Source organism: Burkholderia arboris (assembly GCF_902499125.1).
Classification (GTDB): Bacteria; Pseudomonadota; Gammaproteobacteria; order Burkholderiales; family Burkholderiaceae; genus Burkholderia; species Burkholderia arboris.
Window position 1 is genome coordinate 168,950 of the sequence record NZ_CABVPX010000006.1, and the last position, 114,289, is coordinate 283,238.

General features: G+C 66.6%; 100 protein-coding genes and 3 pseudogenes (2 of these 103 cut by a window edge). 47 read left to right on the forward strand and 56 right to left on the reverse strand.

Translation table 11 applies throughout. The annotated features are described in order from the left end of the window. A protein-coding gene (locus tag BLA15945_RS09860; protein WP_174992202.1) for an esterase/lipase family protein crosses the window boundary here: on the reverse strand, positions 1-1,660 show its 5' portion. Its footprint begins 290 nt before the window's first position; the window shows 1,660 of its 1,950 coding nt (coding positions 1-1,660); its start codon is at positions 1,658-1,660; its stop codon lies beyond the left edge, outside the window. Positions 1,661-1,695: 35 nt separating this feature from the next. Beyond that, entirely contained in the window at positions 1,696-4,461 is a 2,766-nt protein-coding gene (locus tag BLA15945_RS09865) for a type VI secretion system Vgr family protein (RefSeq protein WP_174992203.1), read from the reverse strand. 298 nt (positions 4,462-4,759) lie between these two features. Between BLA15945_RS09865 and BLA15945_RS09870 the strand changes: the two genes are divergently transcribed. Then, a complete protein-coding gene (locus BLA15945_RS09870; RefSeq protein WP_174992204.1) occupies positions 4,760-4,900 on the forward strand; it encodes a hypothetical protein in 141 nt (46 codons plus the stop codon). 190 nt (positions 4,901-5,090) lie between these two features. Here BLA15945_RS09870 and BLA15945_RS09875 read toward each other — a convergent pair whose 3' ends face one another. The 3 genes from BLA15945_RS09875 to BLA15945_RS09885 form a co-directional block, all read right to left on the reverse strand. Continuing rightward, positions 5,091-6,116 (reverse strand): DedA family protein/thiosulfate sulfurtransferase GlpE, encoded by a 1,026-nt coding sequence (locus tag BLA15945_RS09875; RefSeq protein WP_059240600.1) that lies wholly within the window; start codon positions 6,114-6,116, stop codon positions 5,091-5,093. 184 nt (positions 6,117-6,300) lie between these two features. Beyond that, positions 6,301-6,807 carry a cupin domain-containing protein gene (locus tag BLA15945_RS09880; protein ID WP_174992205.1) on the reverse strand — a complete coding sequence of 169 codons (507 nt, stop codon included), beginning with the start codon at positions 6,805-6,807 and terminating at the stop codon, positions 6,301-6,303. A 364-nt stretch (positions 6,808-7,171) separates the two neighbouring features. Continuing rightward, positions 7,172-7,642 (reverse strand): universal stress protein, encoded by a 471-nt coding sequence (locus BLA15945_RS09885; protein WP_174992206.1) that lies wholly within the window; start codon positions 7,640-7,642, stop codon positions 7,172-7,174. Positions 7,643-7,962: 320 nt separating this feature from the next. Between BLA15945_RS09885 and BLA15945_RS09890 the strand changes: the two genes are divergently transcribed. Together BLA15945_RS09890 and BLA15945_RS09895 are read left to right on the forward strand one after the other, a co-directional pair. Then, positions 7,963-10,077, forward strand: coding sequence for a PAS domain S-box protein (locus tag BLA15945_RS09890; RefSeq protein ID WP_174992207.1), 2,115 nt, complete (start codon positions 7,963-7,965; stop codon positions 10,075-10,077). After that, positions 10,074-10,721 (forward strand): response regulator, encoded by a 648-nt coding sequence (locus BLA15945_RS09895; RefSeq protein WP_059240604.1) that lies wholly within the window; start codon positions 10,074-10,076, stop codon positions 10,719-10,721. Before BLA15945_RS09890 ends, BLA15945_RS09895 begins: the two co-directional genes overlap by 4 nt. Before the next feature lie 38 nt (positions 10,722-10,759). On the opposite strand, the gene BLA15945_RS09900 is transcribed toward BLA15945_RS09895, so the two are convergent. After that, on the reverse strand, positions 10,760-11,164 hold the full coding sequence (locus tag BLA15945_RS09900; RefSeq protein WP_059240605.1) for a lysozyme inhibitor LprI family protein: 405 nt from the start codon (positions 11,162-11,164) through the stop codon (positions 10,760-10,762). Between the two features lie 325 nt (positions 11,165-11,489). Between BLA15945_RS09900 and BLA15945_RS09905 the strand changes: the two genes are divergently transcribed. Genes BLA15945_RS09905 through BLA15945_RS09915 form a run of 3 tightly spaced genes read left to right on the forward strand, consistent with a single transcriptional unit; the run spans position 11,490 to position 13,808 of the window. Then, positions 11,490-12,092: a DUF1326 domain-containing protein gene (locus BLA15945_RS09905; RefSeq protein WP_059240606.1), complete on the forward strand. Its 603-nt coding sequence runs from the start codon at positions 11,490-11,492 to the stop codon at positions 12,090-12,092. A gap of 23 nt (positions 12,093-12,115) precedes the next feature. Then, on the forward strand, positions 12,116-12,904 hold the full coding sequence (locus BLA15945_RS09910) for a DUF2182 domain-containing protein (RefSeq protein WP_174992208.1): 789 nt from the start codon (positions 12,116-12,118) through the stop codon (positions 12,902-12,904). A 7-nt stretch (positions 12,905-12,911) separates the two neighbouring features. Further along, positions 12,912-13,808: a DMT family transporter gene (locus BLA15945_RS09915; RefSeq protein WP_059240608.1), complete on the forward strand. Its 897-nt coding sequence runs from the start codon at positions 12,912-12,914 to the stop codon at positions 13,806-13,808. Between the two features lie 77 nt (positions 13,809-13,885). Here the strand turns inward: BLA15945_RS09915 and BLA15945_RS09920 are convergent, their stop codons facing one another. The 9 genes from BLA15945_RS09920 to BLA15945_RS09960 form a co-directional block, all read right to left on the reverse strand. After that, complete coding sequence (locus BLA15945_RS09920) at positions 13,886-14,476, reverse strand: SCO family protein (RefSeq protein ID WP_059240609.1); 591 nt, start codon at positions 14,474-14,476, stop codon at positions 13,886-13,888. Beyond that, positions 14,473-14,898, reverse strand: a complete 426-nt coding sequence (locus BLA15945_RS09925; protein WP_233464171.1) for a hypothetical protein — start codon at positions 14,896-14,898, stop codon at positions 14,473-14,475. The genes BLA15945_RS09920 and BLA15945_RS09925 overlap by 4 nt, the downstream gene beginning before the upstream one ends. 26 nt (positions 14,899-14,924) lie before the next feature. Further along, positions 14,925-17,333 (reverse strand): ricin-type beta-trefoil lectin domain protein, encoded by a 2,409-nt coding sequence (locus BLA15945_RS09930; protein ID WP_407045094.1) that lies wholly within the window; start codon positions 17,331-17,333, stop codon positions 14,925-14,927. Between the two features lie 190 nt (positions 17,334-17,523). Beyond that, positions 17,524-17,853: a DUF4148 domain-containing protein gene (locus BLA15945_RS09935; protein WP_174992210.1), complete on the reverse strand. Its 330-nt coding sequence runs from the start codon at positions 17,851-17,853 to the stop codon at positions 17,524-17,526. Positions 17,854-18,077: 224 nt separating this feature from the next. Next, positions 18,078-18,947 (reverse strand): PilZ domain-containing protein, encoded by an 870-nt coding sequence (locus BLA15945_RS09940; protein ID WP_174992211.1) that lies wholly within the window; start codon positions 18,945-18,947, stop codon positions 18,078-18,080. Between the two features lie 79 nt (positions 18,948-19,026). Then, on the reverse strand, positions 19,027-21,603 hold the full coding sequence (locus tag BLA15945_RS09945) for a penicillin-binding protein 1A (protein ID WP_174992212.1): 2,577 nt from the start codon (positions 21,601-21,603) through the stop codon (positions 19,027-19,029). A gap of 174 nt (positions 21,604-21,777) precedes the next feature. Further along, positions 21,778-22,785 carry a trans-3-hydroxy-L-proline dehydratase gene (lhpH, locus tag BLA15945_RS09950; RefSeq protein ID WP_174992213.1) on the reverse strand — a complete coding sequence of 336 codons (1,008 nt, stop codon included), beginning with the start codon at positions 22,783-22,785 and terminating at the stop codon, positions 21,778-21,780. A gap of 69 nt (positions 22,786-22,854) precedes the next feature. Next, entirely contained in the window at positions 22,855-23,976 is a 1,122-nt protein-coding gene (locus tag BLA15945_RS09955; RefSeq protein ID WP_059240613.1) for a branched-chain amino acid ABC transporter substrate-binding protein, read from the reverse strand. Positions 23,977-24,103: 127 nt separating this feature from the next. Continuing rightward, on the reverse strand, positions 24,104-24,841 hold the full coding sequence (locus BLA15945_RS09960; RefSeq protein WP_059240614.1) for a FadR/GntR family transcriptional regulator: 738 nt from the start codon (positions 24,839-24,841) through the stop codon (positions 24,104-24,106). Between the two features lie 263 nt (positions 24,842-25,104). Between BLA15945_RS09960 and lhpI the strand changes: the two genes are divergently transcribed. From lhpI to BLA15945_RS09975, 3 genes are all read left to right on the forward strand, one after another. Continuing rightward, positions 25,105-26,040, forward strand: a complete 936-nt coding sequence (gene lhpI / locus BLA15945_RS09965) for a bifunctional Delta(1)-pyrroline-2-carboxylate/Delta(1)-piperideine-2-carboxylate reductase (RefSeq protein WP_059240615.1) — start codon at positions 25,105-25,107, stop codon at positions 26,038-26,040. Positions 26,041-26,209: 169 nt separating this feature from the next. Then, complete coding sequence (locus tag BLA15945_RS09970) at positions 26,210-26,614, forward strand: response regulator transcription factor (RefSeq protein ID WP_059240616.1); 405 nt, start codon at positions 26,210-26,212, stop codon at positions 26,612-26,614. A gap of 16 nt (positions 26,615-26,630) precedes the next feature. Then, positions 26,631-27,410 (forward strand): helix-turn-helix domain-containing protein, encoded by a 780-nt coding sequence (locus BLA15945_RS09975; RefSeq protein ID WP_059240617.1) that lies wholly within the window; start codon positions 26,631-26,633, stop codon positions 27,408-27,410. A 27-nt stretch (positions 27,411-27,437) separates the two neighbouring features. On the opposite strand, the gene BLA15945_RS09980 is transcribed toward BLA15945_RS09975, so the two are convergent. The 6 genes from BLA15945_RS09980 to BLA15945_RS10005 form a co-directional block, all read right to left on the reverse strand. Beyond that, positions 27,438-27,788: a metal ABC transporter ATPase gene (locus BLA15945_RS09980; RefSeq protein WP_174992214.1), complete on the reverse strand. Its 351-nt coding sequence runs from the start codon at positions 27,786-27,788 to the stop codon at positions 27,438-27,440. A gap of 154 nt (positions 27,789-27,942) precedes the next feature. Next, complete coding sequence (locus BLA15945_RS09985; protein WP_059240619.1) at positions 27,943-28,182, reverse strand: hypothetical protein; 240 nt, start codon at positions 28,180-28,182, stop codon at positions 27,943-27,945. A 16-nt stretch (positions 28,183-28,198) separates the two neighbouring features. Further along, the gene (locus tag BLA15945_RS09990) at positions 28,199-28,489 is read right to left on the reverse strand and encodes a DUF1488 family protein (RefSeq protein WP_059240620.1); all 291 of its coding nucleotides are present in this window, start codon (positions 28,487-28,489) and stop codon (positions 28,199-28,201) included. 111 nt (positions 28,490-28,600) lie between these two features. Continuing rightward, positions 28,601-28,999, reverse strand: coding sequence for a DUF488 domain-containing protein (locus tag BLA15945_RS09995; protein WP_059240621.1), 399 nt, complete (start codon positions 28,997-28,999; stop codon positions 28,601-28,603). Positions 29,000-29,167: 168 nt separating this feature from the next. Next, complete coding sequence (locus tag BLA15945_RS10000) at positions 29,168-30,370, reverse strand: amino acid aminotransferase (RefSeq protein WP_174992215.1); 1,203 nt, start codon at positions 30,368-30,370, stop codon at positions 29,168-29,170. A gap of 45 nt (positions 30,371-30,415) precedes the next feature. Beyond that, positions 30,416-31,801 carry an amino acid permease gene (locus BLA15945_RS10005; protein WP_059240623.1) on the reverse strand — a complete coding sequence of 462 codons (1,386 nt, stop codon included), beginning with the start codon at positions 31,799-31,801 and terminating at the stop codon, positions 30,416-30,418. Between the two features lie 321 nt (positions 31,802-32,122). Here BLA15945_RS10005 and BLA15945_RS10010 point away from each other — a divergent pair, with 321 nt between their 5' ends. Then, a complete protein-coding gene (locus BLA15945_RS10010; protein WP_059240624.1) occupies positions 32,123-32,596 on the forward strand; it encodes an Lrp/AsnC family transcriptional regulator in 474 nt (157 codons plus the stop codon). Between the two features lie 39 nt (positions 32,597-32,635). On the opposite strand, the gene BLA15945_RS10015 is transcribed toward BLA15945_RS10010, so the two are convergent. Next, the gene (locus tag BLA15945_RS10015) at positions 32,636-33,493 is read right to left on the reverse strand and encodes an EamA family transporter (RefSeq protein WP_059240625.1); all 858 of its coding nucleotides are present in this window, start codon (positions 33,491-33,493) and stop codon (positions 32,636-32,638) included. Positions 33,494-33,894: 401 nt separating this feature from the next. On the opposite strand from BLA15945_RS10015, the gene BLA15945_RS10020 reads away from it, so the two are divergent. Then, positions 33,895-35,568 carry a phospholipase C gene (locus BLA15945_RS10020; RefSeq protein ID WP_174992216.1) on the forward strand — a complete coding sequence of 558 codons (1,674 nt, stop codon included), beginning with the start codon at positions 33,895-33,897 and terminating at the stop codon, positions 35,566-35,568. Positions 35,569-35,662: 94 nt separating this feature from the next. Then, positions 35,663-37,084: a cytochrome-c peroxidase gene (locus tag BLA15945_RS10025; protein ID WP_174992217.1), complete on the forward strand. Its 1,422-nt coding sequence runs from the start codon at positions 35,663-35,665 to the stop codon at positions 37,082-37,084. Positions 37,085-37,109: 25 nt separating this feature from the next. Here the strand turns inward: BLA15945_RS10025 and BLA15945_RS10030 are convergent, their stop codons facing one another. The 5 genes from BLA15945_RS10030 to BLA15945_RS10050 form a co-directional block, all read right to left on the reverse strand. Then, a complete protein-coding gene (locus BLA15945_RS10030; RefSeq protein ID WP_059240628.1) occupies positions 37,110-37,850 on the reverse strand; it encodes a class I SAM-dependent methyltransferase in 741 nt (246 codons plus the stop codon). A 79-nt stretch (positions 37,851-37,929) separates the two neighbouring features. Next, positions 37,930-39,240 carry an NAD(P)/FAD-dependent oxidoreductase gene (locus tag BLA15945_RS10035; protein ID WP_174992218.1) on the reverse strand — a complete coding sequence of 437 codons (1,311 nt, stop codon included), beginning with the start codon at positions 39,238-39,240 and terminating at the stop codon, positions 37,930-37,932. After that, positions 39,237-39,992: an amino acid ABC transporter ATP-binding protein gene (locus BLA15945_RS10040; RefSeq protein ID WP_059240630.1), complete on the reverse strand. Its 756-nt coding sequence runs from the start codon at positions 39,990-39,992 to the stop codon at positions 39,237-39,239. The genes BLA15945_RS10035 and BLA15945_RS10040 overlap by 4 nt, the downstream gene beginning before the upstream one ends. Continuing rightward, entirely contained in the window at positions 39,989-40,645 is a 657-nt protein-coding gene (locus BLA15945_RS10045) for an amino acid ABC transporter permease (protein ID WP_059240631.1), read from the reverse strand. Before BLA15945_RS10045 ends, BLA15945_RS10040 begins: the two co-directional genes overlap by 4 nt. An 88-nt stretch (positions 40,646-40,733) precedes the next feature. Continuing rightward, complete coding sequence (locus tag BLA15945_RS10050) at positions 40,734-41,510, reverse strand: ABC transporter substrate-binding protein (protein ID WP_174992219.1); 777 nt, start codon at positions 41,508-41,510, stop codon at positions 40,734-40,736. A 159-nt stretch (positions 41,511-41,669) separates the two neighbouring features. Between BLA15945_RS10050 and BLA15945_RS10055 the strand changes: the two genes are divergently transcribed. The 5 genes from BLA15945_RS10055 to BLA15945_RS10075 all read left to right on the forward strand — a co-directional run bounded on the left by BLA15945_RS10055 (position 41,670) and on the right by BLA15945_RS10075 (position 47,000). Further along, positions 41,670-42,461 (forward strand): IclR family transcriptional regulator, encoded by a 792-nt coding sequence (locus tag BLA15945_RS10055; RefSeq protein WP_174992220.1) that lies wholly within the window; start codon positions 41,670-41,672, stop codon positions 42,459-42,461. 430 nt (positions 42,462-42,891) lie between these two features. Next, entirely contained in the window at positions 42,892-43,602 is a 711-nt protein-coding gene (locus tag BLA15945_RS10060; RefSeq protein WP_059240634.1) for a GntR family transcriptional regulator, read from the forward strand. A gap of 72 nt (positions 43,603-43,674) precedes the next feature. After that, positions 43,675-44,481: an SDR family oxidoreductase gene (locus BLA15945_RS10065; RefSeq protein WP_059240635.1), complete on the forward strand. Its 807-nt coding sequence runs from the start codon at positions 43,675-43,677 to the stop codon at positions 44,479-44,481. 35 nt (positions 44,482-44,516) lie between these two features. Beyond that, positions 44,517-45,449, forward strand: a complete 933-nt coding sequence (locus BLA15945_RS10070) for a BKACE family enzyme (RefSeq protein ID WP_006482842.1) — start codon at positions 44,517-44,519, stop codon at positions 45,447-45,449. Positions 45,450-45,671: 222 nt separating this feature from the next. After that, positions 45,672-47,000: an MFS transporter gene (locus BLA15945_RS10075; RefSeq protein WP_174992221.1), complete on the forward strand. Its 1,329-nt coding sequence runs from the start codon at positions 45,672-45,674 to the stop codon at positions 46,998-47,000. Between the two features lie 66 nt (positions 47,001-47,066). Here the strand turns inward: BLA15945_RS10075 and BLA15945_RS10080 are convergent, their stop codons facing one another. Both BLA15945_RS10080 and BLA15945_RS10085 read right to left on the reverse strand, forming a co-directional pair. Then, positions 47,067-48,389, reverse strand: a complete 1,323-nt coding sequence (locus BLA15945_RS10080) for a TIGR00366 family protein (RefSeq protein ID WP_174992263.1) — start codon at positions 48,387-48,389, stop codon at positions 47,067-47,069. Positions 48,390-48,670: 281 nt separating this feature from the next. Beyond that, positions 48,671-50,014 (reverse strand): annotated as a pseudogene (locus tag BLA15945_RS10085) (IS256 family transposase). A gap of 53 nt (positions 50,015-50,067) precedes the next feature. On the opposite strand from BLA15945_RS10085, the pseudogene BLA15945_RS10090 reads away from it, so the two are divergent. Further along, positions 50,068-50,298, forward strand: a pseudogene (locus BLA15945_RS10090) (integrase core domain-containing protein); the annotation flags it as partial. A 386-nt stretch (positions 50,299-50,684) separates the two neighbouring features. On the opposite strand, the gene BLA15945_RS10095 reads toward BLA15945_RS10090, so the two are convergent. The 9 genes and pseudogenes from BLA15945_RS10095 to BLA15945_RS10135 all read right to left on the reverse strand — a co-directional run bounded on the left by BLA15945_RS10095 (position 50,685) and on the right by BLA15945_RS10135 (position 60,933). Then, positions 50,685-50,936, reverse strand: a complete 252-nt coding sequence (locus tag BLA15945_RS10095) for a PAAR domain-containing protein (protein WP_174992222.1) — start codon at positions 50,934-50,936, stop codon at positions 50,685-50,687. Between the two features lie 72 nt (positions 50,937-51,008). Continuing rightward, positions 51,009-51,662, reverse strand: coding sequence for a hypothetical protein (locus tag BLA15945_RS10100; RefSeq protein ID WP_174992223.1), 654 nt, complete (start codon positions 51,660-51,662; stop codon positions 51,009-51,011). Positions 51,663-51,673: 11 nt separating this feature from the next. Beyond that, positions 51,674-53,836, reverse strand: a complete 2,163-nt coding sequence (locus BLA15945_RS10105) for a M23 family metallopeptidase (RefSeq protein ID WP_174992224.1) — start codon at positions 53,834-53,836, stop codon at positions 51,674-51,676. A gap of 20 nt (positions 53,837-53,856) precedes the next feature. Then, entirely contained in the window at positions 53,857-56,376 is a 2,520-nt protein-coding gene (locus BLA15945_RS10110; RefSeq protein ID WP_174992225.1) for a type VI secretion system Vgr family protein, read from the reverse strand. 201 nt (positions 56,377-56,577) lie between these two features. After that, positions 56,578-56,925 (reverse strand): DUF1493 family protein, encoded by a 348-nt coding sequence (locus tag BLA15945_RS10115; RefSeq protein ID WP_174992226.1) that lies wholly within the window; start codon positions 56,923-56,925, stop codon positions 56,578-56,580. Beyond that, positions 56,918-57,319 (reverse strand): annotated as a pseudogene (locus BLA15945_RS38020) (STM2901 family protein). Before BLA15945_RS38020 ends, BLA15945_RS10115 begins: the two are co-directional and overlap by 8 nt. 333 nt (positions 57,320-57,652) lie before the next feature. Then, positions 57,653-58,987 carry a chloride channel protein gene (locus BLA15945_RS10125; protein ID WP_174992227.1) on the reverse strand — a complete coding sequence of 445 codons (1,335 nt, stop codon included), beginning with the start codon at positions 58,985-58,987 and terminating at the stop codon, positions 57,653-57,655. Between the two features lie 165 nt (positions 58,988-59,152). Beyond that, the gene (codA, locus tag BLA15945_RS10130; protein WP_174992228.1) at positions 59,153-60,394 is read right to left on the reverse strand and encodes a cytosine deaminase; all 1,242 of its coding nucleotides are present in this window, start codon (positions 60,392-60,394) and stop codon (positions 59,153-59,155) included. A 74-nt stretch (positions 60,395-60,468) separates the two neighbouring features. Then, positions 60,469-60,933, reverse strand: a complete 465-nt coding sequence (locus BLA15945_RS10135; RefSeq protein ID WP_059240642.1) for a VOC family protein — start codon at positions 60,931-60,933, stop codon at positions 60,469-60,471. A gap of 310 nt (positions 60,934-61,243) precedes the next feature. On the opposite strand from BLA15945_RS10135, the gene BLA15945_RS10140 reads away from it, so the two are divergent. Both BLA15945_RS10140 and BLA15945_RS10145 read left to right on the forward strand, forming a co-directional pair. After that, complete coding sequence (locus BLA15945_RS10140; RefSeq protein ID WP_059240643.1) at positions 61,244-62,386, forward strand: porin; 1,143 nt, start codon at positions 61,244-61,246, stop codon at positions 62,384-62,386. A 214-nt stretch (positions 62,387-62,600) separates the two neighbouring features. Further along, on the forward strand, positions 62,601-62,903 hold the full coding sequence (locus BLA15945_RS10145) for a DUF4148 domain-containing protein (RefSeq protein ID WP_059240644.1): 303 nt from the start codon (positions 62,601-62,603) through the stop codon (positions 62,901-62,903). 103 nt (positions 62,904-63,006) lie between these two features. Here the strand turns inward: BLA15945_RS10145 and BLA15945_RS10150 are convergent, their stop codons facing one another. Further along, a complete protein-coding gene (locus BLA15945_RS10150; RefSeq protein WP_059240645.1) occupies positions 63,007-63,954 on the reverse strand; it encodes a LysR family transcriptional regulator in 948 nt (315 codons plus the stop codon). A 200-nt stretch (positions 63,955-64,154) separates the two neighbouring features. Between BLA15945_RS10150 and BLA15945_RS10155 the strand changes: the two genes are divergently transcribed. After that, positions 64,155-66,338 (forward strand): FUSC family protein, encoded by a 2,184-nt coding sequence (locus BLA15945_RS10155; RefSeq protein ID WP_174992229.1) that lies wholly within the window; start codon positions 64,155-64,157, stop codon positions 66,336-66,338. Positions 66,339-66,475: 137 nt separating this feature from the next. After that, the gene (locus BLA15945_RS10160; protein ID WP_059240647.1) at positions 66,476-66,688 is read left to right on the forward strand and encodes a hypothetical protein; all 213 of its coding nucleotides are present in this window, start codon (positions 66,476-66,478) and stop codon (positions 66,686-66,688) included. Between the two features lie 138 nt (positions 66,689-66,826). Here the strand turns inward: BLA15945_RS10160 and BLA15945_RS10165 are convergent, their stop codons facing one another. Then, positions 66,827-67,936 carry a DmpA family aminopeptidase gene (locus BLA15945_RS10165; RefSeq protein ID WP_174992230.1) on the reverse strand — a complete coding sequence of 370 codons (1,110 nt, stop codon included), beginning with the start codon at positions 67,934-67,936 and terminating at the stop codon, positions 66,827-66,829. A gap of 64 nt (positions 67,937-68,000) precedes the next feature. After that, positions 68,001-69,407: an APC family permease gene (locus BLA15945_RS10170; RefSeq protein WP_174992231.1), complete on the reverse strand. Its 1,407-nt coding sequence runs from the start codon at positions 69,405-69,407 to the stop codon at positions 68,001-68,003. 132 nt (positions 69,408-69,539) lie between these two features. On the opposite strand from BLA15945_RS10170, the gene BLA15945_RS10175 reads away from it, so the two are divergent. Both BLA15945_RS10175 and BLA15945_RS10180 read left to right on the forward strand, forming a co-directional pair. Further along, entirely contained in the window at positions 69,540-70,340 is an 801-nt protein-coding gene (locus BLA15945_RS10175; protein WP_059240650.1) for a helix-turn-helix transcriptional regulator, read from the forward strand. A gap of 136 nt (positions 70,341-70,476) precedes the next feature. Then, the gene (locus tag BLA15945_RS10180) at positions 70,477-70,860 is read left to right on the forward strand and encodes a hypothetical protein (RefSeq protein ID WP_059240651.1); all 384 of its coding nucleotides are present in this window, start codon (positions 70,477-70,479) and stop codon (positions 70,858-70,860) included. A gap of 72 nt (positions 70,861-70,932) precedes the next feature. Here BLA15945_RS10180 and BLA15945_RS10185 read toward each other — a convergent pair whose 3' ends face one another. Both BLA15945_RS10185 and BLA15945_RS10190 read right to left on the reverse strand, forming a co-directional pair. Then, positions 70,933-71,238 carry a hypothetical protein gene (locus tag BLA15945_RS10185; RefSeq protein WP_059240997.1) on the reverse strand — a complete coding sequence of 102 codons (306 nt, stop codon included), beginning with the start codon at positions 71,236-71,238 and terminating at the stop codon, positions 70,933-70,935. A gap of 188 nt (positions 71,239-71,426) precedes the next feature. Next, positions 71,427-72,866 (reverse strand): cytochrome P450, encoded by a 1,440-nt coding sequence (locus BLA15945_RS10190; protein WP_174992232.1) that lies wholly within the window; start codon positions 72,864-72,866, stop codon positions 71,427-71,429. 87 nt (positions 72,867-72,953) lie between these two features. Between BLA15945_RS10190 and BLA15945_RS10195 the strand changes: the two genes are divergently transcribed. Next, positions 72,954-73,889 carry a helix-turn-helix domain-containing protein gene (locus BLA15945_RS10195; protein WP_174992233.1) on the forward strand — a complete coding sequence of 312 codons (936 nt, stop codon included), beginning with the start codon at positions 72,954-72,956 and terminating at the stop codon, positions 73,887-73,889. Positions 73,890-73,896: 7 nt separating this feature from the next. On the opposite strand, the gene BLA15945_RS10200 is transcribed toward BLA15945_RS10195, so the two are convergent. Beyond that, positions 73,897-74,274, reverse strand: a complete 378-nt coding sequence (locus BLA15945_RS10200; protein ID WP_174992234.1) for a nuclear transport factor 2 family protein — start codon at positions 74,272-74,274, stop codon at positions 73,897-73,899. A gap of 290 nt (positions 74,275-74,564) precedes the next feature. On the opposite strand from BLA15945_RS10200, the gene BLA15945_RS10205 reads away from it, so the two are divergent. The 4 genes from BLA15945_RS10205 to BLA15945_RS10220 all read left to right on the forward strand — a co-directional run bounded on the left by BLA15945_RS10205 (position 74,565) and on the right by BLA15945_RS10220 (position 78,241). Beyond that, positions 74,565-75,449: a LysR substrate-binding domain-containing protein gene (locus BLA15945_RS10205; RefSeq protein ID WP_059240654.1), complete on the forward strand. Its 885-nt coding sequence runs from the start codon at positions 74,565-74,567 to the stop codon at positions 75,447-75,449. Positions 75,450-75,601: 152 nt separating this feature from the next. Then, positions 75,602-76,534, forward strand: a complete 933-nt coding sequence (locus BLA15945_RS10210) for an AEC family transporter (protein WP_196486624.1) — start codon at positions 75,602-75,604, stop codon at positions 76,532-76,534. Positions 76,535-76,644: 110 nt separating this feature from the next. Further along, a complete protein-coding gene (locus BLA15945_RS10215; protein ID WP_059240656.1) occupies positions 76,645-77,577 on the forward strand; it encodes a DMT family transporter in 933 nt (310 codons plus the stop codon). Positions 77,578-77,866: 289 nt separating this feature from the next. Next, positions 77,867-78,241, forward strand: a complete 375-nt coding sequence (locus BLA15945_RS10220; protein ID WP_059240657.1) for a COG4315 family predicted lipoprotein — start codon at positions 77,867-77,869, stop codon at positions 78,239-78,241. 119 nt (positions 78,242-78,360) lie between these two features. Here BLA15945_RS10220 and BLA15945_RS10225 read toward each other — a convergent pair whose 3' ends face one another. Continuing rightward, a complete protein-coding gene (locus BLA15945_RS10225; RefSeq protein ID WP_059240658.1) occupies positions 78,361-79,878 on the reverse strand; it encodes a CoA-acylating methylmalonate-semialdehyde dehydrogenase in 1,518 nt (505 codons plus the stop codon). 47 nt (positions 79,879-79,925) lie between these two features. After that, positions 79,926-81,281: an aspartate aminotransferase family protein gene (locus BLA15945_RS10230; protein ID WP_174992235.1), complete on the reverse strand. Its 1,356-nt coding sequence runs from the start codon at positions 81,279-81,281 to the stop codon at positions 79,926-79,928. Positions 81,282-81,386: 105 nt separating this feature from the next. Here BLA15945_RS10230 and BLA15945_RS10235 point away from each other — a divergent pair, with 105 nt between their 5' ends. Next, on the forward strand, positions 81,387-82,337 hold the full coding sequence (locus BLA15945_RS10235; protein ID WP_059240659.1) for a LysR family transcriptional regulator: 951 nt from the start codon (positions 81,387-81,389) through the stop codon (positions 82,335-82,337). A 126-nt stretch (positions 82,338-82,463) separates the two neighbouring features. Here BLA15945_RS10235 and BLA15945_RS10240 read toward each other — a convergent pair whose 3' ends face one another. Genes BLA15945_RS10240 through BLA15945_RS10250 form a run of 3 tightly spaced genes read right to left on the reverse strand, consistent with a single transcriptional unit; the run spans position 82,464 to position 84,566 of the window. After that, on the reverse strand, positions 82,464-83,720 hold the full coding sequence (locus tag BLA15945_RS10240) for an MFS transporter (protein ID WP_059240660.1): 1,257 nt from the start codon (positions 83,718-83,720) through the stop codon (positions 82,464-82,466). Next, positions 83,717-84,058 (reverse strand): hypothetical protein, encoded by a 342-nt coding sequence (locus BLA15945_RS10245; RefSeq protein WP_174992236.1) that lies wholly within the window; start codon positions 84,056-84,058, stop codon positions 83,717-83,719. Before BLA15945_RS10245 ends, BLA15945_RS10240 begins: the two co-directional genes overlap by 4 nt. A gap of 37 nt (positions 84,059-84,095) precedes the next feature. Next, entirely contained in the window at positions 84,096-84,566 is a 471-nt protein-coding gene (locus BLA15945_RS10250) for a MarR family winged helix-turn-helix transcriptional regulator (protein ID WP_174992237.1), read from the reverse strand. 168 nt (positions 84,567-84,734) lie between these two features. Here BLA15945_RS10250 and BLA15945_RS10255 point away from each other — a divergent pair, with 168 nt between their 5' ends. Next, positions 84,735-85,226: a 2,4'-dihydroxyacetophenone dioxygenase family protein gene (locus BLA15945_RS10255; RefSeq protein WP_174992238.1), complete on the forward strand. Its 492-nt coding sequence runs from the start codon at positions 84,735-84,737 to the stop codon at positions 85,224-85,226. 93 nt (positions 85,227-85,319) lie between these two features. Here BLA15945_RS10255 and BLA15945_RS10260 read toward each other — a convergent pair whose 3' ends face one another. Both BLA15945_RS10260 and BLA15945_RS10265 read right to left on the reverse strand, forming a co-directional pair. Continuing rightward, complete coding sequence (locus tag BLA15945_RS10260; RefSeq protein ID WP_059240664.1) at positions 85,320-86,468, reverse strand: epoxide hydrolase family protein; 1,149 nt, start codon at positions 86,466-86,468, stop codon at positions 85,320-85,322. A gap of 76 nt (positions 86,469-86,544) precedes the next feature. Beyond that, positions 86,545-87,504, reverse strand: coding sequence for a GlxA family transcriptional regulator (locus tag BLA15945_RS10265; RefSeq protein ID WP_059241000.1), 960 nt, complete (start codon positions 87,502-87,504; stop codon positions 86,545-86,547). 132 nt (positions 87,505-87,636) lie between these two features. On the opposite strand from BLA15945_RS10265, the gene BLA15945_RS10270 reads away from it, so the two are divergent. The 3 genes from BLA15945_RS10270 to BLA15945_RS10280 all read left to right on the forward strand — a co-directional run bounded on the left by BLA15945_RS10270 (position 87,637) and on the right by BLA15945_RS10280 (position 90,903). Next, a complete protein-coding gene (locus BLA15945_RS10270; RefSeq protein WP_174992239.1) occupies positions 87,637-88,437 on the forward strand; it encodes an SDR family NAD(P)-dependent oxidoreductase in 801 nt (266 codons plus the stop codon). 41 nt (positions 88,438-88,478) lie between these two features. Further along, positions 88,479-88,883, forward strand: coding sequence for a nuclear transport factor 2 family protein (locus BLA15945_RS10275; protein ID WP_059240666.1), 405 nt, complete (start codon positions 88,479-88,481; stop codon positions 88,881-88,883). Between the two features lie 232 nt (positions 88,884-89,115). Further along, a complete protein-coding gene (locus tag BLA15945_RS10280) occupies positions 89,116-90,903 on the forward strand; it encodes a sensor domain-containing diguanylate cyclase (RefSeq protein WP_174992264.1) in 1,788 nt (595 codons plus the stop codon). A 70-nt stretch (positions 90,904-90,973) separates the two neighbouring features. Here BLA15945_RS10280 and BLA15945_RS10285 read toward each other — a convergent pair whose 3' ends face one another. The 3 genes from BLA15945_RS10285 to BLA15945_RS10295 form a co-directional block, all read right to left on the reverse strand. Beyond that, on the reverse strand, positions 90,974-92,335 hold the full coding sequence (locus tag BLA15945_RS10285; RefSeq protein WP_174992240.1) for an MFS transporter: 1,362 nt from the start codon (positions 92,333-92,335) through the stop codon (positions 90,974-90,976). Positions 92,336-92,421: 86 nt separating this feature from the next. After that, positions 92,422-93,786 carry an MFS transporter gene (locus BLA15945_RS10290; protein WP_174992241.1) on the reverse strand — a complete coding sequence of 455 codons (1,365 nt, stop codon included), beginning with the start codon at positions 93,784-93,786 and terminating at the stop codon, positions 92,422-92,424. A gap of 183 nt (positions 93,787-93,969) precedes the next feature. Continuing rightward, the gene (locus tag BLA15945_RS10295; RefSeq protein ID WP_174992242.1) at positions 93,970-94,929 is read right to left on the reverse strand and encodes an MBL fold metallo-hydrolase; all 960 of its coding nucleotides are present in this window, start codon (positions 94,927-94,929) and stop codon (positions 93,970-93,972) included. A 177-nt stretch (positions 94,930-95,106) separates the two neighbouring features. Between BLA15945_RS10295 and BLA15945_RS10300 the strand changes: the two genes are divergently transcribed. Both BLA15945_RS10300 and BLA15945_RS10305 read left to right on the forward strand, forming a co-directional pair. Then, positions 95,107-96,765 (forward strand): IclR family transcriptional regulator, encoded by a 1,659-nt coding sequence (locus BLA15945_RS10300; protein WP_174992243.1) that lies wholly within the window; start codon positions 95,107-95,109, stop codon positions 96,763-96,765. A gap of 231 nt (positions 96,766-96,996) precedes the next feature. Continuing rightward, positions 96,997-97,140, forward strand: a complete 144-nt coding sequence (locus tag BLA15945_RS10305; RefSeq protein WP_174992244.1) for a hypothetical protein — start codon at positions 96,997-96,999, stop codon at positions 97,138-97,140. A gap of 374 nt (positions 97,141-97,514) precedes the next feature. Here BLA15945_RS10305 and BLA15945_RS10310 read toward each other — a convergent pair whose 3' ends face one another. Continuing rightward, positions 97,515-97,997 carry an Lrp/AsnC family transcriptional regulator gene (locus BLA15945_RS10310; RefSeq protein ID WP_059240672.1) on the reverse strand — a complete coding sequence of 161 codons (483 nt, stop codon included), beginning with the start codon at positions 97,995-97,997 and terminating at the stop codon, positions 97,515-97,517. A gap of 285 nt (positions 97,998-98,282) precedes the next feature. Between BLA15945_RS10310 and BLA15945_RS10315 the strand changes: the two genes are divergently transcribed. From BLA15945_RS10315 to BLA15945_RS10330, 4 genes are all read left to right on the forward strand, one after another. Next, the gene (locus BLA15945_RS10315; RefSeq protein ID WP_059240673.1) at positions 98,283-98,933 is read left to right on the forward strand and encodes a LysE family translocator; all 651 of its coding nucleotides are present in this window, start codon (positions 98,283-98,285) and stop codon (positions 98,931-98,933) included. A gap of 121 nt (positions 98,934-99,054) precedes the next feature. Continuing rightward, positions 99,055-100,230, forward strand: coding sequence for a voltage-gated potassium channel protein (kch, locus tag BLA15945_RS10320; protein ID WP_174992245.1), 1,176 nt, complete (start codon positions 99,055-99,057; stop codon positions 100,228-100,230). 71 nt (positions 100,231-100,301) lie between these two features. Continuing rightward, positions 100,302-100,733: a YqaA family protein gene (locus BLA15945_RS10325; RefSeq protein ID WP_174992246.1), complete on the forward strand. Its 432-nt coding sequence runs from the start codon at positions 100,302-100,304 to the stop codon at positions 100,731-100,733. Between the two features lie 140 nt (positions 100,734-100,873). Further along, positions 100,874-102,856, forward strand: a complete 1,983-nt coding sequence (locus BLA15945_RS10330) for a methyl-accepting chemotaxis protein (RefSeq protein WP_174992247.1) — start codon at positions 100,874-100,876, stop codon at positions 102,854-102,856. 37 nt (positions 102,857-102,893) lie between these two features. On the opposite strand, the gene BLA15945_RS10335 is transcribed toward BLA15945_RS10330, so the two are convergent. Next, positions 102,894-104,546, reverse strand: coding sequence for an acyl-CoA synthetase (locus BLA15945_RS10335; RefSeq protein ID WP_059240677.1), 1,653 nt, complete (start codon positions 104,544-104,546; stop codon positions 102,894-102,896). A gap of 168 nt (positions 104,547-104,714) precedes the next feature. Here BLA15945_RS10335 and BLA15945_RS10340 point away from each other — a divergent pair, with 168 nt between their 5' ends. From BLA15945_RS10340 to BLA15945_RS10370, 7 genes are all read left to right on the forward strand, one after another. Then, a complete protein-coding gene (locus BLA15945_RS10340; protein WP_059240678.1) occupies positions 104,715-105,470 on the forward strand; it encodes a Crp/Fnr family transcriptional regulator in 756 nt (251 codons plus the stop codon). A gap of 185 nt (positions 105,471-105,655) precedes the next feature. Next, a complete protein-coding gene (locus BLA15945_RS10345; RefSeq protein WP_174992248.1) occupies positions 105,656-108,823 on the forward strand; it encodes an efflux RND transporter permease subunit in 3,168 nt (1,055 codons plus the stop codon). Between the two features lie 36 nt (positions 108,824-108,859). Further along, on the forward strand, positions 108,860-110,089 hold the full coding sequence (locus tag BLA15945_RS10350) for an efflux RND transporter periplasmic adaptor subunit (protein WP_174992249.1): 1,230 nt from the start codon (positions 108,860-108,862) through the stop codon (positions 110,087-110,089). A gap of 5 nt (positions 110,090-110,094) precedes the next feature. After that, complete coding sequence (locus BLA15945_RS10355) at positions 110,095-111,597, forward strand: efflux transporter outer membrane subunit (RefSeq protein WP_059241001.1); 1,503 nt, start codon at positions 110,095-110,097, stop codon at positions 111,595-111,597. Positions 111,598-111,619: 22 nt separating this feature from the next. After that, the gene (locus BLA15945_RS10360) at positions 111,620-112,315 is read left to right on the forward strand and encodes a heavy metal response regulator transcription factor (protein WP_009688307.1); all 696 of its coding nucleotides are present in this window, start codon (positions 111,620-111,622) and stop codon (positions 112,313-112,315) included. Beyond that, the gene (locus tag BLA15945_RS10365; RefSeq protein WP_059240681.1) at positions 112,312-113,769 is read left to right on the forward strand and encodes a heavy metal sensor histidine kinase; all 1,458 of its coding nucleotides are present in this window, start codon (positions 112,312-112,314) and stop codon (positions 113,767-113,769) included. Before BLA15945_RS10360 ends, BLA15945_RS10365 begins: the two co-directional genes overlap by 4 nt. Before the next feature lie 99 nt (positions 113,770-113,868). Beyond that, positions 113,869-114,289: the 5' portion of a LysE family translocator gene (locus BLA15945_RS10370; protein WP_059240682.1), read on the forward strand. It continues 167 nt past the right edge of the window; 421 of the gene's 588 nt are visible here — the first part of the coding sequence; its start codon is at positions 113,869-113,871; its stop codon lies beyond the right edge, outside the window.

Sequence of the window (114,289 nt, forward strand, 5' to 3'; positions counted from 1 at the left end):
GCGAGTCTAGGTGAACGCGCAGCGTCCCGGTGTGAGAATCGTCGTGTTTCTCGCCGAGGAACCGTGCAGCGCGCAACTCTTCCTCCGTCACGCTGGCCGGCACGTTGCCCTTCCAGATCACCGTACCCCATGCCAACAGTTCGTCGAGCTTCTTGCCATTCTCGATCGCAGGTTTGCTTGACTCATTGCTTGAGGTAGCTTGCTCTTTAGGCAGCAAAGCGCCGTCGCCGTAGGAGATGTAAGTCCTGTCATGGTATTTATTTTTTATATTATTTTGATTTACCGTAACGACGTCTCCCATCAACGTTTTGAAATTACTTAGAACCGTATCGCCACGTCCCAAATCGTCCAGCCGCTTTTTCACGATTCCTTTCGGATCGAGTAGCGATACTGATTCGTCCGGCACCAATCCGTACCATTTGGTATTGGCATAAATCTCCTTGTATGCACTCCCTTCCTTCGGAAATTTCATAACCGGAGTGCCGTCGAGCCGCGAAAAGATCCACCACGCCTCCCCGTTGTGGTAATCCGGCATCGGCAACAGTTCGAGTGCCCCCGGCGCGTTCGCGGCCACCGCCACGAACTCGTCCGCGTTGCTGCCGAGCAGGGCGCCATTGATGAAGCCGTCTATTCCGCCCTCGCTGCCGCCACCGGTTCGGAACCGCTTGGCCGCGATCGGCGCGCCGGTCGCCGGCAGCACGTTGTGGAACACACCGTGCATCAGGTCCGCCGCACCGTGCATCGCGATCGCCATCCGTGCGACCAGCCCGCCCATCGAGTGCGTGAGGATGATCGCCTTGCCGCTGTCGTTCTCCGCGATGATCTCCGTGATCCCCATCAGCCGTGCCGTCTTGCCGGTCTTCTTGTCCTTGAAATCCTGTCCCTTGATCACGTCCTGTGCCGACTTCTCGTTCGATTGCAGCCAGTTGTAGCCGATCGCATAGACCCGATACCGGTATTTCATGAACTTCTTGAACGCCTCCGAGTCTTTCGTGAGTGCATGTCCTCGGTGTTGGGCACCGGCATCGGTTGCCCCGTATTCTGCCGGTTCGGTGCCCAGGACGGGCTTGAGCGTCCACTTTTTGCCGTCTGGGTCGGATTCGACCCATGCGCCCTTGGTCTCCCCCAGGTGCATGGGCTCGTTCAGCTGTTCCTCCAGCCACGCCAGCATTGGTTGATAGCTCGATCGGTACACTGAACCCCAGCCGCGTCGACGCGCCTCTGCCTCGTCTACATACTGGTCTTCCTTGTCGTCCTTCTGGAGCTTGCCGGCGCGAATCGGGCCAAACGGAGTCACTGCGGCCAGCGTCGGGTCGAACTGCTTTTCCCGCGTGGACGCGCCCTTGAACCACATGCCGATCAGCGCCGGCAATGCGCCAGCCTTCCCGAGTATCCCGTCCGTGTTCGGCGCGAAAAACATTTCGTCGCCGGTATCCTTGTTGACCAACGGCGAACCCATCACGCCTGGCAGGAAGATCACCGGAATGATCGGCCGTACGTCGCACAGCAATTCCTTGCTCCGCGTGTCGTCGGCGGGCGTCAGCGTGAAATGCCCGGTTGATGCGCCGTCCTTGTCCGTGCGCCCTACTTGCCGCACGACGTCTTGCTCGGCGTCGCTGAACGGCGAGCCGCCCCCGGATTGATTTGTGTTATCGCTCATTGTCGTTCTTCAAATTCGCGCATCGTTTATCGGATTCACGCCGCAGGGCCGTTCGGTTTCGGCCGCAATGCACGCACCGCCAGCTTCTCGATATCCTCGCTCTTCTGTTCGGCCACATGCCCCAGTTCGTTCGTCATCCCGGTCAGGCGCGTGCCGTCTCCGCGAATCAATTCGTACGGGTGGTTTTTCAGCACTTCGCCGGAGATACGATCGCGCAGCACGTACGGATCGTTGAATTTGGTCTGCGGCAGGCTGTTCATGTGCTGCGCAATCGAACTCGGCCCCTGACGGCTGAGCGACGCCGATTTGATCGTGCGCGGACCTTGCGTGCCGTCTTCGATACCCGCCGCCACCCATCTCGTGTACGAGCCACCCGCCTTGACGATGATTTCATCGGCATCGAGCACAATGCGCTTGGCCTTCACGGTCACGTCTTTGCCCGCGTTGACGTTCACGTCGTCCGTATTGGCCGAGAGCTTGATCGGACCTTTCGCCGTGACGAAGAATGCCCCCAGTTTCTGCGCGAAGAAGCTGACCTTTTCCGCGGCCGCCACAACGAGCGACTTCCCCGTTGCAACATACGTATTCTCGTTACTGACGACGTTGACCTCTTTCTCCGCCACGATATGCGCCGAGTTGTCCGCGACCAGTGCAATGTCTTTCGGCGTCGATACCAGGATGTTCGGTTGCGCAAATCCGTTGGCGCTGCCGGTGCCACCGCCCGCCGTTATCCCGCCTGACGTATCTCCCGACACCGGGTGCCGGATATCCTTCGACAGCGTCTTGAGCGCGTCCTGTCCGGTTTGCAGCGATTCCGCCTGAGCGGTCGTGCTTGCGCTAGACAGCGATTCGATCAGCATCTCCGCCTGCTGCAACCGCGATCGCGCCTCTTCCACGCCCATTTGTTCGTCGTCGTAGGCTTTCGAATGGGCGCTGATGGACAATCCCTTGCTGGCACGAACCGCACCGAACTCGTCAGCGTGCAGGATGAAACCGGCACCCAGATACTGGCCACGCGTGTTGCCGTCGTGCTTGATCAGGTAGCCCTGCGTCAGGGCCGCATAGCTTTTGCCGGTATAGCTGACCAGCCGCGTCCCGCTTTGATTCGTGGAATCGTCATGGACAAGCGAGTTGTAGGCGCCGGTCTTGCCGAACCCCTCCGACTGGAACCCGGACATCAACGCATTTGAATGCCATTGAGACGGCGTCGTGCCGCCATTGATACGCCCCAATACGAACGGCTTGTCGCAGTCACCGTTCCAGTAGCCGACGATGACCCATTCGCGCGCTCTTGGAACGTGAACCGCGCCGTAACCATTGCCCGTATCGGATTGAAGCGACGACAGCAATGGCGACGAATTGAAGGTGTCCGCCGGATTCTTGTGATCCCACGCGAAATGCACCCTGATCTGGTTCCGGTCGTTCGTCCACGCTTCCGCACCGTCCGGCGTCACGACGAGCGCATGTTCGATGGCCATGACCGGCTTGGGATGATCCAGCGGGCTCCGGTATTCGACCGTCGCGGGCTGCGCCTCGACTTCAAGCACGAAAAATCCTGCCGAGCCATCGGCCTCATGTCCGGGTGTATTGAATCGCTCGTGGTGAATTGCCTGCTGTTCGGCGAGCGTTGCGCGAAGACTTTGCGGAAACTCGACGATCTGTTGGCCGACCGGCACGTTGTTCTCGATGTACCAGCGCGCCTCAACGGTCAGAAACTCCCGTTTCTTCGCGTCGCCGTCTCCGTGACGGGGATGTCCGTTCAACACAAACCTCGAACCGGCATCGAGCCAACGCACGCCGCCTACACCGAAATATCGGCTTGCACGCGCATCCCATACCTGCACGCGCCGCCTCGCGCGCGCCTCACCCGTGTCCGAGCTGGAATATCCGTAGGCCGTCGATTCATAAACCGTCATCGGCGCGTCAGGAACGCTTTGCTCGGCGTTCTGACGAGGCTCGTCCACAACAAAACTTGTCGCGGCGAGTGCACTCTCAACCTGAAAATCGGAAGCGGGCCGCTTGTAGTCAAACGCACGTGACATGTATCGCGTGCTCTGCATCGTCTGCACGGCGGCCCAATGGGCGAAACCGTCGGACTCGTTGCTGTCGTTTGCGCGGATAAATTCGACCGGCTTTGCTTCAGGCAGTGTCGAGACGCGGTCCACGACGACGAGCGTCGTCTTGGGTGTGTCACCGCTTTCGTGGAGCCAGTAGAAATACCAACCCTCGGCCTCAGCCAAACGGTTCACGAAGTGAAGATCGGATTCGCTCTGCCTGCACCATGAACGCTTGGCGGGATCGGACGACAGTGCGAAACGATACTGCCCGCGCAATTGTGGATACCGATCGAGCACGTCGGAAATGATTTCCCGGGCGTCTTTCTCGAGCCAGCCTTCTTCGTTGTGGGTTTTTTCAAGGAAGACCAGCGCCGACGAAAACTCGATCTGGTACGTCGAAAGTCCACCGTTTCCGCCCAGATAGGCGACCCGATGCACGAAACCATGGACCGGACGATAAACGGGAACGGCAAAGGGCGCAGTGACCTGCTGAATCTGCAGCGTAACGGGCTGGTGCATCAGCGACAGCAGCGCAGTATCGTCGCGTGTCGACGCAACGTCGATCGTATACGAATAATCGCGCCCGATTCTGGCCGATCCGCGTGCCCGTAATGGCACCAGCGTGTTCTTGCCAAGTGGCGTATCGAGCATCAACAGACGCCCCTGCTGCAAAACGCCCCTGTTGATCGCCTCACGGAGGTCGCGCGATGCCAGGTCCCCGAGTGCGGACGGTCTGATATCCATTGTCGTTTTCTCTCTCAGGTTCGACCGTCACGACAGCGACACAAAAACAGACGGTCAGCCGGTGGCGACGTAAAGTCGCTCTTGCGCGAGTTTATCTCAGATTAATGAAACTCAAGCGACGAACGTCAGGCAATCATTTACACGTCGCTGTCACCAAGAATTTGCGCGGGGTCTACTTTCAGCATTAACGCGAGCAACGATCAAATCATCGATCGACAAATTGGCAACGCCATATCAGGCCGAAGGTCGAACGCCCAACGCAATACCGGCAACACCTTTTCGCCGTCTACGATACTCAATGACTGCAAGAATGAAAATCGGCGCAGTCAATGGCGAGACGCAACTTCAGCGGGTGATCCGCCCGGGAAAACGACTGGATAAAGGCTCACCGGCGTCGCGCAAGATAATCCGCAAGCGTGTGAACTTTGTGAACAACTGAAAACCCTGTCTGCGCTGCCCGCTAACCAACTGCGGGAAATGACGTCGCGGGTCAGGTCGCTATTGTTGCCGCCTGAAAGGCGCGCGGCGATCTGTCCGGATGCGGCGATGCGGGTTATGAAGTCGTTAATCGAGGGGGCGTGGGGGCAACACGGCACGCGCTCGGGCGTGAGAAATGACCTTTTCGAGCGTCACTTGGACAACGTCGCCCGCACCGTATATTCGCCTTCGAGCGCACCGTGATCCGGCCGCACGAAATAACGCGATGCATCGAGATCGGCCGGCATCGGTTCGACCGGGAAGCCGTGCTTTTCCCACGCATCGAGGCCGCCCTTCAGCGCGCGGATGTTGTGGATCATCTTCTTGCGCTGCATCTTCGCGATCAGGCGCTTGGCCGTGGCTTCGTTCGGACACACGCAATAGACGACGATCGGCCGTTTCAGCAATTCCGGATCGAGCAGGTCCGGCGAATCGAGATCGACCGGCACCGCGCCGGCGATCCGGTACGGCTCGCGCTCGCGGATCGCTTTCGGCCGCGCGTCGAAGATCAGCGGCGGTTCGTCCGACGTCATCATCTCGACGAGCTGCGGCGGCGAGATGCGCACCTGCGCGAGATAGCGGCGGAACTGCACGCGGCGCACCCAGCGGTACAGCAGGAACGTGATGAAGATCGCGAGGAACGCGTCGAGGATCGTGCCGCCGCTCGCGCGCACCCACAGCACGAACTGGACGATCTGGTCGTGAATGGCCGCGCCGCCGACCAGCCAGAACGCAGCCCACAGCGACGCGCCAGCCAGATCCCAGAACAGGAACACGCCGACGCCGATCGCTGTCGTGCCGAGCAGCGGCGCCGACACGAGGCCGAGGCCGGGCAGGAATTTGGACAGCACGAGCAGCGGTGCGCCATACCTTTCGAATACGTTACGGGCAAAGCGCAGCGTCGTGTCGAGCGACAGCGAGAAGCGCACGAGGCCATTCAGCAGGCGCCGGCCGCGCGTGCGGCCCATGAAGAACCACAGCGAATCGGCCAGCATCGTCGCGCCGATCGCCGCCGCGAACATGCTGACCCAGGATGCCTGCCCCATTGCCGCCATCGTGCCGCCGAGAATCAGCATCGGTACGGCCGGCACCGGCACGCCGAGCTGCGTGATCAACACGCTCGCGAACACGGCCCATGGGCCGAGCGACGATGGAATAGCAATCGGAAAGTGCCACACGGCGGCGCTCCTGGAAGACATGCGGGCCGCGCGACGAGGCCGTCGGACGGCTGCGCAACGGCCGCCGCGGCACGTCCGCGACCGACCGGTGCATCACGCGCATTCTAAACGGGTTTGGCCGCGATCGCGCGGAACACCGGCCATCGGCGCGGGCTTTGCGCCGATGGCGGCACTTCCGTGACAGTCACACGTCGGGACGCGGCGCGAGCCGGGCGACATGCTCCGCGTAGTCGGGAAACGCGGCGGCCAGCGCGGCCGCATCCGCCAGCTCGAATTCCGAGAACTCGAACCCCGGCGCAACCGTGCAGCCGACGAGCGCAACATGCTCCGGCGACGCGCAACGCGCACCGAACCAGCTGCCGGCCGGCACGACCGCCTGGAACACGGTGCCCGGATGCGTGAGCGGGTTGCCGAGCCGGTGGATCGTCAGCCCGTCGCGCTCGTCGAGCACCCACACTTCGATCGGGTCGCCCGCGTAGAAATGCCAGACTTCGTCGGAACGGATCCGGTGCCACGACGAATACGCGCCGTCGCACAACAGGTAGTAGATCGCGGTCGACGCAGCGCGTGGCGCGCCGTCGGCCGGACGCACGACCGGATCGGCCGCGCGGTAGGTTTCACGGAAATAGCCGCCTTCGGGATGCGGCTGCAGGTCGAACTGGCGAATCAGGTCGGTGGCGGAAATCGGCATGGCGGATGACGTCGGTAAGGTAGGAAACCGGCATCCGGCGGCCGGCCCGGTTCATTACCCGTGCGACCGGTTCCAGCCGGATGCCCCTGCGTCGATCGCCGCGGCCATGCACGCGGCGAACAAGCGGACACCGGTCGATGCTGCCAGAACTGCATGCAGGGATGCAACCTCGCGCGTGCAATCCCGGTCCTGCGGGCGGGTGCGCGGCGCCCGCTTCCGGCGCGCTGCGACAGCGGCGACAGCCGCGCTTGCGCGCGAAGCGCCGGCCAGCGCTTCGCGTGTTTCATCGGGCAGATGTGCGGCACAAATGCATACAGCTGCGTCCTGCTCGGGCAGTGCATGCATCGACGCGTACCGCGTACGGCTACGCGGCCGCCGTCGCGCCCGGCTCGCCGTGCCGCACCAGCAACACGGGCCGGTCGGCCGCCCGCAGCAGCGATTCCGCGACGCTGCCGAGCAACAGCCGGCGCAGGCCGTGCCGCCCGCTGGTGCCCATCACGATCAGGTCGGCGTCGGCTTCGGCCGCCGTGCGCATCAGCACCGTCGCGATGTCCTCGCCGTACGCATCGAGCGCGCGCACGGTGCCCTGCACATGCTGCTGCGCGAGCACCGCTTTCGCATCGTCGAGCACCGGCGTCGCGGCATCGGTCGCGGCCGCATCGCCGTCGCGCTCGGCCGCGAAACCTGCGTCCACATCGACGAGTTGCGGCCGATGTTCGACAACATACGCGCAGGTCACTTCACCGCCGGACGCCGCCGCGATCCGGATCGCCTCGTTCAGCGCGAGACGCGCGCTCGGGCTGCCGTCGAGCCCGACGAAAATCCGCTTGTACATGGTCCGTCCCTCCGACCGGGCACGCGTCGCGCCTGGCGCCACGCGTGCCCGTTACCGCAAGCCGGCCCGATGCCGGCTCGCCTGCCGAACAGTCTGCCCCACGTGCCGACGCGCGCGTTGATGCGCGTCAAGCGCGGCCGGCGCGCCCGCTGCTTCACGCCATTTGCCGCAATTTCTGCTGACCCCATTACAAAAAAAGTGTAAAACGCGCACAATTTCATCTTGAAAATAGTCGTTGCACGCAGCCGGTGCGAGTTTTCCCCGGTTTTGCCGCGCTGCCCGAGTGCCCCGGGCAGCCCGAACAACAGAATGGCCATCGAATGACCGCCAGTGGAACCCCGACGCGTGACGCCCGAGGGCCCACGCGCCTCCAGATCATGTTACGCCAGCCGCTCGCGGCCGGCGTCGTTGCGCTGTGCGCCGGCGCCGTGCTGTCGCTCGGCGTCGCGCTGCTGGTGCGCGAGCAGTGGCAAGGCGCCGTCCGTACGCGTTTCGAACGCCGCACGACGCACGTGACCGCGATGCTGCGCCACGAGTTGCAGGCCGGCGTCGCCGTGCTCGAAGGCGCGCGCGGCGCGTTCGGCCTCGTCCCGGATATGACGCCCGAGCAATGGCGCCGCTATGCGGAGACGCTCGATCTCGACAGCGGCCGCTCGCCGGTCCGTCAGATCGGCTATGCACCGCTGTCGCCCGCCACCCGCAGCGCCCTCGCCGGCGCGAAGCCGTTGCCGCCCGGTCCGCTCGCGGCCGCGGCGCTCAGCGCGCCCGCGTCGAACTCGCCGGTCGTCCGCTTCGGCGCGTCCGACGCGGCGCCGCTGACGCGCGCGCTGCAGACCAGCGACATCGCGCTCGGCGTCCACCCGGTCGACGACGATACCTCGCGCGACGCACGCACCCTTACGCTGTTCCTGCCCGTGACCACGTCGCCGCGCGCGGCCGCCACGCCGTCCGGCACGCGCGAGGCCGGTGCCGACGGCGTGCTGTTCGCGGCGCTGAGCCCGCGGCGGCTGGTGGAGCGCGCGCTCGACGCGGAACGCGGGATCGACCTGTGGATGACCGCAGGCGGCGATTCGCGCGTAATCGGCAGCCTCGAGACGACGACCGACGAGGCGTCGGCATCGCCCGACCTGCTGCGGCGCACCGACGTGCTGAATTTCGGCGGCACCGTGCTGACGCTCGCCTATTCCGCCGACGGCCGCCCGAGCGCGACCGGCGCGCAGCGCGCGGCCGGCACCGTGCTCGGCGCGGGGCTGATCGCGTCGATCGCATTCGCGGTGCTCGTCCATGCGCTGGTGCGCGGCCGCGCCGGCGCGGCCGCCGATGCCGGCGCGAGCAGCCGCGGCATCCTCAACGAGGCGCGGATGATGGGCATCATCCGTTCGTCGATGGAAGCGATCATCACGATCGACGAGAAGCAGACGGTCGTGATCTTCAATCCGATGGCCGAGCAGGTGTTCGGCGTGTCCGCGATGGAAGCGATCGGTGCGCCGCTGTCGCGCTTCATCCCCGAGCGGTTCCGCGCCGCGCACGCGAAGCACGTCGACCAGTTCGGCGTGACGGGCGTGTCCGAGCGGCAGATGGGCCGCCAGCGCGTGCTGTTCGGGCTGCGCGCGAACGGCGAGGAGTTTCCGATCGAGGCGTCGATCTCGCAAATTCGCGACGCGTCGGGCAAGCTTTATACGGTGATGCTGCGCGACATCACCGAGCGGCTGCGTGCCGAGAACGCGCTGAAGCAGTCGCGCGAGGAGTTGCGCGAACTGTCGGCGAACCTGCAGAACGTGCGCGAAGAGGAAAAGACGCGCATCGCGCGCGAACTGCACGACGACCTCGGGCAACAGCTCACTGCGCTGAAGATGGACCTGTCGGTCGTCGAGCAGCAATTGCGCATGCCCGGCCACGCGCAGCCCGGCGAAGGCGTGCAGTCGCACCTGCAGGGCATGCGGCGGCTGATCGACGCGACGGTCGCGTCGGTGCGGCGCATCGCGGCCGACCTGCGGCCGGTGATGCTCGACGATCTCGGCCTCGTGCCGGCGATCGAATGGCTCGCGAACGATTTCACGAACCGCTACGGCATCGATGTCGAGCGCCACATCGAAACCGGCGGCCTCACGTTCACCAGCGCAGGCGCGACCACGCTGTTCCGCATCGTCCAGGAAGCGCTGACGAACGTCGCGCGCCATGCGGATGCGACGCGCGTGGCGCTGCGGCTCGACATCGAGGAAGGCTTTTGCGTGCTGCGCGTCGCGGACAACGGCCGCGGCGCGGCGCCCGGCGGTCCGGCCCACGAGGACAAATCGTTCGGCCTGATCGGCATTCGCGAACGCGCACACATGCTGGGCGGCACCGTGACGATCGACACCGCGCTCGCGCGCGGTTTTTCGATTACCGTTGCATTTCCGCTCAGCACCGTTCAACAGGAAACGCTCATCACATGATCAAGGTGCTCATCGCCGACGACCATACGCTCGTACGCGACGGTCTGCGGCACATTCTCCAGAACGCCACCGGATTCGAGGTGGCCGGCGAAGCCTGCGACGGCCCGTCGACGATCGCGCTCGTGCGCGCGACGCCCGCGCAGGTGCTCGTGCTCGACCTGTCGATGCCGGGCCGCAACGGCGTCGAACTGATCAAGCAGATCAAGGACGAGAAGCCCGCGCTGCGCGTGCTCGTGCTGACGATGCACGCGGAGCAGCAATACGCGGTGCGCGCGTTCCGCGCGGGCGCGTCCGGCTACCTGACGAAGGAAAGCGCGAGCGCGGAGCTGGTCGGCGCGGTCACGAAGGTGGCGGCGGGTGGCGTTTACGTGAGCCTCGCGATGGCCGAGCAGTTCGCACAGAGCCTGAACGAGCCGGCCGAGACGCTGCCGCACCAGCGGCTGTCCGACCGGGAATTCGACGTGTTCCGGCGCATCGCCGCCGGCCAGACGCTGACCGAGATCGCGAACGCGCTATGCGTGAGCGCGAAGACGGTCAGCACCTACAAGACCCGGATCCTGGAAAAGATGCAGATGCCGCACGAAGCGGCACTGGTGCGTTACGCGATGCGGCACAAGCTGCTCGACGAAACGGACGACGTCTAGCCCGGTATCGCGGGCCCGGCCGGGCCCGCGCATGCCCTTTACTTCGCGGGCACCGGGCACGCGAGGTCGCCCTCCTCGCAGGACAGATAGCCCTTCAGCGTTTCGGTGCGCGCTTTCGTCAGATCATCGAGGCAGGTCGATACGACCATCGGGTACACGCTGCCGCCCTCTGCGTTCGCGCTCGAGAAATTGCATTCGGCATCGCGGTACGCAATCCATGCGCGCTGCGCATTCACGAGCTTGTCCGCGAGCGGCCGCGCATCGCGCAGGCGCCCGGTCACGGCCTGGTAGGTCCGGTTCAGCTCCCCGTCGGATTTCTTGTACGCGCGATCGGCACACGCCGTCATCGTCGCCTGATCCGTCGCGTCCGCACAATTCGCTTGTGCATGGGCGACGTTCGCCAGCAGCGCCAGCGAGCACAGCAGACCGGTCAAGACACGCATGGATGCTCCTTGTTGTTCGTTGAAATGTGGAACCCGGTGCCGGGCCGGTTGCCCTGCCGCGCCTCGGCGCGCGGCGACACCGTCCGCGATGCTAGCGCACGCGCGAACGGTTGTCAGCCGGCGCCTTGCATATCGGCCCCGCACGCCTACACTGGAAAATCGATACGCCGTTTCAGGCCGCGCTATCGCATCCATCCCGTCTTCGCTTCCGCCGCATTCCTCAGCGCATTTCGCGTTCGCGACGCCGAGCGGGCGTGACGTTTCGTCAGCCGGTTTCCTCCGCCCAGCACAACGCGCAAGCGCCGTCGCTCACCTGGAGGAAATCATGAGCTATCACCTGGAAGGCCGTCTGCTCGAGGTCTGCAACTGTCGCGTACTGTGCCCGTGCTGGATCGGTGAAGATCCGGATTTCGGCGTCTGCGACACCATCGTCGCCTGGCATGTCGACAAGGGCACCGTCGACGGCGTCGACGTCGGCGGCAACACGATCGCCGCCGTGTGCCGCGTGCCGGGCAACATCCTGCAAGGCAACTGGACGGCCGCGATCTTCGTCAGCGACACGGCGTCGGAGGCGCAGGAACAGGCGCTGCTCAAGGTCTATACGGGCCAGGCCGGCGGCCCGATCGCCGAGCTCGCGAAACTGATCGGCAAGGTCGTGTCGGTCGAGCGCGCGCCGATCACGTTCGATGTCGTCGGCGCCCGCGGCACGCTGTCGATCGGCACCGACTACCACGCGGAACTCGAGCCGTATCTCGGCCCGACCGGCGCGCAGACGACGCTGGCCGACACGGTGTTCTCGACGGTGCCCGGCGCCCCCGTGTTCGTCGGCAAGGCGCCCGTCTACCGGTCGAAGAACGCGGCGATCGGCATCGACGTCGATCTGAAGGATCACAACGCGCTGCAGAGCACCTTCCTGTTCGACGCATGAATCACGATCGTACATAAACGGCCATGGCCGCGCGGTTGCACCGGCGCCTGTTTCCGTTCGTGCTCGCGAGCCTCGTCGGGTTTGCGTGGGTCACGCTGTGGGCGTGGACGCGCAGCCCGTACGGGCGTTATCTCGAACACGGCGACGACGCGTCGTCCTTGCCGTTCAGCACGCTGTGCCGCGCGCTGCCGGGTGGGGCACTGTGGCTGCCGGCCGCGTTCGACGCAGCAGCCTGGACGCTGATGATCCTCGCGATGATGCTGCCGACGACGCTGACGCTGTTCGACACATTCGCGCGCGTCGTGTCGGGCCGCCCCGACCGCACGTGGCTGCTCGCCCTCGTCGGCCTCGGCTACGTCGCGGCATGGAGCGGCTTCGGTCTCGTCGCGCACGGCCTGCACGCGCTGCTGCTGACCGGTGTCGCACACGTGCCGGCGCTTGCGTGGCGCGACTGGTTGATCGGCGCGGCCGTCTTCGCGCTCGCCGGCGCGTTTCAGTTCAGCGGATTGAAGGCGCGCTGCCTCGAGCGCTGCCGAACGCCGCTCGGTTTCGTGATCGGCCACTGGCGCGGCCGCACGCCGTGGCGACACGCATTCGCGCTGGGCGCGAGTCACGGGCTGTTCTGCGTCGGGTGCTGCTGGGCGCTGATGCTGCTGATGTTCGTCGTCGGGGCCGGCAGCCTCGGCTGGATGCTGGCGCTCGCCGCGCTGATGGCCATCGAGAAGAACGCCGTGTGGGGACGGCAACTCACCGCGCCGCTCGGCGCCGCGCTGTTCGGCGCGGCCGTGCTGATCGTCGCCGGCCACGCGTGAGCCCGCGATGCGCCCACCCGCTTCCGCACTCGCGTCGAACATGCGGCCGGGCGTGCGCGTCGCCGCGCTGACGTCGGTCGCGATGCTTGCGTTCGCATCGAATTCGCTGCTGTGCCGGCTCGCGCTGCAGGCCGGACGGATCGACGCGGCCAGTTTCGGCAGCGTGCGCCTCGTGTCGGGCGCGCTGATGCTCGCGCTCGTCGCGCGCGCAGGTGCGCGGCGGCCCGCCCAGCCGGCGGACTGGCCCGCGGCGGCGATGCTGTTCGCGTACGTCGTGTGCTTCTCGTTCGCGTACCTGACCGTCAGCGCCGCCACCGGGGCGCTGATCCTGTTCGGCGCGGTGCAACTCACGATGTTCGCGGCGGGATGGCGCGGCGGCGAACGGTTCGCTCCCCTGGGCTGGGCCGGATTTGGCGCGGCGCTGGCCGGGCTGCTGTATCTCGTCTCGCCGGGGCTGGCCGCGCCGACGCCGAGCGGCGCCGCGCTGATGACGGTCGCCGGTATTGCGTGGGGCATCTATTCGATACGCGGCCGCCGGACAACCGATCCGGTCGCGGCGACCGCCGGCAATTTCATGCGGGCCGCGCCGCTGGCGCTCGCGTTGAGCATCGTGCTCGCCGCCCGCATTCACCTGACGCCGGCCGGCATCGTGCTCGCCGTGCTGTCCGGCGCACTGACTTCCGGGATCGGCTACGTGATCTGGTACGCCGCGCTGCGGTACCTGACCGCGATGCGCGCCGCGGCGGTCCAGTTGTCGGTGCCGCCGATCGCCGCATGCGGCGCCGTGCTGTTTTTGTCGGAACAGCCGACCTGGCGGCTCGCGCTCGCGTCGGCCGCGATCCTCGGCGGCGTCGCCGCCGTGCTCGCGAGCCGGGCCCGCAGGGCGGACGTCGCGCCGCCGTGACGCGAATCTCGCGTCGTACCGCGACCGCCCCGTCCGCGATGCCAGCGCGTACGGCGGACAGTCAGCCGGCGCGTCGGTCATGCGCGCCGCAGGATGTCCGCGACCGATTCGGCCGACGGCAATTCGTAGGTCCGCCAGATCAGCATGCCACGCCGGTCGATCACCTGGACCTGGGTGCTGTGATTGTCCAGTCCCGTGAGACCACCGCCGAACAACGCCTGCAACACGTCGACATCCCGCAGCTCCGGTGCGGCCGCGATCCAGCCCGGCCCCGCGTGGAAGCGCGCGAGCCACGCGCGCATCCGCGCGGGCGTGTCCTCGAGCGGGCTGATGCTGAGCGACAGCAACTGCACGTCGCGGTGTCGGTTCGAACCGAGTAACCCTTGCACGCGCTGGAACACGGCTCCCTGGATCGGACAGGTCGACGAACAGCCCGTGAAGAACAGCTGCAATGCGCTCACCCGGCCGTTCAGCAAAGTGTGCAGGCGGGTCGCGCGGCCGTCCGCTGTGCGCACCGGCACGTCCGGCACCGGTACCGACGGCGTGACACGCCCGCCGTGATAGCCGACGATCGGCGCGGCGCGCGCCGCGCCGGGCCGCAGCGCCGCCAGTGCGAGCGCGGCCAGCCACGTGCGTCGTTGCCGGGCGCGCTCATCGAATGTGCTCACGTCACGCCTCCATTCAGATATCGCCACAGCGCGGTGCAGTCGCGCTCGCTGAGCGTGTAGCGCGGCATCGCGACGTTGATCAGGACATAGGCCGGATCGAGCCCGGTGCGCAGCAGCGCGCAGAAGGCGTCGCGATCGTAGCGCGTCGGCGGGCCGCCCCGCCGGGCGCGCAGCGCGGTCAGCCCGTCGGGCGTGAGACGCGGCGCAAGCGAGTTCGGCACGGCCGGCCCTGCGCCCGCCGCATGACAGTTCGCGCAGCGCACCACCCGCGGCGGCAGACTGTCCGGATGGGTCGACAGCCGCCCGTGCAGCGGCGCCTCGCCGCCGAAAAGCGCGTGGCCGCGTGTGACGTCCTCTGCCGCGGCAGCGCGCCCGCCGGACATTGCCGTGACGATGCCGGCAGCCGCCACGCAAGCGGCGATCCGCCGCCCGAATCGCGACGGAGGCGTCACGAGATCTGCAGCGACGTCGATACGCTCGGCACGCCGTTCGCATCGAGCGCGAACAGCATGTAATAGCCCGGCAGCACGACGCCCGCGTCCGACGGGATCGCGAGCCGGTACGACGTTCCGGTCACTGCCGCGATCGACAGAGGAATGCGGCGCTGATCGTTGTTCGTCGTATGCGTCACCGACGACAGGCGCATCAGCACGAACGACGCGACCGGGCCGCGCGTCGCGACATCGATCGACGCGCCGCGAGTCGCCGCCGCAGGCGCGCTCGCGATCGCGGGCCGCGCGGCCGGCGAGCCGTCCGCATTGAGCAGGTAGGGCGGTGTGAGGATTTCGGCGTTCAGGTGATTGGTCGCGCAGCCGCTGCCGCACTGCCCTCCGCCGCCGGCGAACACACGGCCGTCCGGCAGCAGAATCGCGGTGCTGTGATAGGTGCGCGGCGTCTGCATCGGCTTCAGCAGGTTGAAGCGCCGGGTCTTCGGACTCCAGATCTCCGGAACCATGATCGCCGTGGTGTCGGTGAACGGCATCGGCAAGCTCTGGCCGCCGATCATCACGATGCTGCCGTCCGGCAGGATCACGCTGTTCGCGAACGCGCGCTGGTAGGTCATCCCGTTCAGCCGTTGCACCGCAACCGGCTGGTTCGGCCCGCGCGTGATGTCGATCTCGTAGACCGCGTTCGACGCATAAGTCGACGCGCTGCCGTTCTGCTGGTACGACTTCGCGCCGCCAGCCTTCAGGATCTTGCCGATGTCGTACAACGACGCGGTGCCGTTGATGCTGTACGGGTCGGTCCCGCGCGTGCCGGCGGACTGGATTGCGCCGCTGCCGGTGGTCGAGATCCAGTTCATCTGCGCACTGGGGCCGGCGTGGAACACGCTGCCGTTGCCCTGCGCAAACAGCCAAAGGTGGTTGTCGCCCCGGTAGATGCCTTGCGGATCAGGGCCAACGATGCCGGTTTCCGGTACGCCGGGCAACACCGTCCAGCTGCCGCCGTTCCAGATCTCCGCGCTCTTGCCGCCCTGGCCACCGCTCCACGAACCGCCGAGCGTCAGCACCGAGCCATTCGACAGCAGCGTGTCGCCCTGATAGCCGCGCGGAATGTTCATCGTCGCCGACGCACTCCACGTGTTGCTGTTCCAGTCGTACAGCGTCGTCTTCGGGCTGCTGTCGCCGCCGTTGACGAGCAACCTGCCGTCGGACAGCATCGCGGTGCCCGGGCAGAACATGTCCGAGCCCGCGGATGTCTCCAGGAACTGCGTTGCCCGGTTCGTCGCCGGATCGAACAGCGCGGTCTGCGTCTGCGTAGCCTTGCTGCCGACGTCATTCTGGAAGCTGAGGGTCTGGTCCGCCGACCACATCACGAGCTTGCCGTTCGGCACGTTCGCAATCCCGATCGGATTGACCGGCAACGGAATGACGGCGCTCCACGCGGACGGCAGCGTGACCGGGAAACTCTGCGGCAAGCCAAGCGTAAACTGGTCGTTCAGCGCACCCGCGCCCTGGCACGGGTACTGGATCAGCGCGGCGCCGTCCGACAGCGCCCCGCCGCTCACGTTCAGGCACATTCCGCTCGCCACCGACATGAGCCGGTAGTACGAGCCCGACGCGGCTGCGACGGTCCACTGGTCGTTCGTCTGAGCATCGCCCTGGCATGGATACTGGATCACCGGCGTTCCGCTCCCGCCGGCTCCGCCCGCCACGTTCAGGCATTGCCCGGTGCGCTGGGACACGACGTGGTAGCCGCTGCCGGCCGGCAGCAACGACCAGCCTGCATTGCTCTGGGTCGAGCACGCGCCTTGCACGATCGCCGCGCCCGCCCCGGTCGAGTTGCCGCTGATCGTCAGGCAACGGCCGCTGCCCGCGGACGCGATGTTGGAGAACGCAGCGACGGGTAGATACAGGTTGAACTGATCGTTCAGCGCGCTGGCGCCCTGGCACGGATACTGGATCAACTGCGCGCCAGATGCGCGCGAGCCGCCATTGACGTTCACGCACATGCCGCTCGAGACCGACACGATCCGGTAGCTTGCCCCGACGGCCGTGATGGTCCATTGGTCATTGGTCAGGCTGTCGCCCTGACACGGATACTGGATCAGCGGCGTGCCGCTGGTGCGCGAGCCGCCCGGTACGTTCAGGCACAGACCGCTGCCTTGCAACACGATGCGATAGTTGGCGCCGACAGGCACGAACGACCACGTCGTGTTGCCTTGTCCCGCACACGAGACCTGCACGATGCCCGCGCCGGATGCGCCCGAGTTGCCTGCGATCGCGACGCACTGGCCGCTGTCTGCCGACACGAGGTCCGAATAGGCAGCCGTGACCGCCGCCGCGGCGCTCGATGGCCACCACGCAACGAAAAACGACGCACACACCCACAAGAACGCCTGTTTCCAGGCAAGCACCGACACTCGCATGATCCCCCCGTCGCTCGGTATTAATTTCCGGCCGTATTAAAACGTCGAAACCAGGGATCGGGATGTGCGCTGGGCCACTCAATGAAGACGGCGCAAAAAAGCCCGCACGCGACAGCGTGCGGGCTTTTTCGATACGGCCTCCGGTTACGACTCCGAAGGCCTCGATGCAGCGATCTGCTTAGTGGCCGAAGTACACCGACGAGCGATCGGCGGCGGCCGGCACGACCACGCGCTGGCCGGACTGCGACGTGGCGGCGGCATTCGCGCCGTAACCCGTTGCGTCGGCTTGCGCGCCGGCGTTCTGCGCGGCGGCGATCTTGGCCTGGGCGGCCTGGATGTTTTCCGGATAGTTCATCCAGTCGTTCGGGTTGTAACCGGCCTTTTCAAGCTGGACCAGTTCGGCGCGCACTTGTGCGCGCGTCAGCGGCTGCTGGTTCGATTGAGCGAACGAGACGACCGGTGCGGCCACCAGAGCGGCCAGTGCAACTGCCTTGATCAGCGATTTCATGATGCGTTACCTCCAGGATTGTTTTGTCAGGCGCTTCGGACTCGGGGTCGTTGCGCATGAGTAGAAGTCTAGGAGTCTCGGCTATCAGGGTAAATACTTAAATCGCAAATTCACTGTTGACGGAAACCGTACAATCTCGCGGGAATAAGCCGATTCATCAGATGATTACCGGTGTTCGCGCACCGAATACCGCAATGCGTGACCCGGCGCGCGCCGCCCGCCCGTCAGCGTACGGAATCGGTATCCGCCAGCGCCATCTGCCGGTCGAACAGCAATGCCTTGAGGCGGATCCGGTCATCGGCAGCGGTTTCGCCGAACGCCGCGTGATGCAGCGTCAGCGCCGGCAGCGCCGGGTCGGCATGGACGGCCCGCACCGTGCCGTCGAGCGCCAGCAGCTCGACGCGTCCGTCCGCTTCGAACGGCAGCAGCACGCGCAACGGCTCGCCGGTTGCCGCGATCGGCCGGTCGACGGCAATCGACAGCCCGCTCAGGCTGATGTCGTGCACCATCCCGATGCGTTCCGCTCCCGCCGTTTCGCCGCTGCAGCAGGCCGCGATCCGCACCGGCACGCGCGGCTCCGCGCGCGTACGCAACCGGTCGACGAACCCGGGGGGCGACAGGGTCATGAACGGCACGCCGCCCGACGCCTGCACGAACTCGACGGTTGCGCCGAAACGGGACACCGCGGCACGGCCGATCGCAACCGCTTCGACGTCGTCGCCGCGCGTGAATTCGAGCACGGCCGCCGGCTGCGGTTCGACGAACAGCGCGCCCGACGCAGCGACGCCGATCAGCCGGCAGCGCTGCAATGCGCGGGTCGTGCCGACCCGGCGGCGGATGCCGATCGCGGCGCCCACCGACAGGCCCATGCGCGTGGCCGGCGCGGCCGCGCCGGGCGGATCGGTGTCGGCATCCTCGCGCCGGCGTACGGGGCGGAAATGGTCGAACAGGAAAGCGTGCTGCGCGGCATCGCGCAGTGTCGTGCCGGCCGGCATCAGCGCAGCGCCGTCGGCATCGTAGAGATCGAAGCCGAGCGGGATGCCGGCGGAGAGATCGTCGCGCGCGAGCGCGACGTAGTCGGTGGGAAGCCGCATCGGAAAGGCGCGGAGCGACCGCGCGAGCTGTCGTGACAACTTGATTACGGCAGCATCGCGCAGAATCTGAACGGCTTCGTTACTGCGAAGCGCCGCTCGCGTCGGGAGCGGACGGCGCGGGGGGCGGGACCGGTGAGGCGGAAGGCGCGGCACCGGCGCCCGCGCTGCTCCCGCTCGTCACGCTGGCGCTCGTCGGCGGCTGCGCGGGCTGCAGTTGCGATGCGCCGGCCGACAAGGCCGCGGCCGATGCGGCCACTTCGGACGCCGGCACCCATTCCTCGACCATGCCGCCGGACGCGGCTTCGGGCGCCGACGCGGCCGAAGCCGCCGCTGCCGAGCCTTCGTCGGCCTCGGCCGGCCGCTCGACACGCTGCGTCCTGACCGGCGCAGGCGCCTTCTTCTGCTCGGGCGGGAACCATGTGTCGAACAGGTCGGTCACGCGCTCGCGCAGCGACGCGAACCAGCCGGGCGACGGCTCGGTATCGAATTTCGCCTTCGTGTCGACGATCCGGGCGCGCTGCGCGCGCTGGAAGAAATCACCGACGATCGGCAGCGCGCTGTGCGCGCCCTGCCCCCAGTAATCGCTGCGCAGCGTCACGCGGCCGTCGTCGAAGCCGACCCACGCGCCGGCGACGAGGCCCGGCTGCATCAGGATGAACCAGCCGTCCGCGTTGTCCTGCGTCGTGCCCGTCTTGCCGGCCACGTCGCCGCGGATCCCGAAACGCGTGCGGATGCTGCCGCCCGTGCCGCGCGTCACGACATCGCGCATCACGCTCAGCAGCGTCTTGTCGGTTTCGGCATCGAGCGCGCGCTCGGGCGGCGCCGGCGCGTACTCGGCGAGTACTTCGCCCTGGCGGTTCTCGATGCGTGTCACCATCTGCGGCTCGACGTACAGCCCGCCGTTCGCGATCGTCGCGTACGACGCGACCATTTCCTTCAGCGTGACCGGGCTCGTGCCCAGCGCCAGCGACGGCACGCGTTCGAGCGGGCTTTCGCGCACGCCCATGTCGCGAGCGAGCCGCGCGACGGCGCCAGGCCCGACCTTTTCCATCACCTGCGCGGTGATCCGGTTGCGCGACAGCGCGACCGCGTCGCGCAGCGTCATCGGCTTGCCGGTCGGCGGCACGTCGTCGTTCGGCCGCCAGATCTCGCCGCCCTTCAGCGGAATCTCGACCGGCTGGTCGATGAACGTGTCGTCCGGCTTCATCCCGCTCGCGAACGCGACGCCATAGACGAACGGCTTGAACGTCGAGCCCGGCTGGCGCCGCGCCTGCGCGACGTGGTCGAACGGCTCGCTGGTGAAATCGCGGCTGCCGACCCATGCACGGATTTGCCCGTCACGCGGATCGATCGCGAGGAAGCCGGCCTGCACGTCGGTCTTCGCCTTGCACAGCGCGCGCATGAAGCCGCGGTCGGCCGCGAGCAGCTTCATCGCGGCCGCATCGTCCTTGCCGGCATCCTGCGCGGCCTTGTACTCGGGCGACTCGCGCATGAAGGTGCGGAACACCTCGTTGTCGGTGCCGCAGCCGTCGCGGCCGCTCCACGCGTTGTTCGCGATGCCCTGCAGCTGATTGCCCTGCAGCATGAGCGCCTGCGTCGCCATCTGCTGCAGCCGCGAGTCGATCGTCGTGCGCACGATCAGCCCGTCCGAGTAGATGTTGTAGTCGTTACGGTCGGCCCACGCGATCAGCCATTTGCGCAATTGCTGCGCGAAATGCGGCGCCGGCCCCGGCGGCTCCTTCTGGCGCTCGAAGTCGATGCGCAGCGGCCGGCGCTGCAGTTGCGCGAACTGCGCGGGCGACAGCTTGCCGTACTTCACCATCTGGCCGAGCACCGTGTTGCGCCGCTGCAGCGCGCGCTCGGGGTTCAGCACCGGGTTGTAGTAGCTGTTGCCCTTCAGCATCCCGACGAGCGTCGCGCTGTCGAGCACGTCGAGCTCATCGGCCGACTTGTCGAAATAGGTCCGTGCGGCCATCTCGACGCCGTACGCGTTGTACAGGAACGGCACCGTGTTCAGGTAGGTCTCGAGGATCTGGTCCTTGCTGTAGACCGCTTCGATCTTCAGCGCGGTGATCGCTTCCTTCACCTTGCGCGTGAGCGTCGGCGCGCGGCCGATCTCGTCCGGATACAGGTTGCGCGCGAGCTGCTGCGTGATCGTCGAGCCGCCCTGGCGGCTGCCGGAGAACGTGTGGAGCGCGGCCGACGCCGTGCGCTTCCAGTCGAGGCCGTGGTGTTCGTAGAAGCGGTGATCCTCGGTCGCGATCAGCGCGTCGACCATGTGCGGCGAGATCTGCTTGAGCGGCACCCACTCGCGGTTCGACGGCTTGAATTCGGCCAGCAGCTTGCCGTCGGCGGACAGCACCTGCGCGGGCTGGTCGACGCGCGCCTTGCGGATGTCGCCGATGCCCGGCGTGAACGGGATCAGCACGACCACGTAGACGACGAACAGCGTCGGCACGGCGGCGGCCGTGAGCAGCACGCCGCGGCGCGTCGGGTGGCGGACATGATGCCACGCGGCGGCGGCGAGAGGCTTGACCCGCGCGACGGCGGCAGCCGCGACGGGTTGGGCGCGCGCGGCCCATCTGGCACAAAAGTCACGCACTGACGACACGTTTCGGCGATTCACGCGGGTGGAGCTCGGCTGAAAAGGGTGCATCGTACCAAACTCGCACGCCCCGCCGGCCCGCTGCGGCGTTGTGCCGGCCGAGACTCGCGCGGGTGCGTGGCCCCGCACACGCAAAAAAGGCGCGTGCCCCGCAACGGGAACGACGCGCCAAACCTGGTACAACAACCGGGAAACCGCGCGACGGCGGCCGATCGGCGCCGCTGCTCAGCGCACGAGGAATCCGTACGTGAGCGGATCGCGCTCGTCGACGATCCAGTTCGCGAACCCGCAGATGTGCGCGCTGCCCTCCACTTCCGGAATCACGGCCGGGATGTCGCCGACCGTCGTTTCGCGCAGCACGCGCCCCTTGAAGATCGTGCCGACGATCGACTCGTTGACGAGCGTGTCGCCCGCCGCGAGCAGCCCGCGCTGGTACAGCTGCGCGACGCGGCCGCCGGTGCCGGAGCCCGTCGGCGAGCGGTCGACCTCGCGATCCGCGAACACGCAGCAGTTTGCCTGCGTCGAGCCCGGGTGGCGCGGCGCGTTCGCGATGATCGTGCCGTAGATATGGTTGATTTCCGGGATCTCCGGATGGACGACCGGATACTTCGCATTCGCGGCGGCCTTCACTTCCGCGCCGAAGCGGATCAGCCTTTCGACGGCCGATTCGCGCACCGGCAGGTCGAACGGCGCGCCGTCGGCATAGAAATAGAACGCGCCGCCATACGCGATGTCGCCCGTCACGGTGCCGAACGACGGCGTCTCGACCGACACGTCGCGCTGCCAGATGAACGACGGCACGTTGACGAAGCGCACCGGGCCCGCGTGCTCGCCGTCCCATTTGACGAAGGCCTCGATGAAACCGCACGGCGCGTCGATGCCGACCCGCGTTTCCGGCACCGTGCGCTGCACCCAGCCGAGTTCGACCGCGGCGGTCGACAGCGCGATCACGCCGTGTCCGCAATGGTCGCTGTAGCCTTCGTTGTGCACGAAGATCACGCCGAAATCGGCATTCGGCGACACCGGCTCGGTCAGGTAGCCGCCGTACATGTCGGCGTGGCCACGCGGTTCGAACATCAGCGCGCGGCGGATCTCGTCGGCGTTCTCCTTGAGCCACGCGCGGCGCTGGACGATCGTGTCGCCGACCAAGCGCGGCAGCCCGCTCGTGACGATACGGAACGCTTCGCCGCCCGTATGGACTTCGACGGTGGAAAGGGATCGGGAAATTTTCATGTCGAATCGGATGCGTTGAAACGAAGGACGGCGGGCCGGCCGCCGTCCGGTGACAGGCCGGTGGCGCAGTTACTTCGCGTACGGCTCCGGCAGGCCGTTGCGGATCACGTAGACGGTGGTCGGCGCGCCCTTCAGGTCGCCGTTCGCGTCGAACGAATAGGTGCCCGCGACGCCGGCATAGTTCGACTTCGCGAGCTGCGCGGTCAACTTCGCCTTGTCGGTGGTCGTGCCGGCCTTGACCATCGCGTCGGCGAGCAACTTCATCCCGTCGTAGTAGTTGACGCCATAGACCTGCGTATCGGTGTGATACGCGTCGTGGTACTTCTTCAGGAATTCGCGGCCGGCCGCCGTCTTCTCGAGCGCGACGCCACCCTGCGCGCAGTAGACGATCGACGCCGCGTCGCCCGCGACCTTGCCCATGTCCGCCGAACAGATGCCGTCGCCGCCGAGCAGCTTCGCGCGCAGCCCGCGCTGCTTCATCTGCTTGGCCATCGGCGCGCCCTGCGCCGCGTAGCCGCCGAGGAAGATCACGTCGGGGTTGCTGGCCTTGATCTTGGTGAGAATGCCGAGAAAATCCGTCGCCGACGAGTTCGTGTATTCCTGGTCGACGATCTTGATTCCGTTGGCCTTCGCGACGTTCATGAATTGTTCGGCGACGCCCTGCCCGTATGCGGTGCGATCGTCGATCACGGCGGCCGTCTTCGCATGCAGCGTCTTGGCCGCAAACGTGGCCATCGTGCCGCCGAGCTGTTCGTCGCTCGCGCCGATCCGGAAGATGTTCTTGAAGCCCTGCTTGGTCAGCGCCGGGTTCGACGCGACCGGCAGGATCGGCACACCGGCCGTCGAATACACACGCGACGCAGGAATCGCAACGCCGGAGTTGTAAGGTCCGAGCACCGCGACGACCCCCTTGTCGACGAGGTTCTGCGCGACCTGCACGCCGGCCTTCGGGTCGGCCTGGTCGTCTTCGGAAACCAGTTTGAACGTGACGGCCTTGCCGGCGACCTTGATGCCGGCCTTGTTGAGTTCGTCGACGGCGAGCCGCGCGCCGTTTTCATTGTCCTTGCCGTTCGCGGCCTGCGGGCCCGTCAGCGGCGCCGAATGGCCGATCATCACGACTTCCTGCGCGTGCGCGGAAGTCAGCGCGCCGGCGGCAACAGCCACCGAGAGCGCGGTAACGAGGTGTCGCATGATGTCTCCTGATTGGTTTTGAGTGAAACCAATGTAGGACACGCGTGGTCACATCGCAAGCAATTTCAAAATAATTTCTGGCATTTTGGTCATATTTAAGACCAAAGCAAATTGGTGTGGATTCGTCTTACTTCGGCGCGATGTCCCGCCGCACGCGAAGGATGTGCTGCTGGACGTAGAACGCGGCCGCATCGGCGTCGCCCGACACGATCGCCTCGTAGATCAGCCGGTGCTCGGACACGTAGAGCCGGATCCGGCCCGCATCGTAGATGCCGTCGTCCTTCAGGCGTTTCCACAGCGGCTGGTCCATCGTCTTCGCGACTTCGTCCGCGATCTTCACCATCAGCGCATCGCCCGTCATCAGCGCGAGCTGCCGGTGGAACAGCCGGTCGCTCTCGTTCCAGAGCGCGCGTTGGTGCGGATCGTCGACGTCGGTGATGGTTTCCATCTGCGCGAGATAGCGCTCGGCGCCGGGATCGGCGCGGCCATGGGCCGCGGCGAGGCGCGCGATCGCAGGCTCCAGGATCAGCCGCACGTCGAGCGTCGACGTCGGGCTGAAGTCGGCCTCCGACGCCGCGCGCATGTCGCCGCGCTGTGCGAGCACGTCGAGCGGCGACGCGACGACATAGGTGCCCGAATTGCGCTTCGTGAACACGAGCCCTTCGTTCTGCAGTGCGCCCAGCGCTTCGCGCACGGCCGGCCGGCCGACCTGGAACAGTCCCGCGAGTTCGCGCTCGGACGGCAGCCGCGACTCCGCCGCGTAGCGCCCGGCGCGGATTTCGTCGCGGATCTTCTCGGCCACCTGCTCGTAGATCTGCAGCGGCCGGAAACCGCCTTCGAGTGATTCGGGACGCGCGGACATCATCGTTTGGCTCCTGCCCGGTCACGGGCGTGGATCTGGAATGGGTTCGCACTATACCGGAGCGGCGCCGGTATCGTGCCATCGCAGCCCTTCTGGACAGATATTAGAACCAAAACCGGCAAGACGCTTTATTTTCTGGGTTGCAGGTGCGCCAGAAAGTGGTATAGATTCGATCCACACTGCCCTGTGTCACGGTATCCGGCAGCCCTGTGGCGGGCGCGGCACGCGTCCGCCCTTCACGCTCACCGACGCATGCGACGTACACGATGACCGCCCTTTCCCCGATTCCCGTTTTCGATGCGGCCGACACGGCCGCGCTGCTCGACTACCCGGCGCTGCTCGCCACGCTCAGGCAAGCCGTCGCCGAGTATGCGGCAGGCGAGATCGTCAGCCCCGAGCGCATGGTCGTCCCCCTGCAGGGCGGCGGCGTCATGCTGTCGATGCCGTCGAGCGCGCGCGACCTGGCGAGCCACAAGCTCGTGAACGTGTGCCCCGGCAACGGCACACGCGGGCTGCCGACGATCCTCGGCCAGGTGACCGCGTACGACGCGACCACGGGCGAGATGCGCTTCGCGCTCGACGGCCCGACGGTCACCGGCCGCCGCACGGCCGCCATCACCGCGCTCGGCGTCCAGGCGCTGCATGGCGCCGCGCCGCGCGACATCCTGCTGATCGGCACCGGCAAGCAGGCCGCCAATCATGCGGAAGCGCTCGCGGCGATCTTTCCGGAAGCGCGCGTCCACGTACGCGGCACGGGCGCCGACAGCGAGGCCGCCTTCTGCGCGGCACATCGCGCGCAGGCGCCGCGACTCGCGCCGCTCGGCAGCGAGTCGATTCCCGACACGATCGACGTGGTCGTCACGCTGACGACGAGCCGCACGCCCGTCTACCGCGAAGCCGCGCGCGAAGGCCGGCTTGTGGTGGGCGTCGGCGCGTTCACCGCGGATGCCGCCGAGATCGACGCGAGCACGGTGCGTGGCAGCCGGCTCGTCGTCGACGATCCCGCCGGCGCGCGCCACGAAGCCGGCGACCTGATCGTCGCGCAGGTCGACTGGCAGCAGGTCGCGTCGCTCGCCGACGTGCTGAACGGCACCTTCGCACTCGGCGGGCCACTGCTGTTCAAGAGCGTCGGCTGTGCCGCGTGGGACCTGGCCGCGTGCCGCACGGCGCGCGATGCGCTCGCCGCGCGCGGGGCCGGCTGACCGGGCACCGCCCCTCCTTCAGCCACGCATGCGGCATCGCAACATCGAAGCCGCTCCGGCGGATTCCCGTACGCGTTGTAGGAAACGCCCTACAACGCGTCGAAGCGGCCTACACGAACTTCCAATTCGGCCGATTTCATTTTCGGCGGCGCAACACGATACTGCCGGCATGAATGCCAGCCTGTCACCCGCCGCGCTCAGGGTGTTCCTCGTCGATCACGCCGTCGCCGTCCGACAGCGAATCGCGCTGCTCGTCGGCGCGATTCGCGGCGTCGCCGTCGTGGGCGAAGCGGAAGACGGCCAGGACGCGTGGACGCATATCCGCAGCAGTCATGCGGACGTGGTGATCGTCGACCTGCGGCTTGCGGACGGCAGTGGTCTCGACCTGATCGGGATGCTGTCGAAAGCCGCGCCGCGCATTGTCACGATCGTGCTGACGAACCACTCGGCGCTGGCATTCAGAGAGGCATGCGCCGCGGCCGGAGCCGACTACTTCTTCGACAAGACGGTCGAATTCGACGCCGCATGCCGTGTGATCGAATCCCTGGTGCACGCACGCGTGCGCCACCCCTGACGAGCCGGAGCGACTCATGTCCACCGCCACCGCCTTCGCCGCCGACGTGTCCGTCGTACCCCGGCCAACGATTCCGCTGCGCACGGTCGCGCGCGCCGACGCCGCCAAACATCCGGCCGCGCGCTGCTCGGTCTGCGCGATGCGCTCGATGTGCCTGCCGCCGCACCTGACGGCCGCCGAATACGGCCGCCTCGACGCGATCATCTGCACGACCCGGCAGGTTCGCCAGGGCGACGCGCTGTTCCGTACCGACGATCCGTTCCAGAGCATCTACGCGGTGCGCGCGGGTTCGTTCAAGACGGTGATGATGCATCGCGACGGGCGCGAGCACGTGACGGGCTTCCAGATCGCCGGCGAAACGCTCGGAATGGACGGCATCGGCGGCGGCCAGCACTGCTGCGACGCAATCGCGCTGGAGGACAGCGTCGTGTGCATCATCCCGTTCGGCGCGCTCGAAGCGGCGTGCCGCGAGATGAAGCCGATGCAGCACTTCCTCTACCAGATGCTGAGCAGTGAAATTGTCCGCGAATCGAGCCAGATGCTGCTGCTCGGCACGATGTCGGCCGAACAGCGCGTCGCGCATTTCCTGCTGAACCTGTCGTCGCGGTTCGAGGCGCGCGGCTATTCGGCAACCGAATTCAACCTGCGGATGACGCGCGAGGAAATCGGCTGCTATCTCGGGATGAAGCTCGAAACCGTCAGCCGGATGTTCTCGCGGTTCCATCGCGAAGCGCTGGTCGAAACGCGCGGCAAGCGCGTGCGCATCATCGACGCACAAGCGCTCGCGCGGGTCTGACGCACCGCGCCGGACGCCCGCGCGGCGTCATCGCGCCGCGTCGCCCGTCGCGGCGTCGCGCAGCGCCACCCTAGCTCCGCCTGCCTGCCACGCGATCAGCGCCTGTTCGGCCTGTGCGAATGCACGCCGCAGCGCGTCGTCCACGTCGGCGCCGACGCACGGCGGCAGCGGCCTGAGCGCCGTGTCGCGCATCACCAGCTCGAGCCGCGCGTGATACAGGCGGGCGCCATCGGCCGCCGCGCGCGATTCGATCGCGAGATGGCAGCCGTCGATCAGCGCACGAAACCGTTCGAGCCGCACCAGCTGTGCGCCGGCTTCGGCTTCGATTGCAGCGGACCCCGTGAATCCAAGGCAGGCGATCTGCATGCCCACGCCCATGTCGTGTCTCCTGACGGGGCCGCCCGCTCGTCGACCGCCTTGCATGCGCCGCGCGCATCACGATGCGGCGGCACGCGTTTCCCGTGGCGCGGCGCGATTCTTCGATCGCGGCCCGGCCGACACTCCGCCCGCGCCGTCGCCGGCGCGGGACCGTTCATACGTTGAAAACCTGCGACGTCTTCATCTCGATCCAGGTCATGCCGGCCCGCAGTCCTTCGATCATGGCCTCGCGCTCGGTCGGATACGCGTGACTATGCTCGAACGTGTGATGAAACCGCGCGGCGCCGACGCCGTGCTCGACCGACACGCGGCAGCGGAACTCGCCCGATTCGCACGGGCGCGTCTCGACTTCGACCGACCAGTCGCGTTCGTGAATGTTGCCCTGCAGTGTCATGCGCCCTCCTGCGGTATCAGTCTTCGAGCCGGAAGTGACCGCTGTGCAGCAGCACCGGCCGGCCGCCGATTTCCTCGAGCATCCGTCGCGCCATCGCCTCGATCGCCCGCCGGTGCCCGTCGAATGCGGCCAGCAGGTCGCGCTCGAGCAGCGACCGCGCGCCGAAATGATCTTCCAGTGCCTCGGCCGTGACCGCGCACTGTACGCAACGCCCGTCGACCAGCGCCGAAAACGCGACGACCAGGTCGCGCGCGCAATACTCCGGCGGCTCGGGCGGAAAAACAATGTGCATCTGTCGGTCTGTCATCGTCGTGATGGCTCCATGACGAGAGCATAGTGGCGCGCGCGGCCGCGCGCTTGACCCACGTCAACCGGGTCGCTGCACCGCACGATCCTGGTGCAGCAGGACGACGCGGTTTCAGCCTGCGTCGGGCTCGATCGCCGCGCCGCGCTCCGCGAGCAGTTCGCGCAGCACGCTGCGGTGGCAATGGCGCTCGTCGTCGCAGTAGCAACCGATCGAGAACGCCGTGGTGGCGGACAGCGCCGCCAGGAGGTCCAGCACCTTCGCCGGATCGCCATGCGCCATCTCCGCGCGGAAATGGCGCTTGAACGCATGCCATTCGGCGTCGGTTTCGGCGGCCTGTGCCTGGGCAACGAGTTCGGCACTCGGCGACAGCGTCGGCAACCATACATCATAGTAGTTGCGCGACGCGAATTCCGCCTTCGGTACGCCACGCGGCGGCCGCCGCACCGTGCCGATCCGCAGGCCCTCGCCGGCCGCGCGCGGCGTGCCGAGCTGGATGATCCGGATGCCCATGTCGCTCCTTGTGTGTTGCGTCCGATGCCGCGATCGTACCGCCGCAAGCGCCATCGCGTCCGTCGGCCGGCGCACGTTGCCGGCGCGCAATGAAAAACCGGCTGTTCCCGTGACGGGAAACAGCCGGTTCATCCAGCGTCATTCGTTGCGCGCCGGGGCGCGCCGCGCTCAGACGCCGCTCTTCAGCACCTTGCCGATCGCGTCCGCGACGATGCCGACGTTCGAGTCGTTCAGGCCCGCCACGCACATCCGGCCCGAACGCAGGATGTACACGCCGTGCACTTCGCGCAGCGCGTCGACCTGCAATTCGGTCAGGCCCGTGTACGTGAACATCCCGCGCTGCTTCACGTAGCGCGTGAGCGCTTCGCCGGTGACGTGGTCGCGCAGGCCGTCGTGGATCGACTGGCGCATCCGCGCGATGCGGCGGCACATCGCCGACAGCTCCTCTTCCCACTGCTTGCGCAGCGCCGGCGTGCCGAGCACGGCCGCCACGACCTTCGCGCCGTAGGTTTGCGGGTTGCTGTAGTTCGAGCGCACGGCGCCGGCCAGCTGGCCGAGCACGCGCTCGGCCGCGGCCGCATCCTCGCAGACGACGCTCAGGCCGCCCACGCGCTCGCCGTACAGCGAGAAGTTCTTCGAGAACGAGTTTGCGACGAGCGTCGGCACGCCGCGGCGGGCCAGTTCGCGCACCGCGAACGCGTCCGCGTCGAGGCCTGCGCCGAAGCCCTGGTACGCCATGTCGACGAACGGCAGCAGCCCGCGCGCCTCGATCACGTCGATCAGCTTCTGCCACTGGCCTTCGTCGAGGTCGACGCCGGTCGGGTTGTGGCAGCACGCATGCAGCAGCACGATGCTGCGCGCCGGCAGCGCGTCGATCGCCGCGAGCATCGCGTCGAACTTCAGGCCGCCCGTCGCTTCGTCGTAGTACGGATACGTGTTCACCGTGAAGCCGGCGCGCTCGAAGATGAAGCGGTGGTTTTCCCAGCTCGGATCGCTCAGCCACACCTGCGCATCCGGGAAGTAGCGCTTCAGGAAGTCGGCGCCGACCTTCAGCGCGCCCGAGCCGCCGAGCGTCTGCAGCGTCGCGATGCGGCCGGCCGCACGGGCCGGGTGATCCGCGCCGAACACGAGCGATTGCACGGCGTCGCGATACGCGGCCAGGCCGACCATCGGCAGGTACGGCTTCGGGCCGCTCTCGCGCTGCAGCGCGGTTTCGGCTTCGCGCACGGCGCCCATCACCGGAATCCGGCCTTCGGCGTCGAAATAGATCCCGATGCTCAGGTTGACCTTCTGGTCGCGCGGATCTTTCTGGAAGTTCTCGTTCAGCGTCAGGATCGGATCGCCCGGGTACGCGTCGATGTGTTCGAACATGGCTATGTCGGTCTCGTTTGGAAGAATGATCGGTCGTGTCCTGCGTCAGCGCGCGGATGCGCCGTCGCGCACCGCATAGCCTGCATTCTTCTGACGGAAGCGATACCCGACCGCGAGCACCGCGAGCCAAACCGGGATCAGGTACACCGACAGGCGGAGATCCGGCGTCAGGTACATCACGACGAGAATGCCGGCCATGAATGCCAGGCACAGGTAATTCGTGAAAGGATAGCCCAGACTGCGGAAGGAAGTCTCCTCCCCGGCTGCACGCTTGGCCTGGCGGAACTTCAGGTGGATCAGGCTGATCATCGCCCAGTTGATGATCAGCGCCGACACGACGAGGCCCATCAGCACCTCGAACGCCTTGCCCGGCATGAAGTAGTTGACCAGCACGCACACGCCGGTCGCGAGCGCCGACGCGCCGAGCGCGGCGAGCGGAATGCCGCGCTTGTTCACCGAGCACAGCACCTTCGGCGCGTTGCCCTGCTGCGCGAGGCCGAACAGCATCCGGCTGTTGCAGTACACGCCGCTGTTGTAGACCGACAGCGCGGCCGTCAGCACGACGACGTTCAGCACGTTCGCGACCAGGTTGCTGCTCAGCGCGTGGAAAATCAGCACGAACGGGCTGCCCCCGCTGACGACCTTCTCCCACGGATACAGCGACAGCAGCACGGCGAGCGCGCCGATGTAGAAAATCAGGATGCGGTAGATGACCTGGTTGGTCGCGCGCGGGATGCTGCGCTTCGGATCGTCGGCCTCCGCCGCCGTGATGCCGACGAGCTCGAGCCCGCCGAACGAGAACATGATCGCGGCCATCGACATCACGAGGCCCGACACGCCGTTCGGGAAGAAGCCGCCGTGCTGCCACAGGTTCCGGACGCTGGCTTCCGGCCCGGCATGGCCGCTCGCGAGCAGCCAGCCGCCGAAGCCGATCATCCCGACGATCGCGGCCACCTTGATGATCGAGAACCAGAATTCCGTCTCGCCGTACGATTTGACGCTGGTCAGGTTGATCAGGTTGATGACGACGAAGAACACGAGCGCCGACACCCAGGTCGGCACGCCCGGCCACCAGTACTGCACGTAGATCCCGACGGCCGACAGTTCGGCCATGCTGACGAGGATGTACAGCACCCAGTAGTTCCAGCCGGACAGGAAGCCGGTGAAGTGGCCGAAGTACTTGTTCGCGAAGTAGCTGAACGACCCCGCGACGGGCTCGTCGACGACCATCTCGCCGAGCTGGCGCATGATGAAGAACGCGACGATGCCGGCCACCGCATAGCCGAGCAGCACGGACGGACCGGCCATCTTGATGGTCTGCGCGATGCCGAGGAACAGCCCCGTGCCGAGCGCGCCGCCGAGCGCAATCAGCTGGATGTGCCGGTTCTTCAGCCCGCGCTGCAGGCCGTCGCTCTCGTTTCCAGAAACCATGTCTTCTCCACTCTGTCCGCCTCCGCCTGCAGCGGGGTGCGGCGCGCCTCGGTGTGCCGGGCGCTGTTTTGCTGTGCCGGCGGCCGTTCGTGGAGCCACCGGGTTGGGGGACTGCAATCCTCGCGTGGCGGCGCCCGATTCGCGTCGGCGTGCCCGCCAGACCGGCCGCCGACTGTCGCCGCATCCGCATTGCTGCGGCCGCACACGAAAATCCGGCGTCAGTTTAGCGTCGCGACGGCGAAATCGGGTTTCGTAACCCGTTCATGCAAACCCTACATTATGAGATAAGATTGCATCGAGGAGACAAACGAGGAAACAAAAATGCCTGAACCGGTTCTTGACCGCATCGACCGCCATTTGCTCTCGATCCTGCAGGAAAACGGCCGCGCGTCGAACCTCGATCTGGCGAAGGCCGTCGGCCTGTCGCCCGCGCAGACGCTGCGGCGCCACCGGCGGCTGGAGGAAATCGGCGCGATCCGCCGCTATGAAACCCGTTTGTGCCCCGATACGCTCGGCTTCGGCGTCACCGCGTTCGTACACGTGACGATGGAGCGCGGGCACATCCGCGACCTGTCGAAGTTCCAGAAACTGGTGTCCGAGCTCGCGCAAATCCAGGAGTGTTTCTCGGTGACGGGCGACATCGACTACGTGCTGAAGGTCGTCGCGCACGACCTGAAGGGGTTGTCACGGTTCCTGCTCGAGACGCTGATGCGGATTCCCGGCGTGAACGGCGTGCATTCGAGCGTGTGCCTCGACGAGATCAAGTGCACGAGTGCGATGCCGGTTGAAAGCTGATGCGGCCGGCGGCACGCCCGGCGCATCGGGCTGACGCGTTCACCGCACCGCTTCGAACGCACTGATCAGCAACGCCCCCGCCGCGATCACCGCGCACCCGGCCGCCCGGCGCGGTGTCAGCCGTTCGCCGAGATAGACGCGCGCAATCAGCGCCGCGAACACCACGCTCGTCTCCCGCAGCGCCGACACGGGGCCCATCGGCGCGCGTTCCATCGCCCAGATCACGATGCCGTACGCGAGCGCCGCGAACACGCCGCCGCAGGCGGCCTTCGCCGTTTCGCCGACGTCCTGCGTCAGCCGCAGCGGCCCCGCGCGCAGCCGGTAGTACGCAGCCATCATCGCGCCCGTCAGCACGAACATCCATGCGGTATAGCCGACCGTGTTGCCGCTCTCCCGCACACCGATCCCGTCGACCACGCTGTACGCCGCGATCGACACGCCCGTCGCGAACGCGGTCGGCAGCACTTGCGTCATCCGGTGCTTCGCGTCGCGCCCGCGCTCCAGCCCGATCGCCAGGATGCCCGCACAGATCAGCACGAGCCCGCCTTGCGCACCGGCGTTCAGGTGCTCGCCCGCGAACGCCGCCGCGCCGAGCGTGACGAGCAGCGGCGCGGTGCCGCGTGCAACCGGGTACGCGACGGTCAGGTCGCCGTGCTCATAAGCGCGCACGAGCAGCAACGTATAGACGACGTGGATCAAGGCCGACGCGACCACGTAAAGCCAGCTCGCGGGCGTGATCGGCGCGGCGGCCGGCAGAAACAACAGCGCGAACACCCCGATCGCGATCTGCAGCACCGTGGCCGAGCGCAACCGGTCGCCGCTGCTGCGGACGAGCGCATTCCATGACGCATGCAGGAACGCCGCGCACAGAACGGCAAACAGAACGGGGATCGGCACGCTGAAACCTCATTGACGGTTGGAAATCACGCGGCGGGCGCGACAGGCGTTCATCGTAGGAATGCGTAACCGAATTGTCAAAAAAGCGACGCACGGCGTCGCATGGACGAATGGGCCCGCCACGCCGTTTCGCCCGTCCTGCATGGCTTCGGCAGTTGCCCCCGGCCCGCCGTCGAATGTGACGCGGCGGTGGCACCCGGCCCGCCCCTTTCCGTTCTCTTTCGCATCTCGTTGCGTCGTAATGAAATCGATACCGCAACGCAACCATCGCGAAAACACTCCGTCCCCATATCTTCATACGCGGCTGTTTCAATGCGCGTGCTCTCTCACGAGCTCCGCGCCGAACCGACACGGCGACGGGGCCGCTCTCCACCATCGAAGACCTTACCTGGAGTTTCCCGATGTTCCGTCAAGCCATGCTCGTCACCGCCTGCGCAGCCGCAGCGCTGGCGCTGTTCGCCTGCGGCGGCAGCGACGATCCCACGTCGACGCCTGCCGTGTCGTCGCAAGATGCGCTGCAGACCGCCACGCCGATCAAGCACGTCGTCGTGATCTATGGCGAAAACATCTCGTTCGACCACTACTTCGGCACCTACCCGAACGCGACGAACCCGTCGGGCGAACCGGCATTCAACGCGAAGTCCGGCACGCCGACGCCGAACGGGCTGACGGGCACGCTGCTTACTGCGAACCCGAACTTCACGAACACGGCCAACGGCACCGACGCGGCGAACCCGTTCCGTCTCGACCGCACGCAGGCCGCGACCGCCGACCAGAACCACGCGTATACGGCCGAGGAACAGGCCGAGGACAACGGCCTCGCCGACCTGTTCCCGAAATACACGGGCAAGGGCTCGTCCGGCGGCGCCGGCGCGTTCGGCACGAAGGGCCAGGTGATGGGCTACTTCGACGGCAACACCGTGACCGCGCTGTGGAACTACGCGCAACGCTTCGCGATGAGCGACAACATGTACACGACGTCGTACGGTCCGTCGACGCCGGGTGCGCTGAACGTCGTGGCGGGCCAGACCAACGGGATGCAGATCGTCAAGTCGTCGAAGCAGCCGTCGACGCTCGCGTCCAGCTCGTACTACATCAATGACGGCCAGGGCGGCTTCACGATGATCAACGACGTCGACCCGGGCTTCGACGTGTGTTCGAGCACGACCGACCAGGCGATGATGGCCGGCAAGAACATCGGCGACCTGCTGAACGGCGCGAAGATCACGTGGGGCGGCTTCATGGGCGGCTTCAACCTGTCGACGACGAACGGCAACGGCACGACGGGCTGCGCGCGCAGCACGGTCGCCACCGCCGTGAACGCCGCGACGTCCGACTACATCCCGCACCACAACTGGTTCCAGTACTACGCGTCGACCGCGAACCCGCAGCACACGCGCCCCAGCTCGGTCGCGGCAATCGGGTCGAGCCTCCAGGCCGACGGCAAGACCGCCGAACCCGCGAACCACCAGTACGACACCGACGACTTCTTCGCGGCCGTGAAGGCCGGCAACTTCCCGTCGGTCAGCTACCTGAAGGCGCCGGCCGCGCAGGACGGGCATGCAGGCTATTCGGATCCGCTCGACGAGCAGGCGTTCGTGACGAAGGTCGTCAACTTCCTGCAGCAGCAGCCGGACTGGCAGAACACGGCCGTGATCGTCACCTATGACGACTCGGATGGCTGGTACGACCACGTGTACACGCCGCCGACGCGCGCATCGTCGGACCCGGTCGACCAGCTCAACGGCGCCGGCAAGTGCGGCACGGGCGGCACCACCGGCGTGAACGGCGCAACCGTGAACGGCCGCTGCGGCCCGGGCGTGCGCATTCCGCTGGTCGTGATCTCGCCGTACGCGAAGCAGAACTACGTCGACCACACGATGATCGACCAGTCGTCCGTCGTGCGCTTCATCGAGGACAACTGGCTCGGTGGCCAGCGTATCGGCGGCGGTTCGTTCGATGCGACCGCGGGCGACCTGCGCAACCTGTTCGACTTCACGTCGAAGCCGAACACGACGCCGCTCTACCTCGACCCGACGCTGGGCACCGCGCTGAGCGCCGCACCGTCGATCTGACCGTCACGGCATGACCGCATGGCCGGCGCATCGTGCGCCGGCCGTTTCCGTTTAACGCGCCGCCTCACGCGGCGCCCGATTTTCGACCGACAGCATGACAGCTCGCCCCGCGTTCCCGTCTCCCGACGCCTCCGGCAACCCCGCGCCGCGCGCCCCTTCCCGCCTGCTGCGCCGCACGGCGTTCGTGCTCGGCGCGGCCGTGATCGGCTACGGCGCGTTCGCGATCGCGTTTCCCGCGCAGGTGCCGGCGGCGATCGGCACCGTTGTCGCCGACTGGACGGGCGCGAATCCGCATCCGGTCGTCCTGCAGCGACCCGCTGCGCAACCTTTGTCGGCGGTCGCGCAGCTCGGACGCGCGCTGTTCCACGACCCGTCGCTGTCCGCGTCGGGCAAGCAGTCGTGCGCGTCGTGCCACAGCCCCGATCATGCGTACGGCCCGCCGAATGCGCTCGACGTGCAGCCGGGCGGCCTCGCGATGACGCAGCAGGGGTATCGCCCGCCGCCATCGCTGATGTACCTGTACCGCCAGCCGAATTTCAGCATCGGCCCCGACGCCGGTGAAAACGACGCCGCGCCGAGCGTCGCGCAACAGGCCGCGTCGGCGGCCGGCGTCGTCAAGGCGCAGAAGGTGGCCGGCACGTCGGCCGCACCGCAGCTCGTGCCGCAGGGCGGGATGTTCTGGGACGGTCGCGCCGATACGCTGCAGCAGCAGGCGTTCGGCCCGCTGCTGAATCCGGTCGAGATGGCGAACGCGAGCATCGATGATGTCGCGCACAAGCTCGCGCAGTCGTCGCACCGTGCGCAGCTGGAAAAACTGTTCGGCGCGCGCGTGTTCGACAGTCCGCAGCTCGCGGTGTCGGAGGCGATGTTCGCGATCGCGCGCTACCAGGTCGAGGATCCGTCGTTCCACCCGTACAACAGCAAGTACGACCGCTGGCTCGAAGGCCGCGCGCGCCTCACGCAGGCCGAGCTGCGCGGGCTGCGCCTGTTCAACGATCCGGACAAGGCGAATTGCGCCGGCTGCCACCTGTCGAAGCCCGGCAAGGACGGGCTGCCGCCGATGTTTACCGATTACCAGTACGAGGCGCTCGGCGCGCCGCGCAACAAGGACCTGGCGCAGAACCGCAATCCGGCGTTCTACGATCTCGGCGTGTGCGGGCCGTTCCGCGACGACCTGAAGGACCAGACGCAGTATTGCGCGATGTTCCTGACGCCGACGCTGCGCAACTCGGCGACGCGCCACGTGTTCTTCCACAACGGCGTGTTCCACACGCTCGACCAGGTGATGGCGTTCTACAACGAGCGCAGCATTTCACCGCAGAAGTTCTATTCGCGCGGTGCAGACGGCAAGGTCGACGAGTACGACGACATTCCGCCGAAATACCGCGCGAACGTCGACGTGACCGATGCGCCGTTCGACCGCAAGCCGGGCGACAAACCCGCGATGACGGCGCAGGACATCAAGGATATCGAAGCGTTTCTCGGCACGCTGAACGACGAGCCGGCGCAGCGCTGAGCTGCCGGTCGAGCGCCGCGCCGCATCAGCGGCGCGCGCGGATGCACAGGAAGGCCGGCGCCAGCGACAGCTCCGCATGGAGCCGTTCCGACACGGCCTGCATCTCCGGCAGCGGCGTCGGTTCGACGAACCGGTCGAGCCGCCAGCCGCTTTCCGCGACGGCATTCAGGATCTCGGCCAGCGGCCGCCGCCAGGCTTCGACGTAGGGCCTCGGCTCGCCGAACCCCGACCAGTGGAAGCCGAAGCGCGACGTGTCGAAGTACGTGCCGTCACCGCGCGTGCGTTCGTCCATCCAGTCTCGCATCGGATGCGCCATCGAGAACACCAGCGTGGCAGCCGGCCGCGCGACGCGCCGGAATTCGCGCAGCGTCGGCGCGAGATCGCGCACGTAGTCGAGCGCGAGCGAACACAGCACCTTGTCGACCGACTCGTCGGGCAGCCAGGCGAGCGGCGCCTCCAGGTCGCCTTCCATGACGTCGACAGCAAGCCCGGCGCAGCGCGTTCGTGCAAGCGCGACCATCTCCGGCGTGACGTCGAACGCATGCACGGCCGCGCCGTGGCGCGCCAGATGCTCGCTGCAGATGCCGGGCCCGCAGCCGGCGTCGAGCACCGTCAGGCCGCCGACATCGCCGAGCAGCGCCATCGTCGCCGGCCGTTCGTAGAGCGCGTTGTGCGCCTTCGTCGGCGCGATGTCCGCATAGCGTTGCGCGAAGCTCGCATAGGCGCGGCGGCCGGGAGGATCGTTCGGGTCGTTCGGTTCGGTCATGCGGCATCCGTCGGCAGGAATCGGGCGTGTCGATTCTGCCCGATCGGACGACGGATGGCGACCTGCCCTCGTGCCTGCGTCAGGACAGGCTGTCGAGCAACCGATACCAGGCGACCCCGGCCGCGATATAGAAGCGCTGCAGCCCGTGAAACGGAATCGGGCGGACCGGCGTGACCCGGAACGGCAACGGCAATTGCGCATCGCCGGACAGGTGTGCGGCCAGATGCTTGCCGAGTGTCGTCGCCATCGCGATGCCGCGCCCGTTGTAGCCGAGCGCGATCGTCACGCCGGGCGCGGGTTCGTGCACGTGCGGCAGGAAATCCGCGGTGATCGCGACGCGCCCCGCCCAGCGGTATTCGAACCGGACGCCCTTCAGTTGCGGATACAGCAGCAGCGTCGCACGCTCGAGATGACGCCAGTCGCTCGTCGCACGCGGCTCAGCGAACGGGCCACGGCCGCCCATCAGCAGCCGGCCGGCCGCGTCGCGACGGAAATACAGCAGCAGGCGCCGCGCGTCGGATGCGACTTCTCCGCCCGCCAGAATGTCGCGGCCGAGATCCGGCGGAAGCGGTTGCGTCGCGACGATGAAACTGTTCGCGGCGATCACCGACTGGCGCAAGCCGGGCCATAGCCCATCCGTGTAGCCGTTGGTCGCGATCACGACGCGCTCCGCCGACAGCGTCGCGCCGCCGGACGTCGCGATCCGCCAGCGGCCGTCAGCACGCGTCAGCCCGACGGCGCGCGTCAGCCCGTGTACGACCGCCCCGCTCGCCTGCACGGCGCGCACGAGGCCGCGCGTATAGCCAAGCGGCTGCACGCTGCCCGCGCGGCGGTCGATCCAGCCGCCCGCATACGCTTGCGTGCCGAGCCGCCGCGCGACGTCGTCGCGGCCGAGCACGTCGACCGGCGCGCCGCGCGCGGCCCACTGCTGCGCACGGCGTGCGACCGTCTCGAGCATCGCGGCGGTCGGCGCCGGCTGGATCCAGCCGGTGCGGCGCGCATCGCAGTCGATCGCGTGCCGCGCGATCAGGTCGAACACCGTGTCGGCCGCGCCGCCGACAATGCCGGCAAGCTGCTCGCCGGCCGTGTCGCCGAACCGGCGAACCAGTTCGTCGGGGTCGTATTTCAGCCCGGGGATCACCTGCCCGCCGTTGCGGCCCGACGCGCCCCAGCCCGGTTGCGCCCCCTCGATCACGCGCACGTTCACGCCGCGTTCGGCCAGGTGAAGTGCGGTCGACAGACCGGTGAAGCCCGCGCCGATGATCGCCACGTCGCACGACACGGAGGCGTCGAGCGCGGGTGTATCGGGCGCCGGTGCGGCGGTCGCCGCCCACAATGAATCCGGCCACTGGGAATCGGGCCATCCGGGTACCGCGTTCCTTGCGCTCATGTTCGATCCGGGGTGTCGGCGCCGTCCGCTGCCAGCAGACGACGCAGGAATTCCTGCGTGCGGGGATGCGTCGGCTGCGTGAGCACGTCGCGCGCCGGCCCGCTTTCGCAGATGGTGCCGTCGTGCAGGAAGCACACGCGATCGGCCACCTCGCGCGCGAACGCCATTTCGTGCGTGACGACCACCATGGTCATCCCGTCGCGCGCGAGCCCGCGCATCACGCCGAGCACTTCGCCGACAAGCTCGGGATCGAGCGCCGACGTCGGCTCGTCGAACAGGATCGCCTGCGGCTCCATCGCCAGCGCGCGTGCGATCGCGACGCGCTGCTGCTGCCCGCCCGACAGCTCGGACGGGTATGCATTCATCCGGTGCGCGAGCCCGACCTTGTCGAGCAGCGCGCGGGCCTGCTCGCGCGCTTGTGCGGCCGGCCTGCGCCGCACGTGCACGGGCCCTTCCATCACGTTCTCGAGCGCCGTGCGGTGCGAGAACAGGTTGAAGCGCTGGAACACCATGCCGACCCGCATCCGCAGCTCGTGGATCCGCTTCGAATGCGCGTCGACCTTCACGCCGTCGATCGTGATCGCGCCTTCGTCGTAGGTCTCGAAGCCGTTGATACAGCGCAACACGGTCGACTTGCCGGAGCCGGACGGCCCGATCAGGCACACGACCTCGCCCTGCTGCACGTCGAGGCTCACGCCCTTCAGCACCGCGTGCTGATGAAACCGCTTGTGTAGCGAATCGATCCGGATCATGCGCCTCTCCTCAGCGCGAGCCGCTTGCCGAGCCGGTTCACGCCGAACATCAGCGGCAGGCCGAGCGCGAGATACAGCAGTGCGACGAGCGTATAGACGCTCATGTTCTGGAACGTCGACGACGCGATCAGCTGGCCGGCGCGCGTGATTTCGGCGACCGTGATCGTCGACGCGACCGATGAATCCTTGAGCAGCATCACGAGCGTGTTGCCGTACGGCGGCAGCGCGATGCGGAACGCCTGCGGCAGCACCACGCGCCGCATGATCATCGGGCCGCGCATGCCGATCGCGTGCGCGGCCTCGATCTGGCCGCGGTCGATCGCCTCGATGCCGGCGCGGAAGTTCTCGGCCTGGTAGGCCGAGTATGCGATGCCGAGACCGAGCACGCCGGCCTGGAACGCCGACAATTGCACACCCAGATCGGGCAGCACGAAATACATGTAGAACAGCTGCACGATGATCGGCAGCCCGCGAATCACGTTGACGATCGTGCTGCCGGCGGCCGACACGGCACGATTGCGCGACACCTTCAGCAACGCGAGGGCCAGCCCGAGCACCGAGCTGAGCACGAACGCACATGCCGTGATCTCGATCGTGACCACCGCGCCCTTCAGCAGGATCGGCAGGAAATCGATCGCATTCTGAAAAAACATGAGGTCTCCTATGCGACGTCCGGACGGCGCGCCGCAGCAGATGCCCGCACGACGCGGGCGGAATCGTTCGGGAATCCGGGCCGGAGGCTCAGCTCATGTGCCACTTCTGCAGGATCTGCTGCAGCGTGCCGTCGCTTTTCATCTTGCGGATCGCGCCGTTGAGCTGCTCGAGCGTCGCGGTGTCGCCCTTGCGGACGATGAAGCAGACCTGCCCCTTCACGACGCTCTGGTATTCGGGCACGAGCCGTACCTGGCGGTTGACGCCGTGCTCGATCTGGTACGCGACGATCGGCTGGTCGGCGAAGCCGGCCTTGATGCGCCCGAGCGCGACGTCGCGCATGATGTCGGCGATCGAATCGTAGGTCCGGACTTCCTTGAAGATGCCCTTCTTGTTGAGCGCATCGACGAACGCGGTGCCGACCTGCGCGCCGACCACCTGCCCCTTGAAATCGTCCATCGACGTATAGCGGCCCGGGTCGTCGGCCTTCACGATCAGGCCCTCGCCGAACGTATAGACCGTGTCGGAGAAATCGACCACCTGCTGACGCACGGGCGTCTTCAGCATCGCGGCCGAGATGATGTCGATCTTCTGCGTGGTGAGCGACGGGATCAGCGCCGAGAACACGGTCTGCTGCACGTCGACGCGGAACCCGGCGGATTTCCCGGCCGCGGTGATGGCATCGACCATCATCCCCTGGATCGAATTGCTCTTGACGTCGAGAAACGTGAACGGCACGCCGGTGGCTGTCGCGCCGACCTTCAGCGTGGGCTCGGCTGCAACGGCGCTCGCCGAAGCCGCGGAGAGGACGATACAGGCGGCGAAACCGGCGGCCAGTGCGCCGATCCGCTTGATGAACGGAACCATGGTGTCTCCTTCTCGATAATCCGGTGCGCCGGCCGGCCGCTGATCGACACTGCGACGATGACTCGATCTTAAAACGAATCGAAAACATCGTAAAAAGATTTTTGAGTATCGATATACGATACGCTATGATTCGATATCGAATCGATCCCGCCCCTTGCCATGGAAACATCGTCCGATCAGTCAAACGACCTGCTGTTCAACCAGTCGCTGGAGAAAGGGCTGAACGTGCTGCGCGCGTTCAGCGCGAAGCGGCGCACGATGACGCTGGCGGAAGTGGCCGACGCGGCCGGGATGACGAAAAGCTCGGCGCAGCGGATGGTCTATACGCTCGAGAAGCTCGGCTACATTCGCAAGCATCCGGTCACGCGGCGTTACCAGCTCACGCCGCACGTGATGCGGATCGGCTTCAACTATCTCGCGGCCGATACGCTGATCGACGTGGCGAATCCATTTCTGTCCGAGCTCACGAACGTGACCGGCGAAACCACCAATCTCACGGAGCCGGACGAAGACGAGATGGTGTATGTCGCGCGTTTCGTGTCGACGAAGTTCGTGCCGATCCACATGCCGATCGGCAGCCGCATCCCGATGTATTGCACCGGCTGCGGCCGCGCGTTCCTGAGCGCGCTGCCACCCGGCGACGCGCGCGCGCGGCTCGACGGCATGGTGCGCGCACCGCACACGCCGCGTACGGTCACGGCGCTCGACGAACTCGTCGCGCTGCTCGACGGCGCGCGGCTCGACGGCTACGCGACCAACCAGGAAGAACTGTTCATCGGTGACATGTCGATCGCGGCGCCCGTGCTCGGCAGCCAGGGGCAGCCGGTCGCGGCCGTGCACGTGGTTGCGCCGACGAGCCGCTGGACGTTCGACGACGCGCGCCGCAAGCTCGCGCCGGCCGTGATCGACTGCGCGCGCGGCATCAGTAACTCGATCCGGACGCTCGAGTAGCGCGCGCGAGATTGCAGACGGTGCGCCGTTGCGTTGCGCAACGGTGTCTGGACGCTACCGCGACTTCGGCGAAGTCTCGCTCCGATAGGTCCGGTTCGGGCGCAACACGAGCTGCTTGGCGACGACGTCCAGTTCCTTGCCGCAGTACAGAAATTTGCGCGATCCGTACGATACCGCGCGCCCGGTTCGTTGAAATGGCAGTGGTCGTAACAGGTACGCCCGTTGAACAGCGTGGCATGCCCCGGTGCATCGCTCCACCCGGACACGTCGAACAGGATGACGCCCTGTCGGCCTGCCTCCCCGCTTCGCATCCCTCTCCCCCTCGTTTTCCCCGATCCCGTTCGACTTGACTCGGTTCCTCGGATCGTCAACACTTCGCACATCGCAAGTGTGATCACAGATCGCAGATCAAACCTCGGAGAACCCCGTCTTGGCGCCTCGTATCGTTCCGCCCGCACTGAAAGCCATCGAACAGGAAACGATGGCCGACAAGGTCTACCAGCAACTGCGCGAAGCGCTGATGAGCGGCCGTTTCGCGCCCGGCCAGGCGTTGAGCCTGCGCAGCGTCGCCGAGGCCGTCGGCTCGTCGACGATGCCCGTGCGCGCCGCACTCACGCGGTTGCGCGCCGAGCGCGCGCTGGTCGATGGCCCGAACCGCGCGCTCGTCGTGCCGCCGATGACGCTCGACATGCTCGACGAACTGCGCGACGTGCGGATCGCACTCGAGGGCTGCATCGCCGAGCGTGCGTGCGGCCGGATGACCGACACGCAGATCGCGGCCGTGCGCAAGACCTGCGAGACGATGCAGGCGCACGTCGAGGCAGGCCGCTCGCGGGCTTACCTGCAAAGCAATTTCGCGTTCCACAGCGCGATCTACGCGCATGGCGCAAGCGAAAGCACGCTCGCGATCGTCGAGAACCTGTGGATGCGCGTCGGCCCCTTCCTCAACATGGTCGCGCTCGACATTCCGCACATGCGGCGCTCGATGGATGCGCACCGCGCAATCGTCGATGCGCTCGAACGGCGCGACGGTGCAGGCGTGCGGGCCGGTATCGCGCTCGACATCGGCGGCGCCGCACACGATCTCGCCGAAACGCTGCGGGCCGAACAGACTCCGCGAACCGTGAACGCAAAACCGTAGCAGCTGCGCGCCGCAACCGCCCGATCGCGCGCGGCCGCAATCCCACAACACCAACGATGGAGACAACCCGGCATGACAGCTTCCGACCTGCTGAAACCCTATGACGGCCTGCGCGTCCTCGTGACGGGCGGTGCGTCGGGCATCGGTCTTGAAATCGCAGATGCGTTCGCCGAATGCGGCGCGCACGTGCATGTATGCGACGCATCGCACGCTGCGATCGCGGCGCTCGCCGACCGGCCGCCACGCGCCGGGGCCGGCGCGATCAGTGCGACGCTGGCCGACGTATCCGATCCGGCCGCGGTCGAACGCGTGTTCGCCGACGTATCGGCCAGGCTCGGCGGCCTCGACGTGCTCGTCAACAACGCCGGCATCGCCGGTCCGACCGGCGGCATCGACGAAATCGACCCCGTGCAATGGGAACAAACCGTCGCGATCAACCTGAACGCGCAATTCCAGTTCGCGCGCCACGCGGTACCGCTCCTGCGCGATTCGAAACACGGCGGCGCGATCATCGCACTGTCGTCGGTCGCGGGCCGGCTCGGTTACGCGTTCCGCACCCCCTATGCGGCAACGAAATGGGCCGTGGTCGGCCTCGTGAAGAGCCTCGCGATCGAACTCGGCCCGCTCGGCATCCGCGTGAACGCGATTCAGCCCGGCATCGTGCGCGGGCCCCGGATGCGCCGCGTGATCGACGCGCGTGCGCAGCAGCTCGGCATCGGTTACGACGAAATGGAGAAGCGCTATCTGGAGAAGATCTCGCTGCGGCGCATGACCGACCCGGCCGAGATTGCCGCCACCGCGCTGTTCCTGTGCTCGCCGGGCGGCCACGGGATCACCGGGCAGGCGATCTCCGTCTGCGGCAACGTCGAAGTGCTGTGACGCCTCCTGCATCGCTCACCGAAAGGAATCCATCCGTGGCAAACGCTCGCAAAGTCATCATCACCTGTGCGCCGACCGGCGCGATCCATACGCCGTCGATGTCGCCGTACCTGCCCGTGACACCGCACGAAATCGAAACGGCCGCCGTCGCGGCCGCGCAGGCCGGTGCCGCGATCCTGCACCTGCACGCGCGCAATCCGTCCGACGGCAAACCGACGCAGGATCCGGCCGTGTTCGCCGAATTCCTGCCGCGCATCAAGGCCCAAACCGACGCCGTCATCAACCTCACGTCGGGCGGCAGCCCGCACATGACGGTCGACGAACGGTTGCAGCCCGCACTGCATTTCCAGCCCGAAGTCGCATCGTTGAACATGGGCTCGATGAACTTCGGGCTGTACCCGATGCTCGAGCGCTTTCGCGAACTGAAGCATCCGTGGGAACGCGAGCATCTCGAGAAGAGCCGCGATCTCGTATTCAAGAACACGTTCGCCGATATCGAGACGATCCTCACGCGCTGCGGGGCGAACGGCACGCGTTTCGAATTCGAGTGCTACGACATTTCGCATCTGTACAACCTCGCGCATTTTGTCGACCGCGGACTCGCGAAACCGCCGTTCTTCGTGCAAAGCGTGTTCGGCCTGCTCGGCGGGATCGGCGCACACCCGGAGGACCTGATGCACATGCGCCGCACGGCCGACCGCCTGTTCGGCAGCGATTACGTGTGGTCGATCCTCGGCGCCGGCCGCAACCAGATTCCGCTCGCGACGATCGGCGCAGCACAGGGCGCGAACGTGCGCGTCGGGCTCGAGGATTCGCTGTGGATCGCGCCCGGCAAGCTCGCGGAATCGAGCGCCGCGCAGGTACTGAAAATGCGTCAGGTGCTCGAAGGCCTGTCGCTGGAGATCGCGACGCCGGCCGAGGCGCGCGCGATGCTCGCACTCAAGGGCGGCGACGCGGTGAATTTCTGATCGCCGGGTAGCCCCCCAACACCAGAACCCGCAAGCGCAGTGACAAGGCGCCGGCCCGAGCCGGCCGGCGCCAGGACGCCCATCATCGCCCCGCTCCGATCGAGCGCCGCCGGCGCGGCTCCGTCGTCTGCCCATCCGCTGCATGCTTCGCAGCGGCATCTGCCGAACGCGGCGCACCGTGCTTGCCGTGCGCGCCGGTTCGCCCTTACCGGAGTCGTCCGCATGTCCACTCATCACGCTCAGGCCCTGCCTTCCGCCGCCAGCGACGCGAGCGCGTCGCTGAACCGGCTGCTGTTCCGCAAACTCATGCCGCTGCTGATCGCGGCCTATGTGATCAGCTTTCTCGACCGCACCAACATCGCGTTCGCGAAACATTCGATGGGAGTCGACCTCGGCATTTCTTCGGCCGCGTACGGACTCGGCGCCGGGCTGTTCTTCCTGACCTATGCGTTCTTCGAGATCCCGAGCAACCTGATCATGCATCGCGTCGGCGCGCGCTTCTGGATCACGCGGATCATGATCACGTGGGGCGTGCTGTCGGTCGCCATGGCGTTCGTCAGCGGCGAGACCTCGTTCTACGTGATGCGGCTGCTGCTCGGCGCTGCCGAAGCCGGCCTGTTTCCCGGCGTGATGCTGTACCTGACGTATTGGTTCGGCCGCGAGGAGCGTGCGCGCGCAACCGGCTACTTCCTGCTCGGCGTGTGCATCGCAAACATCGTTGGCGGGCCCTTGGCCGGCGCATTGATCGAGCTCGACGGCACGCTGGGCTTCCACGGCTGGCAATGGCTGTTCGTCGTCGAAGGCATTCCGGCGATCCTGCTTGCGTTCGTCGTGTGGACGCGGTTGCCGGATCGTCCGAGCGCCGCACCGTGGCTCTCTCCGGAAACGGGCCGCGCGCTCGAACGTACGCTGGCCGCGGAGCAGGACGCGGGCGTTGCCACGCACAGCGGGCATGCGTTCGGCGCCACACTGCGCGATCCGCAGATCTGGCTTGCGATCTTCGTGTACTTCTGCCACCAGTTGACCATCTACACGGTGATCTTCTTCCTGCCGGGCATCATCGGTGCGTCGGGACGCCTCTCCCCGTTCGCGGTCGGGTTGCTGACCGCGCTGCCCTGGCTCGCCGCAGCGCTCGGGGCCGGGACGCTTCCGCGCTTCGCGCGCGAGTCGCGTCATTCCCGCCGGATGCTGTGTGCGGGGCTGGTCGTGATGGCGATCGGGATGGTCGGCGCCGCGCACGCGTCGCCAGTCGCGGGGCTCCTTTGCGTGTGCGTGGCCGCGTCGATGTTCTTCGTCGTTCAGTCGATCGTCTTCACGTTTCCCGCGTCGCGGCTCGCCGGTAGCGCGCTGGCCGGCGGACTCGGACTCGTGAATACCTGCGGGTTGCTCGGCGGTTTCGTCGGGCCGACCGTTGTCGGCGCGATCGAACAGGCGACCGGCAATGCGAAGAACGGGTTGACGCTGCTAGCCGCGGCACTCCTCGTCGCGGCATTCGCGAGCCTCGCGTTGCGTCACGGGCACGAGCGGCCCGACGCGCGGTCGCGCGGCTGACATCGCACTGGATTCGGGCTGGCGCGATGCGGGCGGAGCACGCCACCCGCCTCGCGCCTCGCTCGATCAGAACAGATACATTCCCGCGACGAACACCACGCCCGAGAACAGCAGCGTCGTCACGCAATACCCCATGATGTCGCGCACGCCGAGCCCGGCGATCGCCAGTGCGGGCAATGCCCAGAACGGCTGGGCCATGTTGGTCCATGCCTCGCCGTAAGCGATCGCCATCGCAGCCTTGCCGAGATCGGCGCCGAGCGCCTGCGCGGCCGGCATCACGAACGGGCCCTGCACGACCCAGTGACCGCCGCCCGACGGCACCGCGAAATTGATCACGGCCGAGCTCAGGAACGCGAGCAGCGGGAACGTGTGCACGTTCGCGATATCGACGAACCACTTCGTGATCACGCCCGCCAGCCCCGAGTGATCCATCAATGCCTGGATGCCCGCGTAGAACGGGAACTGGATCATGATCCCGGACGCACCGCGCGCCGCGCCGGCCACCGCGCGTGCGTAGGCCATCGGCGTCCGGTGCAGCAGGATGCCGGCCGCGAGGAACGCGAGGTTCACGGTGTCGATGTCGAGCGCGAAGCCCTTCTGCACGAAACGCAGCACGAGGAAAGCCGCGCACAGCGCCGCGACGAAGATCGACAGCAGCCGGCTTTCCTCCATCCGCTCCGCGAACGTCGCATCGGGCCCGAGCTTGCGCTCGACGCTCGGCGGCTCGGCGAGCAGCGCCGGATCGACGCTGACGACGTCGCCCGGCTTCGGCATCATCATGCGCGCGAGAAACGGCAGCATCACGATCAGCCCGATCGTGATGAACGCGTTGTAGCCGGTGAAGATCGTGTCGGACACGGGAATCAGCCCGATGGTCTTCTCCATCGGATTGCCCTTCGTGGCCGCGACGAGCGGGACCGAACCCGACAGCCCGCCGTGCCAGCTCAGGAAGCCCATGTACGCGGATGCGACGAGCAGCCGGTAGTCGCTGCCGGGCACGCGGCGCGCCACTTCGCGCGCCAGCATCGCGCCGAGCACGAGGCCGAAGCCCCAGTTGATCGCGCAGGCGAGCGCGCCGACGAACGCGACGAGCATCACGCCCTGCCCCGGCGTGCGCGCGGTGCTCGCGAGCGCGACGAGCAGGCGCCGCACCGGCGGCGAACTCGCCAGCGCGTGGCCCGTCACGAGAATCATGACCATCTGCATCGAGAACGCGAGCAGATTCCAGAAACCCGAACCCCACATCGTCGTGAGTTGCGCGGGCGTATTCGGCGTGAGGCCGAACGCAAGCGCAAACGTGACGATCGTCAACAGGATCGCGAAAATCAACGGGTCGGGCAACACGCGGTGAACCACCTGCGTGAAGAAGCGGGAAATGCGCTGGATCAACTTGAGCTCCTCGTTTCCTGATAGGGACATCCGCGCGTGTCGTTGTTGGTTGATGCGCGGAAACGCGCGGATTCTTGCACAGAACCGTATCGCTTGCTTTGATGTCCATGCCGATCATTGCGTTAGCCGATATCAGGCCGTCGAGTTCGCCAGTTGGCCGCCGCCAGGTCAGGACACCGGGTGGCAGGTCGATGAACGTGGACGGAACGAGTGACGGACGTCGCGCGAGAACGAGGCGCGAAGGGGGGGCAGAATTTCCGTGTTCAAGGCAGGGTTGAGATTCAGACAGATGATCGAATGAATCGATCCGCATAAAGGATAGCGAACTGGTTCATGGCTGTCTTCCCGTCGTGAGCGGCACGCCCCCAGTCAGCCGTGAAAGGTTCGGCTACCGCCTACAGTCTGAAGAGCGTCCGCCAGCAGGAACGAGCCGTGGCTGAGCAGTCCGAACGAACCTATCAGAGACTGTTTAACCGATGGAAGCAGTCGCGCCGCAAATCGGACAGTGCGCCGATACGGTGGCCGGAAGCGCGGACATAGCGAACGAGCGAAGTACGGCGTGGGGGCTTGTGTATTTCATCCGTCGTGTAGATGATCTTGCGCACGCCCGGAGGGAATGCAAAGAACGGAATCACGCGATCCCATGCATTTCGCCACGCTGCGCCGACCGGCGGGAATTTCTGGCCCCACGGCCCTTCGGCGAACGCATCCAGTTCGGCCTGCGCGGCTTCTGCACTCGCGGCGGTATAAATCGGCCGAATCGCGGCAGCAAGCGATCGGCGATCTTTCCAGCTCGCGTAATCGAGGCTGTTTCGGATCAGGTGGACGATGCAGATTTGCAGCGTCGTGGCTGGAAACACCGCTGCCAGCGCTTCGGGCATGCCCTTGAGTCCGTCGGTTACGGCAATCAGGATGTCCGCCACGCCTCGTGTCTTCAGATCATTGAACACCTTCATCCAGAACTTGGCGCCCTCGGTGCTCTCGATCCACAGGCCCAGAATGTCGCGCGTGCCGTCGGGCAGAATGCCCAGCGCCAGATAGACGGCCTTGTTGCGCACGACGGCGTCTTCGCAAATCTTCACGCGCAGCGCGTCGAAGAATACGACCGGATACATCGGTTCGAGTGGCCGGGCTTGCCATGCCGTAACTTCGGCCATCACCTCGTCGGTCACGGAACTGATGAAATCGGGCGAGACCTCGGTGCCGTACAGCTCCAGCATGAAGCCTTGAATCTCACGCACGGTCATGCCTCGGGCGTACATCGCTACGATCTTGTCGTCGAAGCCCGTGAAGCGTCGTTCGTGTTTGGGGATCAGCAGCGGTTCGAAGCTGCCGTCGTGGTCGCGCGGCACCTCGATGCGAATCGGGCCGTCTTCAGTCAGAACGGTCTTGGCACCACGGCCATTGCGCTGGTTCGTCACGCTGGACGGTTTGGCGCTGCCTGGCGCGTAGCCGAGATGATGATTCATCTCGCCTCCCAGCGCCCGCTCGATCAGCGCCTTCTTGCGCGCGAGCGTCGCGGCATTGATGGCTTCGGCCGTCATCGGGCCGCTGCCGAATTGCTCCAGCAGTTCAGCGGGAATAGTCGGTAGCTCCACCGGCGGGGTCTTCGGTTTGCGGGGCATATCTTCTCCTGAGAAGAATCATATGCCTTGAACACGAAATTACTGACAGGCCCACGCCGGTGCGTTCACCGCAGAGCAACGGCATGGCCGAGTCGTTCGTGAAGACCATGAAGCACAATTACGTCGCCTGTATGGACAAGCCCGACGCGCCAACGGCGCTCTCACGTCTGGCGGCTGCATTTGAGCATTACAACGAGCGTCACCCGCACAAAACTCTGAAATACCGCTCGCCTCGCGAGTTCAGGCGGGCGCGTCATCAACCTAACGGTGTCCGCGTGTCCTGAGTTACAGGGGCAACTCCACTCAGGCGCCAGCCTCCAGCCGAGCTTGCAGTCTCGTGGATTCGAGTCATCGCCTGCTCAACCCAGCATTGACGACATCGCAGTGGGCCTCGCGTCCCACGGATAAGGCGCTAAAGACTTGCTCCTGACTGGGAAGAATCGTGATTGTTCTTGCAACGGAACCGGTACTGGCTAGGCTCCCTCTGCCACGCACGAGTTAACAGCGCGAATCCTGCGGTTGCGAGGTACTCGCGAATATTTGAGATACGATCTTGCCGGCGTCCATTCATCGATAATGAAGCGTTGCATGTGTCAAAGGCGATCTACTGCACGATCAAATTTAAACATTCAACGGGAATCCAAAACACTGCAACACACCCCGTGTTATGTCAGCCAAGGCTTGAGATCAAATGGCAACCACATGTACCAAGATGCCCCTGTCGCGCAATCGGAATACCATGATCCTTGATATTCGGATCGCCCTCTTCGATTACGTTTGGATCAACGTCGGGATGTAAAGGGCACGTTATTTTATCTCCCTTTCTTGCAACCCCCCTTCCATTTATTGCCATAACCCGCGACGCCTCAATAACTTCCCCGCCGTGGTCAGTTGAATCCCCCACTCGAATAGCATTTAGCACACCTCCACCCCTTCGTTAAAAAATATCACGAAATAGAAATCGAGAAACATCTGCCCCCTTGCATCCTAGAAATTACTCAGTTCGGCCAGTCAGTTGCGAACATTCCTTGATTGGCGAAATTTTTCCAACTTGCTTCTCGTACACAATACACAGCGGCTTCTTTGCGCTAGCCGCCAATCTCCGGCCACCACATACGGAATCAGTGGTTATCACTCCACTCTTATCGACACACACACTCCCGGACGGCATAAGATGAATTTCTCTTTGCAAATTTATCCTTCCGTCGGCCACCTTATAAACCCTTCTCCACGATCCATCGGCCTGATCGAAATCAAAGAAATACTCTGCCTTCCCAACATAATCTGCCCCGACGGGCAAATATCCAGCGAATGTTGCCTTACCAGCCTGCAGCGTATAGACATTCATCTGGACATTATCTCCCAATCTTCCAGGATTAATCATAACCAGCGTTACATCAGATTCAGCCAGGTGATCTACGCTCCACTCCGCCCCAGAGCAATTATCTGAATCATCCAACTCCTGATCAATTAATGCATCCGCCTTTCCGCCAACCTTATCACCAGCGAACACCTTAATTTCGGGTCGATCTACCTCACAGACAAATGTAAAAAAAGCATCGCCCGATTTAGCCAAAACAGTGACATCAGATGGACTCGCAGCCAGAACTCCATGCAATTCCGCAAAAAAAAGAACTGCGATAAACAAAAAATTTGATCTCAAGATAAAACCCCCTTAACCCTGTTCGTCTCCGACAACCTTTGAGGAAAATGTGCATCAGCAGGAAAATCCGCCGCTGTAGATGCATGATCCCCTCTAATCTTATTTGTCAAAGTTATTGCATCATCCCTGTCAGCAATACCAAGCAGCGAATTTATCGCCCAAAAAAATCCTGCCGTATCAATGCAAGCATAGGCATCATCCGATACAATATTTGGATTTGAAATTATTGCCGGCCTCAAGGTCGAAATCAATTGAGAAACAGTCGCTGCATTTTGAATCGGCAGCAAATTCTGATGTTGGGCCGGATGATACGGCGGTGTGAACCCCCACCAGCGAGCATCAGTCCACCACACCTCTGTGAAGGAGGATTTTTGCAGCCATCCTCGATAAACAAAATATTTAGAATAATTTCCTCTTCCGGTCAGCTGCTTGAACCCTCTACCCATGAATTTCCCACCATCATTCCACTCCACATTACCAAGCCACCCTTTATAATTCTTGGCTCTTTCATATTTTCTGAAATATTCGAATGGGTCACCATTGTAAAGCTCGGCCATATAACGAAGCTGACCCGACTCGACGGATGCCTGGCCAAAGAAGTGAGACAGCCTGAGTGTAGTCGTCAAACAATATTTAACCACAGCCTTATTGATGTTTACTCGGTACCTCTGAACCGAGCTCGCGGAAGCAGATGGATAAATTTGCTTAAACTCGCCTTCACTAAACCATTTACATTTCATGAGGTGGCGAATAAACTCCGTAGGCGGCCAATGCCAACAATCATCAGCCGCCGGCTTCTCACCTTGAACTTCTTCCCAAAATGCCAAAGCGTGAACATGCCCTTCAAATAACTTGAAATCGTCATCGGACAGAGGTGAACTCAACGCCTCATGTTCAGTCTTTAACCAACCGTAGAGTTCGTCCAAATTGCTAGCAGACCACTCGGTAGAAAATCGACATACCACTTGCGTAAGACGCTTTCTGAGAGCTACATTCTGCAGCGCCCCCACCATTCCGGCGTGGTCAATTTGCGCTTCCCCAGAAGCATCCAGCAACCATTTCCTTAAGGTTGGCGAATCACAAAGATTAGTCTTCGTCGAATCGTCTTGTATAAAATTCCAGCCCGCCCATTCTGGAAAATCCGCATCACTATATGCCTGCACCCCTTGGCCAGAGAGGTTGATCCACCCCTGACCGGCAGGAGTATTCACTTTTCGCCAATGGTTAAAATTCGCACTAGCCTGTTCGTTTATACATCGCCCGAAACGCAACACCTCAAATATTGCGCTGATTGACGGAGGTGTTCCTTGAGAATATTTTTCGCTGATTTTCTCCGATTTCTTATAAAGATGATCTTCATCATCCTGCTCCGGCGGCGTTTCAGCGCAAACTTCCCAACTACCATCGGCGGTACATTGATATGTTGTCAGGGTACATCCCCTGTCATAGCGCATCCGTACAGCAAGCGGACTCGCCGTCTGAGAAACTGCAACCTGCGGTGCCGTTCCACCTAACGAAACACCACCATCGCTCTGAGCAGGATGCGGCTCATTCGAATATAAATTCGCTCCAGCCGGAACATAAAACCAAATGTCCCCATAAATCGCATCAGTGCGGCCCGAACTCCCCACTGGCCCCGGGGTACGTCCGAGTAACTTCGTCATGTTTTGACTGTCGCAAACAATTTCGAAGTGGATGCGCCCCGGCCGACCATACACAATCCCCGGCAAACCTAGCTTGTCCTTGCGGTGTACTTTTTTTCCTGCCGTCAGTGGTTCCACACTTTGCAGATGTATATACACGGAAAAGAAGGTGACCTTTGATTGCTCGCCGTCCCCGATCTCCGTGTCATGCCGAATGACTACACAACCGTCGTCAGTTCGTACGCCGGCATAGTTCAATTCAGGTTTGTTCTTCGTATCCGTGGCACGAACGAAAACAATCGTACCGTCTGCAATCGCTCTAACCGGAAGTAGATGCCCCTGATTATCGACCGGAGCTTCCAGATGCGCTCCGCCGTGCCATCCGAGATTAAAACTGACGGGAAATGCCCCGTTTCCAGGACCACACTCCAGCATAGGGAACGAATCCCGAGCGGGATCGACGTTTGGATCGCTATCAGGCTGAGCCGAATTCACAAAAGGCGGACTAATAATCATGGCGACTCTGTCAGATAAAATTACAGGGAATGGAGATATGTGTTTGCAACTTCGCCCGAAGAAAACGACGGCATAGGTACCTGTTTTGAATCAGCGGTTTCAACGTTCCAGGATGAGCAACGCTCCCTGATCTGTCCTACCGTACCGTTCTCGATACCCGACGAAGTGATGCGAATATACGAGCCACCCACATAGAGTCCAATTTCCTGTGCCGCCGCAATTACAACCTTACCTCCCACACTCTTGATTGAGAGGTCCTTCTGCGACGCCATGTCCAATTCGGCCCCCTGTGCCTGAATTTCCACCCTCCCTTTGGCTGCAAACAGTTTCATCCCAGCGTTCTGCACAAACAGACTTATCTTCTCCGCAACGCTCGCCACCAGCGACTTTCGACTGGCGATAAATGTACTCTGCCCGCTGACGATATTGGTTTGCTGATCGCTCGCGATATGCACCGATTGCGGCGTCGATAACGCAATTCCCGATGGACTTGCGAACAACATGACGGGAGTCTTGAACGCGTTCGCGCTGCCCTTGCCACCGTCTCCGGTCCTGCCACCTGATTGTGAGCCCTGTACGGTGCCCTGAGTCGCGTTGGTAAATGTCTTCAACGCCTCGCGGCCAACACCGAGACTTTCCGCTTGGTGTTGCTGGCTTACCTGCGACATAGCCTCAATGGCACCCTCAGCTCCAGTGAGCTGTCGCTGCGCCTCACTCACATCGAGCTGCTGGCTATTTGCCTGTTTCTGATACGTAGTGACGTACAGCCCCTGCGCGGCACGTACGGCACCAGACAAGTCCGTCTTCAAGTCGAAGCCTGAACCAAGAATTGCACCGCGTGTGTTGCCGTTTTGCTCGATCAGATATCCGAGGTGAAGCAAGCTGTTCCCTGTACTGCTGAACAATCTGGCTCGATTCTGTCCTGTCGCATCGTCAAGGACCATCTCGTTATAACCGCTCCCCGAATACTCCTTCGAACGGTAGCCGGACAAGATGCCATTGCTATGCCATTGCGGCTGAACGCTACCGTTGTAGACACGATGCAGGACTATAGGCCTATCACAATCTCCGCCTATGTAGCCCACTAGGACTTCCTCACCGACTCTCGGAACGTGCACGCTTCCGAAACCGCCGCCTGTGTCTGACTGCGCGACTCTCACCCAGCACGAGGCATTTGCGTTACCTGAGTTCTGTCGGTCCCAAACGAACATGACCTTTACGCGATTCAGTGCATCCGTGTACACCTCTTCGCCCTGCGGCCCAACGACGATTGCCGTCTCTAACTCCATCTCTGGCTTCTTGTGCTCGAACGGGCTCCTATACGGAACCGTCACGCGCTGCGCCTCGACTTCGACTAGATAAAAACCAGCCGAGCCGTCTTCGTGAGTGACGACTTCTCCAGTTTGTTCGAGCTTCGCCTGGGCTAGTTCGCTCTGCAAGCTATACGGAAAGTTCGCTTCGTGATTCGATAACGGCAGGTTGTTCTCAATGTACTGACGCACTTTGATCGCAGTGAATTCTCGCTGCCCGGCTTGATCATGATCGTGCTCAGGATGGCCCGTCAGTATGAATCGACGGCCGGCATCGATAGTCCGAACACCTCCGATACCAAGGAATCGCTTTGCCCTCGACTCCCATTCTTCTAGGTGAATCCTCGAAAGATGCTCACCGCGATCCTGGTTCAAATATGTGTAGGCACCGGTATATTCGTAGACTTCAGTCTGCTCCGGTAAATTTCCTTGACCGGCCATCGTCGGCAACGTCGTACCTTTGGGATTGGCCAACGAGGACGGCGCCTTATAGTCAAACGTGCGCGTCGTGTACACGGTACTCTGCAACGTCCGCGACCCTGCCCATTGCGTAAATGCGCCCGTTTCGCTACTTGTGCCCGACCTCGAGAATCCGACCTGTTTGGGCGAGACCTCATCAAGCGAGTAAATATCGTCGGTCACGACGAACCTATGCGACTTCCCCTCGTTGTCCTGACGCCAAAAGCCGAACAAGCCTTCTTCTTCCATCAATCGATGGACAAAATTCCAGTCCGTCTCGCTCTGACGGCAGTACGAGCGCGAGGGTAACGTCTTCAGCAAGGCGAATTCGAATTGCCCTCGCGCTTGTGGATGCGCATTGAATACATCGGTGAGGATGGCGTCAACGCTCTTGTCCTGCCAGTACCGCATATCGCTGCGGAACTTTAGGAAATGCATCCATGAAGCGAAAGATAATTGGTAACTTGAAAGACTTCCGTCAGCACCAAGTCTACGAGCTGTATGGATGTATCCGTTGATCGGTAAATAAGACTTGTTCGCTTGCTGCAACCAAAGGGTCATCGGCTGAGCGATCAACGTTTTGAGCTCAATATCGCCTGCTGTGGATACCATGTCGAGCGTGACACTGAAGTCACGGCCAAGCTCGGAGTAAGTCACGGCTCGGCGCGGAACAAGCGCGTTCTCCGGCAGCGACGGAATGCTCGTCTTGAGCAGGCGATCTTGCTGGATCAGGCCGCCACGAATCGCCTGAGCCACTTCGGTCATGTTCATGCGTTATCCATCTTCTTGTTTTTTGCAGGCTCAACGGCCTACGCTCTCACGGGAACGGCTTCCCCGTTATATCGCCGCAATTTTAGCGACGTCGACAGGTCATGAGAACGTACCTTGGTCGAGAAAACCACAATATGGTCGGACAAAAATTCATACCCATCTCTCAGGCAGTCGGGTTTGACGTGGCCAGGAGGTGGCGAATCAAGGCTCCCAGTGTCCTCGCTCCATCGCCTCCTCCATCATTCCCAGCGTCAGTGACCGGCCACCCAACGTCTCGCGCGCCTCGGTGCTGAACGGCGCTTTGACCACCGTTGCGAGAAACGACCCGATGCCGAGTTTCGCTGACGGGTAGTAATAGTGGATGTCAAACGCGGACAGATCGATGCCGAACGTCCCGGCCCATTGCCGGACGATTCTGTCGATGTCGCTCGGTTCCAGGTCGAGATCGTGATAAAGATCCGTATCCCGAGACAGTTCGATGCGATCGACCGGCAGCTTTTCGATATCGGTCGCGATGAATGCTTCGAGACGTTTCCATGTGTCAGCCATATAGGCGATCCTCGGGCTTCACCATGCGGTTGTATGCGCCAACCGTGCGATACGTGATCAGCGAGACATCCGTAGCCAGGATCACCCAACCGACTCCGGGAATCGCCCGCCCGACGAATGCGCCAATATTCTGCGTGAACTTGATGCGCAACATGATAAGGCTCGTAAACGAGGTCACGGTCGGCAAAATCCGGTGCTTCAGTTCGTATGGCAGCATCCGCCGCGCCACGACGGACGCGATGGACGTGCCTTTGACCGCGTTCGCGAACTTGCCTCACGTCGGGATAAAGCGCTGTCCCAACAACACCATCGCGATGCCGACGGCATCGTCTACGCCCAATGCCTTGCCGGTCTCTTCGATAAAGATTAGAAAGAGCAAGGCTTCGCGGCTCAAGCCCTCATGAACGCCATACCTGTACGTATTCGCCGTTTTCTCTCAGATGGTTTGAATTTGAACGAGCAGGCAAGACTAGCGTGAGTGGCCAATCGGAAACAGCACGTTCATCGGTCTAGTGCCCCGACGGGAGCCTGTCCGGATGCAATTGATTGATCTCGTACAGCCTTTCCGAAGTGCCTTTCTGCTTGCGATTCCGACCGTTACAGCTTCGTTGATCCGCACGAATGCGCCATCGCAGCGATATGCCTCGGAACGGATGCAGATTGTTAATTCCTGGTGGCTTGCGGACACTGCGTTCCATTGCGCCCCGGCTTTTGCCGCTCGCCCCCGTCAGCGCACCGCCGTCACCGGCGTATTCACGGCCGCAACCGCACTCGCCCGCCGCTCGGCCAGCCGCTGCGCGAACCGGTATGCAACGAGCGAACCGGCCACGGCCAGCAGCATCGGCACAAGGCTGTCGTGATTCGCGCGCGTGAATTCGAGCAGCAGCACGACGGCCGTGATCGGCATCTGCATCGACGCAGCCAGAAACGCGGTCGCGCCGATCAGCGCACAGCCGCCGATCGATGCGCCCGGCCACACGAGGCTCCACAGCCCGCCAAGCACGACGCCGATCAGCGCGCCGTTCGCGAGGCCCGGCGTCAGCAGCCCGCCTTCCGCGCCGGCCCGCAGGCTGCCGGCCTCGATCAGCACCTTCAGCACGAGCAACACGGCGGCGAGGCCGATCGTCAGCGTTCCGTCGAAACCCAGCGATGCCGGGCCCTTGCCGTTGCCGAGCAGTTGCGGAAACCGCATCGCGAGCACGCCGATCACCGCGAAGTTGACCAGCGCGAACACGGGCAGCCGCCAGTCCTTCGGCGCGTTCGCCCGCGCGCGGGTCGTGAGCCGCACGAAGCCGTACGCGGCGAAGCCGAACAGCGGCCCGCAGACGACCGACCACGCAACGAGCGGCGTGCTCAGCACGAACGCCGGGATCGTGTACTGGTGCTCGTTGCCGAGGCCGAGCCATGCGACTGCCGCCGCGATCGCCGACGTCACGACCGCCACGACCAGCGCACGCAGCTCGAAGGTGCCGAGCAGCACCTCGAGCACGAAGACCGCACCGCCGAGCGGCACGTTGTAGACGGCCGCGAGCCCCGCGCCGGCGCCGCATGCAACCATCAGCCGGCAGTCGTCGGGCGTGAGCCCCGCCGCATGGGCCAGCCGCCCGGCCAGCAGCGAACCGATCTCGCGCGGCGCGACTTCGCGACCGAGCGGCGAGCCGAGCGCGACGGTCACGATCTGCAGCAGCGCGTGCACCGTCGTGCTGACGAACGGCATCCGCGGATCAGCCGCGCGCACCGCGCGGCGGATGCTGACGAGCGGCCGGCCGTACCGGTAAAGCGCCCACCAGCCGCCGCCGGGGACGATCCCGCAGACGATCAGCACCGCCAGCCGGCGCAGCGGATCGGCACCCGTCACGCCGCTGAGAAAGCTCTCGGACCCGATCACGTGTGCGACGCCGTAGCCGTACGCGATGTGCTGGATCGCGTGCAGCAGCAGCGCGAGCAGCATGCCGCCGAGGCCCGCGCCGACGCCGGTCAGGACCGTGACGACGGCCAGGCGAGCGAACGGGCTGGCGGGTGGCGAGGACGATGCGGGAGCGGACGGAAGATCGAGGCGCATGAGGTCGGCGAACGGAGATCGAAAGAACGGCGCGCATCACGCGCACCGTCGTCAGGACCGCATCGTAGGCCGGCACCTCTCATGAGACAAACGTATTTTTCGAATTGACTCATGCATTTTATGAATACTCGGCACCGAACAGGCCGTCGCGGCCCGTCTGCCCCGTCAATCCGGGTACGTGATGCGCTCCGGATCGCGCCGCATGATCACCTTCCCGCCGCGGATCGACAGCGTGGCCTTCGCCTGCCGGCGCACGGCTTCGTAATCGCTGTCCGCGTCGAGCACGACGAGATTCGCCGGCCGCCCGACCGCGATCCCGTAGCCGTCGCCGAGCTGCATCGTCGTCGCGCTGTGATCGGTCACGAAGTCTAGGCAGCGCTGCAGATCCTGGTAACCCATCATGTGGCAGATGTGGAGGCCCGCATCGAGCACGCGCAGGATGTTGCCGTTGCCGAGCGGATACCACGGGTCCTTGATCGAATCCTGCCCGAAGCACACGTTGAGGCCCGCGCGGTCGAGTTCCGCGACCCGCGTCACGCCGCGCCGCTTCGGAAACGTGTCGAAGCGCCCCTGCAGATGGATGCTCTCGGTCGGGCACGAGATGAAGTTCAGGCCCGCGCGCTTCAGCAACCGGAACAGCTTCGAGCAGTATGCGTTGTCGTACGAACCCATCGCGGTCGTGTGGCTCGCGGTAACGCGCGCCCCCATTCCGCGCACGCGCGCCTCTTCGGCCAGCACCTCCAGAAAGCGCGAATGCGGATCGTCGGTCTCGTCGCAGTGCACGTCGACGAGGCAGCCGGTGCGTTCCGCAAGATCCATCAGGAAGCGGATCGAGCTGACACCCTGCTCGCGCGTGTTCTCGAAATGCGGAATCCCGCCGACGACATCCGCGCCGAGGTCGATCGCCTGCGCCATCAGCGCGCGGCCGCCGTCGAACGATTCGATGCCTTCCTGCGGAAACGCGACGATCTGCAGATCGATCAGCCCGCGCGCCTCGTCCTTCACTTCCAGCATCGCCTTCAACGCGGCGAGTGTCGGATCGGTCACGTCGACGTGCGTGCGCACGTGCTGGATTCCGTGATCGCGCAGCATGCCGATGGCCGCATGCGCGCGCGTCTTCGTGTCCTCGTGCGTGATCGTCGCCTTGCGGTCGGCCCAGCGTTCGATGCCCTCGAACAGCGTGCCGCTCATGTTCCAGGCAGGCTCGCCTGCCGTCAGCACGGCATCGAGGTGGATATGCGGTTCGACGAGCGGCGGAATCGCGAGACGGCCGCTCCCGTCGATATCGTCGGAGTTCGTCGGCGCGATCGGCGCCGCTTGTGCGTCAATGCGCGCGATCTTGCCGCCGTCGAGGCCGATCGTGAACAGGCCGTCGCGGCCACGCAGGCGTACGTTGAACAGATTCATGTGGGTCCGGTCGTCAGGCGGCCGCGGTGGGCCGCACGTTAAGAAATGGGAATACGGGCGACGCGCGCCGGCATTTACCTGAAATCGTCGATCTTCAGGCCGGTCGCCGCGCTCATCTCGTCGTTCGTCACGTCGCGCACGTGCCGGCCGAAGGTCCACACATGCCGGCCGGGGTCGCGCGCGCGGTACACACGCTCGCCGTAGAACTGGTCGGCCGGCGCTTGCAGGATCTCCGCGCCGGCGGCACGCGCACGTTCGCAATGCGCATCGATGTCCGCATCGTCGGGAAGATGCACGTGGACGTTCTGCGTATTGCGATCGCCCGTGTCTTCCGGCGACGCGATGAAGTCGGCCCATGCGCCGCCGATCATCACGATGCCATCGCCGAACTTCATCTCGGCATGCGCGATCTCGCCGTCGGGTGTGGTCACGACGATGAAGCGTTCGAAGCCGAATGCGCGCTCGAGCCAGTCCAGCGCGGCTTTCGGATTGCGGTAGCACAGGGCGGAGCTGAACGACGGACGGCGGGAGGTGGCCATGAGTTGACTCCGGATCTCGGCATCGGAGTGCCCATTTTCCGCGTCCGCCGCGCGGCGATCAACTCCGGCCTTGGCGGCCCGCGTGTTGTCGATGCGCGACATGCCCCGCTCGGGCAACCCGCGCGGCGCGGCGGACAGCCGGCGAGAACGCCCGGCGAGCGGCCCTTGCGTCGCTTTGTGAAGACGATGTGACGGACTCTTGCGCAACACGCAAAGGAGCGCTCGCACGCCGGCGCCACGGAACCGGACGACCGCGCCCCTACACTTGCGCCGAACTTTTGTTTCCAGTCCCACACGCAGGAGCCTCACCATGAAAAAAACCCTGATCGCCGGCGCATGCACCGCCGCCCTGTTCGCGCCGCTCGCCCACGCGCAAAGCTCGGTCACGCTGTACGGCCTGATCGACGCCGGCATCGCGTACACCAACAACGTGAACGGCGCGTCGCAGTGGCGCATGGCCAGCGGCACGGTCAACGGCAGCCGCTTCGGCGTGCGCGGCACCGAGGATCTCGGCGGCGGCCTGAAGGCGCTGTTCGTGCTCGAAAACGGCTTCAACGTGAACAACGGCGGGCTCGGCCAGGACGGCAAGCTGTTCGGCCGCCATGCGTATGTCGGCCTGAGCCAGGCCGGCTACGGGACGCTGACGCTCGGCCGCCAGTACGACACGATGGTCGACTTCGTCGCGCCGCTGTCCGCGACGGCCGGCGACCTCGGCGATGCGGGCTTCGCGCACCCGTTCGACAACGACAACCTGAACCACTCGCTGCGCATCAACAACGCGGTCAAGTACACGAGCGAGTCGATCGCGGGCTTCAAGGTCGGCGCGATGTACGCGTTCTCGAACTCGGCGAACTTCAGCGCCAACCGCGCGTACAGCATCGCGGCGAGCTATACGAACGGCCCGCTGAAGCTGGCCGGCGCGTACCTGCAGATGAACGGCACCAAGGGCTCGACGAGCGCGAGCCCCGGCGCGACCGATTCGGCCGAAGCGAAGAGCGTGAGCCAGGGCGGCTGGTCGATCGGCTCGGACCGCATGCGCTCGTACGGCGGCGGCGTCAGCTACGTGTTCGGGCCGGCAACCGTCGGCTTCGTCTACACGCGCTCGCAGTACGACAACACGGGGGCGTTCGGCTCCACCGGCCAGATCGCGTTCAACAACTACGACGTGAACGTGCGCTACGCGGTGACACCGGCCGTCAGCCTCGGCGCGGCTTACGTCTACACGGACGCCAGCGTGTCGAATCCCGACAGCAAGCACGGCACCGATCCGAAGTGGCACCAGGTCAACCTGCAGGCCGTGTACAAGCTGTCGCGCCGCACCGACCTGTACGCGGAAGCGATGGTCCAGCATGCGTCCGGGCGCGGCTACCAGGCGTTCATCAACACGTCGGGCGGCGCGTCGAGCACGGCGAACCAGGTCGTCGGCACGATCGGCATGCGCACGCGCTTCTGACCGGCATCGCACCGTTGTCCGTCTGCAATGAATCCGTGTTCGCACACGGATTCGTTCGCCGCGGGCGACGGGCCGCAATGTTGTGCCATCTGGAAGGCAGCCTGCCTGGAATCGGGGTTTTTGCGCGCGCGGCCGCTACGTAGACTGGCGTCGAAGGCTCGGGGCATGCGTCACGCATCGATCCGGCCACCCACCCCGTATTCAGGAGAACCTCGTGAAATCGCTCGTCGTTACCGCCGCCGCTGCCGTCCTGCTCGCCGCACCGGCCCTGTCGTTCGCCCAGCAGGCACCGTCGCCCGTCACGCGCGCGCAGGTGCTGCAGGAACTGATCGATCTGGAATCGGTCGGCTACAACCCGGCGCGCGGCGAAGCCGACAACTATCCCGAGGACATCATGGCCGCGCAGGAACGGCTGCAGGCGAAGCGTCTCGCGGAGCGCAAAGCCGCGCAGGCTGCGTACGGCCCGACCGGTGCGCCGGCAACCGAATCGGGCGCGGCAGCCAGGCCCGCGCAATGACGGCGCGACGACGCGCCCCGCCCGCGCAAAGGATCGTCGACGGGCGTGGCGCACGTCGCGTTTGCATGAAAACACCGGCAGCACGCGGATGCGCGCCCGCCGTTCAGGCGGCCTGCGGCTCGCGGCCGATTGCGTTCAGCATCTCGACGTCGCGCGCGATCATCCCCGGCACTTGGGCGCGCAACATCTCGACCCAGGTCCGCACCTTCGCATCGACGAAGCGGCGCGACGGATACAGCGCATAGACGTTCATCTTCTGCAGGATGTGGGCGGGCAGCACGCGCACGAGCGTGCCGTCGCGCAATGCATCGATCGCCGAGTACAGCGGCAGCATGCCGATTCCGATGCCGTCGCGGATCGCGAGTGCGAGCGATTCGGCCGTGTTCGTCTGTACCGGCCCCGCGACGTGGATCTGCTCGACGCCCTCGGGCCCTTCGAGCACCCACTCGTGCGTCGGGAACGCCGGCGTACACAGCGTCAGGCACGCGTGCGCGGCGAGATCCTGCGGGCGGCCCGGCACGCCGTGCCGTTTCACGTAGTCGGGCGACGCGCACAGGATGCTGAACGTCGAGCCGAGCAGGTGCGATACGAGCTCCGAATCGGGCAGCGACGACGCGGTGACGACTGCCATGTCGCTCGTGCCGTCGAACAGGTCGGGCATGCGCTGCGACAGCGACAGCTCGATCGACACGTCCGGGAACTGTGCGTGATAGCGCGTCAGCGCGGGCAATACGTAGTGGTGACCGACGCTCGCGAAGCTGTGCATGCGCAGCACGCCGGCCGGACGCTCATGCGCGCAACTCGCCTCTTCTTCCGCGCGGTCGACGTCCGCGAGGATCTGGCGGCAGCGCCGCAGATAGCTTTCGCCGGCCGACGTGAGCGCGAGACGGCGCGTCGAGCGATTCATCAGACGGGTGCGCAGCCGCGCCTCGAGCTCCGACACCGCGCGCGACATCGCGCCTGTCGTCGAATTCAGCGATTGCGCGGCGGCCGTGAAGCTGCCTGTCTCGACGACGCGCGAAAACACCCGCATGTTTTGTAGGGTATCCATTCCTGTGAGCAACCTGTAGCGGAGCCGCTATTTTCCTCCACTGGATGCGACAGATTGTTACTCCGGCTGCAACTATCGTTTCCCCGCAGCTGCGTTAATGCGCGGGCGCCGCACTCCTACAATCGGCGCCTCACCAGTCGAACGGACCGTTCGGAAGCGCCGCGGCACCTGCCCCGGCCCCGCACCGGCCCCCTTTTTTCATGAAGCCACAACCTGCGATCGAGCGACCTTCCATCGAACCGGCACGATGGAGGGCATGGCTCGATCCGCTCGGCGACGCGGCGCGCGACTGGGCCGCCAGCGACGGGCTGATCTGGCTGCACCTCGCGAAAACCGTGCTCGCGGCGCTGCTCGCGATGGGCATCGCGATGCGCCTCGAGATGTCGCAGCCGCGCACGGCGATGACGACCGTGTTCGTGCTGATGCAGCCGCTGTCGGGGATGGTGTTCGCGAAAAGCTTCTACCGGGTACTCGGCACGGCGGCCGGCCTCGTCGCCGCGCTCGCGCTCGGCGGGCTGTTCGCGCAGCAGCCCGAGCTGTACATGGCCGGCATCACGCTGTGGATCGGCGGCTGCATCGCGCTCGCGGTACGCAACCGGCACTTCCGCTGGTACGGCTTCGTGCTCGCCGGCTACACGGCCGCGCTGATCGGCCTGCCGGCCGTGATGACGCCGCAGACGCTGTTCCAGTCCGCGCTCACGCGCGCCGCGGAAGTCGCGCTCGGCATCGCGTGCTCGGGCGCGGTCAGCGCGCTGATCCTGCCGCTCAGTTCCGCGAAGGCGCTGATGCGCTCGCTGAGCGCGCGTCACGCAACGTTCGCGGCGTTCACGGCCGGCGCGCTCTCGGGCGAGGTCGCGCGCGGCGATTTCGAGCGGCGCTTCGCCGATTTCGTCGACGACATCGTCGGCTTCGAGGCCAACCGCGCATTCGCGTCGTTCGAAGATCCGCACATTCGCGCGCGCAGCCGCCGGCTCGCGCGGCTGAACAGCGAGTTCATGAACGCGTGCACACGGCTGCATGCGCTGCACCAGCTCGTCAAGCGCCTGCGCGCGAATCATTCGGACGCGGTGCTCGACGCGCTGGCACCGCACGTCGACGCGCTGGCGCTTCGGTTCGCCGCATTGCGCGACGAACGCCAGCGCAGCATCGCGCCAGCCACCGGCGCGTTGCTCGAACTGCACCGCTTCCACGGTGCGTTGCCGAAGGCTGCGCGCGCGTCGCGGCGAAACCTCGAAGCGCACGCGGCCGGCGGCCTGCTCGACTTCGATACCGCGATCGAGCTGCTGTACCGCTTCATCGGCGAATATCTCGGCTACGCCGATACCTATGCGTCGCTCGACCAGGACGATCACGCGTTCGAGCGCTCCGTCACGCATTACGCGGTGAAGACCAACGCGTTCTTCGTCGGCTTCGCGTTCCTGCGTACGGTCGTCGCCGTCGGCGCGATGAGCGCGTTCTGGATCGCGTCCGAATGGCCGAGCGGCTCGTTAGCCGTGATCGCCACCGCGATCGCGTGCGCGCTCAGCTCGACGTCGCCGCGCGCGCCGAAGTTCGTCGCGCAGATGAGCGTCGGCGCGGCGTTCGCGACCGCCGTCGGCTACGTGTTCCTGTGCTACGTGTATCCGAACATCGACGGCTTCCCGCTGCTGTGCGCGACGCTCGCGCCGGTGCTTGGCCTCGGTGCGTTTCTCGCGATGCGGCCGGGATTGTCCGGTTACGGAATCGGCTTCGCGGTGTTCTTCTGTCTGCTCGCGGGACCGGACAACGCGATGGCCTATACGCCCGAAGTGCTGATCAACAACGGGCTGGCGATCGTCATCGCGATGCTCGCATGCTCGCTCGTGTTCGCGGTCGTGTTCCCGACCCACATGCCGTGGCTCACCGGCCGCATCGCGCACGACCTGCGCCGCCAGGTCACGCTCGCATGCGAAGGCGCACCGGACGGCCTCGCGCAACGCTTCCAGTCGAGCACGCACGACCTGATGGCACAGCTGCGCACGCTGCTCGTCAGGCGCACGCGGCAGCACCGCGACGCCATGCGCTGGATGCTGGCGACGCTCGAGGTCGGCCACGCCGTGATCGACCTGCGCGACGAACTGCATGCGTTCAGTGCATCGAAACCGCCGCAGACGCTGCGCTGGACCGGCTCGATCGACGCGGTACTGCACGAATTGCCGCGCTTTTTCGACGACCCGACGCCCGGCCATCATGCACGCACGCTGAAATCGGTGAATCTCGCGATTCGCACGGCGCAACACACGTTGCAGGCGTGGTACGCGGTGCCCGATGCGCGCCGAAGCATGCAGCGGATCGTCGGCTGCCTGCATTTCATGCGCAGCGCGCTGCTGGACAAGGATGCGCCGTTCAACCGGCACCGCCATTGAAAACGGGTGCGCGCGCAACGGGATCCTTGTTCCGGATGGAAATATGCTCTACAGCCGCGGTGATTAATCTTTAAGCAGTGCGAGCCTATAGTTTCCTCACTGCCAGCGAGACTGGCACTCACCCAGGAGAAACTCAAATGAAGCCGCTGCACCTCGCCCTCGTTGCCCTGTCGCTCACCGCTGCTGTCGCCCACGCACAGCCGGCACCGGCAGACGTCGCACAGCAACAGGTGAACCGCGCCGAAGCCGTCAAGGCCGCGGGCCGCGTCGATCGTGCGCAAACGAAGCAGGAAGACCCGAACGCCTGTGTCGGCCCCGTCAGCTTCTGCAACATCTACTTCGGCAGCTGAGCATGACGCCGCGTCGTCACGGCCAGGCCCGTGCCGCCCGCACCGCATGCGTCGCATGCGCGGGCGGACGGCGGCCCGGCCGATCGCCGCATCGCCGCCCCGCCCCACGCCGCTTCGATTGAAGCGGCGCTTGCCGTTTCAGGCGCCGCGCCCCGGCCGCCAGCCCACTTCGCGCAACGCATCCAGCAAGCGCGCCTGCCCGAGCCCTTCGACCCGCGCCCCGCGCGACTCGACGTTGCTGCCAGCCACCAGCGCATTCACGATCGCCTCCTCCACCGCTTCCGCCGCCGCGGCGAACAGCGCGGAAATGTGGTCGTTGTTGACCATCTTCAGATCGGTGGTCGGCGCGCCCTTGCTGCCGTAGTTCGCTGCCGGCAAGCGTTCGTTGCCCGTTGCAAATGCCAGGAAGATGTCGCCGCTCGAATCCTCGGTGCCGCCGCCGACGCGTGCGAGCCCGACGCTCGCGCGCTGCGCGAGGCGCGTGCATTGATGCGGCAGAAGCGGCGCGTCCGTCGCGATCGTCACGACGATCGACCCCATGCCCGGCTCGCCTTTGGCGTCGTGTTCGCGGAACGGCGAATGCACGTGCCGCAGCACTTCGCCGACCGGATAGCCGGCGACGCGCAGCAGCTCGCGCACGCCGTAGTTCGCCTGCACGAGCGCGCCGACGGTCCAGCCGCCCGCGTCGTCCGCCAGCACGCGCGACGCGGTGCCGATGCCGCCCTTGAACTCGTGGCAGATCATGCCCGTGCCGCCGCCCACGCCGCCTTCGGCGACCGACCCCGACTGAGCGGCCGCCAGCGCGCGCTGCACGTGCGCGGCGCTCACATGCTGCCCCCAGATGTCGTTCAGCAGCCCGTCGTAGGTTTCCATCACGACCGGCATGCACCAGTACACGCGGCCGGCCGCCGCTTCGCGCTCGTTCGCGACGAGCGCGTCGCGCACCGCGCCGACGCTGTGCGTGTTCGTATAGGCGATCGGCGTCGTCAGCAGGCCGGCCTCGCGAATCCATTCGAGCCCCGTCGCGTCGCCGTTGCCATTCAGCACGTGCACGCCCGCAAAACACGGCGAATCGTGCGCGGCGCCCGCGCGCGGCTCGATGACGGTGACGCCGGTGCGGATCGATGCGTCGCCGTTCTCGACGTTCAGCGTGCAATGTCCGACCCGCACGCCCGGTACGTCCGTGATCGCGTTGAAGCGGCCCGGCTTGCCGAGTCCGATGCGGATGCCGAGATCCCTCGTGCGCATGATGCAATTCCTCCAGTCTTTCAGTGGTTCGGTCAGTCGATGTTGCAAGATATTGATCCGGTGCTCAGAGCGCGCGGAACGCTTCGCTGTGGCGCGCCCACACCACGTACATCACGAGTGCGGCAACCAGCAGCCCCGCGATGATGATCAGGTCGGTCGACTTCGTTGCCGTCGCCAGCGTCGTGTACAGCGTGTAGGCCGCGCCTGCCACCGCGACGAGCGGCGTCACGGGCCACAGCGGCATCCGGTAGTGATGCTCGACGTCGCGGCGCACGAACCGGCTCGCGAGCGCGGCCAGCCCGACGACCAGGTAGATCAGCAGCAGCAGGTCGACGGTGAACGCCGTCAGTTCGTCGAGACTCGACACGAAGACGAGCCCCGCCGACGGTACGGCCAACGCGATCGTCGCAAGCCACGGCGATTCGAGGCGCGGATGAATCGTCGAGAATGCACGGTTGCAGGTGCGCGACCAGAGCGCGTGGCGGCCGCTGCTGTACAGCAGGCGGCCCATCGTGATCACGATCGCGATGATCGCATTGAACACCGACAGGAAGATCCCGCCGCTGACCACGCGCGACACCGCCGGGTTGCTCAGCGAGCGCACGACATAGCCGATCGGGTCGGCGCTCTTCGTCAGCTCCGTCAGCGACGGTGCGCCGAGCACGATCGCGGTGAGCGGCACCAGTTCGACGACGAGGATCACGAGCAGCGAATAGATCACCGCCTTCGCGACGTTGCGGTTGCCGCCGCGCAGATCCTCCGCGAGATAGGCGGCCGAGCCGAAGCCGTTGTAGCAGAAGATCGCGGTGCCGATCGCCGGCACGATGGCCGCGAGCGTCGCCGGTACGAGCGCGTTGCCGCTCGCGACGACCGGTGCGATCAGCACGTCGGCACCGCGATGCGGCGAACCGAAGCCGAGGCCCGCGATCAGCATCAGCACGCCGATCTCGACGACGAGGAACGCGCCGGTGATCCACGCGTTCGTCTTGATGTTCAGCATGCCGAGCAGATAGCTGAGCAGTACGATCGTCAGCGCGACCGACTGGTTGCTGAAGTGCGTGCCGAGCGCGTTGTTCAGGTAGGGCGCGGCGCCGCTCGCGAGCACGGCCGGGATGAACACGCTGACGGACAGCACGGTGATGAAAGTCAGGTACCCGGGCAGCGTGCCGAACACGCGCTTGGCCATCACGTACTCGCCGCCCGCGCTGCGGTGCGCGGCGGCAAGCTCCGCGTAGCAGAGCGCGAATGCAAGCGCGAGCACGCCGCCGAGCACGAACGACAGCACGGCGCCGCTGCCCGCCTGCTGGATCGCGAACGGCGCGATCACGAAGATCGAGCTTGCGGGCGTCACGCCCGATACGGTGATCATCACCGCATCGCGCACACTGAGCGTCTGCGACAGCGCGCGCGGCGCGTCCTCCGTTGCAGGCGCCGCTTGCAGGCTACCCGTCGATTCCGACATCATCGCCATTTCGTTCTCCTGTGCTCCTTTGCTGCTCTTTTTTGAACACCCATACTCGGGCCCGATTGATTGCGTGGCAGTCTAGGAAGCCAATTTCAGGACCGCTATTCCCCCTTCGTGTTACGCCCTTCCGGTGGTGGTATGGATCGTCTCTTCTCCGAAATCGCGATGCACCAGGCGCTTGGCCGCGCAATCGATCATCTCGGCCAGCCGCGCTTCTGGCGTTTCCTGGTGCTGCTGCTCAATGAAATGGTGCCGTTCGACAACGCGCTCGCGACCGCGGTCGGCCGCGACGGCGTGCCGCTCGTGCTCGACGAATACGACGCGGGCGGCACCGACAGCGCATCGCCGGTGCCGCTCTACCTGAACGGCGTCTATCTGCTCGACCCGTTCCTGCAGGCCGCGCACGACGGGCTCGCCGACGGCTGCTACCGGCTCGAGGAAGTCGCGCCCGACCTGTTCCGGCAAAGCGAGTATTTCCTCAGCTACTTCCGCGATGCGGTCGGCGACGACGAAATCCAGATTCTCGTGCGGCCGAACGCCGACACGCTGCTGTCGCTGTCGCTCGGCGCGGCCGCGCGCTTCGACGTCGAGCCGCTCGGCAAGCTGACGGCCGCGATGCCGTGGGTGCTCGCGGCGATGCGGCAGCACTGGCGGCTGGTGGGCGACGCCGCACGCGCGACGCCCGATGCCGATCTCGGTGCGCGTGTCGAACAGGCGCTCGCGCGCTTCGGCGCGGGCGTGCTGACCGACCGCGAGATGTCGATCGCACGCATGGTGCTGCGCGGCAATTCGTCGAAGGCGATCGCCGAACGGCTGGCGATATCCCCCGAAACGGTTAAGGTGCACCGGCGCCACCTGTACGCGAAGCTCGGGATTTCGTCGCAGCCCGAGCTGTTTTCGCGGTTCATCCAGGCACTGGGGGAAGATGCGGCCGGGTGAGCGCCACGATCAGGACGGATGGCAACGGGCGCGAAATCGGGCACTATCCGTCAAGCGCCGCGTACCCTGCCGCTGCCGGTGCCGGTGCGGATACCCGGTCGACAACACGATTGCCAGAAAACAGGAATCCCGACCCATGTCACTCATTCCGCTCATAGGCATCGGCTGGCTGTTTCTGTGCGCGATCAGCGCCGCATCGATCGTGCTCGTGCCGCCCGTGGTGCTGGTCGCCTGCCTGATGGGCAAGGACGTCTGGTCGATCCTGACGCGCGGCCGATTGCAGGTCGCGTTCCTGGCCTACCTGGGCTCCGCGCCGGTACCGGCGGTCTTCACGTTCCTGCTGGAAGCCGGCGCCACGGCCGGAAACGCAGGCGGCGTGGCGTCCGACGGCCTGACGACGTGGAACGAGCGGTGTTTCTTCGTTTTCCTCGGCGCGGCTGCGCTGAGCGGGCTGCTGTTGCTGCTGCGGCCGAAAGACAGGCAAGCGGCAAACGTCGAGCCCTCGCAGTCTGCGCGCTAGCCGGCGCGCGAACGCCGCGCCATGCCGCCCGCCCGGTTTGCGGGCAGGGGCACGGTCATGCGCGGCGTCCTGCTACTTCCACTTCGCGCCGAGTTGCGCGAGCCCCGCGTTGCGGAGATCGTCCGGCAGCATCACCACGCGGAACTCGCAGTCCGCATTCAACATCAGGAACCACGGTTCCGCGAGCGCCGGGATCTGCGACGGGTCATCCAGATTGACGATCACGACCGCGCCGCGGTGGCCGCTCTGCTCCGTGAAATACACGGCCTCCGGCTTGACCGCTTCGAGTATTCGCGAGATCACGTCGCCGACGCTGCCGTCGCGCACGAGCGTGTTGAACGGTTCGTGAGGGATTCGTATGTTGAGAAGCATGCGCATGACCATCCTCCTTGGGCTCCGCCCGGCGTGGGCCCTTCAAGCATAGGTGCTGCGCGACGCCGCGCCAGTGGGACCGAAAGCCGTTGCCGGCACGCATTCACATTCCGACGATTCGATGACACCGCACCGCGCGAACGGCAATCGCTCGCGCGGTGCAGGCCGGGTCGAATCGACTTTTCATGCCTCCATCATTTGGAGATCGCATCGGCCGCCAGCTCCGGCGGCGCGATCGCCAGATGCAACGACTGCTGCGGCCGCAGCGTCACGTTCAGCACCTCGCGCGGCGGCGCCATGCCGGGCGGCACCGACAACACGTAGCGCTGCAGAATCATTGCGGCCACAACCGTCATCTCCGTCATCGCCAGATGCTGCCCGAGGCACACGCGCGGGCCGGTGCCGAACGGCATGTACGCGCCGCGCGGCAGCGCCGGCGCATCGTCGGCGAAGCGCTCCGGGCGGAAGGTACCGGGCTCCGGGAACCATCGCGGATCGCGCTGCATCAGTTGCAGCGGCAGCATGAACAGCGTGCGCGCGGGAAACTGCCACGCGCCCAGCGCGATCGGCCGCGATGCGCGACGGCTGATCAGGATCGGCGCGGACGGATACAGACGCAGCGTTTCGTCGAGTGTCTGCGACAGGTAGCGCAACGACGAGCGCGTCTCCGCGGACGGCGCGCGGCCACCCAGCACGCGGGACACCTCGTCGCGCGCGGCGGCTTGCACGGCCGGATTCGCGGCCATGCACCAAGCCCACCAGGTCAGCGCCCCGGCCGTCGTCTCGTGGCCGGCCAGGAACGCCGTCACGCATTCGTCGTGCACGGCCTGCAGCGGCCATTTCCGCGCATCCGCCCGATGCAGCCGCAACAGGCGCGACAGCAGATCGTCGGGCCAGGCATGCTCGGACCGGTCGAGGCGTGCGTGCAGTTGCCGGTCGATCAGCCGTTTGAGCACCGCCATCGCGCGTGCCGTGCGGTGCTTCCACGGCACCCAGTTCGGCGTGTTCACCGGCTGGTAGAACGCCGCGTTGGCCGCGGCGCTCACCACGCGCACCGCCTCCTCGGCTGCGCGCGCATCGTCGCCGATCGTATCGGAGAACATCGTGCGCATGATCACGTCCATCGCCAGCGACGTCAGCGCGCTTTCGATCGGCCAGTCCGGATCGCGCGCGGGCCATTGCGCGAGAGCATGACCGGCCGTGGCCGCGATCGCCGGAACGAACGCCTGAACCGGCTTCGGCATGAAATTCGGCTGCAGCGCCTGCCGCTTGTCGCGCCACGCCTCGCCTTCCGCGACCAGCACGCTTTGGCCGTGGACCTGCGCGAAGACGCGGGTGGCGCGCTCCCAGCGCCCGAGCGCATCGTGATGCGTGACCAGCAACTCGCGCACGAGCGCCGGATCGGTCACGGCCACGGCATGCTCGGGCCACACGCGCAAGTGCACGACGTCGCCGTAGGTGCGCTGCCAGCCGCCAAGCGTGCCGATCAGGTCGCGCGACATCGTGCGCAGCAACCCCCACCCCGTCAGGCCGGCGGGTGGCCCCGGCGGCCATACGCCGGGTGGATGAAGCACGGGCGCCGGCGCAGCCGTGCCCGCGTGGAATGGACATTGGGAAGAGGATCGTGTGTTCATGTGCCGGATTCTCCCCATCGGCGCGCCGCTGGTCTTGAACGCAAACGACATCGACACGCGCCGGACCGGTCCCTATACTGCGGCGTCATGTTCTCCGGTCCGCCATCGATTCCGCTGTCATGTCCCGATCCGCTTGCACGCGCGCCCCGCGTGGCGGGCGGCGGGCGGTCGCCGCATGCGCGGCTGCATCCCGCACCGGCCGCGCTGCAGGGCGCGGTGGTCGCGATCGTCCTGTGCGACACGCGCGGCGTCGCATTGAGCGACGCGCAACGGCTTTCGCACTTTCCGGCCACACCGCTCGTCTGCGTGTCCTGGTACCGGGATCTCGACGTGGGCTTCATCGAACCCTCGCCCGACGGCTCGCAATGGCGCCCCTTCGGCGCGACGGCGACGCTGTCGGGCAGCCATTCGGCCCCCACCGTCGCGTGGGCGCCGACGGGCGGGCTGATCGGCATGATCTGTTTCACCGCCGATGCCGCGCGGACGTTGTTCGGCATCGCACTGCCGGACATCCACGACCGCGTTCTCGACGCGCACGCGTGCCTCGGCCACGACTGGCATCCGCTGCTCGATGCCCTGATCGGCGTGGATCGCGACGCCGACGTGCTGGCCACGATCGATCGCCATCTGGCGCCTCGCTGGCAGGCGCTGCGGCCTGCGACAGCGCTGTCGTCGCTCCGCAACGCAGGGCGCAGCTGGGTCGAGCGCCTCGCGCTGCAGGCGCGCGAATGGCGCGGCACGCACAGCCCGCGTCAGGTCGAACGGCGCATCAAGACATACAGCGGTCGATCGCTGCGCGAATGGCAGGCGCTCGTCCGGACGGAAAGCGCATTCTTCGCGGCGCGCGACCGTTTCGAAGCCGGCGCCCCCTTCAACTGGGCCACGCTGGCGCTGGACGAAGGATTCGCCGACCAGGCGCACCTGAGCCGCGAGGTCAAGCGCATCACGGGATTCTCGCCGAGCGAATTCACGCAGCGCTTCATCGACGACGAATCGTTCTGGATGTACCGGTTGTGGGTGTAGCCCGCACTCAACCGCGTGGTTCGACGAACGTGCCGTCACGCACATCGTGCGGCACGTTCCAGCCGAAATACACCTCGGCCTCGACGATCCGGCCATCGCGGACACGCAGCCGCTCCGCATTCCGGAACCGCTTGCCGCCATGCGTTTCGGCCTCGTACACGACGAATACGTATTCGCCGTGCGCGACGACGTCGATGAAGTCGAAGCACGTGAGCATCGCGCTGTTCGGCCAGCAGCGCGCGAAATAAGTGTCGCGGTCGAGCCGGTTGTCGAGCGGGCTCGTGAAATGAAAGTCCGGCGCAATCAGCGCTTCAATCGCGTCGCGGTCCTTGTCGGCGTATGCGCGGTAGCACGCACGCGCCACGTCGCCGGGATTCTGCAGCATCGTCGGGCCCTCCTTCAACGATCGGCGCAAGCGTCGCTCGCGTCGCTTCGGATAGTGCGGCGGAACACGCCCGGCGGCAACCGCCCCGACTAGCGTCCCTGCGGGCAGCCCGACCGGGCCGTCGCACGCCGGCGATGCCGCGGTTGCCCGATTCGGCGGCCACGGGCATGATGTCCGCGAACTGGCCGGTTGCATTGTCCGCTTGCGCATCTCGCCGGGTTCACCGCCTCCATGCGGCCCGTCACGCGAGCAATCCGCATGCCGGCCCTGCCGCTCACGCCACTTCGCCCATGTCATTACGCGCATTCAGAACGCTGGTCGCCATCGCCCGATACCGGACCTTCGCGCGCGCCGGCGAAGCCATCGGCCTCACGCAATCGGCGGTGAGCCTGCAGATCAAGACGCTCGAAAGCGAATACAACGTGCAGTTGTTCGACCGTTCGCGCCGGCAGCCGGTGCTCACCGAAGCCGGCAACATTCTGCTCGCGCAGGCCGAGCAGGTGCTCGCGATGGTCGACCGGATTCCCGATGCGCTCAGCGACGAGAAAAAGCTCGTCGGCCGCCTGCGGATCGGTGCGATCCAGACCGCGCTGTCCGGCCCGCTGCCTGACGCACTACTTGCTTTGCGTGCGGCGCATCCGTCGTTGCGCGTGCACGTGTCGGCCGGCATGTCGGCGGAACTCGCGAACCGCGTTGCGGCCGGCGAGCTCGACGCGGCGATCACGACGCGCCCGGTACGCCCGCATCCGGCCGAACTGACGTGGACCACGCTGTACGAGGACCGCTTCTGGCTGCTCGCGCCGCCCGACCATGCGGAACGCGACGCGGGCGCGCTGCTCGACGCGCTGCCGTTCATCCGCTTCGACGCGCAGGCGTGGGCCGGCCGGATGATTGCTGCCGAGCTGCGCCGCATTGGCGTGCGCGTACGCGAAGAAATGGTGCTGGACAGCGCGGAAACGATCGCGCGCATGGTGGCACGCGGGCTCGGCGCGGCGATCGTCGCGCTCCCCGATGCGACGCTTGCACGCCTGCCGCCGGTCACGCGCTTGCCGTTCGGCCAGCCGCAGATGGGACGCGCGGTCGTGCTGCTCGAACACCAGTCGCGCCCGGGCGAACGTTTCGCCCGCGCGCTGGCGGCCGAAGTCACTGCGTCATCAATGAGAATTTCTCATTGAACACCCGATAATTAACAATTATTCCTGTTGCTTGCGCGTGTTAACTTGGCGGCATCGTCACTCTTTCGATTGCGTGTCGCCATGTTGCCCGCCGGATGGATTCCCGCTTCGTTCCGCCGCCTTTCCCCGCCAATCGGTGTGAAGGTACGCCGGTGATCGGCCCGATCCTGCTCGCGCTCGCGCCGGTCGCGCTGCTGGTCGCGTTCGGTCACGGCCTGCGACGCACGGGCTTCATCGCCGACGCGTTCTGGCCGCACGCCGAGCGGCTCTGCTACTACATGCTGCTGCCCGCGCTGTTCGCGGACAGCCTCGCGAATGCGCGGCTGCAATCGCTGCCCGTTTTACCGCTCGCGGCGGCGCTGGTCGGTTCGACCGCACTCGCCGCGGCGCTTCTTCTGCTGGTCCGCCCGTTCGTCCGGGTCGACGGCGCCGGCTTCACGTCAGTGTTCCAGGGCGCCGTGCGCTTCAACAACTACGTCGGCACCGCGCTGGCCGCCGGGCTGCTCGGCGCGAAAGGGATCGCGCTCGCAGCCGTGTGCGTCGCGGCGATCGTCCCGACCGTCAACCTGATGTGCGTGCTGGTCTTCGCGCGCTACGGCGACACGCGGCTCGGTGCGGCGGCGCTCGCACGGCAGATCCTGTCGAATCCGCTCGTCGTCGCATGCGCGCTCGGGATCGCGATGCAGGCCGGTGGCGTCGCGTTCCCGGCTGCCGTCGAGCCGGCCGTGCGCGCGCTCGGCGCCGCATCGATGCCGCTCGGCCTGATGTGCGTCGGCGCGGCGCTGAAATTCGATGCGGCGCGTGCATGGCTGCAGCCGGTGTGCGTTGCGTCGGCGTTCAAGTTCATGGCGATGCCGCTCCTCACGCTCGCGGCCGGCCACCTGTTCGGGCTCGGCGATGCGGCGCTGACGGTCGCGCTGCTGTTCCAGGCGCTGCCGACGTCGTCGGCGTCGTACATCATGGCGCGCCAGCTCGGCGGCGATGCGCCGCTGATGGCCGGCATCACCGCATTCCAGACGATTGCCGCCGCTTTCGCGATGCCGGTCGTGCTGACCGCGCTCGCGTCGGCGCCGGCGTTTCGCTGACGGCGCCGCGAGCAGCCCCGTCTCCCTGAATCAGTCTGCCGGCCGGCCAACGCGCCGCTCGGTCACGTACGCATGGCCGCAGACGCTTTCGTTTCGAGAACCCACGCCCCATGCACGCTCCCGCCCCGCCCGCCCGCGTCGTCGCCACCCGGCCGCACGCGGCCATCTACGTCAAGCTCACGCTCGTCGCGCTGTTCTGGGGCGGGACGTTCATCGCGGGCCGGATCCTCGCCGCAACGATGTCCGCGACCTCGGCGGCGACCGGCCGCTTCGCGATCGCCGCGCTGCTGCTGGTCGTCCTGACATGGAAAATCGAAGGCGGGCTGCCGAAACTGAGTGGCCGCCAGATCGTGACGACCTTCGGCCTCGGCGCGACCGGCATCTTCCTGTACAACGTCTGCTTCTTCGCAGCGCTCGCGCGGATGCCGGCCGGCCGCACCGCGCTGTTCGTCGCGCTGAATCCGGTCGCCACGGCCGTGCTGCTGTCGGTCGTCGCGCGCGAGCGCCTGTCGTTGTCGCGCTGGGCCGGCATCGTCGTCGCGCTGTTCGGTGCGCTCGTCGTGATCAGCCGCGGCGATCTGCTGCGCGTACTGACCGATCTCGGCAACACGTTCGGCGCCGGTGAACGTTTCATGCTGTGCGCGGTGCTGAGCTGGGCCGCCTATACGGTAATCGGCCGGCGCGCGCTCGACGGGCTGTCGCCGCTCGCGGCCACGACGTACGCGGCACTGTGGGGCCTCGCGCTGCTGATCGTCACGCACCTGTTCAGCCCGTCTGCGAACGGCGGCACGCCGCTGACGTGGCAGGCCATCGCGTCGATGCTCTACCTCGGCGCCATCGGCACGGTGGTCGCGTTCGTCTGGTATTCGCAGGGGATCCGCGAACTCGGGCCGGCCCGCGCCGCCGTGTTCACCAACCTGGTGCCCGTGTTCGGCGTGCTGCTGTCGGTCGCGCTGCTCGGCGAACCGCTGTCGCCGTCGATGCTGGCCGGCGGCGCGCTCGTGATCGCAGGCGTCGCGCTGACCAATCGCGCGAAACGCTGACGCACCGGCGCACATCCTGCGTACGGGGACGGACGCCGAATACCGGCTCGGCGGTGATCGCAACGCCGTTGTGTGACGCATACGCTTCGGCCGATACGCCCCCCGATCTTCTCGCAGCCCCGCCCAAAACCGCCTATCGTGAAGAAGGCGCCCCGTTTGCCGCCCTCCGGCCCCGCGTCGCTCGCACGGGCGGCAACGACATCGCGTTCCGGCACCATTCATCGCGATCCCTGCGCATGCTCGCCCGTGCACACGATCGCACCGCCCACCGGATAACCAGGAGGCACACATGAAAGCCGTGCTGCTCGTCAGCTCCGCTCTGCTCGCCATTGCATCCGCTTCGGCGATGGCCCAGGGTTCCATCACGAAGGAAGAAAACGGCGCGCTCGTCGCCGCAAACGGGATGACCGTCTACACGTTCGACCACGACAAGCCCAACGCCGGCACCAGCGCCTGCACGGGCCAGTGCGAATCCTTCTGGCCGCCGTACAAGGCCAGCGCGACCGACGTCCCGGTCGGCCCCTACACGATCGTCAAGCGCGACGACGGCAGCCCGCAATGGGCCTACAAGGGCAAGCCGCTGTACTTCTTCTCGAAAGACATGAAACAGGGCGACCGCAACGGCGACAACTTCAAGAACATGTGGCACGTTGCGGCACCGTAAGCGTCCTGCTGCCTTCCGCCCTGTCCGGGCAGACATGAAAAAGCCCGCCCCGATCGTCGATCGAAGCGGGCCTTCGCGGCTTGGCACGTCCGGCCGGCTGCACGCAGCCGGCTCGCGCGTCAGCGGCTCGACGGGAAGCTGAACACCGTGCCTTCGCGCACGCCGGCCGACGGCCAGCGCTGCGTGATCGTCTTGCGCTTCGTGTAGAAGCGCACGGCGTCCGGGCCGTATGCGTGCAGATCGCCGAACAGCGAACGCTTCCAGCCGCCGAACGAGTGGTACGCGACCGGCACCGGCAGCGGCACGTTGATGCCGACCATGCCGATCTGGATGTTGTCGCCGAAGTAGCGTGCGGCCTCGCCGTCGCGCGTGAACAGGCACGTGCCGTTGCCGTACTCGTGCGCATCGATCAGCGCCATCGCCTCGTCGAGCGACTTCAGGCGGATTACGCCGAGCACGGGCCCGAAGATCTCGTGCTGGTAGATCGGCATGCCGGGCTTCACGTTGTCGAACAGGCACGGGCCGAGGTAGTAGCCGCCGTCGTGGCCGTCGACCTTCACGCTGCGGCCGTCGACGACCAGCGTCGCACCGGCTTCCACGCCCGCTTCGACGAAACCCGTCACCTTCTCGAAATGCTGCTGCGTGACGAGCGGGCCCATGTCGACGCCCGCGCCGTTGCCCGGGCCGACCTTCATCTTCTCGATCTCGGCCTTCAGCCCCGCGACGACCTTGTCGCCCGTCTCGTCGCCGATCGCGACGACCAGCGGAATCGCCATGCAGCGCTCGCCGCACGAACCGTACGCGGCGCCCATCAGCGCGTTCACCGCATTGCCGATGTCGGCGTCCGGCATCACGACCGCGAAGTTCTTCGCGCCGCCGAGCGCCTGCACGCGCTTGCCGTGCGCGCAGCCGGTCGAGTAGATGTATTCGGCGATCGGCGTCGAGCCGACGAAGCTCACCGCCTTCACGCGCGGGTCGGTCAGGATCGTGTCGACCGCTTCCTTGTCGCCGTTCACGACGTTCAGCACGCCCGGCGGCAGGCCGGCTTCGAGCGCGAGCTCGGCCATGCGCAGCGTCGACGACGGCGTGCGCTCGGACGGCTTCAGCACGAACGTGTTGCCGCAGGCGACGGCCATCGGCCACATCCACAGCGGCACCATCACCGGGAAGTTGAACGGCGTGATGCCGGAGACGACACCGAGTGCCTGGAATTCGCTCCACGAATCGATCGCGGGGCCGACGTTCTTGCTGTGCTCGCCCTTCAGCAGCTCGGGCACGTAGGTCGCGTATTCGACGTTCTCGATCCCGCGCTGCAGTTCGCCCATTGCATCGGCGAGCACCTTGCCGTGCTCGGCGGTGATCAGCGCGCACAGCTCGTCGGCGTGCTCCTCGAGCAGCGTCTTGAAGCGGCTCATCACGCGGGCGCGCTTCAGCGGCGGCGTGTTGCGCCACGCCGGGAACGCGGCCTGCGCGGACGCGATCGCGGCTTCGACGGTCAGCTGGTCGGCAAGCGCGACGCTTTTGTTGGATTCGCCGGTGGCCGGGTCGAACACCGGCTGGACGCGGCTGCCGCCGTCGACGCGCTTGCCGTCGATCAGGTGGCCGATGGTGGAGGTCACATTGCTGTCGTGTTTCATCGTTGAGGCTCTTTCGTGAATTCGGTTATCGCGGGGCGAGCTGCGGCTCAGTCCACTTCGTTCAGTGCGTCGGACAGCGCGTTGACCAGGTTGTCGATCTCGCGCTTTTCGGCGATGAACGGCGGCGCGAGCTGGATCGTGTCGCCGCCGTAGCGCACGTAGAAGCCCTTCGCCCAGCAGCGCATCGCGATCTCGTACGGGCGCCGCGCCGGTTCGCCCGGCAGCGCCGCGATCGTCAGGCCGGCAGCCAGCCCGTAGTTGCGGATGTCCGCGATGTGGCGCTGGCCCTTCAGCCCGTGCACGGCCGCCTCGAAATGCGGCGCGAGATCGCGCACGCGGGCCACCGCGTCTTCCTTCACCAGCAGGTCGAGCGCCGCGACGCCGGCCGCGCACGCCACCGGGTGCGCCGAATACGTGTAGCCGTGCGGGAACTCGAGCATGTACTCGGGGCCGCCTGCGGCCATGAACGTGTCGTAGATCTCCTTCGTCGCGATCACGCCGCCGAGCGGCTGCACGCCGTTCGTCACCTGCTTCGCGAAGTTCATGATGTCCGGCACCACGCCGAACGCGTCGGCGCCCGTCATCGCGCCGGCGCGGCCGAAGGCCGTGATGACCTCGTCGAAAATCAGCAGGATGTCGTGCGCGGTACAGATGTCGCGCAGGCGCTTCAGGTAGCCCTTCGGCGGCACGACCACGCCCGCCGAGCCGGAGAACGGCTCGACGATCACGGCCGCGATGTTCGATGCGTCGTGCAGCGCGATCAGCTCGAGCAGGCGGTCGGCCAGCTCGGCGCCGTGCTCGGGCATCCCGCGCGAGAACTTGTTCTCGGCGAGCTGCGTGTGCGGCAGGAAATCGGCGTCGAGGCCCTGGCCGAACAGCTTGCGATTCGGCCCGATCCCGCCAACCGAGATGCCGCCGAAGTTCACGCCGTGGTAGCCCTTCTCGCGGCCGATCAGGCGCGTCTTCGTGCCCTTGCCCTTCGCACGCCAGTACGCGCGGGCCAGCTTCAGCGACGTGTCGGCCGCTTCCGAACCCGAGCCCGTGAAGAACACGTAGTCGAGGCCGGCCGGCGTCAGCTCCTTGATCTTGTTCGCCAGTTCGAACGATTTCGGATGGCCGAACTGGAATGCCGGCGCGTAGTCGAGCTGAGCGACCTGGCGGCTCACGGCTTCGACGATTTCCGTGCGGCCATGACCGAGGCCCGTGCACCAGAGGCCCGACAGGCCGTCGAAAATCTTGTGGCCTTCGCCATCCGTGTAATACGCGCCCTGGCCCGACACGATCATGCGCGGATCGGCCTTGAACTGGCGGTTGGCCGTGAACGGCATCCAGTGCGCGTCGAGCCACGCGGCGTCGGTGCGGAGGTTCGTGTCGTCGTGCTGGGCGGTGGTGATGTCGGTCATGTCGGTCGGCGCGGCGCGCCCCTCCTCCTTGTGTTGATGTTGCACATTGTCGGGACGCCAATTAGTCTTTTGAATATCGCAATATCAATGTTCACTTGCTCAACTATGCAAGCAAAGAAACCGAAGAGCCGCGCGCTGCTCGGGCAGCTCAGCGACATGGATCTCCGCCTGCTGCGGGTCTTCAAGGGCGTCGTGCAGTGCGGCGGGATGGCCGCGGCCGAACTGGAACTGAATATCGGCATCTCGACGATCAGCCGGCACGTGAAGGATCTCGAAACGCGCCTCGGCCTCGTGCTGTGCCGGCGCGGCCGCGCCGGCTTCACGCTGACGCCGGAAGGCCAGACGGTGTACGAGGAAACGCTGCGACTACTCGCGTCGATGGAGGCATTTCGCAGCAGGATCGACGGCATTCACGACAAGATGGGCGGAGAACTGCACATCGCCGTGTTCGACAAGACGGCCACCAACGTGAACGCGCGCCTGGGCGACGCGATCCGCCAGTTCGCCGACGAAGCGCCCGACGTTGCACTGAACCTGCATGTCGCGTCGATCAACGAGGTCGAGCGCGGCATCATCGACGGCAGTTACCAGGTCGGGATCATTCCCGCGCACCGCAACTCGGGCAGCCTCGAGTATGCGGACCTGTTCGACGAACGGATGCTGCTCTACTGCGGCCGCCAGCATCCGCTCTTCGATGCGCCGCACGGCAAGCTCACGTGGACGACGATCCGCAACCACGCGTTCGCCGGGCTCGGCTTCCATTCGCCGAACATGGAGTTGAGCCATCGCGCGAAGCTCACGCGCAGCGCGACCGCGTCGGACCAGGAATCGATCGCGACGCTGATCCTGTCGGGCCGCTATCTCGGCTTCCTGCCCGACCATTACGCGGAAAGTTTCGAAAACAAGGGGCTGATGCAGCCGATCGCGCCGCAGCGGTTCAATTACCGGTGCCGGTTCGTGAGCCTGCTGCGGCGCTCGCCGCGGCCGTCGCGGGCCGCGCTGCTGTTCCAGTCTTGTCTCGAAGCCGCGCATGCGGCGGCGCGGCCGGCGGCGTAGACGATTCACGCGACGAATCGGGCTCCCGGCCCTTCGCTGTACGCCATCGCGCGACCGGTCGTCAACGGACTGCGCAGCGCGGCGGCTGCCCCTCGCGGTGCCGTGCCCGGACACCCTGACACCCGGTCACACGCCGTCGAACCGGTCGAGCGCGCCGTCGGCCCGTGCTTGCGCACGGGTGCGCTTCACGAAATGTGTTGCGACGAGCGCCGCGGCGAAACCGGACGCGGCACCGACGCCGAGCGCCCAGCGCGGGCCGAGATGGTTTGCGACCCAGCCCGCGACCGGTGCGCCGATCGGCGTGCCGCCGAGCGCGACCGCGAGGCGCAGCGCCATCACGCGGCCGCGCATCTCCGGTTCGGTGGACAGCTGCATCAGGCTGTTGGTCGAGTTCATGAAGGTGATCGCGGCGATCCCGGTCAGCACGAGCGCGGCCCCGAACAGCCAGTAGCCCGGCGCCAGCGCGGCGAGCGTGCAGCCGAGCCCGAACAGCGCCGCGCCGAACCACAGATGGCGGAAGCGCGGCTGCTCGCGGCGTGCGGCGAGCAGCGCGCCCGACACCGTGCCGACCGCCATCATCGACGACAGCACGCCGAAACCGCGCGCATCGACGTGAAACACGCTGGCCGCCATCGTCGAGATGAACAGCTGGAAATTGAGCCCGAACGTGCCGATCAGGAACAGCATCACGAGGATCGCCTTCAGGTCGTCGCGCCGCCACACGTAGCGGAACCCGTCGAGCAGGCCGCCGCGCGAGCGGCCCGCGCGCAGGTTCGCGCGCAGTTCGTCCTCGCGGAGCAGCAGCAGCGACGCCAGCACCGCGAAGAAGCTGAGCCCGTTGGCGACAAACGCCCAGCCGGTGCCGACCGACGCGATCATGAACCCGGCTGCCGCCGGGCCGATCATCCGCGCAGCGTTGAACGACGTCGAATTGAGCGCGACCGCGTTCGCGAGTTCGCGGTCGCCGACCAGTTCCGCGACGAAGGTCTGCCGCACCGGCGCATCGAACGCCGACGCGCAGCCGAACAGGAACGCGAACACGTACACGTGTTCGAGCTGTGCGACGCCCGCGACGGTCAGCGCGCCGAGTAACAGCGCCAGCACGCCCATCAGCCCCTGCGTCACCATCAACAGCTTGCGCTGGTCGAAGCGGTCGGCCGCGTAGCCGGTCCACGGCAACAGCAGCAACTGCGGCCCGAACTGCAGCGCCATCACCGTGCCGACGGCCGATGCGTCGTGATGCGTGAGCTGCGTGAGAACGAGCCAGTCCTGCGCGGTGCGCTGAACCCAGGTGCCGATGTTCGACACCAGCGAACCGATCGCCCACACGCGATAGTTGAAACTGCGAAGTGAGCGGAACACGCCCGCCGCCGGCACGCTCATGGCCGCTCCCGTTCCCGCTCCGGATCGTTGCCGCCGTGCAGCGCGCCGAAGTGCCGCGCGAGATACAGGCCGAGCACCAGCCCGCCAAGGCCGAGCGGGGCCACGTCGGCAGTGGTTTTCAGGTCGAATGCGCCGACCCGGCAGACCAGCACGTAGCCGATCGCGAGATTCACGAAACCCCACACGACATTCACGACCGACGACGACAGCCCGCGCCCGGGCGGATTCGCGAACGGCGTCTGGAACGGCTCGCCGCGCAGCCCGCTGACGAGATGCGGCACGACGTTCGCGAGGAATGCGCCGCCGAAGAAGTACGACACGAGGTGCAGGAGGTTCATGTTCGGGATGCCCTTTCGTCGAGCGGATCGATACGGTTCACGAGCGCGCCGGGTCCTGGAATTCGGCGAGCCGCTGCAGCAGCTTCACGGCCGATGCCAGCTCGGCCTGCTCCGCCGCCGACAGTTGTGCGTGCAGCGCGCGGAACAGCCAGTCGTCCTTGGCCGCGCGATTGGCCTGCAGCACCTTGCGGAAGCCGGGCGTGAGCGCGATCAGCGTCTGCCGGCCGTCGGTCGGATCCGGCGCGCCGCTGACGGCGCCGAGCGCCTCGAGTGTCGCGACCGTCACGCGCATCGACTGCGGGCGGACGCTTTCGGCGCGTGCGAGCGCCGACACGGTTGCCGGACCGTCGCGGTCGAGCCGCAACAGCACCGATTTCTGCGAAGACGTGATGTCGTTCGGGTGGGTCTGCTCCCGCATGCGTCGCATCAGCTTGCCGACCGAGATGCGGAGTTCGCCGGCGAGACCGGCCAAGGGGAGCGTTTCGGCGGGGGGCGATCGCGTGTTCATGGCGCCACGATAGCATATCGACAGTTTAACTGTACAGTTTGACTGCACATTTCAGACTGTAAGGATCATGCCGCCGGCTGTGCCCGCGCCGATGCGAACCGGCGCGCTCGGCCGCGCGATCCGGCTCTGCGATAATGCGGGCTCCCCATTTCCGCTCCGCCTTCCGCCATGACGCAGCCGTCCGCCCCGCTCTCCACCGACCTGCCGCCGATCTCGTGCCTGCCCGGCGATGCGCTGCCGTGGCTGCCGATGAGCGCCGATCTGCCGGGGCTCGCGATCAAGTACCTGCACATCAATGCGGCCGAGGACACGCTCACCGCGCTGCTGAAGATGCCGGCCGGCGGCACGCTGCCGCGCCACCGTCACGACGGCGAGGTGTTCGTCCATACGCTGCAGGGGGCGTGGCGCTACCGGGAATACGACTGGATCGCGCACGCCGGCTCGACGGTGCTCGAACCGGCCGGCTCGGTGCATACGCCGGAAACGCTCGGCGCGCCGGGCGAGGACGTGATCACGCTGAACGTGATGCGCGGCGATCTCGTGCTGCTCGACGATGAGGGTCGCGAAACGGCGCGCGAGAACTGCCGCGTCGCGCTGCTGCGCCAGCGCCAGCATGCGCGGACGGCGCCGGACGCCGCCGCGCCGTTCGTCACGCGGTAACGCAGGCGTCTGCGTCGCGTCACGACCCGCGTGGCGCCGGCGCTTCCCGTGGTGCGGATGACGGCCGATGCGCTGCGCCGGCCGCCCCGCGCATCACCGAAAGCGCCGAAAAAAACGCCGAATATCGCTGGCCAGCAGGTCCGGCTCTTCCACTGCCGCGAAATGGCCGCCGGCCGGCATGTCGCTCCATTGCGCGACGTCGAACACGCGTTCGAGCCAGCTGCGCGGCGGGCGGCTGATTTCCTTCGGAAAGCGCGCGAACGCGACGGGTACCGCCATGCGTTGCCCGGCCGCGAAGCGTATCGGCTGCAGCCGGTTCTCCCAATACATCTGCATTGACGAACCGATGCAGCCGGTGAACCAGTAGAGCGAGATTCCGGTCAGCAGCGTGTCGAACGAAAACCGCCGTGCAACATCGCCGTCGCAATCGCTCCACGCGCGGAATTTCTCGGCGATCCATGCGGCCAGCCCGGCCGGCGAATCGTTGAGCGCGACGGCCAGCGTCTGCGGCTTCGTCGTGTGCACATGTGCGTATCCGCCTTCCAGCGCGGCCCACTCGCCGCGCTGCGTCACGAAGGCCCGTTCGTCCTCGGTCAGCGGCAACGCCGCGTCGGCCGGCGGCTCGAAACTACCGGGCAGGTAATTCAGGTGGATGCCGTCCACCCGGTCGGCATGTCGCACACCGAGCGCGATCGACACGCCTGCGCCGAGATCGCCGCCTTGCGCGCCGAAGCGTCGATAGCCGAGGCCGGACATCAACGCCGCCCAGCAGTCGGCAACCTGAAGCGCCGACATGCCCGGGGCTGCCGGCGCGGGCGAAAACAGGAAGCCGGGCAATGACGGCACGACGACGTCGAACGCGTCGCCAGGATCGCCGCCGAATGCCGCGGGATCGCACAGGCGATCGATCAGCGCGTCGAATTCGAACACGGAGCCCGGCCAGCCGTGCGTGATGACAAGCGGATAAGGGTTCGGTCCCGCCCCGCGCCGATGGATGAAATGCACGCGCTGCCCGCCTGCATCCGCGACGAACTGCGGCAGCCGGTTCAGCGCACGCTCCACTGCACGCCAGTCGAATCGCTCGGCCCAGTACGCAACCAGTTCGCGCAGCCATGCGCCGTCCACCCCCTGCTGCCACGGCTCAGCGGGTGTCAGCGTCGGCGGGCGACGGTCGCGCAAGCGCCGGCGCAGGTCGTCTAGCGCGTGATCGGGTATCGCAATGTCGAACGGCGTGGCGTGCATGGTGTCTCCTCGGGAAGCATGCCGGGGATTCTGCTCGATTTTTCCGACCTGCGCTGGCGTCCCGCACCGGCGGGCGTCAGCCCGTTTCCCGCTCGTCCACCCGCGCGTCGCGTCGCATCGCCTGCGGCGGCACGCCGAATCCGCGCACGAACGCCTCGCGCATGTGCCGGCGATCGCGAAAACCGTTCTCCTTCGCGATCACGTCGAGCGGATGGCGGCTCTGTTCGATCATCAACCGCGCCGATTCGAGCCGCAGCCGTTCGATCGCCTTCGCGGGCGACTGTCCCGTTTCCAACGTGAACACCCGGCTGAACTGGCGCGGACTCAGATGGACGGCCTCGGCCAGATCCTCGACGGTCAGCGCGCGACCGAGGTTCTGCCGCGCGTAGTTCAGCGCGTTCTGGATCCGGTCGGATTTCGGCGCGAGATCGAGCATTTCGGAATGCTGCGACTGGCCGCCGGCGCGGCGCTGGTGCATCACGAGCTTGTGCGCGACCGAGCGCGCGGCATCGGCGCCGAGATCCTTTTCCACCATGGCGAGCGCGAGGTCGAGGCCGGCCGTCATTCCGGCCGAGGTCCAGATCGGGCCGTCGACGATGTAGATCCGGTCCTCCTCGACGCGAATCTCCGGGTAATGCCGCTGCATGTCGCGGCCATACGCCCAGTGCGTGGTCGCGCGGCGCTGCGCGAGCAGCCCGGCCTCGGCCAGCACGAACGCGCCCGTGCAGATCCCGGCGATCCGCCGCGCGCGCGCATTCGCACGGCGCAGGTACGCGACGACGCCGGGCGGCGCCGGCGCGGCGAACGGATCGTTGACGCCCGCGACAATCCACGTATCGACGTCGATCCGCCCGCGCAGCGCACGCGTGGCAACCGACAGCCCGAGCGACGAGCGCACGTCGCCGCCTTCGACGGAATAATTGTCGATCGCGTAGAACGGCTCGTTCATGCCCATGTTCGCGTACTCGAACACCGATTGCGCGGCGAGCGCCATGATCTGGAAGCCGTCGCTGATCAGAAAGCCGATTCGGTGCATGTGCATTCTCCGGTTCCGGGTCGGTCGGCCCGATGTCCTGAATCATACCCATCTACGTCATTTGTGTCGCAACGGTTCGAGACCAGAATGCCTTCACGCCATCCGGCCATTCCCACCGAAACGGAGCACATCATGACGCAAGCACATCGCGGTACCGCCCTCATTACCGGCGCATCGTCGGGCATCGGCGCCGTCTACGCGGACCGCCTCGCGCGCCGCGGCTACGACCTGATCCTGGTCGCGCGCAACCGCGACCGGCTGAGCGCGCTCGCCGAGCGCATCACGAACGACACGCAGCGCAGTGTCGAGATCGTCGACGCGGACCTCAATGACCGTGCGGCGCTCGCTGCCGTCGAAGCGAAACTGAAGCAGGACGCGAGCATCACGCTGCTCGTGAACAACGCGGGCATCGGCACGCACGCGCCGCTGCTCGACAGCGACGTCGACGCGATGACGCGGATGATCGACCTGAACGTGACCGCACTCACGCGCCTGACCTACGCGGCCGTACCCGGCTTCGTCGCCCGCGGCCGCGGCGCCGTGATCAACATTTCGTCGATCGTCGCGATCTCGCCGGAAACGCTGAACGGCGTGTACGGCGGCAGCAAGGCGTTCGTGCTCGCGTTCAGCCAGTCGCTGCATCACGAACTCGCCGGCAAGGGCGTGCAGGTGCAAGCGGTGCTGCCCGGCGCGACGGCCACCGATTTCTGGCAGACGGGCGGCCTGCCGCTCGAACACCTGCCGAAGGAAATCGTGATGACCGCGCAGGACATGGTCGATGCCGCGCTGGTCGGCTTCGATCGCGGCGAACTCGTGACGATCCCGCCGTTGCATGCGGGCCACGAATGGGATGTCTACGAGGCCGCACGCCGCACGATGGTGCCGCACCTGTCGGCCGATACGCCCGCGCCGCGCTACGCGACGACGCATTGACGCCGCCCCCCCGATCCGATCAGACACTGGGAGCACGCGTCATGACCACGGCACTGGAAGAAAAGAATACGGCCCTCGTTCTCGAAGCGCTGGATACGCTGTTCAACCGGAAGGACTACGATCGCGCCGCGCAATTCTGGGCCGACGATTACATCCAGCACAGCCGGCACGTGCCGGCCGGGCGCGACGGCTTGTTCGGCCTGGTCGCGTCGATGCCCGGCCTGCGTTTCGAATACGACCGCGTGGCCGCCAACGGCGACTTCGTCTGGGTGCATAGCCGCTACACGCATGCGGCCAGCGCGGTTGCGCTGATCGCGGTGGACATCCTGCGGGTCGAGAACGGCAGGCTCGTCGAGCACTGGGACGTACTGCAGGACGAAGCGGCGCGCGACGAATCGGCCGGCGGATATCCGATGTTCGGCGACACGTTTCCGGCCCGGCGCTGACAGCGCCGGTCGCGCGCAAACGATGCGGGCGGCGAGCTGCCGCCCGCACCCCTCAGATTCGCTCCCGACCGGCGCCAATGCGCGATGCCGCAAGCCGATTCCGCTTCGCTTGCCACGCATTCCGCACAACAGTAAGCTCTGCGATTGCAGTCCCCAGGCAGTCACATTCGATCGGCACTCGTCCGATCACGAGCGCAATCGTTCATTGCGGAATTCGACCATGCGGCTCCGTATGTTCATCACCGGGGCCGGCGACGCGCCGGCCGCCGCGCGCGACGCCGACAGCCAGCCGGCCCTTCCGCCGTTGCCCGAACTGGAAACCGTCTGCCGCGTCGCGCGTGCGCACTTCGGCGCGTCCGGCGCGTTCGTCGCGCATGCCGAAGCCGGCATGCCACGCGTGCTGGCGGCCGATGGAACGTTGCCCGCCCCGCTTCCTGCCGATCTTTTTCCACCGCACATCGAACCGCATTCGTCTACGGAAAGACGGCACGCCGTACACATTCCGCAACGGGACGACGGGATGCCTTGCGCACCGCGGATCGTCGCGGCCTGCGAACTGGCCGCCCCCGACGGCCTGTCGCCCGGCACGCTGCTGCTGGGCATCGTCAACGACACCCGCCTGACGCTCGACGCCGCGCAATCCGCGCTGCTGCGCGACCTCGCCGGGCTCGCCGGACATGCGCTCGCCCGCGCGTTCGCGGAAACCGCGATGCGCGAACGGCTCGCCGTCGTCGAGGAGCACAGCACGCTGACGACGCTCGCACTGACCGAAAGCGGCACCGGCGTGTGGGACCGCAACGTCGCAACCGGCGAGATTCATTACTCGCCGGCGTGGAAGGCGATGCTCGGCTATGCGCCGCACGAACTGAGCAACCGGATCGAGGAGGCGTACGAACGGCTGCATCCGGACGACGTCGACGACGTGAAAGCCACGATGCTCGCGCACTTCGAGAGCCGGACCGACAGCTACGAGGTCGAGCACCGCATCCGCTGCAAGGACGGCAGCTACAAATGGATCCGCAGCCGCGGCAAGGTAATCGCCCGTGACGGCTACGGCCGGGCCTTGCGCATGGTCGGCACGACCACCGACGTCACCGCGCTGCGCGAGCTCGCCGAGCGACTGCGCGATTCGGCCGCGCTCGTCACCGACCTCACCAACCAGGTTCCCGGGCTCGTGTTCCAGTTGCGGCAGACGGCTGGCGGACACCGCTTCTTTTCCTACGCCAGCGCGGGAGCGGGCGACATCTACGAACTGACGCCCGGGCAGCTGGCCCGCAACGCGGAAGCGGTCGAGACGCGCATTCATCCGGCCGACCTGGTCGCCTATCGGCAGTCGCTGCACGAATCGTCGGTGCAACTGACGCCGTGGCGGCTCGAATATCGCGTGCTGCTGCCTGGCCAGGGCTTGCGCTGGCGCGAAGGCGATGCGCGCCCGCAGCGCATGGCGGACGGCGGCACCGTGTGGCACGGCTTCATCACCGATGCAACCGAGCGCAAGCACATCGAAGCCGAGCTACACCGGATGGCGACGACCGACCACCTGACGCAGTTGTCGAACCGCCATGCGTTCATGCGGCAAAGCGAAGCCGCGCTGTACGACATGCGCGCGACCGGCCTGCCTGCCGCCGTGCTGATGCTCGACCTCGATCACTTCAAGGCGCTGAACGACCGCTGGGGACATCCGCTCGGCGACCGCGCACTCCGGCACTTTGCGCGGCTGCTGCTCGCGGAAACGGCGCCGGGCTGCGTCGTCGGCCGGGTCGGCGGCGAGGAGTTCGCGATCGTGCTGCCGCGGTCCGATCTCGAGACGGCGCTCGCCTTTGCGCGGCGCGTGCAGCAGCGTGCGATGCAGGCGCGGCTCATGCACGAGGATCAGCAGGTCGAGCTGACCGTGAGTATCGGCATCGATGCGATGCGCGCGTCGGACTTCGGCGCGTACCAGTCGCTGTCGCGCGCCGACAAGGCGCTCTATCTCGCGAAGGAGCGCGGCCGCAACCGGATCGAGGTCTATCGCGGGTAGCCGTGTCGCGCGCCTTCGCCGCGAACGGCACGACGGCAACGCGCCGCCGCCCGCGCGCCGAACCTGCCCGTCAATGCGGTGCGTCCGCTCGCGCGCCCGTGTCGTCGCGCGGCACGCCCAGCAGCATCGCGGCCGCGCATGCGGCCAGCAACGCCGCGATCATCAGCATCGCCGGATCCATGCTGCCGGTGCGCGTCCGGATCAGCCCGACGAGCCAGGGCGTGATCATCCCGCTCGACACGCCGATGCTGCTGATCAGCGCGATCCCGCCCGCTGCGCCGGCGCCCGAGAAATACGCGGACGGCACGGCCCAGAACACCGGATGCGCGGCGAAGATCAGCATCGCCGCGATCGACAGCAGCGCCATCATCGCGACGATGCTCGGCAGGTGCAGCGTCAGCAGCGCAAGCGCCACCGCGCCGCCGACCGCGCACGCGGCGAAGTGCCGGCGCCGTTCGCGCTTGCGGTCCGAGCGCCGCGCGATTGCGATCAGGCCGGCCGCGCCGATCGCGTTCGGCACGACCGACAGCAGGCTGATCTGCACGACGTCGTGGATGCCGAATTCGCGGATCATCAGCGGCATCCAGAACAGCAGCATCAGCAGCGCGGTCGTCAGCGAGAAATAGATGAACGCGAACAGGTACGTGCGCGGTTCGGCCAGCACCTGCCGCAGCGAACGCGGCGCCTGCGTGCCCGTGCCGGCGTGGTCGGCGGCCAGGTCGGCCGCGAGCTGCCGGCGATCGGCGTCGGACAGCCAGTGCGCGTGCTCGGGACGATCGCACAGCCAGAACCACGCGATCACGCCGAGCAGGATCGCGGGCGCGCCCTCGATCGCGAACATCCATTGCCAGCCGTGCAGCCCCATCACGCCGGACATCCCGCGCATGAGCCAGCCCGACAGCAGGCCGCCGACCATCCCGGCCACCGCGACGCCCGCATAGAAGATCGACAGCACCGACGCGCGCCGCCGCGCCGGATACCAGTAGGTCAGGTAGAACACCACGCCCGGAAAGAACCCGGCCTCGAACAGCCCGAGCAGGAAACGCAGCACGTAAAAGTGCTTCGCGCTGTCGACGGTGATCATCGCGACCGACACCGCGCCCCACAGGAACATGATCCGCGCGAACGTGCGGCGCGCACCGAAGCGGCGCAGCAGCGCGTTGCTCGGCACCTCGAACAGCACGTAGCCGACAAAGAACAGCACCGCGCCGAGGCTGTACATCGCATCGGTCAGTCCGAGGTCCTGCCGCATCTGCAACTGCGCGAAACCGATGTTGCTGCGATCGAGGATCGACACGATGTAGCAGATGAACAGGAACGGCACGATCCGCCGGCCGATACGACGGTACAGCGCATCGTCGCCGGTCGCGTCCGTGGAACCGGCACCGGACGCAACGGCCGGTGCGGCGTGCGCTTGAAGAGGGGCTGACATCGATCGTCTCCTCGATGGATTCGGATGCGGACGGACATGAAGCGCCGGTTGCCGCGGCCCGCGCGCAGCGACCGGCCGCGGTTCGCTCAGCCCCGCTGTGCGGCCTCGCCCTTCACGCCGAGCATCAGCGCCGCGCCGCTGGCCACCAGCAGCGCGGCCAGCAGGTACACGGCGAGATCCATGCTGCCGGTGCGCGTGCGGATCATCCCGATGACCCACGGGCTGACGATCCCGCTCGTGATCCCGATGCTGCTGATCAGCGCGATCCCCGCCGCGGCCGCGTTGCCCGACAGGTAACGGGTCGGGACCGACCAGAAGATCGGCAGCGCGGCGAAGATCAGCGTCGCCGCGATCGACAGGCACGCGAGCATCGCCGCGAAGCTGTGCAGGTGCAGCGTCAGCGCCGCGAGCGCGAGGCCGCCGCCGATCGTGCAGCACGCGAAGTGCTTGCGGCGCTCGCCGGTGCGGTCCGAGCGGCGCGCGATCAGCACCAGCCCGACCGCGCCGACCGCGTTCGGCACGACCGTGTAGAGGCTCACCGCGACGACGTCGGTCACGCCGAAGTCGCGGATCATCAGCGGCATCCAGAAGTTGAGCGTCAGCGACGCGCAGGTCAGCGAGAAATAGATGAACGCGAACAGGTACACGCGCGGATTCGCGAGCGCGGCCATCACGCTGCGCCCGTCGTGCGCGCTGCCGTGCCCGCGGCCTTCGGCGCACAGCGCCGCGACGCGCGCCTTTTCATCGGACGTGAGCCACGCGGCGTCCTGCGGCCGGTCGACGAGGAACGTGAACGCGGCGAACGCGAGCAGGATCGCCGGCGCGCCTTCGATCGCGAACATCCATTGCCAGCCGTGCAGCCCGAGCACGCCGCTCATGTCGCGCATGATCCAGCCCGACATCAGGCCGCCGAGCACGCCGGCCACCGCGACGCCCGCGAAGAACACCGAGATCGCCGCCGCGCGCCGGTTCGCCGGGAACCAGTAGGTCAGGTACAGCACGATGCCGGGAAAGAAGCCGGCCTCGAACACGCCGAGCAGGAAGCGCAGCACGTAGAAATGCGACGGCTGCGACACGAACATCATCCCGGTGGACGCGATGCCCCACAGCAGCATGATCCGCGTGAACGTCCGGCGCGCGCCGAAGCGGGCGAGCAGCATGTTGCTCGGTACTTCGCAGAACACGTAGCCGACGTAGAACACCGCCGCGCCGAGACCGTACATCGCATCGCTGAAGCCGAGGTCGTGCTTCATCTGCAGCTGCGCGAAGCCGATGTTGATGCGGTCGAGAAACGACACGACGTAACAGAGGAACAGGAACGGGACGATCCGCCACGCGATCTTGCGGAACAGCTGCGCGTCGCTGGATTCGGATGCGGATGCGGATACGGAAGTCGGCGCCGAAGCACCCGCGTGCGCGAGCGTCGCTTCGGCGGGAAGCGATTGGGGCATGTCTCTCTCCAAACGGGCCGCGCGATGTCGAGCGCGCAGCAGTCTCCGAGGGCGTGCATGCGCCCTGCTTTCTTGTGAGACCGGATACGGCTGCCGGCACCGCGGCGCTCTGCCGCCACGGATGCCGCAGCCTTCAGGGAAACGGCGGCGCGTTCAGGTGAACGCCCCGCCGCCGTGTGCCGCTCAGTCCTGCAGCGCGGCCCACATGTCCTTGTCGCGCTGCGCGGTCCAGATGCGCGGATGCGCGATGCCGCTCGCCTCGTCGAAGGCGCGCGACACGTCGAACGGCAAACAGTGCTCGTAGATGAACACGTGGCCGAACTTCGGGTCCATCGCTTCGCGCGTGAGCGCCATCGCCGCCTTCAGGTCGAGATTGCGCTCGACGGCCTTGCGGCCCTGTGCGAGCAGCGTCGTGACGAAATCCTTCGTGTAGTCGAGGCCCTTGTCGACCTCGGCCGGGTTCAGCAGCGCGGGGCCGCGGCCGGGCACGAGCTTCTCGGCGCCGAGCGCGCGCAGCGCCTCGAGCGTGGCCGGCCACTGTTCGAGCTGCGCGTCGCCGCAATAGCACGCGGCGTCGTATTCGACGAGGTCGCCCGAGAACAGCACCTTTTGCGACGGCAGCCAGACGATCGTGTCGCCCTTCGTGTGGCCCGAGCCGACGTGCATGATCTTCACTTCGAGCTTGCCGAGGAACAGCGTGATCTCGCGCTCGAACACGAGCGTCGGCCAGGTCAGCCCCGGCACCGTCTCGACACCGGCGAACAGGCGCGGGAAGCGTTCGATCTCCGACTTCATGTCGGCCTCGCCGCGCTCGACGATCATCTCGTACGTGCCGCGGCTCGCGATCACCTGCTGCGCGCCTTCGTCGAAATACGCGGATGCGCCGAGCACGCGCACCGCGTGGTAATGCGACAGCACCACGTGCTTGATCGGCTTGTCGGTCACGCTGCGGATCTTCGCGATCAGGTCCTGCGCCATCGCGGGCGTCGCGGTCGTGTCGACGATCAGCACGCTGTCGTCGCCGATGATCACGCCCGAGTTCGGGTCGCCTTCGGCGGTATACGCGTATGCGTTCTCGGACAGCTTCGTCCAGGTGACTTTCTTCTCTTCCAGATCGGCTTGGGAGGCGAATGCTTTGGCCATGTTGCGTTCCGTGGCTGCGAGCCATGTGTTGAGGGGAGTGAGCGGATCATCTGCCCGCACCGAATATTTGTCAATGGCAAATACGCTTGCTATTGTTTAATGCGGGTAAACCTGCGGGCTGGCGCGGTAAATGGCGTCGGATACCATGCGGGGTTTCGTCAACGGAAGAATCATCGCGTGCAGAACCACGAAGTCAGCGCAGACGACGCGGCGCCCAAGGCGCAGCGCGGGATCCAGAGCGTCGAGGTCGGCGGACGGCTGCTCGACGCGCTCGCGCGCCGGCGCAAGCCGCTCGGGCTGTCGGAGCTGGCCGCGGCGGCCGATCTGTCGACCGCGCAGGCGCACACCTATCTGGTCAGCCTGACGCGGCTCGCGCTCGTGAAGCGCGATGCGCTCACCGGCAACTACGAGCCCGGCCCGCTGTCGCTGCGGCTCGGGCTGATGTCGATCGAGCGCCAGCCGGCCTACCGCGCGACGCTGCCGCACGCGGTGCAACTCGCGGAAGCCGTGGGGCTGAGCGTCGCGCTGTCGGTGCCGGGCGCGCTCGGCCCGACGATCGTGCGCATCGAGCACGGCGGCTATCCGTTGCACGTGAACCTGCACGTCGGCTCGGTGATGTCGCTCGACACGACGGCGACCGGGCGCGTGTTCCGCGCATTCGGCGATCCCGCGCAACTCGACGCGATGGCGGCCAGTCAGGCCGGCGCGGGCGCGACGCTTGCCGGTGCCGAAGGCGGGCACGCCGCGCCGGACGCCGACGCGCAACGGGCCGAACGCGATGCGATCCGCGCGCGCGGCATCGAACGCAGCATCGACCGGCCGAGCCCCGGCGTCAGCGCGATGTGCGTGCCCGTTTTCGACGCGTACGGCCGCCTGCAGCTTGCGTTGACGGTAATCGGTTCGAGCGGGTCGATCGATGTCGGCTGGGACGGTCCGATCGCGACAGCCTTGCGCGAAGCGGCACGGCAGGCCACCGCGTCGCTCGGCGCGGAAAGGTCGAATCCGGCCGAACCGCCGCCCGCGCCGGCGGCGGGCGCGACTCGCGTGCCACCGGCACTGGCCGACGACGCGAAGGCGCAGCGCGGGATCAATGCGCTCGACAGCACCGGCGAACTGTTGCTCGCGCTGGTGTCGGCGGGCCGTGCGCTGCCGCTGCGCGATCTCGCCGCGGCAGCCGGCATGCCGGCCGCGAAGGCGTTTCCGCATCTGGTCAGCCTGCAGAAGATCGGGCTGCTGAGCCGTGACGACGCCGGCTGCTTCGATGGCGGCCCGCTCGCGCAGGCGCTCGGCCTGATCGCGATGCAGCGTGTGTCGCCGACGCGCGACGCGGAAGCCGAGATCGTCGCGCTGGCCGGCGCGACCGACATGAGTGTCGCCGCCGCGACGCTCGGCCCCCTCGGCCCGACGGTGATTCGTCTGGAAGAATCGGCGCGGCCGCAGCACGTGAGCCTGCAGGTCGGCACCGTGATGTCGCTCGTCAACACGGCGATCGGCCGGATCTTTGCGTCCGGCATGTCCGACGACGTGCTGGCCGACCTGCTTGCCAACGAACCCGTGCGTCTCGCGGGCAGCCGCGCCGCACCCGACGACGCCGCGTTCCGCGCGCGGCTCGCGGCGATCCGCGCGGATGAACTCGATTTCGCGTTCGACGCGCCGGTGCCGGGCATCGGCACGGTCGCGGCCCCCGTGTTCGATCACACCGGCAGCATCCGGCTCGTGATCGCGATCATCGGCTCGTCGCGCGGCTTCCCGCGCGGGCCGGACAGCGACCTGGCGCAGACGCTGCTGGCCGCGGCGCGGCGGCTGTCCTGGCGGTTCGGGTGGATCGGCCGGTAATCGCGCGCCCTTTCCCCGACACTCGACTCCCCCATTCTTTCTACCCGCGAGGCCGTGCCGGCACGGCCTCGGCACGCCTGTGCATCACGCAAAGGCAGCCAATATTCATGTTGCGTGGCAGCAACATAAAGTATCAGTAATTCTCATATAACGAAATCGCATTTCACAAGGCGGTGATGTTTCGCTATGATTAGGGTTATCCCTAACTCGCCACCTCTATGGGGCTTCGTCATGCAAACGTCTAACGTCTCCAACCGTTCCACCGAATCCACTGGCTGGCTCGCACGTGTGAGCGAGCTGCTTGCAGAAGCGTGGGCGCTCCACCTCGAGACCTGCGAAGTCATCGCTGAAGCACACGCGCGCCTGCCGCGCTGAGCAGCACGACCGGCCGCCGCCCAGCGGCACACTCCCCGCCCGATCCGCTTGCCCGGACGCGCGCCGCCAGCGGCCGCTGCGTCGGGCATCGGGAAACGGTGGTGCCGACGTGGAAACTCCCCGGGCTTGTCCCGGCTGAATGGGCTCACCGCGTCGGGCGCGTTTGAAAGTCGTCTTGAGGCCGCTTCATGGCCGATATCGGGCGCACGATTGCGCCGCACCGCCGCTAACGGAAGATTCATCCGTTTTTCGAGGCCGCCCGCCGTCTCGCCCGGCGAGCCTTTCCTGTCGGCCCTTTGGCGGTTTTCGCCGCGCCCTCGCGCCGCCGCACGCGCCGCCGTTTCAGCGACGGCCGCCCCCCATCTCCGCCCCCGTCACACCTGGATCGACGGCACGTCCTTCATGCACCGCAGCGCGAACATCGAGCGGCTGTGACGGATGCTCGAAATCCGGTACAGCTTTTCGCGCAGGAAGCGTTCGTAGCCGGCCGTGCCATCCACCGCGACCTTGATCCAGTAGTCGTACTCGCCCGACACCAGATACGCCTCGAGCACCTCCGGCAGCGCCGCCAGTTCCGAGCCGAAACGCGCGAGCGCGTCGTCCTCATGGCGATCGAGCGTGACTTCGAGGATCACGATGTCGGCGTAGCCGAGCATGCGCTGGTTGACCAATGCGACGTAACCGTCGATGTAGCCATCGAGTTCGAGCTGCCGCGTGCGGTTCCAGCATGCGGTGGTCGACATGCCGATCTGTTCGGCGAGTTCGGCGTTCGACAGGCGCGCATTTTTCTGCAATGCACCAAGGATCTTGCGATCCTGGTTGTCGAGCGTTTTCGGCGTGCGTTCGCGGGTAGCCATGATGAGAAGAATCTTCTTCTGAAAACTGGCATTCTATCTGAACAGGATTCTGGTTTCAGGCCCGTTTTGCCTGAAAACAGGAAGCCTTTTAACCGGGCCGCTTGATACATTTTCTCCATGCCTGCTGTCCGGCACGCTCCCCGCGACAACCCCTTCGCACCGGGACGCACGGCCGCAATCACGAGTTGCGGTGCCGGCCGGCAGGCATGCGATTCCCCGCCGCCCGCACGCCTATCCGACCGCGTGCGGGGCCGGTGCCTGCGGCCCTGTTCCTGCACTTCCGTCATGTCGTTCAAGCTTTATCTGTCGTTCCTCGCTGCTTCCGTCGTCCTGATCTACGCCCCCGGTCCCGTCAACCTGCTCACGATGAACCAGGCGCTGCGCGCCGGCTGGCGCCGTGCGCTGCCATGCGTGTGGGGCGGCACGCTCGCCGTGCTGCTGCAACTCGCGCTGACCGCGCTGTGCCTGAATTCGCTGGTGCATCTCAACGAACACGCACTGACCGTGCTGCGCTGGGCCGGCGCCGCGTATCTCGTGTGGCTCGGGGCCAGGCAATGGCTCAGCCGTGCGCCGGCTGGCGCGCCCGCCGCATCGTCCGACGCGGAAACCGCAATCGGTCGGCAGGACACCGACACCGACCGTGCGCTGTTCTGGCGCGGTGTCGCCACCTCCGGCCTGAATCCGAAAACGCTGCTGTTCTTTCCGTCGTTCTTTCCGCAGTTCATCAGCCCGAATGCCGACTGGAGCCTGAACCTTCAATTCCTGCTGCTCGCGACGACGTTCGCGCTGCTGTTCGCGGGCGGGGTCGCGTCGATGGCGCTGTTCTCGCACCGGCTGAGCCGCGCGCTGCAGCGGCCGGCGCGGATGCGCGCAATGAATCGCGTGACCGGCGGGCTGCTCGTCGGGATGGGCGCGATCATGGTCGGCTGGAACTGAGCGGCCGGGCCTGCCGGCTTCGTCGCGGCGGCCGCCGGGCCCCGCGAAAAAGCAGCCGATCGCCGAATGCTTTAGGGTAGCGGCTGGTTCGTTGGACATGCCCGGCCCGCCGGGCGACTGAATGAAGCACGTCACTACCCGCCTGCGGCGCCTGTTCGCGCCGATCGGCCTGCACTGGTATCTCGCCCTCCTTCTCGCGCTCGATGCGTTCATGGTGCTGCGCCCCGTCGTCGCACGTGCCAGGCTCGGCCTGCACCATGCATGGCTCGCCGATGCGTTGAACCTCGTCGACAACGCGGGGCTCGTCGTGCTGCCGCAAGTCGTCGTCGCGGCCGGCCTCGCGACGATGGCCATCGGCATCGTGCTGCGCGCCCGCGTCGCGTGGGTGCTGTCGATCGTGCTGCTGGTCGCGGCCGCCGCGATCAGCGTGCTCGGCGGCTATCAAAGCCACGCCGTGTTCGTCTACACGGCCGTGCTGGTCGTCGCGCTGCTCTATTACTGGCGGCACTTCGACCGCGCGAGCGTCGCCGCGAGCAGCCTGTTCGCGTTGCTGAGCATCGTGTCGCTGCTGATCTACGCGACCTTCGGCGTGCTGTACCTCGGCGACGAATTCACGCCGCCGGTCCACGATCTCGCCACCGCCGTCTATTTCTCGATCGTGTCGATGTCGACGGTCGGCTACGGCGACATCGTCCCGCACGCGCCGACCGCGCGCCTGTTCACCGCGTCGGTGATCGTGCTCGGCATCACGGTGTTCGCGACGTCGATCAGCGCGGTCGTCGGCCCCGTGATCGGCGGCAATCTGAAACGGATCGTCAAGGGAGGCCTTTCGAACGTGATCCGCAAGCATCATTTCCTGATCGTCGGCGCGACGCCGGTTGCGCACGCGGTCCACGACGGGCTGCGCAAGCGCGGCTACGCGGTGACCGTGATCGTGCCGGCCGGTGTCGAGCACAACTATGCGGCCTCGACCGATCTGATCGTCGGTGACGCGACCGACCATGCGGTGCTGGACAGCGCTGGCGCGGCGACCGCGCGCGCGGTGCTGGCGCTGCGCTCCGACGACGCCGAAAACGCATTCATCATCCTCGCGATCCGCGAGATCGCGCCGACGGTGCGCACGGTCGCGCTCGTGAACCAGCAGCGCAACCTCGAACGGCTGCGCCTGCTGAAACCCGACATGGTGTTCTCGCCGCAGCAGCTCGCGGGCGAACTGCTCGCCAGCACGCTCAACGACGAGCCGGTCGACAAGTCGGTGATCTCGCATCTGCTGTTCGGCACGGCCGACGCCGCGTGACGCCGGAGGGCGCCGCGCGCCTGTGACCGTATGACCCGGGCCGGCCCGCGTGCGGCCGGTACAATCGCGCGATGTCCGAATTGCTCACTTACGGCGGCCTGTTCGCCGTGTCGATGGTCGCCGCGACCCTGTTTCCGCTCCAGTCCGAGGCCGTGCTCGCCGGCCTGCTGCTCGCCGGGCGCGAACCCGTGTGGGCGCTGGTGCTCGTCGCGAGCATCGGCAACGTCGCCGGCTCGGCGATCAACTGGGCGCTCGGGCGCGGCATCGAGCACTTCCGCGACCGCCGCTGGTTCCCGGTCAAACCGGCCTCGCTCGCGCGCGCCGAGCGCTGGTATGGGCGCTACGGCCGCTGGTCGCTGTTGCTGAGCTGGGCGCCGGTGATCGGCGATCCGCTGACGATGATCGCCGGCGTGCTGCGCGAGCCGCTGCCGACCTTTCTCGTCATCGTGACGATCGCGAAGGTCGGCCGTTACCTGGTTATCGCGTGGCTCGTGACGCACTGACTTTCGCTGCCCCGCCCTCCGCCCGCCCGGGCCGCCATCGACGACGCGCCCTAAAGAAATCGCCGAAGTTGCCGTATTAACGGAACCCAAGCGGTGACGCGTGCGTTCCGCCCCCTCTCCCTCCCCACTCAGGATGTTTCATGAGATTGCCCCAATTGGGCCGGGTGAGCGTCGGCGCGCGTCTGGCCGCGCTGGCGTGCGCGCTGGTCGCCCTGCTGTTCACCGTGTTCGCGTGGACGCTCGCTCATTTCGCCGGCCAACAGCTCGCCGAAGAAGCACACATGCGGATCGTCGACAAGGAACGGTCGATCCGCGCGATGGTCGACCTGTTCGACAAGGCACTGTCCACCGAAGCCGACCGTTCGATGTCGCTGTTCGCGAGCTTTCTGCCGGCCGATTTCTCGCTCGACCCGGCGCGCACCGTCGACATCGGCGGCGTCGCCGCGCCAACCCTCTATGCGGGCGGCCAGCCGCTCGACCTCGATTACTCGATTCCCGACCAGTTCCTGAAGAAAAGCGGCGCGATCGCGACGATCTTCGCGCGCGACGGCGACGAATTCGTGCGCATCACGACGTCGCTGAAAAAGCAGGACGGCGCGCGCGCAGTCGGCACGAAGCTCGACCGCGCCGGCCCCGCATACGCGCCGCTCGTCGCCGGGCGCAGCTACACGGGCCTCGCGAAGCTGTTCGGCCGGCCGTACATCACGCAGTACAAGCCGGTGACCGATGCGACCGGCCGCGTGATCGGCGCGCTGTTCGTCGGCCTCGACATCGGCGCCGAGCTCAAGCTCGTCGAAGACGGCATCCGTTCGCTGAAGATCGGCGACAACGGGTACTACTTCGTGCTCGATGCGTCGCAGGGCCCGGCGCGCGGCACCTTCGTCGTGCATCCCGACGCGGCCGGCCAGCCTGCCGACGACGCGCGCGCACCGTACGCGCGCATGCTCGCCGCCGGCGAGGGCCGGCTCGCCTACACGTCGACCGACCCGGCCGCGCACGACGTCCGGGCGACCGCCAAATTCGTGTCGTTCACGACGATTCCGCAGTGGCAATGGCTCGTCGGCGGCATCGCGCTCGACGACGAACTGCTCGCGTCCATGCGCGCCACGCGCAACCACTTCCTGATGATCGGCGCCGTGCTCGTCGCGGCGTTCGCGACGCTGTTCGTCATCGTGGTGCGCCGCGTCGTGAGCCGGCCGCTCGATGCCGCGGCCCGGGCCTCCGAACGCTATGCGGCGGGCGATCTCAGCTTGCGCATCCGCGACGGCGCGGATGCGCACGGCGGCGCCGGCCACGACGAAATCGGCCGGCTCGTGCAGGCGGTCGACGGAATCGGCGACGGCCTCGCGCGGATCGTCGCGCAGGTGCGCAACAGCTCGGCCGACATCGCGCGCGGCACGGTCGACATCGCGGCCGGCAGCGGCGACATCGCCGCACGGATCGCGACGCAGGCGAGCAGCGTCGAACAGACGGCGGCCAGCATGGAACAGATCACCGCCGCCGTGCAGCAGAACGCCGAGCATGCGGCGCAGGCCAATGCGCTGGTGGCGGACGCGTCGGCCGCCGCGACGAACGGCGACGCCGCGGTGCAGCGCGTGGTCGCGACGATGGACGACATCGGCCGTGCGACGCGCCGGATCGCCGAGATCACCGGCGCGATCGAAGGCATCGCGTTCCAGACCAACATCCTCGCGCTGAACGCGGCCGTCGAGGCCGCCCGCGCGGGCGAGCACGGCAAGGGCTTCGCGGTGGTCGCGGCCGAAGTGCGCGCGCTCGCGCAGCGCAGCGCGGCCGCGGTCAAGGAGATCGACACGCTGAGCGCCGAATCGTCGACGACCGTCGAACAGGGTTACCGGATCGCGGACGCCGCGCGCGGCACGATGCGCGACATCGTCGCGCGAGTCGACCAGGTCCGCACGCTGATCGGCGAGATCAGCGCCGCATCGCGCGAGCAATCGACCGGCATCGAGCAGGTGAACCTGGCCGTCACGCAGATCGGCAACGCGACGCAGCAGAATGCGACGCTGATCTCGGATGCCGAACGCGCGGCCGTCGCGCTGCGCGACCAGGCCGCGCAGCTGTCGGACGCGGTCAGCGTGTTCCGGCTCGGCCGCGACGCGTAACGGACGACGGATGATCGGCCAGGGCCGGGCGCCTCGCCTACTTCTTGTCGCCCGCCAGGTCGATCGCCTTGTCGGAGCCGACCGCATTGCGCAGCTGGAACTTCTGGATCTTGCCGGTCGACGTCTTCGGCAGCTCGCCGAAGCGCACGGCCTTCGGCACCTTGAAGCCCGCGAGCAGTTGCCGGCAGTGCGCGACGATCTCCTCCTCGGTCGCGCTCGCGCCTTCGCGCAGCTCGACGAACGCGCACGGCACCTCGCCCCATTTCGGGTCGGGCATCGCGACGACGGCCGCGACGGCGACCGCCGGATGGCGGTACAGCGCGTCCTCGACCTCGATGCTCGAAATGTTCTCGCCGCCCGAGATGATGATGTCCTTCTTGCGATCCTTGATCCGGATATAGCCATCCGGCATCAGCACCGCGAGATCGCCGGTATGGAACCAGCCGCCGTGGAACGCATCGTCGGTCGCCTTCGGGTTCTTCAGGTAGCCCTTCATGCAGATGTTGCCGCGGAACATGATCTCGCCGAGCGTCTCGCCGTCGGCCGGCACCGGCGCCATCGTGTCGGGATCGAGCACCGTCGCGCCTGCTTCGAGGTGGTAACGCACGCCCTGCCGCGCATTCAGCCGCGCGCGTTCCTCGTCGGACACGGCTTCCCAGTGCGCCTGCTTCGCGCAGACGGTCGCCGGGCCATACACCTCGGTCAGCCCGTACACGTGCAGCAGGTCGAAACCGATCTCCTTCATCTTCGCGATCACGGCCGGCGCGGGCGCCGCGCCCGCGACCATCGCGTGCACCGTATGGTCGATTCCTTCACGGAATTCGGCCGGCGCGTTCGCGATCGCGCTCTGCACGATCGGCGCGCCGCAATAATGCGTGATGCGTTCGCGGCGAATCAGGTCGAACACGGTCTTCGCGTCGAACCTGCGCAGGCACACGTTCACGCCCGCGCGCGCCGCGACGGCCCACGGGAAGCACCAGCCGTTGCAGTGGAACATCGGCAGCGTCCACAGATACACCGCGTGCTTCGGCATGTCCCATTCGAGGAGGTTGCTGATCGCCGCGAGATACGCGCCGCGATGGTGGTAGACGACGCCCTTCGGATCGCCGGTCGTGCCGGACGTGTAGTTCAGCGCGATCGCATCCCATTCGTCGGCGGGCGGCGTCCATGCGTAGTCGGCGTCGCCGCCCGCCAGGAACGCCTCATAGTCGGTCGCGCCCGCGAACCGGTCGGGGTCGGCCGGCATCGCATCGGCCACGCTGACGATCTTCAGGCCCGGCACCTCGAGCGCCGCGCGATGCGCGAATTCCGCGTATTCGGTGTCGACGATCAGCACCTTCGCCTCGCCGTGACGGAGCATGAACAGCACCGACGATACGTCGAGGCGCGTGTTGATCGTGTTCAGCACCGCCCCGGCCATCGGCACGCCGAAGTGCGCCTCGACCATCGCCGGGATGTTCGGCAGCATCGCCGCGACGGTGTCGCCACGGCCGACGCCAGCCTGCGCGAGCGCGCTCGCCAGCTGCTTCGAACGCGTGTAGGTCTCGCCCCACGTGCGCCGCACGTCGCCGTGCACGATCGCAAGGCGCGCCCCGTAGACTTCGGCCGTCCGGACCAGGAAGTCGATCGGGGTGAGCGGCACGTAATTGGCGTCGCGGCGGCCGAGTCCGGCCTCGAACATCTGCGTCATGATCCTGTCTCCCGTGTCCTGTCGACCGGCGTGCATCCACCCCGGATCGTTTTGATGTGGTTCAATTGCCGACAGCCTAACGGGCGCTATTGTGAGCCGTCTGTCATCGAAACGACAGAGTGCCTTTCGAGCGTTGCGCGTTATCCCTATCCTCGCAAACCCGCACCCATGCACGACCAACACGTTGCGCCGCCCGACGCGGCCGCCCACCCGGCCGATACGCTTCCCGAACCCGGCCCGCTTGCGCCGCTGTCGACGCTGTTCGGCCAGTGCGCATGGTTCCGCACGCTTGCGCCCGAACACCAGGCGCTCGTGCTCGCGCAGTCGCACGTCGAGCAATGCGAGGCCGGCGACGTGATCGCACACCGGCTCGCGCCGTCCGAATACTGGATCGGCGTGCACCAGGGGTTGCTGAAGCTCGCGATCTTCAACGTATCGGGTCGCGGCTGCACGTTTTCCGGCGTGCCGTCGGGCGGCTGGTTCGGCGAAGGCAGCGTGATCAAGCGCGAGCTGCGCAAGTACGAAGTCGTCGCGATCCAGCGCTCGACCGTGCTGTTCGTGCCGGTCGACACCTTCCATGCGCTGCTCGATACCAGCCTGCCGTTCACGCGTTTCGTGATCCACCAGTTGAACAACCGGATGGGCGAATTCATCGCGTCGATCCAGAACAGCCGGCTGCTCGACGTCGACGCGCGCGTCGCGCAGGCGCTCGCGCAGCTCTTCAATCCCGACCTGTACCCGGATACCGGCCCGTCGTTGTCGATCTCGCAGGAGGAACTGGGCATGCTCGTCGGCGTATCGCGGCAGCGGATCAACCAGGCGTTGCAGCAGCTCGAGAAGCTCGGTGCGTTGCGGCTCGCGTACAACCAGATCGAGGTCGTCGATCTGGCGGCGCTCGCACGCTTCGGGATGGAGCAGCTTTGAACGCAGCGCGATCAGCGAAACCGTCGCCATCGCGACGCGTGCATTCCGTCTGCAGAATCGGCGAACCGCTCGCGCCCCCAACCTGACAGTTCCGCCAGTTTCGCGACAGTAACCCGTTCCACGTCGACGCCTATCATTCGGGTTCCCTTCACCGACGCCTGATCACCGCCTGTCCCGCTGCCTCCATGTGGATCGTCAATCTCGCGCTCAAGCGCCCCTACACGTTCATCGTCATGGCCATCATGATCGTGCTGGCCACGCCGCTTGCGCTGATGCGCACACCGGTCGACGTGCTGCCCGCGATCAACATCCCCGTGATCAGCGTGATCTGGAATTACAACGGCTTCTCCGCGACGGAGATGACCAGCCGGATCACGTCCGTCCATGAGCGGATCCTGACGACGACCGTCAACAACATCCAGCACGTCGAATCGACGTCGTTGCCCGGCATCGCGGTCGTGAAGGTGTTCCTGCAGCCGGGCGCGAACGTGCAGACGGCGATCGCGCAGACGGTCTCGTCCGCGCAGGCGATCGTGCGGCAGATGCCCCAGGGCGCGACGCCGCCGCTCGTGATCACCTATTCGGCGTCGAGCATCCCGGTGATCCAGCTCGGGCTGTCGAGCAAGACGCTCAGCGAACAGTCGCTCGCCGACATCGCGCTCAACTTCCTGCGGCCGCAACTGATCACGGTGCCGGGCGTGCAGATCCCGTTCCCGTACGGTGGCCGCACGCGCGTGGTCGCGATCGACCTCGATCCGCAGGCGCTGCTCGCGAAGGGCCTCACGCCGGCCGACATCGTCAACTCGATCAACGCGCAGAACCTCGTGCTGCCGACCGGCACCGCGAAGATGGGCCAGACCGAATACCGGATCGACACGAACGCGTCGGCCGACACGATTGCCGACATCAACGACCTGCCGATCCAGACCGTCAACGGCGCGACGACCTACCTGCGCGAGGTGGCGTCGGTACGCGACGGCTTCGCGCCGCAGACCAACGTCGTGCGCCAGAACGGCCAGCGCGGCGTGCTCATCTCGATCCTGAAAAGCGGCGATGCATCGACGCTCAAGGTCGTGTCCGACCTGAAGGCGCTGCTGCCGAAGGTGATCCCGACGCTGCCCGAAGGACTCACGATCACGCCGCTGTTCGACCAGTCGGTATTCGTCGACGCGGCCGTCCAGGGCGTGATCCACGAAGCGCTGATCGCCGCGGTGCTGACCGCGATGATGATCCTGCTGTTCCTCGGCAACTGGCGCAGCACGCTGATCATCGCGATCTCGATCCCGCTGTCGATCTTCACGTCGCTGATCGCGCTGTCCGCGCTCGGGGAGACGATCAACATCATGACGCTCGGCGGGCTCGCGCTCGCGGTCGGGATCCTGGTGGACGATGCGACCGTCACGATCGAGAACATCGAGCGGCACCTGCATCTCGGCACCAATCTGCACGACGCGATCCTCGAAGGCGCCGGCGAGATCGCGGTGCCCGCGTTCGTGTCGACGCTGTGCATCTGCATCGTGTTCGTGCCGATGTTCTTCCTGACGGGCGTCGCGCGCTTCCTGTTCGTGCCGCTCGCGGAAGCCGTCGTGTTCGCGATGCTCGCGTCGTACGTGCTGTCGCGCACGCTGGTGCCGACGCTCGCGATGCTGCTGTTCCGCCCGCAGCAGGCGAGCACCGGCCCCGACCATTCGACGTCGCGGTTCGCGCGCCTCCATCACGCGTTCAACAACGCGTTCGAGCGGCTGCGTGCGTGGTACATCGTGCTGCTCAGCATCCTGCTCGTGCGCCGCCGCTTCTACGCGATGTGCTTCCTCGGCTTCTGCGTGCTGTCGACGGGCCTGGTATTCGTGCTCGGCCGCGACTTCTTCCCGAACGCCGATTCCGGCAACATCCGGCTGCACATGCGCGCGCCGACCGGCTTCCGGATCGAGGAAACCGCTCGCCTCGCCGATCAGGTCGAACGCGTGATCCGCGAAACCGTGCCGCCCGACGAGCTCGGCGCGATCGTCGACAACCTCGGCCTGCCGGTGAGCGGCATCAACCTGTCGTACAGCAACGCCGGCACGATCGGCACGCTCGACGGCGAGCTGCTGATCGCGCTGAAGCCCGGCCACCGCGCGACCCAGCACTACGTGCAGACGCTGCGCGCGCTGCTGCCCCAGCGCTTCCCGGGCGTCGAGTTCTTCTTCCAGCCGTCGGACATCATCACGCAGATCCTCAACTTCGGCCAGCCGGCCGCCATCGACGTGCAGGTGCTCGGCAACGATCTCGCGAGTAACATGACTATCGCGAGCAGCCTGATGAAAAAGTTCAGGCAAATCCCCGGCGCCGTCGACGTGCACGTGCTGCAACGCAACGACGAGCCGACCCTGCTGGCCGACATGGATCGTACGCGCATGCAGCAGCTCAACCTCTCCGCGCAGAACGTCGCGCAGAACATGCTGATCTCGCTGTCCGGCAGTTCGCAGACGACGCCGTCGTTCTGGATCAACCCGCGCACCGGCGTCCAGTACCCGCTGCAGATCCAGACCCCGCAATACAACATCTCGTCGGTCGACGACCTGCTCGGCACGCCGATCTCGGCGAGCGGCCGCACGGGCATGCCGCTGCAGCTGCTTGGCAACCTGGTGCAGATGCGCAGCGTCTCCAGCCCGGCGGTGATCACGCACTACAACATCCGCCCGGCGATCGACGTGTACGTGAGCGTCGAGGGGCGCGACCTCGGCGCGGTCGCGGGCGAGATCGACCGCATCGTGTCCGACGCGCGCGCGACGCTGCCGCGCGGCACCGACCTGACGATGCGCGGCCAGATCGAGACGATGCGCACGTCGTATATCGGCCTCGGCGCGGGCGTCGCGATGGCGATCGTGCTCGTCTACCTGCTGATCGTCGTCAATTTCCAGTCGTGGCTCGACCCGCTGATCATCATCAGCGCGATGCCGGCCGCGCTCGCCGGCATCGCATGGATGCTGTTCATCACCGGCACGCACCTGAGCGTGCCCGCGCTGACCGGCGCGATCATGACGGTCGGCGTCGCGACCGCGAACAGCATTCTGGTCGTGTCGTTCGCGCGCCAGCGCCTCGCGGCCGGCGCGCCGCCGCTGACCGCCGCGCTGGAAGCCGGCGCGACGCGGATCCGGCCGGTGCTGATGACGGCGCTCGCGATGATCATCGGGATGGTGCCGATGGCGCTCGGTCTCGGCGAAGGCGCCGAGCAGAACGCGCCGCTCGGCCGCGCGGTGATCGGCGGGCTGCTGTTCGCGACCGTTTCGACGTTGCTGTTCGTGCCGCTCGTGTTCGGCGGCGTGCATGCGCGGCTGGCCCGCCGGCGCGCGCGCCGGGCCGGACACTGACTTTCGCCCCACTACCCGGTTGAATTGGTTGAATTCATGGAAGAGAAACATCACAGCTCCGTCGGCATCCAGGTGGACGAACACGGCATGCACCTGCCGACGCGCACGTCGGTGTCGCGGCGCGGGCGCATCGTCCTGATCGTGATCGGCGTGCTACTGGCCGCCGGTGCCGCGCGCACGATCGTCGTCAACGTGCTGAACCGCAACCGGCTCGACGCGGTCGCCGAGCAGAACACGCGCCAGTACGTGAACGTCGTGCATCCGGTCGACGCGGCGACCGGCGGCAAGCTGACGCTGCCCGGCACGCTGCGCGGCTTCGTGGAGGCGCCGATCTACGCGCGGGCGAACGGCTACGTGCTGCGCTGGCAGGCCGACATCGGCGCGCACGTGAAGCAGGGGCAAACGCTCGCCGAACTCGACACGCCCGAGCTGAACCAGGAACTTGCGCAGGCCACCGCGCAACGCCAGCAGGCGCAGGCCGCGCTCGCGCTCGCGAAGACGTCGTTCGACCGCGCACAGCAACTGCGCCAGCGCGATGCCGTGTCGCAGCAGGAACTCGACGACCGGCAAGGCGCGTTCAACCAGGGCACCGCGAACCTCGCCGCGGCCGATGCGAACATGCGCCGGCTCACCGAGCTGAAGGGGTTCCAGCGGATCGTCGCGCCGATCGACGGGATCGTCACGCAGCGCAACGTCGACGTCGGCGATCTCGTCAGCTCCGGCAACGCGGGCCGCTCGCTGTTCACGGTCGTGCAGGCCGACCGGCTGCGCCTGTACGTGCAGGTGCCGCAGGCCTACGCGCAGCAGGTGAAGGTCGGCCAGCACGTGAGCGTCGCGCAGGCCGAGCTGCCGGGCCGGACCTTCGACGGCACGATCACGCGCACGTCCGAGGCGATCGACGTCGCGACGCGCTCGCTGCAGAGCGAGATCACGCTGCCGAACCCGGACGGCCGGCTGCTGCCCGGCGCTTACGTGCAGGCCACGCTGCCGATGACGCCGATCGGCCGCCTGCAGGTGCCGGCCAATACGCTGCTGTTCCGCGGTGAAGGCCCGACCGTCGCGACCGTCGATGCGAACGGGCTGGTCCATCTGAAGCAGGTGACGGTCGTGCGCACGATCGGCCAGACGCTCGAAGTCGACGGCCCGCTCACGCCGAACGATCGCCTCGTCGCGAACCCGAGCGACGCGCTCGCGAACGGCGACAAGGTGGTCGTGCAGGCGCCGCCGGCACAACCCGCCTCTTCCGTCGCGGGAGCCAAGTCGTGATCGCGATGCGCGCCCGCGTGCGGCCCGTGGCGCTCGCCGCCGTCGCGGCAGCGGCCCTCGCCGGCTGCGCCGTCGGCCCGGACTACCAGCGCCCGGCCGTCGACACGCCGGCCGCGTGGCGGCTCGATCCGGCCGATGCGTACTGGCACCCGGCCGCGCCCGCCCGTGCGCCGCTCGATCCGGCATGGTGGAGCGCGTTCGGCGACCCACAGCTCGACGCGCTGGAAGCCGATGCACTGCGCAACAACCAGAACCTGAAGGCGGTGGCCGCGCGCTACGACCAGGCGAAGGCGACGCTCGCGTCGGTCGCGTCCGCGCAGTATCCGGCGGTGGGCCTGAACGCGAGCGGTCAGCGCTTCAAGATCTCCGCCGACCGGCCGCAGACCAATTACGCGACGCAAAGCATGTCGACCGTGCAGAACGACATCCAGGTCGGCGCCGCCGTCAGCTACGAGCTCGACCTGTTCGGCCGCGTGCGGCGCAGCGTCGAATCCGCGCAGGCGACCACCGAGCAGGCGCGCGACGATTTCGCGAACGCGCGCCTCGTGCTGACCGCCGATCTCGCATCGAGCTATTTCGCGCTGCGCGAGCTCGACAGCGAAATCGACGTCGTCAAGCGCTCGATCGACCTGCAGCAGAAGGCGCTCGACTACGTGAGCGCGCGCCACGACCTCGGCGCGGTGTCGGGCCTCGATCTGCTGCAGCAACGTTCGCAACTCGACGCGACGCGCACGCAGGCGCAGTTGCTGCTCCAGCAGCGCGTGCAGGTCGAAACCGCGATCGCGACGCTGGTCGGCACGCCGGCCCCCGGATTCTCGCTGCCGCCGCGCGTGGTGCCGATCAATGCGCCGGCGCTGCCGACCGGCATGCCGAGCGACCTGCTGCAGCGGCGGCCCGACGTCGCATCGGCCGAACGCGCGATGGCCGCCGCGAACGCGCAGATCGGCGTCGCGCGCGCCGCGTATTTCCCGCGCATCACGCTGTCGCCCGACATCGGCTGGGATGCGACGCGTTTTGCGGGCCTCTTCACCGTGCCGGCGCTGCTGTGGTCGATCGGCGGGTCGCTCAGCCAGCCGCTGTTCGAAGGCGGCAAGCTGAAGGCCGGCGTCGATTTCGCGCAGGCCGGCTACGTTGCCGCGCAGGCCAGCTACCGGCAGACCGTGCTCACCGCGTTCCAGGAGGTGCAAAATGCGGTCACGGGCCTGTCGGTCCTCGCCGAAGCCGCGCAGCAGGCATCGGCGGCCGTCGACGACGCGCGCAAGCTCGTATCGCTCGCGCAAGACCGCTACGCGGGCGGCCTGACGCCGTTCATCGATGTGCTGACGGCCCAGCAGCAACTGCTGACGAGCGAGCGCCAGGCCGTGCAGATCCAGGGCCAGCGCGCGGCGCTCGTCGTGTTTCTCGCGAAGGCCCTCGGCGGCGGCTGGGACGGCGCTGCGACGAACGGCCCCGCGCCGTCCGACGTCGCGGCGGCAGGCCCGCAGCGCACCGCGGGCGTCGGCCCTTAACCCGGTTACGCGGAATACGAACATGAAAGTGCTGATCGTCGAAGACGAACCGAAAGTCGTCGAATACCTGAAGAGCGGCCTGACCGAGGAAGGCTGGGTCGTCGATACCGCGCTCGACGGCGAGGACGGCGCATGGAAAGCCGTCGAATTCGACTACGACGTGGTCGTGCTCGACGTGATGCTGCCGAAGCTCGACGGCTTCGGCGTGCTGCGCGCGTTGCGCGCGCAGAAGCAGACGCCCGTCATCATGCTGACCGCGCGCGACCGTGTCGACGATCGCGTGCGCGGGCTGCGCGGCGGCGCCGACGACTACCTGACCAAACCCTTCTCGTTCCTCGAACTGATCGAACGGCTGCGCGCGCTCACGCGCCGCGCACGGGTGCAGGAATCGACGCTGATCTCGATCGGCGACCTGCGCGTCGACCTGATCGGCCGCCGCGCGACGCGCGACGGCACGCGGCTCGACCTGACCGCGCAGGAATTCCAGCTGCTCGGCGTGCTCGCGCGGCGCAGCGGCGAAGTGCTGTCGAAGACGACGATCGCCGAACTCGTGTGGGACGTAAACTTCGACAGCAACGCGAACGTCGTCGAGACGGCGATCAAGCGCCTGCGCGCAAAACTCGACGGCCCGTTCGCGGACAAGCTGCTGCACACGATCCGCGGCATGGGCTACGTGCTCGAGGCGCGCGAAGACGGCGACACGGAGCGGCGGGCATGAAACGCTCGATCATCCTGCGGCTCTCGGCGATGTTCGGCATCGTGTCGCTGCTCGTGTTCACGCTGGTCGGCTGCGGGCTGTTCGTGATGATGGAGCGCCAGCTGTTCGCCGAGTTGCGCGCGACGATCGACACGCGCGCGAAGGTCGCCGAGATGATCGTGTCGCACGCGACCACGGCTGCACGCGGCCGACTGATGCAGGAAAAACTCGCCGATCTCGAACCGCCCGACGGCTCGACGCACTACCAGATCATCAGCGACAACCCGGCGTTCCGCTTCGGCAACCCCGTCAACGGCGTGCCGCTCGACCCGCCGTTCGGCGCATTCCAGCGCTACGAACTCAACGACAGCAGCTACGCGGTGATGACGAAGACCATCACGCTGGCCGGCGCCGGCGAACGGCCGACGCTGCAACTGGTCGTCGCGACGTCGTGCGAGCGGACGCAGCGGATGCTGCGCCGCTTCGGCTGGACGCTCGCCGCGCTGATCGCGACGGCCACCGTCATCACGCTGCTGTTGAGCCGCGCGGTCGCGCGCTTCGGGCTCGCGCCGCTCGACCGGCTGTCGCAGGACGCGGCGAGCGTCAGCGCGACGAACCGCCGCCAGCGGCTGCAGACCGATGCGCTGCCGACCGAGCTGCGCGATCTCGCGACGTCGTTCAACGGCGCGCTCGAACGCATCCAGCAAACCTACGCGCGGCTCGAAGCGTTCAACGCGGACGTCGCGCACGAGCTGCGCACGCCGATCAGCATCCTGATCGGCCAGACCCAGGTCGCGCTGACGAGCCGCGACCGCTCGGTCGACCGGATGCGCCAGACGCTGCAGTCGAACCTCGAGGAATTCGAGCGGCTGCGCGTGATCATCAACGACATGCTGTTCCTGTCGCGCAGCGACCGCGGCGAACGCGCGACCGACCTGAAGGACGTGTCGCTCGCCGACGAGGTGCGGCGCATGCTCGACTTCCTCGAAATCCCGCTCGACGAGGCGCAGTTGCACGCCGAACTGCACGGCGATGCGCGCGCGGCCGTCGATCCGTCGCTGTTCCGCCGCGCGATGACGAACCTGCTGATCAACGCGATCCAGCATTCGGCACCCGGCGCGACGCTGAACGTAACGATCACGCGCCGCGACACGCTCATCGACATGGCCGTGTCGAACCCCGGCGAACCGATCGACCCGGTACAGCGCTCGCACGTGTTCGAGCGCTTCTACCGGCTCGAGGAAGCACGCGCGAACAGCAAGGAGAACCACGGGCTCGGCCTGTCGATCGTCAAGGCCGTGGCCGAGATGCACGGCGGCGGCGTGTTCGTCGCGTGCGCGGGCGGCGTCAATACGTTCGGCTTCTCGGTGTCGACGCAACCCTGCTCGGGCGGCCCGCTGCGCCCGGCCGACGCAGCCGGTCCGGCCGATGCGCACGATGCGCGGCCGGCCCACGCGCCGCGCGCCCTGCACTGACGGCGGCCACGCGCCGCCGAGGGCAGTTTTCTTCAATACGGGCCGAAACGGCTCCCGTAGTCTCGATGCGACTTTCGACATTTCGCATGGAGACCCCTGATGAGCATGCTGGTTTCGATGGCCGCGTTCGCGCTCGCCTCTTCGATCACCCCCGGTCCCGTCAACATCGTCGCGCTCAGCGCGGGCGCCCGCCACGGGCTCGGCGCGAGCCTGCGCTACGCGGCCGGCGCGACGCTGGGCTTCGTCGCGCTCTTTCTGCTGATCGGCCTCGGCCTGCACGCGGCGCTCGCGCGCTGGCCCGTGCTGACGACCGCCACGCAATGGGCCGGGATCGCATTCCTGCTATACATGGCGCTGCGGCTCGCGCTCGACGACGGCCGGCTGTCAGCCGATCCGGACGTGGCCGGCCCGTCGGCGGCGGCCGGCGCAGCGATGCAGTGGCTCAACCCGAAGGCGTGGCTCGCGTGCGTGGCCGCGATGGGCGCGTATGCGGCCGATGGCGACCGCGCGCAGGTCTGGC

Excerpts from the sequence above, each read along its gene's own strand:
- BLA15945_RS10345 (WP_174992248.1), top strand. The coding sequence starts at position 105,656 with ATGTGGATCGTCAATCTCGCGCTCAAGCGCCCCTACACGTTCATCGTC.
- BLA15945_RS10260 (WP_059240664.1), bottom strand. The coding sequence starts at position 86,468 with ATGCACGCCACGCCGTTCGACATTGCGATACCCGATCACGCGCTAGAC.
- BLA15945_RS10365 (WP_059240681.1), top strand. The coding sequence starts at position 112,312 with ATGAAACGCTCGATCATCCTGCGGCTCTCGGCGATGTTCGGCATCGTG.
- BLA15945_RS10335 (WP_059240677.1), bottom strand. The coding sequence starts at position 104,546 with ATGACGCAGATGTTCGAGGCCGGACTCGGCCGCCGCGACGCCAATTAC.
- BLA15945_RS10140 (WP_059240643.1), top strand. The coding sequence starts at position 61,244 with ATGAAAAAAACCCTGATCGCCGGCGCATGCACCGCCGCCCTGTTCGCG.
- BLA15945_RS09910 (WP_174992208.1), top strand. The coding sequence starts at position 12,116 with ATGGCCGCGCGGTTGCACCGGCGCCTGTTTCCGTTCGTGCTCGCGAGC.
- BLA15945_RS09895 (WP_059240604.1), top strand. The coding sequence starts at position 10,074 with ATGATCAAGGTGCTCATCGCCGACGACCATACGCTCGTACGCGACGGT.
- BLA15945_RS10165 (WP_174992230.1), bottom strand. The coding sequence starts at position 67,936 with ATGCGCACGAGGGATCTCGGCATCCGCATCGGACTCGGCAAGCCGGGC.
- BLA15945_RS09935 (WP_174992210.1), bottom strand. The coding sequence starts at position 17,853 with ATGAAATCGCTGATCAAGGCAGTTGCACTGGCCGCTCTGGTGGCCGCA.
- BLA15945_RS10160 (WP_059240647.1), top strand. The coding sequence starts at position 66,476 with ATGAAGCCGCTGCACCTCGCCCTCGTTGCCCTGTCGCTCACCGCTGCT.
- BLA15945_RS10180 (WP_059240651.1), top strand. The coding sequence starts at position 70,477 with ATGTCACTCATTCCGCTCATAGGCATCGGCTGGCTGTTTCTGTGCGCG.
- BLA15945_RS09905 (WP_059240606.1), top strand. The coding sequence starts at position 11,490 with ATGAGCTATCACCTGGAAGGCCGTCTGCTCGAGGTCTGCAACTGTCGC.
- BLA15945_RS10000 (WP_174992215.1), bottom strand. The coding sequence starts at position 30,370 with ATGTTCGAACACATCGACGCGTACCCGGGCGATCCGATCCTGACGCTG.
- BLA15945_RS10040 (WP_059240630.1), bottom strand. The coding sequence starts at position 39,992 with ATGATCCGGATCGATTCGCTACACAAGCGGTTTCATCAGCACGCGGTG.
- kch (WP_174992245.1), top strand. The coding sequence starts at position 99,055 with ATGAAGCACGTCACTACCCGCCTGCGGCGCCTGTTCGCGCCGATCGGC.
- BLA15945_RS10205 (WP_059240654.1), top strand. The coding sequence starts at position 74,565 with ATGTCATTACGCGCATTCAGAACGCTGGTCGCCATCGCCCGATACCGG.
- BLA15945_RS10005 (WP_059240623.1), bottom strand. The coding sequence starts at position 31,801 with ATGGTTTCTGGAAACGAGAGCGACGGCCTGCAGCGCGGGCTGAAGAAC.
- BLA15945_RS09980 (WP_174992214.1), bottom strand. The coding sequence starts at position 27,788 with ATGGGCGTGGGCATGCAGATCGCCTGCCTTGGATTCACGGGGTCCGCT.
- BLA15945_RS10285 (WP_174992240.1), bottom strand. The coding sequence starts at position 92,335 with ATGTCAGCCCCTCTTCAAGCGCACGCCGCACCGGCCGTTGCGTCCGGT.
- BLA15945_RS10355 (WP_059241001.1), top strand. The coding sequence starts at position 110,095 with ATGCGCGCCCGCGTGCGGCCCGTGGCGCTCGCCGCCGTCGCGGCAGCG.
- BLA15945_RS09880 (WP_174992205.1), bottom strand. The coding sequence starts at position 6,807 with ATGCCGATTTCCGCCACCGACCTGATTCGCCAGTTCGACCTGCAGCCG.
- BLA15945_RS10125 (WP_174992227.1), bottom strand. The coding sequence starts at position 58,987 with ATGCGCCTCGATCTTCCGTCCGCTCCCGCATCGTCCTCGCCACCCGCC.
- BLA15945_RS10170 (WP_174992231.1), bottom strand. The coding sequence starts at position 69,407 with ATGGCGATGATGTCGGAATCGACGGGTAGCCTGCAAGCGGCGCCTGCA.
- BLA15945_RS10035 (WP_174992218.1), bottom strand. The coding sequence starts at position 39,240 with ATGAGCGCAAGGAACGCGGTACCCGGATGGCCCGATTCCCAGTGGCCG.
- BLA15945_RS10295 (WP_174992242.1), bottom strand. The coding sequence starts at position 94,929 with ATGGCCAAAGCATTCGCCTCCCAAGCCGATCTGGAAGAGAAGAAAGTC.
- BLA15945_RS09990 (WP_059240620.1), bottom strand. The coding sequence starts at position 28,489 with ATGACAGACCGACAGATGCACATTGTTTTTCCGCCCGAGCCGCCGGAG.
- BLA15945_RS10225 (WP_059240658.1), bottom strand. The coding sequence starts at position 79,878 with ATGAAACACGACAGCAATGTGACCTCCACCATCGGCCACCTGATCGAC.
- BLA15945_RS10175 (WP_059240650.1), top strand. The coding sequence starts at position 69,540 with ATGGATCGTCTCTTCTCCGAAATCGCGATGCACCAGGCGCTTGGCCGC.
- BLA15945_RS10200 (WP_174992234.1), bottom strand. The coding sequence starts at position 74,274 with ATGCTGCAGAATCCCGGCGACGTGGCGCGTGCGTGCTACCGCGCATAC.
- BLA15945_RS09915 (WP_059240608.1), top strand. The coding sequence starts at position 12,912 with ATGCGCCCACCCGCTTCCGCACTCGCGTCGAACATGCGGCCGGGCGTG.
- BLA15945_RS10135 (WP_059240642.1), bottom strand. The coding sequence starts at position 60,933 with ATGGCCACCTCCCGCCGTCCGTCGTTCAGCTCCGCCCTGTGCTACCGC.
- BLA15945_RS10325 (WP_174992246.1), top strand. The coding sequence starts at position 100,302 with ATGTCCGAATTGCTCACTTACGGCGGCCTGTTCGCCGTGTCGATGGTC.
- BLA15945_RS10255 (WP_174992238.1), top strand. The coding sequence starts at position 84,735 with ATGACGCAGCCGTCCGCCCCGCTCTCCACCGACCTGCCGCCGATCTCG.
- BLA15945_RS10310 (WP_059240672.1), bottom strand. The coding sequence starts at position 97,997 with ATGGCTACCCGCGAACGCACGCCGAAAACGCTCGACAACCAGGATCGC.
- BLA15945_RS10245 (WP_174992236.1), bottom strand. The coding sequence starts at position 84,058 with ATGAACCTCCTGCACCTCGTGTCGTACTTCTTCGGCGGCGCATTCCTC.
- BLA15945_RS10215 (WP_059240656.1), top strand. The coding sequence starts at position 76,645 with ATGCACGCTCCCGCCCCGCCCGCCCGCGTCGTCGCCACCCGGCCGCAC.
- BLA15945_RS10110 (WP_174992225.1), bottom strand. The coding sequence starts at position 56,376 with ATGAACATGACCGAAGTGGCTCAGGCGATTCGTGGCGGCCTGATCCAG.
- BLA15945_RS09870 (WP_174992204.1), top strand. The coding sequence starts at position 4,760 with ATGACTGCAAGAATGAAAATCGGCGCAGTCAATGGCGAGACGCAACTT.
- BLA15945_RS10330 (WP_174992247.1), top strand. The coding sequence starts at position 100,874 with ATGAGATTGCCCCAATTGGGCCGGGTGAGCGTCGGCGCGCGTCTGGCC.
- BLA15945_RS10270 (WP_174992239.1), top strand. The coding sequence starts at position 87,637 with ATGACGCAAGCACATCGCGGTACCGCCCTCATTACCGGCGCATCGTCG.
- BLA15945_RS10250 (WP_174992237.1), bottom strand. The coding sequence starts at position 84,566 with ATGAACACGCGATCGCCCCCCGCCGAAACGCTCCCCTTGGCCGGTCTC.
- lhpI (WP_059240615.1), top strand. The coding sequence starts at position 25,105 with ATGACCGCCCTTTCCCCGATTCCCGTTTTCGATGCGGCCGACACGGCC.
- BLA15945_RS09865 (WP_174992203.1), bottom strand. The coding sequence starts at position 4,461 with ATGGATATCAGACCGTCCGCACTCGGGGACCTGGCATCGCGCGACCTC.
- BLA15945_RS10235 (WP_059240659.1), top strand. The coding sequence starts at position 81,387 with ATGCAAGCAAAGAAACCGAAGAGCCGCGCGCTGCTCGGGCAGCTCAGC.
- BLA15945_RS10155 (WP_174992229.1), top strand. The coding sequence starts at position 64,155 with ATGAAGCCACAACCTGCGATCGAGCGACCTTCCATCGAACCGGCACGA.
- BLA15945_RS10305 (WP_174992244.1), top strand. The coding sequence starts at position 96,997 with ATGCAAACGTCTAACGTCTCCAACCGTTCCACCGAATCCACTGGCTGG.
- BLA15945_RS10115 (WP_174992226.1), bottom strand. The coding sequence starts at position 56,925 with ATGGCTGACACATGGAAACGTCTCGAAGCATTCATCGCGACCGATATC.
- BLA15945_RS10030 (WP_059240628.1), bottom strand. The coding sequence starts at position 37,850 with ATGACCGAACCGAACGACCCGAACGATCCTCCCGGCCGCCGCGCCTAT.
- BLA15945_RS10020 (WP_174992216.1), top strand. The coding sequence starts at position 33,895 with ATGTTCCGTCAAGCCATGCTCGTCACCGCCTGCGCAGCCGCAGCGCTG.
- BLA15945_RS10275 (WP_059240666.1), top strand. The coding sequence starts at position 88,479 with ATGACCACGGCACTGGAAGAAAAGAATACGGCCCTCGTTCTCGAAGCG.
- BLA15945_RS10055 (WP_174992220.1), top strand. The coding sequence starts at position 41,670 with ATGGAAACATCGTCCGATCAGTCAAACGACCTGCTGTTCAACCAGTCG.
- BLA15945_RS09900 (WP_059240605.1), bottom strand. The coding sequence starts at position 11,164 with ATGCGTGTCTTGACCGGTCTGCTGTGCTCGCTGGCGCTGCTGGCGAAC.
- BLA15945_RS10350 (WP_174992249.1), top strand. The coding sequence starts at position 108,860 with ATGGAAGAGAAACATCACAGCTCCGTCGGCATCCAGGTGGACGAACAC.
- BLA15945_RS10315 (WP_059240673.1), top strand. The coding sequence starts at position 98,283 with ATGTCGTTCAAGCTTTATCTGTCGTTCCTCGCTGCTTCCGTCGTCCTG.
- BLA15945_RS09955 (WP_059240613.1), bottom strand. The coding sequence starts at position 23,976 with ATGCGACACCTCGTTACCGCGCTCTCGGTGGCTGTTGCCGCCGGCGCG.
- BLA15945_RS09940 (WP_174992211.1), bottom strand. The coding sequence starts at position 18,947 with ATGCGGCTTCCCACCGACTACGTCGCGCTCGCGCGCGACGATCTCTCC.
- BLA15945_RS10150 (WP_059240645.1), bottom strand. The coding sequence starts at position 63,954 with ATGGATACCCTACAAAACATGCGGGTGTTTTCGCGCGTCGTCGAGACA.
- BLA15945_RS10360 (WP_009688307.1), top strand. The coding sequence starts at position 111,620 with ATGAAAGTGCTGATCGTCGAAGACGAACCGAAAGTCGTCGAATACCTG.
- BLA15945_RS10230 (WP_174992235.1), bottom strand. The coding sequence starts at position 81,281 with ATGACCGACATCACCACCGCCCAGCACGACGACACGAACCTCCGCACC.
- BLA15945_RS10185 (WP_059240997.1), bottom strand. The coding sequence starts at position 71,238 with ATGCGCATGCTTCTCAACATACGAATCCCTCACGAACCGTTCAACACG.
- BLA15945_RS10065 (WP_059240635.1), top strand. The coding sequence starts at position 43,675 with ATGACAGCTTCCGACCTGCTGAAACCCTATGACGGCCTGCGCGTCCTC.
- lhpH (WP_174992213.1), bottom strand. The coding sequence starts at position 22,785 with ATGAAAATTTCCCGATCCCTTTCCACCGTCGAAGTCCATACGGGCGGC.
- BLA15945_RS09995 (WP_059240621.1), bottom strand. The coding sequence starts at position 28,999 with ATGGGCATCCGGATCATCCAGCTCGGCACGCCGCGCGCGGCCGGCGAG.
- BLA15945_RS10280 (WP_174992264.1), top strand. The coding sequence starts at position 89,116 with ATGTTCATCACCGGGGCCGGCGACGCGCCGGCCGCCGCGCGCGACGCC.
- BLA15945_RS10045 (WP_059240631.1), bottom strand. The coding sequence starts at position 40,645 with ATGTTTTTTCAGAATGCGATCGATTTCCTGCCGATCCTGCTGAAGGGC.
- codA (WP_174992228.1), bottom strand. The coding sequence starts at position 60,394 with ATGAATCTGTTCAACGTACGCCTGCGTGGCCGCGACGGCCTGTTCACG.
- BLA15945_RS09985 (WP_059240619.1), bottom strand. The coding sequence starts at position 28,182 with ATGACACTGCAGGGCAACATTCACGAACGCGACTGGTCGGTCGAAGTC.
- BLA15945_RS10340 (WP_059240678.1), top strand. The coding sequence starts at position 104,715 with ATGCACGACCAACACGTTGCGCCGCCCGACGCGGCCGCCCACCCGGCC.
- BLA15945_RS10290 (WP_174992241.1), bottom strand. The coding sequence starts at position 93,786 with ATGCCCCAATCGCTTCCCGCCGAAGCGACGCTCGCGCACGCGGGTGCT.
- BLA15945_RS10105 (WP_174992224.1), bottom strand. The coding sequence starts at position 53,836 with ATGATTATTAGTCCGCCTTTTGTGAATTCGGCTCAGCCTGATAGCGAT.
- BLA15945_RS10240 (WP_059240660.1), bottom strand. The coding sequence starts at position 83,720 with ATGAGCGTGCCGGCGGCGGGCGTGTTCCGCTCACTTCGCAGTTTCAAC.
- BLA15945_RS10025 (WP_174992217.1), top strand. The coding sequence starts at position 35,663 with ATGACAGCTCGCCCCGCGTTCCCGTCTCCCGACGCCTCCGGCAACCCC.
- BLA15945_RS10190 (WP_174992232.1), bottom strand. The coding sequence starts at position 72,866 with ATGAACACACGATCCTCTTCCCAATGTCCATTCCACGCGGGCACGGCT.
- BLA15945_RS09975 (WP_059240617.1), top strand. The coding sequence starts at position 26,631 with ATGTCCACCGCCACCGCCTTCGCCGCCGACGTGTCCGTCGTACCCCGG.
- BLA15945_RS09970 (WP_059240616.1), top strand. The coding sequence starts at position 26,210 with ATGAATGCCAGCCTGTCACCCGCCGCGCTCAGGGTGTTCCTCGTCGAT.
- BLA15945_RS10075 (WP_174992221.1), top strand. The coding sequence starts at position 45,672 with ATGTCCACTCATCACGCTCAGGCCCTGCCTTCCGCCGCCAGCGACGCG.
- BLA15945_RS10050 (WP_174992219.1), bottom strand. The coding sequence starts at position 41,510 with ATGGTTCCGTTCATCAAGCGGATCGGCGCACTGGCCGCCGGTTTCGCC.
- BLA15945_RS09945 (WP_174992212.1), bottom strand. The coding sequence starts at position 21,603 with ATGCACCCTTTTCAGCCGAGCTCCACCCGCGTGAATCGCCGAAACGTG.
- BLA15945_RS10220 (WP_059240657.1), top strand. The coding sequence starts at position 77,867 with ATGAAAGCCGTGCTGCTCGTCAGCTCCGCTCTGCTCGCCATTGCATCC.
- BLA15945_RS10195 (WP_174992233.1), top strand. The coding sequence starts at position 72,954 with ATGTTCTCCGGTCCGCCATCGATTCCGCTGTCATGTCCCGATCCGCTT.
- BLA15945_RS10010 (WP_059240624.1), top strand. The coding sequence starts at position 32,123 with ATGCCTGAACCGGTTCTTGACCGCATCGACCGCCATTTGCTCTCGATC.
- BLA15945_RS10265 (WP_059241000.1), bottom strand. The coding sequence starts at position 87,504 with ATGCACCGAATCGGCTTTCTGATCAGCGACGGCTTCCAGATCATGGCG.
- BLA15945_RS09890 (WP_174992207.1), top strand. The coding sequence starts at position 7,963 with ATGACCGCCAGTGGAACCCCGACGCGTGACGCCCGAGGGCCCACGCGC.
- BLA15945_RS09885 (WP_174992206.1), bottom strand. The coding sequence starts at position 7,642 with ATGTACAAGCGGATTTTCGTCGGGCTCGACGGCAGCCCGAGCGCGCGT.
- BLA15945_RS09960 (WP_059240614.1), bottom strand. The coding sequence starts at position 24,841 with ATGATGTCCGCGCGTCCCGAATCACTCGAAGGCGGTTTCCGGCCGCTG.